This is a genomic window from Bacillus sp. LQ01 (genome assembly GCF_057624735.1).
Genome location: NZ_JBYEZL010000001.1, coordinates 114255 through 229597 on the forward strand (window position 1 = coordinate 114255; position 115343 = coordinate 229597).

The 115343-nt window shown below is 34.4% G+C and carries 111 protein-coding genes and 7 pseudogenes (2 of these 118 cut by a window edge); 84 read left to right on the forward strand and 34 right to left on the reverse strand.

Going from position 1 to position 115343, the window contains the following annotated elements:
* From AC22L0_RS00680 to AC22L0_RS00700, 5 genes are all read left to right on the forward strand, one after another.
* Nucleotides 1-237: the 3' portion of an ABC transporter ATP-binding protein gene (locus AC22L0_RS00680; RefSeq protein ID WP_000953785.1), read on the forward strand. It extends 1524 nt beyond the left edge of the window; 237 of the gene's 1761 nt are visible here — the last part of the coding sequence; the start codon falls outside the window, past its left edge; the stop codon is at nt 235-237.
* Complete coding sequence (locus tag AC22L0_RS00685; RefSeq protein WP_000116647.1) at nt 234-2234, forward strand: ABC transporter ATP-binding protein; 2001 nt, start codon at nt 234-236, stop codon at nt 2232-2234. The genes AC22L0_RS00680 and AC22L0_RS00685 overlap by 4 nt, the downstream gene beginning before the upstream one ends.
* Nucleotides 2235-2506: 272 nt before the next feature.
* Nucleotides 2507-3304 (forward strand): amino acid ABC transporter substrate-binding protein, encoded by a 798-nt coding sequence (locus AC22L0_RS00690; protein ID WP_000732836.1) that lies wholly within the window; start codon nt 2507-2509, stop codon nt 3302-3304.
* Nucleotides 3291-3989 (forward strand): amino acid ABC transporter permease, encoded by a 699-nt coding sequence (locus tag AC22L0_RS00695; RefSeq protein ID WP_000281499.1) that lies wholly within the window; start codon nt 3291-3293, stop codon nt 3987-3989. Before AC22L0_RS00690 ends, AC22L0_RS00695 begins: the two co-directional genes overlap by 14 nt.
* A 28-nt stretch (nt 3990-4017) precedes the next feature.
* On the forward strand, nt 4018-4752 hold the full coding sequence (locus tag AC22L0_RS00700; RefSeq protein WP_087966307.1) for an amino acid ABC transporter ATP-binding protein: 735 nt from the start codon (nt 4018-4020) through the stop codon (nt 4750-4752).
* Between the two features lie 51 nt (nt 4753-4803).
* Here AC22L0_RS00700 and sasP read toward each other — a convergent pair whose 3' ends face one another.
* Nucleotides 4804-5007 carry a small acid-soluble spore protein, SasP family gene (sasP, locus tag AC22L0_RS00705; protein ID WP_000013338.1) on the reverse strand — a complete coding sequence of 68 codons (204 nt, stop codon included), beginning with the start codon at nt 5005-5007 and terminating at the stop codon, nt 4804-4806.
* Between the two features lie 457 nt (nt 5008-5464).
* Between sasP and AC22L0_RS00710 the strand changes: the two genes are divergently transcribed.
* Nucleotides 5465-5710: a hypothetical protein gene (locus tag AC22L0_RS00710; protein WP_487272084.1), complete on the forward strand. Its 246-nt coding sequence runs from the start codon at nt 5465-5467 to the stop codon at nt 5708-5710.
* Nucleotides 5711-5729: 19 nt separating this feature from the next.
* On the opposite strand, the gene AC22L0_RS00715 is transcribed toward AC22L0_RS00710, so the two are convergent.
* Both AC22L0_RS00715 and AC22L0_RS00720 read right to left on the reverse strand, forming a co-directional pair.
* The gene (locus AC22L0_RS00715) at nt 5730-7187 is read right to left on the reverse strand and encodes a YheC/YheD family endospore coat-associated protein (protein WP_087966305.1); all 1458 of its coding nucleotides are present in this window, start codon (nt 7185-7187) and stop codon (nt 5730-5732) included.
* A gap of 20 nt (nt 7188-7207) precedes the next feature.
* Nucleotides 7208-8260: a YheC/YheD family endospore coat-associated protein gene (locus AC22L0_RS00720; RefSeq protein WP_000242817.1), complete on the reverse strand. Its 1053-nt coding sequence runs from the start codon at nt 8258-8260 to the stop codon at nt 7208-7210.
* Nucleotides 8261-8389: 129 nt separating this feature from the next.
* Between AC22L0_RS00720 and AC22L0_RS00725 the strand changes: the two genes are divergently transcribed.
* Together AC22L0_RS00725 and AC22L0_RS00730 are read left to right on the forward strand one after the other, a co-directional pair.
* A complete protein-coding gene (locus AC22L0_RS00725; protein WP_140160723.1) occupies nt 8390-9526 on the forward strand; it encodes a DUF445 domain-containing protein in 1137 nt (378 codons plus the stop codon).
* A gap of 142 nt (nt 9527-9668) precedes the next feature.
* Entirely contained in the window at nt 9669-10025 is a 357-nt protein-coding gene (locus AC22L0_RS00730) for a YlbF/YmcA family competence regulator (RefSeq protein ID WP_000164610.1), read from the forward strand.
* 129 nt (nt 10026-10154) lie between these two features.
* On the opposite strand, the gene AC22L0_RS00735 is transcribed toward AC22L0_RS00730, so the two are convergent.
* Together AC22L0_RS00735 and AC22L0_RS00740 are read right to left on the reverse strand one after the other, a co-directional pair.
* Nucleotides 10155-10760, reverse strand: a complete 606-nt coding sequence (locus AC22L0_RS00735) for an NDxxF motif lipoprotein (protein WP_000760033.1) — start codon at nt 10758-10760, stop codon at nt 10155-10157.
* 21 nt (nt 10761-10781) lie between these two features.
* Complete coding sequence (locus tag AC22L0_RS00740) at nt 10782-11342, reverse strand: HAAS signaling domain-containing protein (RefSeq protein ID WP_001043093.1); 561 nt, start codon at nt 11340-11342, stop codon at nt 10782-10784.
* A gap of 431 nt (nt 11343-11773) precedes the next feature.
* Here AC22L0_RS00740 and alsS point away from each other — a divergent pair, with 431 nt between their 5' ends.
* Nucleotides 11774-13462: an acetolactate synthase AlsS gene (alsS, locus tag AC22L0_RS00745; protein ID WP_000103546.1), complete on the forward strand. Its 1689-nt coding sequence runs from the start codon at nt 11774-11776 to the stop codon at nt 13460-13462.
* Between the two features lie 16 nt (nt 13463-13478).
* The gene (gene alsD, locus AC22L0_RS00750; protein ID WP_000215005.1) at nt 13479-14237 is read left to right on the forward strand and encodes an alpha-acetolactate decarboxylase; all 759 of its coding nucleotides are present in this window, start codon (nt 13479-13481) and stop codon (nt 14235-14237) included.
* Nucleotides 14238-14272: 35 nt separating this feature from the next.
* On the opposite strand, the gene AC22L0_RS00755 is transcribed toward alsD, so the two are convergent.
* Nucleotides 14273-14629, reverse strand: coding sequence for a hypothetical protein (locus AC22L0_RS00755; protein WP_003311779.1), 357 nt, complete (start codon nt 14627-14629; stop codon nt 14273-14275).
* A gap of 22 nt (nt 14630-14651) precedes the next feature.
* Complete coding sequence (locus tag AC22L0_RS00760) at nt 14652-15269, reverse strand: DNA-3-methyladenine glycosylase (protein ID WP_016109307.1); 618 nt, start codon at nt 15267-15269, stop codon at nt 14652-14654.
* A gap of 134 nt (nt 15270-15403) precedes the next feature.
* Between AC22L0_RS00760 and AC22L0_RS00765 the strand changes: the two genes are divergently transcribed.
* Complete coding sequence (locus AC22L0_RS00765; protein ID WP_000640431.1) at nt 15404-16276, forward strand: Cof-type HAD-IIB family hydrolase; 873 nt, start codon at nt 15404-15406, stop codon at nt 16274-16276.
* 394 nt (nt 16277-16670) lie between these two features.
* On the forward strand, nt 16671-20573 hold the full coding sequence (locus tag AC22L0_RS00770; protein ID WP_487272085.1) for an MSCRAMM family protein: 3903 nt from the start codon (nt 16671-16673) through the stop codon (nt 20571-20573).
* Between the two features lie 94 nt (nt 20574-20667).
* Here AC22L0_RS00770 and AC22L0_RS00775 read toward each other — a convergent pair whose 3' ends face one another.
* Nucleotides 20668-22371 carry an S-layer homology domain-containing protein gene (locus AC22L0_RS00775; RefSeq protein WP_000726531.1) on the reverse strand — a complete coding sequence of 568 codons (1704 nt, stop codon included), beginning with the start codon at nt 22369-22371 and terminating at the stop codon, nt 20668-20670.
* A gap of 250 nt (nt 22372-22621) precedes the next feature.
* On the opposite strand from AC22L0_RS00775, the gene AC22L0_RS00780 reads away from it, so the two are divergent.
* Entirely contained in the window at nt 22622-24112 is a 1491-nt protein-coding gene (locus tag AC22L0_RS00780; RefSeq protein WP_001999181.1) for a coproporphyrinogen III oxidase, read from the forward strand.
* A gap of 340 nt (nt 24113-24452) precedes the next feature.
* Complete coding sequence (locus tag AC22L0_RS00785; protein ID WP_000281980.1) at nt 24453-26009, forward strand: fatty acid--CoA ligase; 1557 nt, start codon at nt 24453-24455, stop codon at nt 26007-26009.
* Between the two features lie 552 nt (nt 26010-26561).
* Here the strand turns inward: AC22L0_RS00785 and AC22L0_RS00790 are convergent.
* Both AC22L0_RS00790 and AC22L0_RS00795 read right to left on the reverse strand, forming a co-directional pair.
* Nucleotides 26562-26759, reverse strand: coding sequence for a hypothetical protein (locus AC22L0_RS00790; protein WP_001098258.1), 198 nt, complete (start codon nt 26757-26759; stop codon nt 26562-26564).
* Nucleotides 26760-26893: 134 nt separating this feature from the next.
* Nucleotides 26894-27358, reverse strand: coding sequence for a hypothetical protein (locus AC22L0_RS00795; RefSeq protein WP_000954998.1), 465 nt, complete (start codon nt 27356-27358; stop codon nt 26894-26896).
* 187 nt (nt 27359-27545) lie between these two features.
* Here AC22L0_RS00795 and AC22L0_RS00800 point away from each other — a divergent pair, with 187 nt between their 5' ends.
* The 4 genes from AC22L0_RS00800 (at nt 27546) to AC22L0_RS00815 (ending at nt 34112) form a co-directional block, all read left to right on the forward strand.
* On the forward strand, nt 27546-29015 hold the full coding sequence (locus tag AC22L0_RS00800) for a SulP family inorganic anion transporter (protein ID WP_000486650.1): 1470 nt from the start codon (nt 27546-27548) through the stop codon (nt 29013-29015).
* Between the two features lie 334 nt (nt 29016-29349).
* The gene (locus AC22L0_RS00805; RefSeq protein WP_087966297.1) at nt 29350-30870 is read left to right on the forward strand and encodes a putative polysaccharide biosynthesis protein; all 1521 of its coding nucleotides are present in this window, start codon (nt 29350-29352) and stop codon (nt 30868-30870) included.
* A gap of 143 nt (nt 30871-31013) precedes the next feature.
* Nucleotides 31014-32102, forward strand: a complete 1089-nt coding sequence (gene csaB, locus AC22L0_RS00810; protein WP_087966295.1) for a polysaccharide pyruvyl transferase CsaB — start codon at nt 31014-31016, stop codon at nt 32100-32102.
* A gap of 147 nt (nt 32103-32249) precedes the next feature.
* A complete protein-coding gene (locus tag AC22L0_RS00815) occupies nt 32250-34112 on the forward strand; it encodes an S-layer homology domain-containing protein (RefSeq protein WP_098327541.1) in 1863 nt (620 codons plus the stop codon).
* 148 nt (nt 34113-34260) lie between these two features.
* Here AC22L0_RS00815 and AC22L0_RS00820 read toward each other — a convergent pair whose 3' ends face one another.
* Nucleotides 34261-35655, reverse strand: coding sequence for an O-antigen ligase family protein (locus AC22L0_RS00820; RefSeq protein ID WP_000247535.1), 1395 nt, complete (start codon nt 35653-35655; stop codon nt 34261-34263).
* Nucleotides 35656-35978: 323 nt separating this feature from the next.
* Here AC22L0_RS00820 and AC22L0_RS00825 point away from each other — a divergent pair, with 323 nt between their 5' ends.
* From AC22L0_RS00825 to AC22L0_RS00835, 3 genes are all read left to right on the forward strand, one after another.
* A complete protein-coding gene (locus AC22L0_RS00825; RefSeq protein WP_087966291.1) occupies nt 35979-36767 on the forward strand; it encodes an enoyl-CoA hydratase in 789 nt (262 codons plus the stop codon).
* 109 nt (nt 36768-36876) lie between these two features.
* Nucleotides 36877-37194, forward strand: a complete 318-nt coding sequence (locus AC22L0_RS00830) for a hypothetical protein (protein WP_098218674.1) — start codon at nt 36877-36879, stop codon at nt 37192-37194.
* 17 nt (nt 37195-37211) lie between these two features.
* A complete protein-coding gene (locus tag AC22L0_RS00835) occupies nt 37212-37538 on the forward strand; it encodes a nucleoside triphosphate pyrophosphohydrolase (protein WP_001277350.1) in 327 nt (108 codons plus the stop codon).
* A 21-nt stretch (nt 37539-37559) separates the two neighbouring features.
* Here the strand turns inward: AC22L0_RS00835 and AC22L0_RS00840 are convergent, their stop codons facing one another.
* Nucleotides 37560-37739 (reverse strand): hypothetical protein, encoded by a 180-nt coding sequence (locus AC22L0_RS00840; protein WP_001027083.1) that lies wholly within the window; start codon nt 37737-37739, stop codon nt 37560-37562.
* Between the two features lie 126 nt (nt 37740-37865).
* Between AC22L0_RS00840 and AC22L0_RS00845 the strand changes: the two genes are divergently transcribed.
* The 3 genes from AC22L0_RS00845 (at nt 37866) to AC22L0_RS00855 (ending at nt 42020) form a co-directional block, all read left to right on the forward strand.
* Entirely contained in the window at nt 37866-38915 is a 1050-nt protein-coding gene (locus tag AC22L0_RS00845) for a M42 family metallopeptidase (RefSeq protein WP_087966288.1), read from the forward strand.
* Between the two features lie 390 nt (nt 38916-39305).
* Nucleotides 39306-40913: an N-acetylmuramoyl-L-alanine amidase gene (locus AC22L0_RS00850; RefSeq protein ID WP_000875332.1), complete on the forward strand. Its 1608-nt coding sequence runs from the start codon at nt 39306-39308 to the stop codon at nt 40911-40913.
* 153 nt (nt 40914-41066) lie between these two features.
* On the forward strand, nt 41067-42020 hold the full coding sequence (locus AC22L0_RS00855; RefSeq protein ID WP_001059308.1) for a TRM11 family SAM-dependent methyltransferase: 954 nt from the start codon (nt 41067-41069) through the stop codon (nt 42018-42020).
* 182 nt (nt 42021-42202) lie between these two features.
* On the opposite strand, the gene AC22L0_RS00860 is transcribed toward AC22L0_RS00855, so the two are convergent.
* Complete coding sequence (locus AC22L0_RS00860; protein WP_074790672.1) at nt 42203-42433, reverse strand: YflJ family protein; 231 nt, start codon at nt 42431-42433, stop codon at nt 42203-42205.
* A gap of 160 nt (nt 42434-42593) precedes the next feature.
* Here AC22L0_RS00860 and AC22L0_RS00865 point away from each other — a divergent pair, with 160 nt between their 5' ends.
* The gene (locus AC22L0_RS00865) at nt 42594-43646 is read left to right on the forward strand and encodes a proline racemase family protein (RefSeq protein WP_487272086.1); all 1053 of its coding nucleotides are present in this window, start codon (nt 42594-42596) and stop codon (nt 43644-43646) included.
* A gap of 19 nt (nt 43647-43665) precedes the next feature.
* On the forward strand, nt 43666-44643 hold the full coding sequence (locus AC22L0_RS00870; RefSeq protein WP_000960330.1) for an ornithine cyclodeaminase family protein: 978 nt from the start codon (nt 43666-43668) through the stop codon (nt 44641-44643).
* A 167-nt stretch (nt 44644-44810) separates the two neighbouring features.
* Here AC22L0_RS00870 and AC22L0_RS00875 read toward each other — a convergent pair whose 3' ends face one another.
* Nucleotides 44811-45149, reverse strand: a complete 339-nt coding sequence (locus AC22L0_RS00875; protein WP_000141765.1) for a hypothetical protein — start codon at nt 45147-45149, stop codon at nt 44811-44813.
* 316 nt (nt 45150-45465) lie between these two features.
* Between AC22L0_RS00875 and AC22L0_RS00880 the strand changes: the two genes are divergently transcribed.
* The 6 genes and pseudogenes from AC22L0_RS00880 to AC22L0_RS00905 form a co-directional block, all read left to right on the forward strand.
* On the forward strand, nt 45466-47052 hold the full coding sequence (locus AC22L0_RS00880; RefSeq protein WP_000823570.1) for an ABC transporter substrate-binding protein: 1587 nt from the start codon (nt 45466-45468) through the stop codon (nt 47050-47052).
* A 55-nt stretch (nt 47053-47107) separates the two neighbouring features.
* Nucleotides 47108-48058 carry an ABC transporter permease gene (locus AC22L0_RS00885; protein ID WP_000278789.1) on the forward strand — a complete coding sequence of 317 codons (951 nt, stop codon included), beginning with the start codon at nt 47108-47110 and terminating at the stop codon, nt 48056-48058.
* Between the two features lie 6 nt (nt 48059-48064).
* Nucleotides 48065-48916 (forward strand): ABC transporter permease, encoded by an 852-nt coding sequence (locus AC22L0_RS00890; RefSeq protein WP_487272087.1) that lies wholly within the window; start codon nt 48065-48067, stop codon nt 48914-48916.
* A gap of 26 nt (nt 48917-48942) precedes the next feature.
* The gene (locus AC22L0_RS00895) at nt 48943-49935 is read left to right on the forward strand and encodes an ABC transporter ATP-binding protein (RefSeq protein ID WP_001291151.1); all 993 of its coding nucleotides are present in this window, start codon (nt 48943-48945) and stop codon (nt 49933-49935) included.
* A complete protein-coding gene (locus tag AC22L0_RS00900; RefSeq protein WP_000544121.1) occupies nt 49928-50899 on the forward strand; it encodes an ABC transporter ATP-binding protein in 972 nt (323 codons plus the stop codon). The genes AC22L0_RS00895 and AC22L0_RS00900 overlap by 8 nt, the downstream gene beginning before the upstream one ends.
* A 24-nt stretch (nt 50900-50923) precedes the next feature.
* Nucleotides 50924-51199 (forward strand): annotated as a pseudogene (locus AC22L0_RS00905) (BA_1872 family lipoprotein); the annotation flags it as partial.
* Between the two features lie 181 nt (nt 51200-51380).
* Here AC22L0_RS00905 and AC22L0_RS00910 read toward each other — a convergent pair.
* A complete protein-coding gene (locus tag AC22L0_RS00910; protein ID WP_000418498.1) occupies nt 51381-52166 on the reverse strand; it encodes a hypothetical protein in 786 nt (261 codons plus the stop codon).
* 265 nt (nt 52167-52431) lie between these two features.
* Between AC22L0_RS00910 and AC22L0_RS00915 the strand changes: the two genes are divergently transcribed.
* From AC22L0_RS00915 to AC22L0_RS00935, 5 genes are all read left to right on the forward strand, one after another.
* Nucleotides 52432-53061, forward strand: a complete 630-nt coding sequence (locus AC22L0_RS00915) for a hypothetical protein (RefSeq protein ID WP_025966929.1) — start codon at nt 52432-52434, stop codon at nt 53059-53061.
* Between the two features lie 466 nt (nt 53062-53527).
* Nucleotides 53528-54148: a DsbA family protein gene (locus AC22L0_RS00920; protein WP_000448622.1), complete on the forward strand. Its 621-nt coding sequence runs from the start codon at nt 53528-53530 to the stop codon at nt 54146-54148.
* Between the two features lie 173 nt (nt 54149-54321).
* A complete protein-coding gene (locus AC22L0_RS00925) occupies nt 54322-55143 on the forward strand; it encodes an MBL fold metallo-hydrolase (protein ID WP_000477277.1) in 822 nt (273 codons plus the stop codon).
* A gap of 4 nt (nt 55144-55147) precedes the next feature.
* Nucleotides 55148-55540 (forward strand): nuclear transport factor 2 family protein, encoded by a 393-nt coding sequence (locus AC22L0_RS00930; RefSeq protein ID WP_087966286.1) that lies wholly within the window; start codon nt 55148-55150, stop codon nt 55538-55540.
* A 151-nt stretch (nt 55541-55691) separates the two neighbouring features.
* A complete protein-coding gene (locus AC22L0_RS00935) occupies nt 55692-56216 on the forward strand; it encodes a nuclear transport factor 2 family protein (RefSeq protein WP_000764192.1) in 525 nt (174 codons plus the stop codon).
* A gap of 194 nt (nt 56217-56410) precedes the next feature.
* Here the strand turns inward: AC22L0_RS00935 and AC22L0_RS00940 are convergent, their stop codons facing one another.
* Complete coding sequence (locus AC22L0_RS00940) at nt 56411-56545, reverse strand: hypothetical protein (RefSeq protein WP_000975275.1); 135 nt, start codon at nt 56543-56545, stop codon at nt 56411-56413.
* Nucleotides 56546-57353: 808 nt separating this feature from the next.
* On the opposite strand from AC22L0_RS00940, the pseudogene AC22L0_RS00945 reads away from it, so the two are divergent.
* The 9 genes and pseudogenes from AC22L0_RS00945 to AC22L0_RS00985 all read left to right on the forward strand — a co-directional run.
* Nucleotides 57354-57539, forward strand: a pseudogene (locus AC22L0_RS00945) (DUF4176 domain-containing protein); the annotation flags it as partial.
* 116 nt (nt 57540-57655) lie between these two features.
* The gene (locus AC22L0_RS00950; protein WP_332309764.1) at nt 57656-57823 is read left to right on the forward strand and encodes an ornithine cyclodeaminase; all 168 of its coding nucleotides are present in this window, start codon (nt 57656-57658) and stop codon (nt 57821-57823) included.
* A 132-nt stretch (nt 57824-57955) separates the two neighbouring features.
* The gene (locus AC22L0_RS00955; protein WP_000918591.1) at nt 57956-58252 is read left to right on the forward strand and encodes a WXG100 family type VII secretion target; all 297 of its coding nucleotides are present in this window, start codon (nt 57956-57958) and stop codon (nt 58250-58252) included.
* 160 nt (nt 58253-58412) lie between these two features.
* A complete protein-coding gene (locus AC22L0_RS00960; protein WP_000529667.1) occupies nt 58413-58688 on the forward strand; it encodes a TIGR04197 family type VII secretion effector in 276 nt (91 codons plus the stop codon).
* Between the two features lie 40 nt (nt 58689-58728).
* Nucleotides 58729-59091, forward strand: coding sequence for a DUF3958 family protein (locus AC22L0_RS00965; protein ID WP_000076114.1), 363 nt, complete (start codon nt 58729-58731; stop codon nt 59089-59091).
* On the forward strand, nt 59088-60377 hold the full coding sequence (locus tag AC22L0_RS00970) for a T7SS effector LXG polymorphic toxin (RefSeq protein WP_087966284.1): 1290 nt from the start codon (nt 59088-59090) through the stop codon (nt 60375-60377). The genes AC22L0_RS00965 and AC22L0_RS00970 overlap by 4 nt, the downstream gene beginning before the upstream one ends.
* A 1-nt stretch (nt 60378) precedes the next feature.
* Nucleotides 60379-60570 (forward strand): hypothetical protein, encoded by a 192-nt coding sequence (locus AC22L0_RS00975; protein ID WP_001147556.1) that lies wholly within the window; start codon nt 60379-60381, stop codon nt 60568-60570.
* A 30-nt stretch (nt 60571-60600) separates the two neighbouring features.
* Entirely contained in the window at nt 60601-60789 is a 189-nt protein-coding gene (locus AC22L0_RS00980) for a hypothetical protein (protein ID WP_087966282.1), read from the forward strand.
* On the forward strand, nt 60790-61038 hold the full coding sequence (locus tag AC22L0_RS00985; RefSeq protein WP_000771613.1) for a DUF4176 domain-containing protein: 249 nt from the start codon (nt 60790-60792) through the stop codon (nt 61036-61038).
* 18 nt (nt 61039-61056) lie between these two features.
* Here the strand turns inward: AC22L0_RS00985 and AC22L0_RS00990 are convergent.
* Nucleotides 61057-61320, reverse strand: a pseudogene (locus tag AC22L0_RS00990) (tyrosine-type recombinase/integrase); the annotation flags it as partial.
* A gap of 127 nt (nt 61321-61447) precedes the next feature.
* Between AC22L0_RS00990 and AC22L0_RS00995 the strand changes: the two are divergent.
* The 5 genes and pseudogenes from AC22L0_RS00995 (at nt 61448) to AC22L0_RS01015 (ending at nt 64002) form a co-directional block, all read left to right on the forward strand.
* Nucleotides 61448-62119 (forward strand): annotated as a pseudogene (locus tag AC22L0_RS00995) (hypothetical protein).
* Between the two features lie 412 nt (nt 62120-62531).
* Complete coding sequence (locus AC22L0_RS01000; protein WP_087966274.1) at nt 62532-63182, forward strand: Yip1 family protein; 651 nt, start codon at nt 62532-62534, stop codon at nt 63180-63182.
* 51 nt (nt 63183-63233) lie between these two features.
* Nucleotides 63234-63395, forward strand: coding sequence for a hypothetical protein (locus AC22L0_RS01005; protein ID WP_087966272.1), 162 nt, complete (start codon nt 63234-63236; stop codon nt 63393-63395).
* A gap of 112 nt (nt 63396-63507) precedes the next feature.
* A complete protein-coding gene (locus AC22L0_RS01010) occupies nt 63508-63699 on the forward strand; it encodes a DUF4176 domain-containing protein (protein ID WP_422850769.1) in 192 nt (63 codons plus the stop codon).
* A 21-nt stretch (nt 63700-63720) separates the two neighbouring features.
* Nucleotides 63721-64002 (forward strand): hypothetical protein, encoded by a 282-nt coding sequence (locus tag AC22L0_RS01015; RefSeq protein ID WP_000242739.1) that lies wholly within the window; start codon nt 63721-63723, stop codon nt 64000-64002.
* A gap of 83 nt (nt 64003-64085) precedes the next feature.
* On the opposite strand, the pseudogene AC22L0_RS01020 reads toward AC22L0_RS01015, so the two are convergent.
* Together AC22L0_RS01020 and AC22L0_RS01025 are read right to left on the reverse strand one after the other, a co-directional pair.
* Nucleotides 64086-64301 (reverse strand): annotated as a pseudogene (locus AC22L0_RS01020) (tyrosine-type recombinase/integrase); the annotation flags it as partial.
* Nucleotides 64302-64432: 131 nt separating this feature from the next.
* Nucleotides 64433-65755: an MFS transporter gene (locus AC22L0_RS01025; protein ID WP_098327544.1), complete on the reverse strand. Its 1323-nt coding sequence runs from the start codon at nt 65753-65755 to the stop codon at nt 64433-64435.
* 225 nt (nt 65756-65980) lie between these two features.
* On the opposite strand from AC22L0_RS01025, the gene AC22L0_RS01030 reads away from it, so the two are divergent.
* From AC22L0_RS01030 to AC22L0_RS01040, 3 genes are read left to right on the forward strand one after another with little or no spacing between them, the layout of a single operon-like run.
* Entirely contained in the window at nt 65981-67570 is a 1590-nt protein-coding gene (locus AC22L0_RS01030; protein WP_087966267.1) for an ATP-binding protein, read from the forward strand.
* A gap of 19 nt (nt 67571-67589) precedes the next feature.
* Nucleotides 67590-68267: a response regulator gene (locus AC22L0_RS01035; RefSeq protein WP_087966265.1), complete on the forward strand. Its 678-nt coding sequence runs from the start codon at nt 67590-67592 to the stop codon at nt 68265-68267.
* Entirely contained in the window at nt 68264-69238 is a 975-nt protein-coding gene (locus AC22L0_RS01040; protein WP_087966264.1) for a tripartite tricarboxylate transporter substrate binding protein, read from the forward strand. The genes AC22L0_RS01035 and AC22L0_RS01040 overlap by 4 nt, the downstream gene beginning before the upstream one ends.
* A 121-nt stretch (nt 69239-69359) precedes the next feature.
* On the opposite strand, the gene AC22L0_RS01045 is transcribed toward AC22L0_RS01040, so the two are convergent.
* A complete protein-coding gene (locus tag AC22L0_RS01045; RefSeq protein ID WP_061139739.1) occupies nt 69360-70757 on the reverse strand; it encodes a Sau3AI family type II restriction endonuclease in 1398 nt (465 codons plus the stop codon).
* 273 nt (nt 70758-71030) lie between these two features.
* Here AC22L0_RS01045 and dcm point away from each other — a divergent pair, with 273 nt between their 5' ends.
* From dcm to dnaB, 11 genes are all read left to right on the forward strand, one after another.
* Nucleotides 71031-72314, forward strand: a complete 1284-nt coding sequence (gene dcm / locus AC22L0_RS01050; protein WP_061139775.1) for a DNA (cytosine-5-)-methyltransferase — start codon at nt 71031-71033, stop codon at nt 72312-72314.
* A 258-nt stretch (nt 72315-72572) separates the two neighbouring features.
* A complete protein-coding gene (gene dptF, locus AC22L0_RS01055; protein WP_061139738.1) occupies nt 72573-74939 on the forward strand; it encodes a DNA phosphorothioation-dependent restriction protein DptF in 2367 nt (788 codons plus the stop codon).
* 3 nt (nt 74940-74942) lie between these two features.
* Complete coding sequence (dptG, locus tag AC22L0_RS01060; RefSeq protein ID WP_086402434.1) at nt 74943-76331, forward strand: DNA phosphorothioation-dependent restriction protein DptG; 1389 nt, start codon at nt 74943-74945, stop codon at nt 76329-76331.
* Nucleotides 76312-81408 carry a DNA phosphorothioation-dependent restriction protein DptH gene (gene dptH, locus AC22L0_RS01065; RefSeq protein ID WP_487272088.1) on the forward strand — a complete coding sequence of 1699 codons (5097 nt, stop codon included), beginning with the start codon at nt 76312-76314 and terminating at the stop codon, nt 81406-81408. Before dptG ends, dptH begins: the two co-directional genes overlap by 20 nt.
* 319 nt (nt 81409-81727) lie before the next feature.
* A complete protein-coding gene (locus tag AC22L0_RS01070; RefSeq protein WP_223837275.1) occupies nt 81728-82774 on the forward strand; it encodes an FRG domain-containing protein in 1047 nt (348 codons plus the stop codon).
* The gene (locus AC22L0_RS01075; RefSeq protein ID WP_087966260.1) at nt 82750-85020 is read left to right on the forward strand and encodes a PDDEXK family nuclease; all 2271 of its coding nucleotides are present in this window, start codon (nt 82750-82752) and stop codon (nt 85018-85020) included. Before AC22L0_RS01070 ends, AC22L0_RS01075 begins: the two co-directional genes overlap by 25 nt.
* A 450-nt stretch (nt 85021-85470) precedes the next feature.
* On the forward strand, nt 85471-86019 hold the full coding sequence (locus AC22L0_RS01080) for an SIR2 family protein (protein WP_087966258.1): 549 nt from the start codon (nt 85471-85473) through the stop codon (nt 86017-86019).
* Nucleotides 86020-86051: 32 nt separating this feature from the next.
* Nucleotides 86052-86960 carry a hypothetical protein gene (locus tag AC22L0_RS01085; protein ID WP_255289112.1) on the forward strand — a complete coding sequence of 303 codons (909 nt, stop codon included), beginning with the start codon at nt 86052-86054 and terminating at the stop codon, nt 86958-86960.
* 50 nt (nt 86961-87010) lie between these two features.
* Complete coding sequence (locus tag AC22L0_RS01090) at nt 87011-87619, forward strand: TIR domain-containing protein (RefSeq protein ID WP_086402438.1); 609 nt, start codon at nt 87011-87013, stop codon at nt 87617-87619.
* A 332-nt stretch (nt 87620-87951) separates the two neighbouring features.
* Nucleotides 87952-88815, forward strand: a complete 864-nt coding sequence (locus AC22L0_RS01095) for a DnaD domain-containing protein (protein WP_087966255.1) — start codon at nt 87952-87954, stop codon at nt 88813-88815.
* The gene (gene dnaB / locus AC22L0_RS01100; protein WP_140160720.1) at nt 88812-90098 is read left to right on the forward strand and encodes a replicative DNA helicase; all 1287 of its coding nucleotides are present in this window, start codon (nt 88812-88814) and stop codon (nt 90096-90098) included. Before AC22L0_RS01095 ends, dnaB begins: the two co-directional genes overlap by 4 nt.
* Before the next feature lie 96 nt (nt 90099-90194).
* On the opposite strand, the gene AC22L0_RS01105 is transcribed toward dnaB, so the two are convergent.
* Nucleotides 90195-90980 (reverse strand): TrmB family transcriptional regulator, encoded by a 786-nt coding sequence (locus AC22L0_RS01105; RefSeq protein ID WP_087966251.1) that lies wholly within the window; start codon nt 90978-90980, stop codon nt 90195-90197.
* Between the two features lie 110 nt (nt 90981-91090).
* Here AC22L0_RS01105 and AC22L0_RS01110 point away from each other — a divergent pair, with 110 nt between their 5' ends.
* Entirely contained in the window at nt 91091-91858 is a 768-nt protein-coding gene (locus AC22L0_RS01110) for a TSUP family transporter (protein ID WP_087966249.1), read from the forward strand.
* A gap of 199 nt (nt 91859-92057) precedes the next feature.
* Here the strand turns inward: AC22L0_RS01110 and AC22L0_RS01115 are convergent, their stop codons facing one another.
* Both AC22L0_RS01115 and AC22L0_RS01120 read right to left on the reverse strand, forming a co-directional pair.
* Nucleotides 92058-92945: a DMT family transporter gene (locus AC22L0_RS01115; protein WP_000776060.1), complete on the reverse strand. Its 888-nt coding sequence runs from the start codon at nt 92943-92945 to the stop codon at nt 92058-92060.
* Between the two features lie 169 nt (nt 92946-93114).
* On the reverse strand, nt 93115-94986 hold the full coding sequence (locus AC22L0_RS01120; protein ID WP_340637545.1) for a sigma 54-interacting transcriptional regulator: 1872 nt from the start codon (nt 94984-94986) through the stop codon (nt 93115-93117).
* Here AC22L0_RS01120 and AC22L0_RS01125 point away from each other — a divergent pair.
* From AC22L0_RS01125 to AC22L0_RS01135, 3 genes are all read left to right on the forward strand, one after another.
* Nucleotides 94905-95147 (forward strand): gamma-glutamyl-gamma-aminobutyrate hydrolase family protein, encoded by a 243-nt coding sequence (locus AC22L0_RS01125; protein ID WP_249268321.1) that lies wholly within the window; start codon nt 94905-94907, stop codon nt 95145-95147. The genes AC22L0_RS01120 and AC22L0_RS01125 overlap by 82 nt on opposite strands.
* 153 nt (nt 95148-95300) lie before the next feature.
* Complete coding sequence (locus AC22L0_RS01130) at nt 95301-96731, forward strand: YfcC family protein (RefSeq protein ID WP_087966247.1); 1431 nt, start codon at nt 95301-95303, stop codon at nt 96729-96731.
* A 226-nt stretch (nt 96732-96957) separates the two neighbouring features.
* The gene (locus tag AC22L0_RS01135; RefSeq protein ID WP_000394754.1) at nt 96958-97110 is read left to right on the forward strand and encodes a hypothetical protein; all 153 of its coding nucleotides are present in this window, start codon (nt 96958-96960) and stop codon (nt 97108-97110) included.
* 329 nt (nt 97111-97439) lie between these two features.
* On the opposite strand, the gene AC22L0_RS01140 is transcribed toward AC22L0_RS01135, so the two are convergent.
* Entirely contained in the window at nt 97440-98015 is a 576-nt protein-coding gene (locus AC22L0_RS01140) for a TetR/AcrR family transcriptional regulator (RefSeq protein ID WP_087966245.1), read from the reverse strand.
* A 142-nt stretch (nt 98016-98157) separates the two neighbouring features.
* Between AC22L0_RS01140 and AC22L0_RS01145 the strand changes: the two genes are divergently transcribed.
* On the forward strand, nt 98158-99633 hold the full coding sequence (locus tag AC22L0_RS01145; protein ID WP_087966242.1) for an MDR family MFS transporter: 1476 nt from the start codon (nt 98158-98160) through the stop codon (nt 99631-99633).
* Nucleotides 99634-99764: 131 nt separating this feature from the next.
* Here the strand turns inward: AC22L0_RS01145 and AC22L0_RS01150 are convergent, their stop codons facing one another.
* Nucleotides 99765-99965, reverse strand: a complete 201-nt coding sequence (locus AC22L0_RS01150) for a hypothetical protein (RefSeq protein ID WP_001038824.1) — start codon at nt 99963-99965, stop codon at nt 99765-99767.
* A gap of 186 nt (nt 99966-100151) precedes the next feature.
* Here AC22L0_RS01150 and AC22L0_RS01155 point away from each other — a divergent pair, with 186 nt between their 5' ends.
* Nucleotides 100152-100712 carry a PRK06770 family protein gene (locus AC22L0_RS01155; RefSeq protein ID WP_087966240.1) on the forward strand — a complete coding sequence of 187 codons (561 nt, stop codon included), beginning with the start codon at nt 100152-100154 and terminating at the stop codon, nt 100710-100712.
* Nucleotides 100713-100804: 92 nt separating this feature from the next.
* Here the strand turns inward: AC22L0_RS01155 and AC22L0_RS01160 are convergent, their stop codons facing one another.
* Nucleotides 100805-100939: a hypothetical protein gene (locus AC22L0_RS01160; RefSeq protein WP_276575657.1), complete on the reverse strand. Its 135-nt coding sequence runs from the start codon at nt 100937-100939 to the stop codon at nt 100805-100807.
* Between the two features lie 213 nt (nt 100940-101152).
* Here AC22L0_RS01160 and AC22L0_RS01165 point away from each other — a divergent pair, with 213 nt between their 5' ends.
* The 5 genes from AC22L0_RS01165 (at nt 101153) to AC22L0_RS01185 (ending at nt 104302) form a co-directional block, all read left to right on the forward strand.
* On the forward strand, nt 101153-101260 hold the full coding sequence (locus tag AC22L0_RS01165) for a YjcZ family sporulation protein (RefSeq protein ID WP_000540375.1): 108 nt from the start codon (nt 101153-101155) through the stop codon (nt 101258-101260).
* 132 nt (nt 101261-101392) lie between these two features.
* Nucleotides 101393-101938, forward strand: a complete 546-nt coding sequence (locus AC22L0_RS01170) for a GNAT family N-acetyltransferase (RefSeq protein ID WP_087966238.1) — start codon at nt 101393-101395, stop codon at nt 101936-101938.
* A gap of 597 nt (nt 101939-102535) precedes the next feature.
* Complete coding sequence (locus AC22L0_RS01175) at nt 102536-103123, forward strand: excalibur calcium-binding domain-containing protein (protein ID WP_087966236.1); 588 nt, start codon at nt 102536-102538, stop codon at nt 103121-103123.
* A 56-nt stretch (nt 103124-103179) separates the two neighbouring features.
* Complete coding sequence (locus AC22L0_RS01180) at nt 103180-103842, forward strand: class D sortase (protein WP_087966234.1); 663 nt, start codon at nt 103180-103182, stop codon at nt 103840-103842.
* Between the two features lie 181 nt (nt 103843-104023).
* Nucleotides 104024-104302, forward strand: a complete 279-nt coding sequence (locus AC22L0_RS01185; RefSeq protein WP_000347623.1) for an ArsR/SmtB family transcription factor — start codon at nt 104024-104026, stop codon at nt 104300-104302.
* Nucleotides 104303-104437: 135 nt separating this feature from the next.
* Here the strand turns inward: AC22L0_RS01185 and AC22L0_RS01190 are convergent, their stop codons facing one another.
* Nucleotides 104438-104548, reverse strand: a complete 111-nt coding sequence (locus tag AC22L0_RS01190) for a YjcZ family sporulation protein (RefSeq protein ID WP_000540371.1) — start codon at nt 104546-104548, stop codon at nt 104438-104440.
* Between the two features lie 128 nt (nt 104549-104676).
* Between AC22L0_RS01190 and AC22L0_RS01195 the strand changes: the two are divergent.
* From AC22L0_RS01195 to AC22L0_RS01205, 3 genes and pseudogenes are all read left to right on the forward strand, one after another.
* A pseudogene (locus tag AC22L0_RS01195) lies at nt 104677-105261 on the forward strand (hypothetical protein); the annotation flags it as partial.
* A 49-nt stretch (nt 105262-105310) separates the two neighbouring features.
* Nucleotides 105311-105634, forward strand: coding sequence for a hypothetical protein (locus AC22L0_RS01200; RefSeq protein ID WP_001025896.1), 324 nt, complete (start codon nt 105311-105313; stop codon nt 105632-105634).
* Nucleotides 105635-105998: 364 nt separating this feature from the next.
* Nucleotides 105999-106333 (forward strand): annotated as a pseudogene (locus tag AC22L0_RS01205) (GNAT family N-acetyltransferase); the annotation flags it as partial.
* A gap of 55 nt (nt 106334-106388) precedes the next feature.
* On the opposite strand, the gene AC22L0_RS01210 reads toward AC22L0_RS01205, so the two are convergent.
* Together AC22L0_RS01210 and AC22L0_RS01215 are read right to left on the reverse strand one after the other, a co-directional pair.
* Nucleotides 106389-106772, reverse strand: a complete 384-nt coding sequence (locus tag AC22L0_RS01210) for a hypothetical protein (protein WP_000968627.1) — start codon at nt 106770-106772, stop codon at nt 106389-106391.
* A 1-nt stretch (nt 106773) separates the two neighbouring features.
* A complete protein-coding gene (locus AC22L0_RS01215; RefSeq protein ID WP_087966228.1) occupies nt 106774-107937 on the reverse strand; it encodes an alpha/beta hydrolase family protein in 1164 nt (387 codons plus the stop codon).
* A 58-nt stretch (nt 107938-107995) separates the two neighbouring features.
* Between AC22L0_RS01215 and AC22L0_RS01220 the strand changes: the two genes are divergently transcribed.
* Together AC22L0_RS01220 and AC22L0_RS01225 are read left to right on the forward strand one after the other, a co-directional pair.
* A complete protein-coding gene (locus AC22L0_RS01220; protein ID WP_087966226.1) occupies nt 107996-108379 on the forward strand; it encodes a DUF1433 domain-containing protein in 384 nt (127 codons plus the stop codon).
* Between the two features lie 75 nt (nt 108380-108454).
* Complete coding sequence (locus AC22L0_RS01225; RefSeq protein ID WP_087966224.1) at nt 108455-108838, forward strand: DUF1433 domain-containing protein; 384 nt, start codon at nt 108455-108457, stop codon at nt 108836-108838.
* Between the two features lie 215 nt (nt 108839-109053).
* On the opposite strand, the gene AC22L0_RS01230 is transcribed toward AC22L0_RS01225, so the two are convergent.
* Both AC22L0_RS01230 and AC22L0_RS01235 read right to left on the reverse strand, forming a co-directional pair.
* Nucleotides 109054-110436: an alpha/beta hydrolase gene (locus tag AC22L0_RS01230; protein WP_087966222.1), complete on the reverse strand. Its 1383-nt coding sequence runs from the start codon at nt 110434-110436 to the stop codon at nt 109054-109056.
* A 670-nt stretch (nt 110437-111106) separates the two neighbouring features.
* Complete coding sequence (locus AC22L0_RS01235; protein ID WP_000540371.1) at nt 111107-111217, reverse strand: YjcZ family sporulation protein; 111 nt, start codon at nt 111215-111217, stop codon at nt 111107-111109.
* 598 nt (nt 111218-111815) lie between these two features.
* Between AC22L0_RS01235 and AC22L0_RS01240 the strand changes: the two genes are divergently transcribed.
* Together AC22L0_RS01240 and AC22L0_RS01245 are read left to right on the forward strand one after the other, a co-directional pair.
* Nucleotides 111816-112250, forward strand: a complete 435-nt coding sequence (locus AC22L0_RS01240) for a hypothetical protein (RefSeq protein ID WP_002100802.1) — start codon at nt 111816-111818, stop codon at nt 112248-112250.
* 237 nt (nt 112251-112487) lie between these two features.
* On the forward strand, nt 112488-113189 hold the full coding sequence (locus AC22L0_RS01245; protein WP_487272089.1) for a YrrS family protein: 702 nt from the start codon (nt 112488-112490) through the stop codon (nt 113187-113189).
* A 553-nt stretch (nt 113190-113742) separates the two neighbouring features.
* Here AC22L0_RS01245 and AC22L0_RS01250 read toward each other — a convergent pair.
* Nucleotides 113743-113868, reverse strand: a complete 126-nt coding sequence (locus AC22L0_RS01250) for a YjcZ family sporulation protein (RefSeq protein ID WP_000540377.1) — start codon at nt 113866-113868, stop codon at nt 113743-113745.
* Nucleotides 113869-114065: 197 nt separating this feature from the next.
* Between AC22L0_RS01250 and AC22L0_RS01255 the strand changes: the two genes are divergently transcribed.
* Nucleotides 114066-114323 carry a hypothetical protein gene (locus AC22L0_RS01255; RefSeq protein ID WP_000013694.1) on the forward strand — a complete coding sequence of 86 codons (258 nt, stop codon included), beginning with the start codon at nt 114066-114068 and terminating at the stop codon, nt 114321-114323.
* A gap of 104 nt (nt 114324-114427) precedes the next feature.
* Here the strand turns inward: AC22L0_RS01255 and AC22L0_RS01260 are convergent, their stop codons facing one another.
* Both AC22L0_RS01260 and AC22L0_RS01265 read right to left on the reverse strand, forming a co-directional pair.
* Nucleotides 114428-114973 (reverse strand): DUF4352 domain-containing protein, encoded by a 546-nt coding sequence (locus AC22L0_RS01260; protein WP_087966218.1) that lies wholly within the window; start codon nt 114971-114973, stop codon nt 114428-114430.
* 357 nt (nt 114974-115330) lie between these two features.
* A protein-coding gene (locus AC22L0_RS01265; protein ID WP_000400966.1) for a YmzC family protein crosses the window boundary here: on the reverse strand, nt 115331-115343 show its 3' end. It continues 272 nt past the right edge of the window; the window shows 13 of its 285 coding nt (coding positions 273-285); its start codon lies off the right edge, out of view; its stop codon occupies nt 115331-115333.

Below are 115343 nucleotides of genomic sequence, written 5' to 3' on the forward strand. Positions count from 1 at the left end.
ACGGAAGCAGCGATCATTGAAAATATAAGAACGGAAAGAAGCGGAAAGACGACGATTATTACGACGCATCGTTTATCAGCAGTGCAACATGCGGATTGGATTCTCGTTATGGATGAAGGCGCAGTTATAGAAGAAGGTACGCATGCTCAGCTTATCCAAAAGGGAGGCTGGTATGCCGAACAGTTTGAAAGACAACAAGGTGAAAGTGAAAGTGCGGATAGTGGGGTGAAAATATGAGCGTTTCAAAACGATTGTTTCAATACGCGATGAAAGTGAAAGGGACGATTTTTGCTGCGATGTTAATGTTATTTATTTTCGTCATCGCAGAGCTTGCTGGTCCTTTCGTCGCTAAAACGATGATTGACGATCATATCGTCGGGATAGAGAAACCTTGGTATGAAACAGAACAGAGTGAAGATGCTGTTTCGTATAATGGGGCTTTTTATAAGCGAAGTGATCGCTTTGAACAAGGCGAGAAAAAAGGAAAAGAAGTACGCGTGATGCAAGTCGGTTTTCAATATTATTTTGTACCGAATAAAGTAAATGTAGAAGGATCACGTACTGTAAAAGGGGATATGATTACCGTTCAAAATGGTAAGGCGGTGCAAGTTTATAAAGCGAAAGCATTAACAAAGGAAGAAGTATTTGCATTTTATAAGCCAGAAATAAACCGTCTATTATTACTTGGTGGTGGCTATTTTGCTTTATTAGTAGTCGTATCATTATTTGCATACGGAAAGCAGTTCTTCTTGCAAAAGGCAGCGAACAAAATTATTCAAATTATGAGGGAAGATGTTTTTTCTCATATTCAAACGTTGCCAATTCGGTACTTTGATCATTTACCGGCGGGGAAAATTGTTTCGCGTGTGACGAATGATACAGAGGCCATTCGTGATTTATATGTAACGGTGTTGGCAACATTCGTTTCTAGTATCATCTATATTATTGGGATATTTGCTGCGCTATTTTTATTAGATGTGAAGCTCGCTTCATTATGTTTATTAATTATCCCAATTTTAATTGTTTGGGCGATTCTTTATAGAAAATACGCGTCTGTATACAATCATAAAATGCGCTCTCGTTTATCTGATATTAACGGAACAGTAAATGAATCCATTCAAGGGATGCCAATTATTCAAGCGTTCCGTCAAGAGCGTGAAACGAAAAAAGAGTTTGAAGAATTAAATGGCGATTATTTTAAGTATCAAAATAAAATTTTGAATTTAAATGCAGCAACTTCTCATAATTTAGTATCCGTATTAAGAAATATCGCTTTCACAGGTGTGATTTGGTATTTCGGTGGCGCTTCATTAAGTGCTACAGGCGTCATTTCTCTAGGGATACTGTATGCGTTCGTTGATTATTTAACACGATTGTTCTCACCGATTACAAATATGGTGAATCAGCTTGCTAACTTAGAACAATCGCGTGTTGCATCAGAGCGTGTTTTTGAATTGTTAGAGGAAAAAGGAGAAGCAGTAGAAGAAGAGCGTATGCCTCGCTTACAAGGAAATGTGAAGTTTGATAATGTATCGTTTTCTTATAATGGGAAAGATGAAGTGTTAAAAAATATTTCTTTTGAAGCGAAACAAGGGGAGACCGTGGCGCTTGTCGGTCATACTGGATCAGGAAAAAGTTCTATTATGAACGTACTCTTTCAGTTTTACGAGTTTGAAAAAGGAAAGCTTACGATTGATGGTCATGATGTAAAAGAGATGCCGAAACAAGCAACTCGTGAACATATGGGAATCGTACTGCAAGATCCGTTTTTATTTAGCGGGACGGTCGCTTCCAATGTAAGCTTAGAAAACGAAAAAATTTCAAAAGAGCGTATTATAAAAGCATTGCATGATGTTGGTGCTGAAAGATTTGCGAACAATATAAATGAAGAAATTACAGAAAAGGGAAGTACGCTTTCCACTGGAGAACGTCAGCTTATATCATTTGCTAGGGCGCTCGCTTTTGACCCAGCCATTTTAATTTTAGATGAAGCGACATCTAGTATCGATACAGAAACAGAGGCGATGATTCAACAAGCGCTAGAAGTTGTGAAAAAAGGAAGAACGACATTTATTATCGCTCACCGACTTTCAACAATTAAAAGCGCAGATCAAATTATTGTGCTTGATAGAGGAACCATTTTAGAAAAAGGGTCTCATGATGAGCTAATGAAAAAGCGCGGGCGTTATTATGATATGTACAAAACGCAAATGGAAGGGAACCAGAGCGCTTAATAGGTATGGGAGAGAACTTGTGATTTTCACAAGTTCTTTTTTTAGTGAATCAGGGCAGTTAAATAAGAAGTATTATTTTACCTTTCGTACAATAAATGCTATATTAAAAAATGTTACTTATTTTTTGTATGTAGCGTTATTTTTCCCTTTTGTTTGATTATGAAGAAAAAGGATAAACTAAATAAGAACATTTTCATTGAAAAATTGTTCAAGATTGCATACAATCAATATAGTTTTTAAATTCCTATCAGAATACTTGGAGGATTACTATCATGAAGAAATTATTTTCAGTGCTTGCAGTAACTACATTAGCGATCGGGATTGTAGCCGGCTGCGGTAAAGAAGAGAAAAAAGATACAGCTAGTCAAGACGCGTTACAAAAGATAAAACAAAGCGGTGAACTTGTAATTGGAACAGAAGGTACATACGCACCGTTCACATTCCATGATTCAAGCAATAAATTAACTGGATTTGACGTTGAACTATCAGAAGAAGTTGCAAAACGTTTAGGTGTAAAACCTGTATTTAAAGAAACACAATGGGATAGCTTACTTGCTGGTTTAGATGCAAAACGTTTCGATATGGTTGCAAACGAAGTTGGTATTCGTGAAGACCGTCAAAAGAAATATGATTTCTCTAAACCGTACGTTTCATCTTCAGCGGCATTAGTTATTGCAAAAGATAAAGATAAGCCTGCTACATTTGCTGATGTAAAAGGTTTAAAAGGAGCACAATCTTTAACGAGTAACTATGCAGATATTGCTAAGAAAAACGGTGCGGAAATTATTGGTGTAGAAGGATTTAGCCAAGCGGCAGAATTATTAGCTTCAGGACGCGTTGATTTTACAATTAATGATAAGTTATCAGTATTAAATTATTTAGAAACGAAAAAAGATGCAAAAATTAAAATTGTAGATACTGAAAAAGAAGCTTCAGAAAGTGGATTCTTATTCCGTAAAGGTAGCACTAAGCTTGTACAAGAAGTAGATAAAGCGTTAGAAGATATGAAAAAAGACGGTACGTATGACAAAATAACGAAAAAATGGTTCGGTGAAAATGTATCTAAGTAGTGCATTAGTTTCAGATCGATTGTCTACTTGGATAGATATTATGCAGACTTCCTTCATGCCTATGCTGAAGGAAGCTGTTTTTACAACAATTCCATTAACGCTTATTACATTTATTATCGGGATTATACTGGCAACGTTAACAGCGCTCGCACGTATTTCTGGTAGTCGTATTTTACAATGGATTGCTCGTATCTATGTATCTATCATTCGCGGAACGCCACTTCTTGTACAATTATTTATTATTTTCTATGGACTTCCAACTCTTAATATTGAAGTTGAGCCATATACAGCAGCAGTTGTTGGATTTTCATTAAATGTCGGTGCATATGCATCTGAAATTATTCGTGCTTCTATCCTTTCCATTCCGAAAGGGCAGTGGGAAGCAGCTTATACAATTGGGATGACATATCCACAAGCATTAAAACGTGTTATTTTACCACAAGCAACGCGCGTATCAATCCCGCCGCTTTCGAATACATTTATTAGCTTAGTGAAGGATACTTCGTTAGCATCGTTAATTTTAGTAACAGAAATGTTCCGAAAAGCGCAGGAAATTGCGGCGATGAACTACGAGTTTTTAATTGTTTATTTTGAAGCAGGTCTTATTTATTGGGTTATTTGTTTCTTATTATCAATCGTACAACAGATGTTAGAAAAGCGTTCAGAACGCTACACATTAAAATAATCCTTTTACAAAAGGAGTTTTTGTTTTTATGATTTCAATTCAGCACTTACAAAAAAGTTTCGGAGATAATACCGTACTAAAGCATATAGATTTAACAGTTGAGAAGGGCGAGGTTATTGTTATTATTGGGCCGTCTGGATCTGGTAAAACGACATTCTTACGTTGTCTCAATGTATTAGAAACACCAAACGCTGGTAATATTCGTATCGGTAATAAAGAGCTTAACTTCTCTCAAAAAGTAACGAAGAAAGATATTGTTAATCTTCGTACGCAAACAGGTATGGTATTCCAGCACCATAATTTATTCCCGCATTTAACAGCACTTCAAAATGTAATGGAAGGGCTCGTTACAGTGAAAAAGATGGGGAAAGAAGAAGCAAAGAAAAAAGCACACTATTTCCTTGAAAAAGTTGGTTTAGCAGATAAAGTGGATTTATATCCGTTCCAATTATCAGGCGGACAACAACAGCGCGTTGGAATTGCGCGTGCGCTTGCGATGGAGCCGGAAGTGTTACTATTTGATGAGCCGACATCAGCGCTTGATCCTGAACTCGTTCAAGAAGTTCTGAAAGTAATGAAAGAACTTGCTAAAGAAGGCATGACGATGGTAATTGTAACGCACGAAATGCGCTTTGCACATCAAATTGCAAACCGCGTTATTTTCATGGATGGCGGTGTCGTTGTCGAACAAGGTACACCAGAAGAAGTATTTACAAATCCAAAAGAAGAACGTACGAAGAAGTTTTTACAAATGTTGCAATAAATTAAGGAAGGTCTCAAGGCATATGCCTTGAGACCTTTTTGCCATATATATTTATTTGTGGAATCCGCCAAGGCTTTGCTCAGCCATTGCAACTAGACGTTTTGTGATTTCTCCACCAACTGAACCGTTAGCGCGAGCCGTAGAATCTGCTCCTAATTGTACACCAAATTCTTGAGCGATTTCGTACTTCATTTGATCGATTGCAGCTGTTGCACCTGGTACTACTAATTGATTTGAAGAATTTTGGTTTGCCATAGGAATATATCCTCCTTAGAGTTATAAAAGTTTTTTTGGTTGGACTAGCTGGAGTTGAACCAGATTATCGCCCCGATTGGCGCTAATCCATCGGTAATTAAGTTTGTACTCATAGTATGGATGTTACCTAGAAAGATATACAAAATAATAATTTGTAAATTTTGTCAAAAAAACTTATTGATTTCGTAAATTATGAAATAAGAGTAATCGTTGTATTTTTAAGAAAACAGGCCAAACTAAGGAGGATATTAAATATAATTTTCTCATTGTAGCCTGCTACTTGTAGGCTAATTATTAGCTTCTTATTTATGATTTATTGAAATAAAAATGAAATCGGTAGCAACTTTATAGTTCTATTTTTAAGTAGGGATGGAGTGGGCACTCCTATGTCTGGATAGGTTGCTCTCTTCACTCTAAAAAAGAGAGGCTTTAAACGATAAAGTATGGAGGAATCATGATGGGGATTTGCCCGCTTTGCAACGCATTAGAATCACAAACATATTCTTGTCAAAATTGCCAAAGTATACTCCAAGATTATGGGAAGTCTGTAGATTATATAGACGATTATAGTGCCTATATGGATCAAGAATTATTAAGTGCAGTAGATGGTTTAACGCATAATAATTCAAATGAATATTGCAATCATATTTTTTTTTGCGGAGTATGTAATGTGGAAACTGAGGTTGTAGTAAAACTTGTGTAAATAGAAAACTTCCACCTTATTATCTAGGTGGAAGTTTTTGTTTTTGTATTTGTGAGTGAATCATAGGAGAAGGGATATGTTCGGTGTTTGATGAAGCCCCTGATTTTATTTGAGACATTTTTTCCTTTGTATCACGTAAAGAATGTTCAGTTAAGTAGACGGCATATTCGTAAAATAATTGGCGTGTCAGTTCACTTTGTTCTTTTAATTTGGCATCTTGGAATACAGTTCGCCCAGGTTTAGAGTTGGCTTCAAATAACCACGGATTTTCCTTTGTGTCTAAACCGATATCAAAACCGATTTCTCCAATATTTCCGGTTACTTGTTCATCGAGCGCGTAACTTATTTGTAAGGCAGTATGTTTTAATTTATTTTCAATTTGAACTTGTTTCGTTGAATCTGGAAAAAGCTCTTGTAGCAATTTTGTATTACCGCCGCTATTTACGTGCGTTGTTAAACTGCCTTTGCCGGCGATTTTGGCGACGATTGCACTAACTATCCAATTACCGAAATGATTTTTATTTGTATGAATGCGGAAATCAACAGGTTGCCCATCGAAGCGAAGTAACGAAATACCTTGCTGTACGATAAACTTTTTTAAATCATGCCCTTTTAGTACATGGTTTAGAAGAGTTTCTAATGATTGATACTTTCTCAGTTTGTTTTCTTCATTTTCGCGATAACGACAGTAGTAGCAATTCTCTGTTTGAGAATAAAATATTTGATGAATATTTCTACCAAAGCTCCCGTGTATTGGTTTCATGTACACAGATTTATACGTGCCAAGAAACCGTTCTACTTGTTCAAAATGCTGAAATGCTTCTGTGTTTGGTAATAAGGGTCTAATTGATTCGTCTTTCATAAGAAGTTGATGAACTTCCCATTTGTTGAAAAAACCTGGGTTAAACCATGGAATGGAGTAGTCTTGTTCTAACTTTCTTTTTGCTCTGACGATTGGTTTATAATTTTCCGCTTGTCGATTCGGTAATCGATCGTAAATGACATTTGGTAAAGGGACCTTTTTCTTTATCCATTGTTTCTCTTGAAAGAAATATCCTTCAATTGTTTCTTCTTCCCAGTTTATATGTTGAACGCCAAAGACGAATACGAACGGTCGTAATGAGAATGGTGGTGTTAACAACTCACTGAGAGCGATTGAACGATTTCCTAAAGGATTAGAAGAATCATCGTTAAAGCCAGTTGTGAAAATGCCGATCAATGGTCCGAAAATAATCGTTTGGTTTTGTGTGAATGCATGAATAGTAGTTGATTGAGGTAGTAAAAGTTTATCGGCAATATGTTTTCCAATAATAATTTCGCGAGTAAAGGAATAATGAATTTTTACTTCTTCACTTGCTATATGACGTATGCCGAAGGAGAGGGATGTAATAGGTGGTGTAATAGAAAAAACGTAAGGTAAAGTAATGCTATTTGGATGTTCATCTGAAATATTTAATGTATATATATGTTCTTTCAAAATAGGTTTACCTCCTTTCATTATGGTGTAAAACGACTGAATTTAAGTGGTCCATGAAATATCTTTTCAGCTAATGAATCACTATGACGAATGTATTGTTCGTAAGGAGGGATCATGTTGACATACATAAGCCAGATTGCACCTTTTTGATCCATAATTGTGGAAAGTTCTAGTTCAAATAACGAAGAATAAGACTGATCTAGTGTTTGAAATACTTCATTTATAATGTCGTGTAAAGCGTCGTGCAATAGTTGCACACCTGTACTAGATAGTACGTATTTAATTTTTGAAAATGAATGCAATGAATCATCGTCCGTTGCTGAGGGTAAAAGCTGATTAGGAAATGAGCTTTTTTGTATAAATTGACCGATAACATTCCAAGTTTGTTCTTTGTTTTTTTGCAAAATAGTTCGAATGTGCAGTGGATATGTTAATTGATTTGGTGGTTGTAGCATAGTGTGCGCTATGTAACGTGATGAACGTATGTTAGATTTACACCAAGATATAAATTCGTCTGTCCGTTTGATTGGAATAGAAGTATGGTATTTTTCATTTACTGTATCGATATGAAACGTTTTATTTTTGTAAGCGACTCGATATAAGTTATCTTTAGAATGTATATTAGTGGGGCGTATAATAATATCTTTAGTTTTTAACAACAGTTTGAAAATGTTTTGTATCGTCGCAATTTCAAATTTTGGTATATAAGGAGACAGTTTTTTATTAGTGAGAAATAAATCATGTAGTTCACTTGAATTAATAAGTGTGTTATTTAAAAAGGTAGTGGAAGGACGATTGTGCAAAGAGTGAATAATTGATTTTGCTTTTTCAAAGTCTGTTTCCTCGCGAAAAGAATAACGATCATATATATAAGAAGGAATAGGGAATGTTTGCTTTTTCCATTTTCCTGTATCTGTATCGTAAATAAGACCAGAAACAAGGTCTGTTTTAGGATCAATACAAAATGGCGTAAACTGGGCAACGACATTATGATAAAGCCGAGCGCGTTTAGCGATTTCGGTGTAATACGTTTGCTCATAATGAAGTTTAGAAGTTAAAAGGCCGAGAACCAACGAAATCACTCCTTTACTACTATTTGCATAATAGGCGAAGCTATATATTGCAAATACGTTTTTATACCATTATACTTTTGTCCGTATGATGATATGCTATAGTTTTGGAGAAGTGAAAGGTTGATTGTAATGAATATATGGTTAAATATGCTAACGACGACAGGACTCGGAGCAATTATTGGGGGATATACGAATCATTTAGCGATAAAAATGTTATTTCGTCCTCATCGTCCTATTTATATCGGAAAGTTTCAAGTTCCATTTACACCAGGGTTAATTCCGAAGCGTCGTGATGAACTTGCTGTTCAATTAGGAAAAATGGTTGTAGAACATTTGTTAACACCAGAAGGAATCGGAAAAAAGCTAACAAATGAAGAGTTTCAAAAAGGTTTAATTCACTGGGCGCAAGTGGAAGTGGATAAAGTAATTACGAATGAACAATCACTGCGATATATGTTAGAAAAATGGAATGTAGCACATGTAGAAGAAGAAGCGACTCAAAAAATCGAACATGTGATTACAGAAAAAATTCATGCATTTTTAGCAGAGTATTATACATATACATGGGAACAGGCTTTACCTCATTCTGTACATGAAAAGATAGAGAATGCGATTCCGAATGCCTCGGCGTTTATTTTAGAGCGAGGAATTAGCTTTTTTGAAAGTGAAGAAGGGAAAGCGCGTCTTTCAAAAATGATTGATGATTTCTTTGCTTCTCGTGGAACGCTACTTAACTTAGTTGGGATGTTTTTAGGAAATGTAAGTGTTGTGGATCGTGTGCAGCCAGAAGTTATTAAGTTTTTAGGGCAAGATGCTACAAAGCAGCTTTTAACTGACGTACTGCAAAAAGAGTGGGAAAAGTTAAAAGGAAGAGATGTAAAAGAATTAGAAGCATTTGTAGAGAAAGAAATGATTGTAAGCTCCGTGCTGTCAGCAGTTAAAGTAGAGGAAACAGTGAGTAAGTTTTTAAATCAATCTGTTCAGCAAGTATGTGAACCAGTTCGAGAAACAATTATTGAAAAAGTGGTTCCAAGTGTAGTAACGAAAGGCTTAAAGTGGGGAACAGAAAACGTAGAGAGTATACTAAACAATCTACACCTTGCGGAAATTGTCCAGCAAGAAGTGTCTACATTCTCAACAGAAAGATTAGAAGACTTAGTTCTGTCTATTACGAAAAACGAATTAAAAATGATTACGTATTTAGGAGCGTTATTAGGCGGAATGATCGGGCTCGTACAAGGATTGTTACTATTGTTTCTTAGATAATAAGGTGAGTACATAGAAATAAAAGTGAAATTTCTTCACATCTCTTGCATAGTTTGATATGGTAAGAAGAGGTGCGTATGTAAATGCACTGAAAAGGCAGTGCGTATGAAAAGCGCTAGCCTTCTAAAGGAGGAAAAATAAAATGACAAAGAACATTCATGATGTTGCATATGAATTACAAAAAGCAATCGCTGAAAACGATGACTTCAAAACTTTAAAAGAGAGCTACGCAGCAGTTCAAGCTGACACAGCTTCAAAGAACTTATTCGATGAGTTCCGTACAATGCAACTTAGCCTACAACAAAAAATGATGCAAGGCCAAGAAATCACTGAAGAAGACAATCAACAAGCACAAGAAGTTGTAGCTCGCATTCAACAAGATGCTAAAATTACAAAATTAATGGAAACTGAGCAACGCCTAAACGTTGTAATCGGTGACGTTAACAAAATTATCATGAAGCCACTTGAAGAATTATATAGCGCGCAACAACAAGCGTAATAGTGGAAGACGCTCCTAGTTTAGGAGCGTCTTTTTTGTTTAGGGAATTTAATAGTTATATCACAAAAACTCCCTTTCAAAATAGCCATTTCTTATTGATTATTTTGAAAGGGATATGTAACACATCGGTTAATTTTTTTTATTGCTGTTAATTGAAGTTTTAATATTTTTTTCGTTCAAAAACTTTTCAATCTCTTTTTGTTTCCTCCCATTTATTTTCTCAAAGCGCTTTGTAAAAGAAAAATTGGCCTTGAATAAGTTACCATCTTGGGCGAGTTTGTCTAATTCTTGATCTAGCTCTACGAAAATATCCGTAGATGATGACATAAATTCATAGATTTCTTTTGAAGGTTTTTTATAATCATTAGGTAAATTATTATTACTAATAAACTCATGGAAATTCATATCGTTTTGCTTCGCTAAATCAATTAGTTTTTGTAATTTTTCTCGGTCAGATTCTGTGAAACTCTTATCAGAATTTGTTGAAGCGAGAGGGATAATATTTTCAGATAACTCCCAACTATAATCTATATAATTTTTTATATTTTGTTTCATTTCGTCTTCATTAATAGTTTCATTTTTCTTTGAGGAACTAAATATATTTTCTGGAACTTTAATAGCAACATCTTTGATAGATTGTACATCATTTTTTTCCTTAGGCTGTACACTGTTTGAACAAGCTGATAGAAATAACATTGTAAGTAACATGAGTGGATATAAAATATATTTTTTCATAGTAATCTCCTTTTACATTCATTAGTATCTTTGTAAAATAGCTAAATTCCATTTTAAATACTTAACTAAAAGTGAGTATATATGTTTTATCATTTGATAAGATATGACGGATATTAGTAAGCCGATGCAAAAAGCTATGAATACATTGTAAACATCAGAATAACTGATTTGATGAAACCCTTTAAAGAATCCTAACCCTATTAATAATATAGGTGAAATAATTAATAACGGTGTAGCAATTATAAGTGCTAGAAGAAGTGGTAATAGAAAGAGTAATACGAAAAAGGCGATAATGATACAGATAAAGTTTAAAACACTTAAGCTCATAACAGAAAACAGTGCTGTCATAATGTTTTTTAGGCTGCGCCTATTGTCAGCGTTGCTTATTGCATATGAAACGTTAAGTTCTTTAGCGATAGTTTTAGGGTTTCCTAGTTTTTTAGAAATTTCCTCTTCAGATATTCCATCTTGTTTACCACTAATAAAATGAGTTTCGTACTCCGAGATAATATCCTTCTTTTCTGAATTAGGCATATTCTGCAGAGAGGAACTAAGTTGTTCCAAAAATCCACTTTTGTTCATAACAATCACTTTCCTTTATAAAATGATAAATTACAGCTGAGAGTCCTATCTTCTTTCTAAACAGCACAATCTGTATCTACCTTTTGAAGGGTGTATATTAATTGTAAATAGAATTACAAATAATGGTTATTCCATTATTTACAAATATATCATTTGCTATTGTTCTTTGCAAGGTACTATAAATTTGTTAATAATGTGAATAGGTGGAAGTATTTTTGTACATTTTTAGAAGAGATATAAAAATGTCATTTTAAGATAAACAAAAGGTTGTAAGCGCATTCTTTAAATCTTGTCAAAATAATATCGAATTCATATTGTTGGAAAAATAATGCATTTGTAATATAATGATAAATGATACTTCACCACATTAATTAACTAGGTGAAATTAAAAATCTTTATTACACAAATTATGAAACAAAGGAATGATTAGTTTGAGTACAGGTGTAAAAGTAAACGACGTGAAGACAAAAACAAAAGGAGCAGATCTTGTTGTTGATTGTTTAATTAAACAAGGTGTTACACATGTTTTCGGTATTCCAGGAGCAAAGATTGACTCTGTATTTGATGTATTGCAAGAAAGAGGACCAGAGTTAATCGTTTGTCGTCATGAACAAAATGCAGCATTTATGGCAGCTGCTATTGGTAGATTAACAGGGAAACCGGGCGTATGTCTTGTAACTTCAGGGCCAGGGACATCAAATTTAGCGACAGGTCTTGTTACTGCGAATGCGGAGAGTGATCCCGTTGTTGCTTTAGCTGGTGCAGTACCGCGTACGGATCGATTAAAACGTACGCATCAATCTATGGATAATGCTGCACTATTCGAACCAATCACAAAATATAGCGTAGAAGTAGAGCATCCTGATAATGTGCCAGAAGCACTTAGTAATGCATTTCGAAGTGCGACTTCCACAAATCCGGGAGCTACTTTAGTAAGTCTTCCGCAAGACGTTATGACTGCGGAAACAACTGTAGAGTCTATCGGTGCGCTTTCTAAGCCACAGCTTGGAATCGCTCCCACAAATGATATTACATATGTAGTAGAAAAAATAAAATCAGCGAAATTACCAGTTATTTTACTCGGTATGAGAGCGAGCACAAATGAAGTGACGAAAGCTGTTCGTAAATTAATTGCGGATACAGAACTTCCTGTCGTTGAAACATATCAAGCAGCTGGTGCGATTTCACGTGAGTTAGAAGATCATTTCTTCGGCCGCGTTGGATTATTCCGTAACCAACCAGGTGATATTTTACTAGAAGAAGCAGACCTTGTTATTTCTATCGGTTATGATCCAATCGAGTATGATCCAAAGTTCTGGAATAAACTTGGCGACAGAACGATTATTCATCTTGACGACCATCAAGCAGATATCGACCATGATTACCAACCAGAGCGTGAATTAATTGGTGATATTGCCTTAACGGTAAATAGCATCGCGGAGAAATTACCGAAACTTGTATTAAGTACGAAATCAGAAGCGGTATTAGAACGATTACGCGCAAAATTATCAGAACAAGCAGAAGTTCCAAATCGTCCTGCAGAAGGTGTTACGCATCCACTTCAAGTGATTCGTACACTTCGTTCTTTAATTAGTGACGATACAACTGTTACATGTGACATCGGTTCCCATTCTATTTGGATGGCGAGATGTTTCCGTTCTTATGAACCACGTAGATTATTATTTAGTAACGGTATGCAAACGTTAGGTGTTGCACTTCCTTGGGCAATCGCAGCGACTTTAGTAGAACCAGGTAAAAAAGTAGTTTCCGTATCAGGTGACGGTGGTTTCTTATTCTCAGCGATGGAGTTAGAAACGGCAGTACGTTTAAATTCTCCAATCGTCCATCTTGTTTGGAGAGACGGCACATATGATATGGTTGCATTCCAACAAATGATGAAATACGGCAGAACATCCGCTACAGAGTTTGGCGATGTTGATCTTGTGAAATATGCGGAAAGTTTCGGGGCGTTAGGTCTTCGTGTTAACACGCCTGATGAATTAGAAGGGGTATTAAAAGAAGCATTAGCAGCAGACGGCCCTGTCATTATTGATATTCCAATTGACTATCGTGACAACATTAAATTAAGCGAAAAATTATTACCAAACCAATTAAACTAATGGAGGCAGATTTGAGATGACTGTTGCGCAATTAATTGATATTGATGCAAAAAAAACGAAAATGAGTAATGAAGTATATCAAACATCTACAATGCTTGCGCTATTAGATGGTATATATGATGGTGTAATTAGCTTTGAAGATTTGAAAAAACATGGTGATTTTGGCATCGGCACATTTGATCAATTAGACGGTGAAATGATTGCATTTGATAATGAATTTTATCATTTACGTTCAGACGGTTCAGCGGAAAAAGTAGAGCCAGAAGAAACAACGCCATTTGCAACTGTAACGTTTTTTGAAAAAGAAATGAGTTATACGGTAGAGCGTCCGATGAATCGTGAAGAAGTTGAAGCGTTATTACATGAATTAATGCCAAGTAAAAACTTATTTTACGCTATTCGAATGGACGGTACGTTCCGTGAAGTAAGGACGAGAACTGTTCCAAGACAAGAAAAACCGTATACACCGCTCGTTGAAGTGACGAAATCACAGCCAATCTTTTCATTTGAAAATACAGAAGGTACGCTTGCTGGATTTTGGACACCAGATTACGCACAAGGTATTGGGGTAGCTGGATTCCACTTACATTACATTGATGATGAAAGAAGCGGGGGCGGACATGTTTTCGACTATGTTGTAGAAAACTGTACGATCCAAATTTGTCAAAAAGCTCATATGCATTTAGCACTTCCAGAAACAGCAGATTTTATGGCGGCTGAATTATCAAGAGAAAATTTAGAGGATAATATTGCAACTGCGGAAGGTGCAGAGTAAAAGGGAAGCCGATTCGGCTTCTCTTTTATTTTGAGTTACTCCCGATATGCGGAACAATGCTCATCAGAAATAGAATAGTTCTCTTTACCAGTTAAGGCTGATACTTCTACTAATTGATGTCCAAGCCCATCCCATACTGTAACAGTATATAAGGATGACCATTTAATATTCCCACGAGCGAGTCGGAAAGAATAATAGTCGTTATCTGTTGTTACTAAAACTTTGTTATAAATAATATTTTTCGTTTTTTTATTTTGTAAAATAAGGACAAAGTCTAGTTTATCTTCTTCTTTCGGAATTTGTAGTATTCTTGCTACAAACATTCCATTTGGGTTTTTCTTCGTTTTATATACTTTTTCTGATTCTATTTTTAGTTCAGGTTTGCCTCTCATAATCTCTCCCTTTAACATATGCTTACTTCTTTGAAACAAACGGATGTCCCTCATAATAAAAACGCCACGGATAATGTACAGCTTCTTCTGCATAGTCGATATTAATACGAGGTCCTGCTGTTATTTTATATTGTGATGATATGTGTTCTTCTTTTGGAACTAATTCAATATGTAACGTATCACTTTGTAACGATACACCGCGTTCTTCTAAAGTAATTCCGAGGGCACGGCATAGTTTGCCAGGACCGTTCGTTAAATTTTTGTACTGCGCTTTTGTAATTTCGGTCTTATTGTAGCGCGCTAGTTTTATTTCTTCTATTCCATCTACCGGCTCAAGGGCTCGAATGAGAACACCTTGCGGGGTGCCCACTGGCGCTGTAATAACGTTAAAGCAATGATACATACCGTAAATTAAATATACGTAAGCATGCCCTGGTGCACCAAACATAACTTCTGTGCGATCTGTTCGTCTGCCTCCGTAACTATGTGCGGCCTTATCATCTGGGCCTTTATATGCTTCTACTTCTACAATGATTCCGCTTCGCTTTATTCCGTCTACAATATGAACAAGTTTTTGCCCGAGTAATTTTTTTGCGACTTCTAACGTATCGCCTTCATAAAAGGAAGGAGGTGCCTGCATTGTACTATCTCCTTTACTAAGTGTATATGTATATAGTAAACCAAATTTTCAGTAGTAATTCTAACTCGTTCTATTTATCGGGTTTATTTCATAAATTATGGATAGAGTACAACAGCGAAGAGGGGGAGTGCGACATGATTTATCGCTTACTAGCTCTTAATATAGATGGGACACTACTATACAACAATGGAAAAATTGCAAAAGGATTAAGAGAAACAATTGAATTTGTGAAAAGAAAAGATGTATACGTTACGTTATTTACGAGTCGTAATTTTCAATCCGCTCATAAAGTAGCAAAGGCGTTAAAATTAGATTCTATATTAGTGACACATGGTGGTGCTTTCGTTTCAGCAACGTTAGATAAGCCGTACGTTCAAAGAAGATTATCTGAAGAGAAGACTTTTAACATTGTGCAAGTGTTAGAGCACTTTGATTGTAACGTACGTATTTCTCATGAACGGTTTTCAATCGGAAATCGTGAGAGAAATACACCAAACTTAATTGCGCGCACTGTATTATCAAGTGCAGACCCGTTATTTTATCCAGTTCAATTTGTAGATTCGTTAGGTGACGCGCTTCGTGACCATCCGGTAGCGGCGCCAAAAATTGATGTTCTTTTCCAAACTAAAGGTGAAAAAGAACGCGGGCTAAATACATTAAGAAAAGCGTTCCAAGATGTAGAGTATGTTGAATGTGATTCAAAACGAATAGAAATTTTACCGCAAAATGTATCAAAATTACGTGGATTACAATTGCTTGGAGAGCATTTAAATATTTCGCTAAATGAAATGGTTGCGATTGGAGATAGTATGGAAGATTTAGAGGTTATTGAAAACGTGGGACTTGGGGTAGCGATGGGGAACTCGCCTGTAGAATTAAAGCAAGCAGCAGATTGGATTACACGTTCAAATAGCGAAAACGGTGTAGAGTATATGATTAAAGAGCATTTCCGTAAGCAATTCCCGCTTCCGTTTTTGAAGAATCATAAAAATACACCGAAACGATGAAAGAAAAACGTAGCTTTTTGGCTACGTTTTTTTGTTTATCTTATTAAAAACAGTGAAAGCGTTTTAAAATATGAATTGTGTATGAAATCTATACAATTCACTTGAATCCTTTAGAAAACTAATGTAAAGTGGATGATGTTGCCAAAACAGTTACACCACATGAAATATTCTTCAGATTAATTTTATTGGGCTCCCATACGTAAAAGTATTTCCGCATGACAGTTTAGTTCACGTATTATTTCAAAAATGAATTGTAGCAATCTTATTAAGTAGTTGTAGTGTTTCTTTGTTTTATTTAAATGGATTATTTTAAGTTAATGTGAGTAAGGTTTGGTACATATGATATGTACTTCTTTTTGTGGTTTTAGGAAGTTTAAAAGGGGGAATGAATTTCTTGAGGAAATCATTTAATCAAAAAATTAAAAAGTTAAGTAGTAGTTTAATAGTTGTATTACTAATATGTATGAATTTTTTAATCCATTTACCATTTAAAGCAGAGGCAGCTACAACAGAATTAAAAGGTTTAGGTGATGTATCTTATTACAACGCCATCATTTTTGGAGATCATAGTGCAACGAGTGCGGATATTGAAGGTGCGATGGCTGTTCAGAAAAATATGAACGCATCAAGTTATACAGTCGTAGCGGCTGCAACTGGAGCAAATAACTTAGCTGGAGCAACTTGGGTAGATGAAGGATATCCATCATTATTACTAGGCGGTCAATTTACGAAAGCGGGAGCAGGACAAGTAATTATTCAAGATGGAACAGTGGCGATGACAAAAGACGGTGACCCAGATGGCGCAATGAAAACATCATATGACCGTATCTCTTATAAAGAGCAAGCGGAGATTGATGCTAAGTTTAAAGAATTTAGAAAAGACGTTGATGGTGTAATCGGGGATGCAAGTAAACTACAGACTGATAAGCCAAAACCTAATATGAGCTTTGGCATCGGTGAAGATGTAAATAACCCTAATATTTATGTCTCTTCAGGCCAAACTGGAAAGAAAACATTTGATGTAAAAGACGTTTTTCTTCCGAATGTAGAGAATAAAGACTTTATTGTTATTTATTCAGATGCAGAAGAAGTGAGTTTTGGTGGCGGTGCAATTTTGTATGATACAAGAAATACTGGGATGGCGACGGATTTAATTAATACATCTCAAGCATACGATCCTAATTCATCTTTTACTGAGTTAGCTAGTAAGGTAATTTGGGTATTTCCTAATGCTACAAAGATAACAACTAAAGGTTATGGTGTAGTAGGTAGTGTGTTTGCACCTAATGCAGTTGTAGAAACAAAAGGTGGTTCTATTAATGGACAAGCCTATGTTGGAGGATTACACCAAAGAGATGGTTTTGAGGTTCATAACTTTAAATTTAACTGGCCAAAGTGGAATAAGCCAGCAACTGAAAAAGGACATTTACAAATTAAAAAAGTTGATGAAAACGATGAAAACATTGTTTTAAAAGACGCAAAATTTGATGTTATAGACAAAGATAATAACGTTGTGGCTACTGTTACAACAAACGAAAAGGGTATTGCGGAAGTTAAAGATTTACCACTTGGTGACTATTTTGTAAAAGAAATAAATGCACCAGAAGGATATATAAAAGTTGATACACCAGTCAAAGTAACAATTGATAATACAAACGTAATTGAACTTGTTATGAAGAATACGAGAAAAGTAGAGAATGGCCAATTTAAATTATTGAAAAAAGATAGTGAATCTGGTCAACTTCTACCAGGTGCAAAATTTGATGTTATCGATAAAGATGGGAAAGTTGTGGAAACAATTGTTACAGATGATAAAGGTGAAGCCTTATCGAAACAACTTCCAGTTGGAAGCTATACATTAAAAGAAGTAGAAGCACCGAAAGGATATGAATTATCATCTAGTTCAGTTTCTGTTGATGTAGAGGCTAATAAAGTAGTGACTGTAGATGTGGTGAATAAAAAGATCTCCGAAAAAGTAACGGGTCAATTTGAAATCGTGAAAGTAGATGCGGAAGATAAAACGAAAGTATTATCAGATGCAGAATTCGAAGTGTATAAAGATGGTAAAAAAGTAGATACGTTACGAACAGATAAAACTGGTAAAGTAGTTTCACAGAAATTAGAACCAGGAAAGTATACATTAAAAGAAACGAAAGCACCACAAGGATATAAATTGTTAAAAGAAGAAATTGAAGTCGTTGTGGAAGCAAACAAGTTAGTAGAAGTACAAATAGAAAATGCGAAAGAACTAGGAAGCTTACAAGTAATCAAAAGGGATGCAGAGAGTGGAACAGTTCTAGCAGGTGCAGAATTTAAATTAAAGAACGAAGCTGGTCAAGTAGTTGGAGAAGCGAAAACAACGAATAAAGAAGGTGTTGTGAAATTCGAAAACTTAGTGCCAGGAAAGTACACGTTAGAGGAAACAAAAGCGCCAGAAGGTTATAAGGCGTTAGAAGTAACAGTAGAAGTAAACGTTGTAGCGAACGAAGTAGTAAAACAAGAAGTTACGAATGAAAAAGTAACAGGTCAATTTGAAATCGTGAAAGTAGATGCGAATGATAAAACGAAATTGTTATCAGGTGCAGAATTCGAAGTGTATAAAGATGGTAAAAAGGTAGCAGAACTAAAAACAGATGAGAGTGGAAAAGTGATGTCACCGAAATTACCGCTAGGTGAATACACAGTGAAAGAAACGAAAGCACCAGCGGGCTACAAGCTTTCAAATAAAGAATGGAAAGTAACAATTCAAAACGAGAAAGAAGTAGTAAAAGTAGAGGCAGAAAACGAAAAAATCTTAGGTTCTCTACAAATTATTAAAATGGATGATAAAGATCAAACGAAACGCTTAGCAGGCGCACAATTTACATTGAAAGATGCGAAAGGAAATGTTGTAAAAGAAGGACTTACAACAGATAAGTCTGGAACGGTTAAAGTAGACGGACTTGTGCCAGGTGAATATACGTTAGAAGAAACAAAAGCACCAGAAGGTTATGAGTTAACAAAACAAATAATTCATGTAACAGTTGACGGTGAAAAAGTTGTTGATGTAAAAGTAACGAACAGTAAGAGCCTTGGTCAATTCGAAATTGTAAAAGTAGATGCGGAAGATAAAACGAAAGTATTATCAGACGCAGAATTTGAAGTGTATAAAGATGGTAAGAAAGTAGATACGTTACGAACAGATAAAACAGGTAAAGTAATTTCTCAGAAATTAGAGCCAGGAACATACACATTAAAAGAAACGAAAGCACCACAAGGATATAAGTTGTTAAAAGAAGAAATTGAAGTCGTTGTGGAAGCAAACAAAGTAGTAGAAGTACAAGTAGAAAACGCAAAAGAACTAGGAAGCTTACAAGTAATCAAAAAGGATTCGGAGAGTGGAAAAGTTCTAGCAGGTGCAGAATTTAAATTAAAGAACGAAGCTGGTCAAGTAGTTGGAGAAGCGAAAACAACGAATAAAGACGGCGTTGTGAAATTCGAAAGCTTAGTGCCAGGAAAGTACACGTTAGAGGAAACGAAAGCGCCGGAAGGTTATAAAGCGCTAGAAGTGACAGTAGAAGTGAACGTTGTAGCGAACGAAGTAGTAAAACAAGAAGTTATGAATGAAAAAGCGAAAGAAGAAATTACAGGTCAATTAGAAATTACAAAGGTAGACGCTAATAATACAAATAAAATATTAGCAGGCGCAGTGTTTGAAATTTGGAAAGACGGAACAAAAATCGACACATTAACAACAAACAAGAGCGGTAAAGCGACTTCTAAGGAGTTAGAACCAGGAGATTACACTTTAAAAGAAATCAAAGCGCCAGAAGGATATACTTTATCCGATAAGGAAATGAAATTTACGATTTCTAATGAAAAAATTGAAGTTGTAAAGCTTCAAATTACAAATAAAAAAGATACAGAAAAAGGTCCGGAAAAACCAGGTGAAGGAACAGAAAAACCAGGTGAAGGAACAGAAAAGCCAGGTGAAGGAACAGAGAAGCCAGGTGAAGGAACAGAAAAGCCAGGTGAAGGAACAGAGAAGCCAGGTGAAGGAACAGAGAAGCCAGGTGAAGGAACAGAAAAGCCAGGTGAAGGAACAGAGAAACCGGGTGAAGGAACAGAAAAGCCGGGTGAAGGAACAGAAAAACCAGGTGAGGGAGTAGAAAAACCTAATTTACCAGAAAAAGGACAAGGTTCTTCTAATAATCAACAACTTCCAGCTACAGGACACAATACGAATTACGTTCCATTCATCGGTTTTATACTTCTGCTATTAGGAATACGTTTAAGGTTCATGGCTAAAAATAGCTAAAAGATGTATAAAAGGCATCAGAGATATATAATCTCTGATGCCTTTTAAGTGAATACAGATAAAATGAAAATATCTATATGGAATGATAAATATGTTAAGCTTCAATTACGCTAAGCATTCTGTTTATAAATGCAGCTGCGTGTGCACGTTGTGATGGTCCTTTTGGTACGAATTGATTAAATTCATTACCTTTTACAATTCCATATCCATACACTCTTTGTACTTCTTCTTTAGCGTAAATTAAGTTTTGGTCTACGAATGGTAGTTCAACTTGTTTTGCAAAAATACCAGCGTGTTTTAGAGAACGATCGATCATAATAACAGCTTCTTCGCGTGTAATTGTAGTATTTGGATCAAATGTATTATCACCACGTCCGCGGATTATGCCTGCGCTTGCTGCACGATTAATACCGTCTCTTAACGATGGGTGTACTTGTTCTAAGTCTGTGAAATTAGCATTTCCACTTGGCAATTGTAAAGCACGAGTAATTAACGTAGCAAATTCAGCACGCGTTACAAGACGTTCTGGGAAGTACTTGCCGTTCCCTTCTCCTTGCATAATGCCTCTAGCTGCTAATTGACGAATGTCTTGTTCATACCATCCACCTGTAATGTCATCAGTTACGGGATTTTTTTGATTTTCCTTATAGTATGTTTCAGTTCCTTTTAAGAAAGCATCCCATTGTCCGCGTTGAATCATAAACGCAGGGCAGTTTTTTCCTGACCAAAATTGGTGTTTTTGGACCTTATCTAGAGAAATATTTAAGTCGTTCATTAAATAAGCTGCCAATTTACGGGCATTTTCTACCGCTTTTTCATAGTTTCCATCTTGATTAACGGCAATTTCAATTCCGATAGATTCATAGTTTCCAGTTTTATTTCCAGCATGCCATCCAACTTCATTTACTGGAAGATGTTGATAAATTTCTTTATCATCTACTGTGAAATGCCAAGATGCGGCGCGATCAGCTGTTCCGCGTGCTTGATTATCTAAGAATTTTGCATGATTTAGAGCATTAGCACCCTTCGCTGTATTAGCCGTTTCGTGAATCGTAATATATTTAGGCACCATCGGGTAGCCAGGGCGAATATCGTCATTTCCTTTTGGGACAATCATTTCTTTAAATGTAACGCCATAAATATTGTTTGTTTGTAGAGCTTCTGGCGATCTCAATAAACTATTTTTAGCAGTACGACTGTTTTTTAATAATGAAGCTTTTGTACCTTCAAATGTAGCAGAAGGTGCATAAATCCATTTTGTTGTTTCATTTATTTGGACTTTAAACCAATTTCCAGCTTGTTCAGTAGGAGTTATGACTTGTGGCTGTAGTTTCCCTTCTTCTTTAAATGATTGGAACGGAAGGGCATGTATGGAAGCTTCTTCTTTTACGATTAATTTTTGATTAGATAGTTTATGAATCTCTTGAACTTCTAAGCTATTATCATTGTTATCTATCCATCCAGCGCCAGTTGGCGTCGTTATGTAATAAGCATTTCCTTTTTTCTTTGTCGCCGTTACGACTTGTTCTGTAATCTCGATATTCGATTTGTTTTTTAAATCATTCGCGGTATATAATGAATGTTTTTTTGAAGTGTATAGTAGGAATTGACCAGTAACCTCGATATCTTCTTCATGAGTACTATGCTCATTAACATGCTCTTTAATACTTTTAAAAACTTGATCTTCCGTATATACTTCAGCGGATTTTTCAGCACTCTCTGCAAATGAATAAGTAGGTGCAAGAACAGTTTGTAATGCAAGAGAGAGAGTTAAAACACTATAAAATTTCTTTTTCATATTTTTTTTAACACATTAGATTATGGAATCTAGTGTTAACATTCCTCCTTTTTATATTGTATTTTCACTATGTATCGATTTTAGTACTAATAAATTTTAACAAGAGAAAATGATGATGTCTATATACAGGAGCGATATTCATAAAAAGAATTATTTGAAAAAATGTAAGAGAAACAGGTAAAACCTTCTGTATTGACCTGTAAACGCCCTTCAAGTAAACTAAAGAGAGTTTGCAAATGAAAAGGTGATAATGTTGTTAATTTCAATTAAAACGTTACAAGATGATCGTTTTTTACGTCCGCTACAAAATATTGGCGGCTTATTTTTTGAAGATAGTACGATTGGATTTGAACAAGAGGAAGCAAATCTTATCGTTGATATACACATTGAGGATAATGTGAAAGCATCCGCTCGATTAACGGATGTTAGCACAGGAAATGTGTATGAAGAAACATTCTCGAAAGATTTATCTGCTTTCACAGATGAAAAAGAGCGTATGAAGCAAGTGAAGCACGTTGTTTCTTATGTATATCTTTCTGTTCTTCAGCAGTTAACTGGTATTGAACAAAGCTGGGGTATTTTAACGGGAGTACGTCCGACGAAACTTCTTCATAAAATGCTTCAAAATGGTATGTCAAAAGAAGAAGCGCATCAAGAGCTTCGTGAAAGTTATTTAATTCATGAAGAGAAAATTGAACTTCTTCAGCGTATTGTTGATTGCCAATTAGCAGTTGTTCCGGATTTATACCGTTTGAAAGAAGAAGTAAGTATTTATATCGGTATTCCGTTCTGCCCAACGAAATGTGCATATTGTACATTCCCGGCTTATGCGATTAATGGACGCCAAGGCTCTGTTGATTCGTTCTTGGGTGGTTTACATTATGAAGTTCGTGAAATTGGTAAGTTTTTAAAAGAAAAAGGTGTAAAAGTTACGACGATTTATTACGGCGGCGGTACACCTACAAGTATTACAGCAGAAGAGATGGATATGCTGTATGAAGAAATGTATGAAGCGTTCCCAGATGTGAAAAATGTGCGTGAAGTAACAGTTGAGGCAGGTCGCCCAGATACGATCACGCCAGCAAAGCTAGAAGTTTTAAATAAATGGAATATTGACCGTATTAGTATTAATCCGCAGTCATACCATCAAGAGACACTAAAAGCAATTGGACGTCATCATACTGTAGAAGAAACAATTGAGAAATACCATTTAGCTCGTGAAATGGGAATGAACAATATTAATATGGACTTAATTATTGGTCTTCCTGGTGAAGGGTTAGATATCTTCAAACATACGTTAGATGAAACAGAAAAGTTAATGCCAGAATCATTAACAGTTCATACGTTATCATTCAAACGTGCTTCTGAAATGACGCAAAACAAACGTAAATATAAAGTAGCAGGTCGCGAAGAAATTACAGCGATGATGCACGAAGCAGAAGAGTGGACGCAAAAGCATAATTACGTACCATATTACCTATATCGTCAAAAGAATATTTTAGGTAACTTAGAGAACGTTGGTTATGCAATGCCGACGCAAGAAAGTATTTACAACATTGTCATTATGGAAGAAGTACAATCAATTATCGGACTTGGCTGTGGTGCATCAAGTAAATTTGTTCATCCGAAGACGGGAGCAATTACTCACTTCGCAAATCCGAAAGATCCAAAATCATATAACGATGGCTTCGTAAAATATACAGAAGATAAACTGAAAATTTTAGAAGAGCTATTTGCATAAGAAGAAAGAGGTTGTTCCGAGTTGGAACAACCTCTTTTTATCCTGCAGTAACGGGCGGTCCGATTATATCTTGTCAGTTTTTGTCGGTAAGTCGATATATTCGAAAAATCGCTGATATAATTCGAGTTGCGCTGATATATTTTGAAAATCGCTGATATATTTCAAGTTACGGTCGATATATCTGGAAAATCGCTGATATAATTTCATTTACCGTCTAGTGGTACCGTATGTAAAACTATGTCGATAATAATCAGAAAAATTAGTCAAATCATTAAAGGACAATGTCTACTTATGGACGAAATGATAGATTTATGAAAGAGAAAAGGGGGAAATTGTTGGCATGTACATGACGATAGGGAGAATTTTTGATTTATCAGTTGGTAAGTATCCGAATAAAGAGGCGTTAGTGGAACCTGAAAAGAATATTCGCTGGACGTATAAACAGTGGGATGAACAAATAAATAAAACAGCGCACGCTCTATTAGAAGACGGAGTAAGAAAGGGAGATACGGTATCTGTTTACTTATATAATTGCCGTGAATTTGTAAACGTTTACTTAGCCTGTGCGAAAATCGGAGCGATCTTTAACCCGATTAATTTCCGCTTAAAAGCAAAAGAAGTATCTTATATTCTTCAGGACGCATCCTCGAAAGTCGTTGTCTTTGAAAAAGCAGTTGAGTCAACTGTTGCTATAATTGAAAGAGATTTTCCAAATACATCTTTTTGGTCTATAGAAAACGATAAACCTTCCTATGCAAGCTCCTACCATGAAAAAGTGAATGCAGCATCTTCTGAGAAAGTAAATATCGAAATTGATGAAATGGATTATTGTTCAATGCTTTATACGAGCGGTACGACAGGTCATCCGAAAGGCGTATTACATCGTCATCGCGAAATGACTGAGCATAGTATGATTTGTACGTATTTCCTTAAATATAATAGAGATAGTGTAGGGCTTGTTGTGGCGCCTTTATATCACTGTGGTGAATTAAATGCCGGAATCATACCACGCATTCAAGTTGGTGGAAAGAATGTTATTTTGCATCATTTTGATACAGAAACAGTATTACATACGATTCAAGAAGAAAAGATTACGACGTTCTTTGCAGCGCCGACGATGTGGAATATGTTGTTGCAAAAAGATTTAGCTCAGTATGATTTAACTTCGATGAAGATTGGTATATACGGCGGAGCAGCAATGGCACCGGCGTTAGTAAAAGAATGTAAAGAACGTCTTTATATTGATCTTGTTCAAATATACGGAATGACAGAAATGGGGCCAGTTGTTGCGTTTCTCGTAGAGGAGGATCAAATTACGAAAGCTGGTTCAGCAGGCACGCCATGCTTTAGCCATGAAGTTCGTATTGTGAAACCGAACGAGGATGCACCGGCAGAACCAGAGGATGTATTACCTCCTTATGAAGTGGGAGAAATTATTTTGCGCGGCCCAACTATGATGGCTGGCTATCATAATCGTGAAGAAGCGAATAAAAAATCGATGTATAAAGGATGGTATCATTCTGGTGATCTAGGCTATTTTGATAAAGACGGTTATTTATTCGTTGCTGATCGCGTTGATGATATGGTAATTAGCGGTGGCGTAAATATTTATCCTCGTGAAATTGAAGATTTCCTTCATAGTCATCCTGGTATATTAGATGTGGCGGTACTTGGTGAGCCAGACGAATTATGGGGAGAGCGTGTTGTGGCAGTTATTGTGAAGAAAGATGAAACAATAACAGAAGCTGATTTAGAAACGTATTGCAAAGAAAGTGATGAACTAGCAGATTATAAACGTCCGCGTCATTATTTATTTGTAGATGAACTTCCGCGTAATGCGAGCGGGAAGTTGCAGAAATTTGTGCTGAGGGAGTCATTGAAAGGTGCGAAAAAATAAAAAATGAAGGATGCCCCATATCTATGGGGTATCCTTCATTTTTCGGTATTAAACAGAAGAAACAATATCTTTGTTAATTCTCATTTCTTCTTGGTGAAGGTTAATTAGCGCATTTGAAATAAGGTGGAAACACAAAATGGATGTAATACAAAAAGAAAAGGCACCTTAAGGTGCCTCTCTCCGACTTGAACCATTTCATTTCATACGAATCGGAATCTATCCGTATTACCATTACCCCTTTGTTATGAGTGTAAACACATACTATAAAGCAGAATCGTCTATATACACTAGATTGTTAGTTCACAAAAGACAAGAGATTTGAGATCAATATTGAAGTGACGCCACATCCCCTATAATAATTGATATGTTACGCCTTTTAAAAGAATCTGCTTTATAGAACGTGCCCACAAGTTATATTTTACTACATGTAATATTCATTTAGTGTATTTTTTGATGAATATGTATAATTACATAAACTGTATGAAAAAAAGAGAGTATACTCTGATGTTGTGTAATAAAGATAAAGCCCGCCTACGGAATAGGGGGCTTTTCTTACTTTTTATAAATATTTATTCCAATTATATTATCAGATGAGTCTAAACGAATATAAACGTCAGCTGATAAAAGGTGTGCATTATATATTCTTTGTTTATATGTTGATATCTCGAAGCGTTTTCCATTTAATTCACATTCTAGAATAATCATATCGCCATGTTCTTTCCAATTTATTAATTTAGCAGTTGTATTCATATAAACCTCCTCTGAATCATTTTATGAAAATTAGTAGAGATAGTGTGAGAAAGGAGTTTATATAACAAAAAAAGACACCTTAAGTGTCTTCTTTGATTACTATAAAAGTCGTTGAATGAAATAGGTTTCTATTTTTATTTGCGTGAAAAGCCTTCTTCATCAAGGTATTCCGCAGCTTCTGGATAAGAGTTGAATGTACCGTCTAAGTTTACACCAGCGTACACGTTCCACATGTCATCCTCTGAAATAAGAGTAAGAATATGACCATCTTCGTTCTGCCATTCTTCTTCTTTCGCAGGTTCTACAGGTGCTACTACCTCTTCTTGTGATAGAAGGTCAATTGATTTCTCAATTACTGAACGTAACTCCTCTGCTGAAAACTCACGGATGTTAACCATGCCTTTATCATCTGTTTTATAACCTTTAATACCGCTTGCATATACAAATCCATTTCCATTTGGGTGTAAATGAAATACAACGTTCTTTTTATCTAAACGACTTTCTTCAAAGTGGAAGTTTACACGTTTTAATGATACGTTCTTTCTTTCTAGTTCTGGGAAAGATTCAATAATCGATAATTTTTCTTCAAAAGTTAGCATAGTGCCTCCAAGTATATAGTAAAAGATTTAATTTGTTCATTATAGCATAGTTGCAATTGTTTCCAAAGATAAGGGGAAAACTTTTCGTTGAATACGTTTACGTCACGAGAATGTAAAAAGTGAGCTAACGAATGTATCTTTTTAGGTGTACAATGGAACATGGACTTTATACAAAGGTGGTTTTTTTATGTTTCAAAAAATAGCAAAGGAATGTTTAGCAGGATTTACTGTTGCGATTGTTGCGTTACCACTTGCGATTGCATTTGGTATTGCCGCGACAGGAACGTCTGAGGGAGCGCTTGTTGGATTGTATGGTGCGATTTTTGCAGGTTTATTCGCAGCGTTATTTGGCGGGACACCTGGGCAAGTAACAGGGCCAACTGGACCAATTACCGTTATTGCAACAGGAGTTATTGCGACGCACGGGTTAGAGGCAAGTTTTATTGCCTTTATGATGGCAGGGTTATTTCAAATTTTATTCGGTGTATGTAAGCTCGGTTCTTACGTTCGATATATTCCGTATCCTGTCGTTTCAGGATTTATGAATGGTATTGCATTAATCATTATTTTAGGCGAAATAAAGCACGTACAAAATAGTTTTTTACTTGTTGTGTTAACGATTATTGTAATGATTGTTTCTGGAAAATGGATTAAGGCGATTCCGTCTAGTTTAGTAGCACTAGTCGGTGTGACAGCTTTGCTTCCTTTATTTTCTTCCTTACTCGAAGGACTTACAGTAAAGTTACCGATTATCGGAAATCTTTCACTAAATAAAGTAATTGAAAAGATTGGAACCATTCCAGAAGCGATACCTACGCTTCATATTCCATCTTTAAGTGGAACAGGAATAGCAGCACTTATTTTACCAGCGCTTAGTATTGCTTTATTAGGATCGATTGACTCGTTGTTAACATCGGTCGTAATGGATAATGTGACAGGTACACGTCATAAAAGTAATAAAGAGCTCGTTGGACAAGGTATCGGTAATATGATGAGCGGATTGTTTGGCGGATTAGCAGGTGCAGGTGCGACTGTAAGGTCTATCGTGAATATAAGAAGTGGCGGTAAAACGGCACTTTCGGCATGTATGCATAGTGTTATCTTATTTATTTTTATTATGGGTCTTGGTTCGGTCGTACAATATATTCCACTTGCTGTATTATCAGGTATTTTAATTTTAACTGGTATTGGAATGTTCGATTGGGGAAGCATGAAAAAGATGCATGTCGCTCCTAAAGGTGATGTCGTTGTTATGCTCGTAACGATGATTGTAACGGTGAAGTTTGATTTAATGATTGCTGTTGCATTCGGTATTATTCTTTCGTTCATCATATATATGGTGAAATGTAAAGAACGTAAAACTTCTATCGTAAAAGAAAAAGAAGAAACGTACACAATTCAAGGACCGCTCTCTTTCCTATCAGTAGATCGTATTTTCTCTACTTTACAAGATGTGAAGTCACCGGTTGTTTTACGTATGAAAGATGTGCGTTATATGGATGTATCAGGAGCTATGGCATTATTAAATTTTGTTGAGCAATCAAATAAAGTAGGAGCAAGTGTAAAGCTTGAGCAAGTACATCCGAGTATTGAAAAAACAATCGCAGTAATGGCAAGCGATGAACAGAAAGAGCAATTGAAAATCTTAAGTGTTTAGATAGTAATTAGAATATCTCACAATTTTACATAAATTATAATGTAGAGTTGTGGGATGTTTTTATAATGTTTTTAGTAATATGTATCGCAGTGACAGAGAGGAAGGGCTCTTTTGGCGTAACAGAAATGGTTATAGTGTGTACATATATAATGGAAGGAATTAGAAAAATATTGTGAAGAGACAGGCTTAAATGGGTTCGCTTTTCTATTTTGAAAAAAAAACCAAGTATTCAACCTATAATAAATTTGTTATGATAACCAATGGGATAAAGTGAATTCCTATCGTTTGAAACAATATGTTTGAGAGTATATGTATAAAAGAAAAGAGAAAAAATATGAATAAAACATTTGTAAAAGGAGCAGCAATTTTAACCATTACAACTTTTTTGTCGAAATTGCTTGGTAGTTTTTTTCAAATTCCATTACAAAATATTGCAGGAGATGAAGTGCTCGGTATTTTCCGCCTTGTTTTTCCTGTATATATGATTGCTCTTACATTATCGGTAGCCGGAGTTCCACTTGCAATTTCGAAACTAATTGCAGAGTTGAACGAAAAAAATAAGCAAAAGGAAATTGCAAAATTATTTAAATCAGCGTCAATTATTGGGATAGCATTTGGCGTTTTCGGCTGTTTAGTCATTGTATTATTTTCTATTGAAATTGCAAATATGCTTGGTGGACAAGAAACTAGAATGCCGTTGCTTATTACTTCATTAGCATTACTCATTGCGCCATACATGGCGGTGTATAGAGGGTATTTTCAAGGTTTCGGTGATATGAAACCAACAGGGGTATCACAGGTCATTGAGCAATTTGTACGTGTGTTTTTTATGTTAATAATTGCTTACATACTAGTATTATGGGATAAGAGTAATACTGTTATTACTAGTGGTGCGATGGTTGGCTCTTTTCTTGGAGTCATTAGTTCGCTTATATATTTGCGTATAAAATATAATAGAAGTCCATACTACAATAAAAGCAATTCCTATTCGCTCCGAGATTTAAGAGAAAACGGCAAAAAGATATTGCGGGTATCGATCCCAATCGCTATCGGAGCTTTATCAATGCCACTTTTAAATTTAGTAGACTCGCTTACAATACCGCATGTATTACAAGGATCATCAACAGAAATTCAAGAACAATTTGGAATATACAGTCGCGGTTTTGCATTCACGCAAATAATTGTTATTTTTGCAAGTGCAATTGTATTTCCGTTAATACCACTCTTAACTTCCGCATTGACCAAAAGAGATATAAATTTGGCGAAAATAACAATTCAAAATACAAATCGACTAGCGCATGTTTTGACAGCACCGTTAACAATATGGTTGATGGCATTAACAGTACCGTTAAATGTCGGATTGTTCACAGATGTAAAAGGCAGTAGTATGTTAACAGTTATGATTGGCAGTTCGTATTTTACTGCGGTTATGGTATTATCAATAGGTGTTTTACAGGGCATTAACCGTTCTGCACAAGCTGCATGGATTGTTATTGGTGCGAGTTGTGTGAAAGTCGTGTTAAACATGATGTTCGTGCAGAAGTTTGGCATAGATGGAGCGGCGTATAGTACATTAATTACTTACATATTGATTTGTATTGTAAATCATTTGTATATTCGAAGCTATATTGCCTATTCTATTCATTTAAAAAGCTTTTTTGGTGTACTAGCAATAGCATGTATTTTGGGAATAGGATTGTATGAACTATGTAATGTGATAGATGTTACATCTTCAAGAATTATGACGTTATTATTCAGTGGTATAGCATTAAGTATTACAACCATTTTGTATGGTGTATGTGCTTTGAAATTAAAATGGATATCAATAAACAAAATGCCATTTTTGAAAAGATAAATATAGAAATTTAATTTTTTATTATAATTCATATGAGCTGATAAAGAGGAAACTATGTAGGGTATCAAGTGTTTAGGTAAGGAATGGGTACCAGTTTATGTTAGATGAAATAAACGGTTACCTAGTTTTGGAGGAGATTTAGGGTGCGTTTAGTCTTATCAGGATATTATGGTTTTTATAATGTTGGAGACGAGGCGATTCTACAATCAATTATTGAATCGTTAAGTAAAGAGAACCCGGATATAGAACTAGTAGTACTATCAAATGATTCTAAATATACAAAGGAAATGTATGGTGTAGAATCGGTAGATCGCTGGGATATAAAAGCTGTTTATCATGCGATAAAAAACAGTGATGGAGTTATTAGTGGTGGCGGGAGCCTTCTTCAAGATCAGACAAGTACGAAGAGTATTCTATATTATACGGGTATTATGGGACTCGCTCGATTATTAAAAAAGCCGTATTACATTTATTCACAAGGAATAGGTCCAATTACAAAAGGATATAATCGTTTATTAGTAAAATGGAACTTGTCAAAAGCTTCCTATGTATCAGTTCGAGATGAGGATTCGTTTTTATATTTAAAAGAACTTGGCATAAAAAACGATATTGAAATTGTTCCAGACCCTGTTTTAACATGGAAACGGACAAAACAATCGGATTGGTTGCAAAAGCATTCGATACATGGAAAAGTAATTGCGGTTAGTGTGCGTTATTGGAATGCAAAAGAAGATTATATAAAAAAATTAGCTGCGGCATTAAAAAAATTAAAGCAAGAAGGATACCAAATTTTATTTGTTCCAATGCATGAGCCATTTGATCAAAAAGCTTCGTGTGAAGTAGTAGACTTAATGGGAGAAGAGACGTATATGCTTCCATATAAAATGGATATCGACGAGAAAATATTCATTTTATCACAATGTTCATTACTAATTGGTATGCGTCTTCATGCACTTGTTTTTTCTGCCGTAGCCAAAACTCCAATGGTCGGGATTTCATACGATCCGAAAATTGATTCGTTTTTAAGTCAAGTGAATCAGCCAGTTATAGGAAGTGTGGATGGCGAATGGAGTGCTGAGTATTTATATGAAATTGCGAAAAAGCAATTAATGCAACAAGGAACTGTGCAGCAAGAGTTACAATTGACAATAGATGAGCTTCGGTTGCAAGGCAAACAGGCAACAAAGAAACTCATTGATCATATGGAAAAAGGCACTTTATTAAAAAAGTAAAGTGTCTTTTATTTTATTTTGAATTCAATGAAAATTCTAATTACAAAAACGTTTTATTTTAATTCCTATTTATTATGCTAAAATGATTGTGATTATTATATAATCAAATTTGTGATAATAAATTCGTAGATTACGAGGAGGATAACCTTGAAGACTTTTTCAAAAGGTATAACAGCAGTGGCATTAACGGGATCATTACTTTTAACTCCTATTTCAAGTTATGCGGCAAATGATGATATTACAGGACATATGTTTGAGACGAATATGCGCTCACTTATTACTAAAGGAGTTTTAATGGGGTATGGAGACAATGTATATGCGCCTGATAAATTAGTAACAAGAGCAGAGTTTGCTACATTCATAGCAAGGGCTTTAAATTTACCAAAAGCTGATTCGAATTTCGAGGATGTGCCGAAGACTTACGGTTTATATGATGGTGTAAGTAGAGCATATGGAGCGAAAATTATTAATGGTCGTACGAACGAGACATTCTCACCAAATGATGTGATTACACGTGAAGAAATGTCGATAATGGTAAAGCGAGCGTTAGACTATAAAAATATTAAAGTAGCTGTAAGTCCGCTTACCTTTACTGATAAAGATAGTATTAACTATAAAGAGCATGTGCAAGTTATGGTGGCTACTCAAATTATTAAAGGGTATCCAGAAGATAATACATTTAGACCACATTTATCAGCTACAAGAGGGATGGCTTCAGCTATGTTGGATCGCATGCTTCAGACGATTGAAAAAAACGGAAATAGCAATCCTGTAGAAACTAAGAAATATGTTGTGACAAATGTAAGAGAAAATGGAACAGAGCAAGAAATAGAGCGCTATAATACGTATAAAGAAGCGGTTACGGCTGCTCAAAATAAAGGTATGAATGCGGTAAAATACGAGAACGAATTTTTATGGATTAAAGATGGTTTTGCAAGTGCGAAAAGAATAACTGGGCAAAACATCATTAATATTTATGATGAGAATTTATCAACAGTATATACGTATATTCAGTATGGAACAGAATTGAAAGTATTAGAAGTTGGCGAAGATCGTGTGAAAGTTCAACTTTCTGGTTTGACAGGTCATGTGAAGAAGAATGAAATCACTTTAATTCCTACAAATGAAATGAAACAGTCGTCTTATTATGTGAAATCAGATGGATATTTATACCATAAATATTATACATATAATACAAGTTCACCTGGATATACAGAATTTAGATATGGTGTGGCACCTTCTTTCATGAAGCAAGGACAGCAAATGTATAGTGTAGATGGAAAGACATTTGGAGACGAAACTTTCTATCAATATTTCAATTATTTATCATTACGTTCGAAAACAGATTATACAGCTGAACAACTAGATAGTTATGTGAAATCGATTAAACCAGACTCTCCATTAATTGGTTTAGGAAAGAAATTTAAAGAAGTAGAAAGCAAGTATAATGTAAATGCATTATTCTTATATTCATTAGCAATTCATGAAAGTTATTATGGAACAAGCGCTCTTGCAAAAGACAAAAATAATTTATTTGGTTTAAAAGCAACAGACGATAGTCCGTATGGTAACGGAGAAGCATTCAATTCAAAAGAAGATTGTATTGAACATGCAGCAAAATTATACATGAATGAAGGATATTTAAATCCAGGACATTGGCGTTATACAGCAACATATACAGGTGATAAAGCTGCTGGTTTAAATGCGAAATATGCATCTGATGCGAACTGGGGTAAAAAAGTAGCGGGGCATATGAACCGTTTTGATTCTTATTTAGGTAAAAAAGAATACAACAAGTACAAACTTGCACGTGTGATGAATAACGTGGAAGTGAAAAAGAATCCTAGTATATCAAATGAGCGACTGTATCGTTTAAATACAAATGTAGTTGTCACAGTTACTGGTGAAGAGATAATAAATGGAAAAGCGTGGGTTAAAGTTATTTCAGATAATCCTACTGTAACAGAAGCGTATATTGCAAAAGAAAGCTTAGAATACGTAAAACATTAATTAAATAAAAAAGAAGGTGCTACTAATATTTCGTAGCACCTTCTTTTTATTCAATTTCAAAATCAACAATGACCTTCTTTTTATTCAATTTCAAAATCAACAATGACCTTCTTTTTATTCAATTTCAAAATCAACAATGACCTTCTTTTTATTCAATTTCAAAATCAACAATGATATAAGCGAGTATAACAACGAAGAAAATACTAACGGCTGGTGCTGTTAATACGTGGCCAGACATAAAGCCAATGCCAAGTGATAGAACGAGTGTGCTCGCTAATAGCATATACTTTACTTTCATGATTTTCTTAAAGTTTGTGATCATGCGGATAAATAATTTAATACCAAAGTATAGAAGAGGTATTAAGTAAATAAGGAAACCGACAATTCCAAAGGCGAAAAATAGGTCATGGAAGTCCATTTCAATTAATTTAATTTTATCTGTGTAGTTACCAGCGTAACCCATTCCGAATAGTTTTTGTGAAAGCGGTGCGTCTTTATAGTATTGTTTGTATGTTTTTAAGAATTTGTCGCGATCACTGTAAATTAAACTTTTTACTTCAGAATCTGTAAGTTCACCTTTTGCATGTTTTTTTGCATCTTCTGGATCTGCTTTAATTACTTTTCCTTCTTTTCGATCTTTCTCTTCTTGTACTGATTTTTTGTATTCGTATATTTGCATGTGAATGCCCATATTTTTTGCGATAGGAGTATGCGGTGTAAGAGCAATTAAACCTCCTAGTATAACTGCGACAACAACGGTATTTACAATATGTGTGAATCCTTTTCCTTCTTTTTTACGATTTATCATATATTCAATGAATGAGAAGAAAAGTGCTACGCCTAATGTAATAACAATTGCGCCATATCCGACTTTCGTTCCGACCATAATACTTGCATACATCGCAAGTATTGTTGGAATCCAGTAATATATTTTCGAGAAAGAAGTTGTTTTATGAATCGAATATAAGACAATGATTGGGAACATAATGGCGAAAAGAGAACTTAAATCATTTCCAGCGAAGAACCAACCTCTTGAACCGATTTTTGAGTGAGGATAGCTTGGGAAATCCGTTCCAGTTTGCATTGCGACAATCATTGTAATGCTTAAAATTAAAGTTGCATATAAGAAATATGTAATGATTTTATGGAATACATACTCTTTATTTTTTAGCTCTTTAAAGGCGATAATATATCCAAACAGTAGCACAATTGGATATACGCTCTTTAAGATGAATTTAACTTCTTCTCCAAATGAAACTGGAGATTTAACCATCATATTATTTACAAGACCGATTGCGAGTGCGATCCCGAGTAAGCACAAATAGAGGATGTACTTTTTCGCATCTTGTTGTTTGTGATGAAGAAGTAGGTACCCTAATGCAAGAAGCATAAAGGCGAAACGGACTACAACTCCAACTGTTGCGCTCATGTGTAGTATATAGATTGAAAAAGATGTTAATAAATCTAAAATTGGTTGAAACACAATGAATAGCAATAGGAAATGTGGGAAGTAGTTATCCGTTTGTTTCAACTTATTAACCATATGTTCCTCCAGTTCTTCATTCCTTTATTACAACACCCAAAAGATGGGTATAAAGCCTTTTTTACATAGTAAGGCGAATGAATTTCAATATTTGTTTTTTTATCAAACTTAAGAATACACCATTTCATTGTAATGGTAAATAGATGAAAAGCATGGATAAACCGACTTTAATTTCTATATTTTTCAACGGAATTGTATGTTTTATACGGTAAATGTACAAATTGCGAGATTATTAGACAGAAAATTAAGAAAAAAGAAGGATTTTTCAGTGGTTTTCTATAATTATATAAGTATAATCTTTATGGAGAAAAGAGGGGTATGTAATGGAAGTAACGAGTAAAACAGAATCTGTTATTGTGAAATATGAAGGCCACGTTGCAACGGTTATGGTCAATCGCCCAGAGGTGTTAAATGCGTTGGATGAGCCGACCTTAAAAGAGTTATTACAAAAGTTGAAAGAAGTAGCGGAAAGTTCTGCGCATATCGTTGTGTTATGCGGGAACGGCCGTGGTTTTTCTGCGGGTGGGGATATTAAATCGATGCTTTCAAGTAATGATGAAAGTAAGTTTGATGGCATTATGAATACCATTTCTGAAGTTGTCGTGACATTATATACGATGCCAAAGCTTGTTATTAGTGCAATTCATGGACCGACTGCAGGTCTTGGGTTAAGTATTGCGTTAACAGCTGATTATGTAATGGCGGATATATCATCTGTTATTGCAATGAACTTTATTGGAATCGCTTTAATTCCAGATGGAGGCGGTCATTTCTTCCTTCAAAAGCGCGTCGGTGAAAATATGACGAAGCAAATTATTTGGGAAGGTAAGAAGTTATCAGCGACAGAAGCGCTTGATATCGGCTTAATTGATGAAGTAATCGGCGAAGATTTCCAAACGGCTGTGAAACAAAAAATTAATGAATGGTCACAAAAACCGATTAAAGCAATGATTCAAACGAAGCAAATTTTATGTGAAGTAAATCGCTCTAATTTAGAGCAAACATTGCAATTAGAAAAGCGTGGTCAATATGCAATGAGACAAACAGCGGATCATAAAGAAGGAATTGCTGCGTTTTTAGAGAAACGTTTACCAGCATTTAAAGGGGAATAAAGTTTGTCCATTCCTCACTGATTATTAGCTCGTTAATTCGGGATAAAGGGGAGAAAGTGCTAACACATTTTAGTATAATTGTGTTAGCACTTTTTTTAAGGAGTAATACATGAAGAAAATGATCGGTGTTATTACTATTATTTTGCTTACATATTCTGTTTTGCATAGTACACCATCTTTGGCAGTTCGGACTGCGTTATTTTTTGAGGGACATCCAAGTGTTGCATTTTCTGACGGGGTGACGAAAGAAAAAGATGTGAAAAAAGAAGCGATTCCAGATGAGTACCAAACTCTATATGGTAAGGAAGAAGACTTAGAGCACTATTTCTTTCCGCATGTAAGAGCACATGGATCAGGAATTGATATGTTAAGTGCGTGCGTGAAGAAAAAATGGTTTTTCTATAAAGCAGAGCTCGGATGTTATTAAATATAGGAGGATGAATGATGTCAGCATATAACAAGTTAGTAAGAGATCGTGTTCCAGAGAAGATTTTAATGTCTGGAAAAACATATACAGCACAAAAATTAACAGGTCAAGCATACATACAAGCTTTAGCGAAAATTGGAACGGAAGAAATTCGTGAATTTGCTTCTATGAAAGAACGAGAACATGCGCTAGATTCTCTTGCGGATGCGCTAGAAGTTATCATCTCATTAGCACGTGCAGAAGGTGCATCGATTGAAGATGTAGAACGCCTTCGTAAGCAAAAAGAGATAGAGCGCGGTGGATTTGAAAGAGGGATTTATTTATTAGACGTTTCAGAAGAATAGTTTTATAGGAAAAGCATAGCGTTAATGAGTAACGCTATGCTTTTTTGTTGCAATGAAGCTAATAATGAAGAAGATAGCTGTTAATATCCAGCCGATTGTAATAGAAGTAGTAGTGTGAATGGCATAAGAGATTTGTAAACAAAATAATGATGCTAAAAACCAAATGAGTGCAATGTGTATATATTTTTTTGATATATTCATATTTTATAACTCCTTTTATATACTAAAAAGAATTTTACTACAATTTAGAAAATTAAGCTATATAAGTAGAGGTTTTCTGGTGAATTTTGTATACTGAATAGTAGAGAAAAAGAGGAGGAAGCGACAATGGCACATCATGCGAAAGAAACGATGGAACTGATTAAGGAGCTTGTCTCTATTCCAAGTCCATCTGGAAATACAGCAAAAATTATTAATTTCATTGAAAACTATGTCAGTGAGTGGAACGTAGAAACGAAACGTAATAATAAGGGAGCTCTTATTTTAACGGTAAAAGGGAAAAATGATGCACAGCACCGCTTATTAACGGCACACGTTGATACGTTAGGTGCGATGGTAAAAGAAATTAAGCCTGACGGTCGCCTGAGTCTTTCTATGATTGGTGGATTTCGCTGGAACTCCGTAGAAGGGGAATATTGCGAAATTGAAACATCAAGTGGCAAGACGTATACAGGAACAATTTTAATGCATCAAACATCTGTACATGTATATAAAGATGCAGGTGAAGCAAAACGCAATGAGAAAAATATTGAAGTTCGTATTGATGAGCGCGTATTTTCAGCTGATGAAGTACGCGAATTAGGAATTGAAGTAGGAGACTTCGTTTCATTTGATCCGCGCGTTCAAATTACAGAGAGTGGATACATAAAATCACGTCATTTAGATGACAAAGTAAGTGTTGCAATTTTATTAAAATTAATTAAAAGATTACAAGATGAAAACGTAACATTACCATATACGACGCATTTCTTAATTTCTAATAATGAAGAGATTGGATACGGTGGTAACTCTAACATTCCAGAAGAAACTGTTGAATACTTAGCAGTTGATATGGGAGCGTTAGGTGATGGACAAACATCTGATGAATATACAGTATCTATTTGTGCAAAAGACTCTAGCGGCCCGTATCATTATGCACTGCGCAAACATTTAGTAGAGCTTGCGAAAACGAATCATATTGAATATAAAGTAGATATTTATCCGTACTACGCATCTGATGCATCAGCTGCGATTCGCGCGGGATTTGATGTGAAACATGCGTTAATTGGAGCGGGTATTGATTCTTCTCACGCATTTGAACGTACACATGAAAGTTCTATTGCGCATACAGAAGCATTAGTGTATGCATATGTAATGTCTAATTTAATTGAAGAATAATTTCATAGATAATAGAGAGCTGATTAAAGATAGTATTTTTAATCAGCTTTTTATTTGGTGAAGCGATTAGGAGACATGTCCTAATCGCTTTTTTATCCCGCTATTTGCCGAGCAGTAAGACCACTACCTCAAAATTCAGCGAAAGCAAAGAAGTTAGATGGGGACCGGGCTGCCCGTAAAAGCCCGATTGGTGAGGGCTGATTAAAGTTTTTTATATACATTCATTATAAGTTATATATATACGATTTTTGTTATACGGCCGGAAACGTATTTACTATAGATATATAATGTTATACACTATGAAAGGAATTAATTAATAGTTAATATTTTTTAGTTAGCTTGATTAAAAAAATGAATGAATATGAAGTTTTGAGAGGAGATTTATTTTTCATGAAGTACAAAGCAATAGCCGCAGGTTTATTAGCAGCAAATTTACTAGCACATCCAATTAGTAGTTTAGCAGAAACGAAGAAATTTCCTGATGTTTCAGATAGTGCGTGGTCAAAAGACGCAATTTATTATTTAGTAGAGAGAAATGTAATTAACGGTATGCCAGATGGTAACTTTATGCCATACGGAAATTTAACACGCGCTCAGGCAGCAAAGATTATCGCAACAGCAATTGGTGCTAAAGTAGATCCAAATGCAAAGCCGTCTTATAATGATGCAAAAAATAGTTGGGCAGCTTCATTTATTGCAGCCATGGAAAAAGAGAATATTATTAAAGGGCGAGAACCAGGAGTATTTGATCCTGAAGGAAAAGTAACTCGTGCTGAAATGGCAGCTATGCTTGTAAGAGCATATAATCTGAAAAGCAAAGTAACAGGACCAGTTCCTACAAAATTTGCTGATTTAGAGAATCATTGGGGTAAAGAAGAAGTTAATATTTTAGTAGAATTAAAACTTTCGTTAGGTACAGAGGATGGCTGGAAACCGAATGATTCTATTACGCGTGAACAAGCAGCTCAACTTACTGCGCAAACAGATAAATTTAGCAAGAATAGTGATCGTCCAGTAGAAACAAAGAAAATGTACATAGATAGAAAATTCATTACATATCACGCACCATCATTAAGTTCTGGGATTAGTGCAAATCAGCATAATCCACAAATGGTTGAAATTAAAGAAGAGCGAGATGGATGGATTAAAATTGCAACAAGTAAAGGTGATAAATGGACACCTTTAGTAGAGAAAACAGAATTTATTAATGAAGGATTCACTACTTATGCAGAAGCTTCTTCTTCTTCAAAAGTAATGGGAACACATAACGCACAGCAAGTAACTGTTATTGAAGAGAACGGCAGCTGGATTCGTATCCGCATGGGCGCTGGTTTCCAATGGGTTAATAAAAATCAATTAAATCCAGTGAAGCAAGGTAACTTCTTAGAGGGCAAAGCGATTATCATTGATCCAGGTCATGGTGGAGTTGATTCAGGTAATCCAGGTTATTATGAGAAAGAAAGTGAAACTGTATTAGATGTATCATTGCGATTACAGAAGATATTTGAGAAAAAGACACCATTTACTGTGTTATTCACTCGTACAGATGATACACGTCCAGGAACAAGTGCTTCTGATTCTTTAAAGAAACGTGTAGAATTTGCTCAAAAAAATAATGGGGATATTTTTGTAAGTATCCATGGTAATGGTACGGAAAGTAAAAATGGGCAAGGTACAGAAACGTTTTACTATGAATCAGCGACAGCAAGAGGAACAAATCCTAACGTATCAGAAAGTCGTTTACTAGCAGAAAAAATTCAAGAACGTCTTGTAGATGCACTGGGAACAAAAGATCGTGGTGTGAAAAAAGGCGATTTATACGTAATTAGAGAAAATACAATGCCAGCTGTATTAGCAGAATTAGCATTTGTAGATAATAAAAGTGATGCAGATAAAATAGCTACACCAGCGCAGAGACAAAGTGCAGCGGAAGCTATTTATCAAGGTATTTTAGATTACTATGAAGAAATGGGTAACAACGTGTCTTCTTTCCGTTAATAAATAATAAGAGATTGCCATTGGCAGTCTCTTTTATTTATTAACGTTTCTCTTTATTTCCGGCATATGATATCATTTAATTTTATATACAAAAGAAAAGTATTTGAGTAATTGTAATCATAACAATTTTAAACGATAGAGGATGATAATAGATTGAATAATCATAGTAAAACACCTGCCTGTATATATACGTATGCATTTCGTGAGGAGGAGCGTGCTTTATGTTACTTGGAAATGCGCTCGTTCTTTGGAATGGAGTCCCACGTTAATATTTTAAAAAGTGATGTCAAAATTGACCCGAGTAGAAGTGCGTTTATTAAAGAGCGAATTGAAGTTATGTATGAAGGGGACGACTTAGAAAGCATTTTAAAACAAGTGGAACAAATTGATTTGGCGGGAGCGACGTTCAAAGTCATCTTCGTTAAAATTAATGACCTTGTTGGAGAGAATAAAATTGAATATGGAGAAAGACGTCTTATTGAAAGAGACCTCGGCATGCATATTGAAGGAGAAGCGGATGTTCGTAATCCAGAGCGTGTATTCGGGATTGTTCCTCTTGGAGGACGCTGGTACTTCGGGCACTATGTAGAAAGCGAACCAGTTTGGTATCATCACATAAAAAAACCGCATAGTTATTCGACATCTCTTAGCACACGTGTTGCGAGATCAGTTGCAAATATCGCTGTACCAAATCCAGAGGGAGTACGAGCAATTGACCCGTGCTGCGGTATTGGAACAGTAGTAGTAGAAGCACTTTCTATGGGGATTAACATCGTTGGTAGAGATATAAATCCACTTGTAGTTCTTGGAACGAGAAAAAACATCGCACATTTCGGATTTGAAGGAACAGTAACAAAAGGGCCGATCGAGGAAATTACTGAGAACTACGACGTTGCCATTATCGATATGCCGTACGACTTATTTACGCATGCCACACCAGAAGATCAACTATCAATTCTCTCAAGTGCACGCCGCATCGCGAAAAAAGTAGTCGTTGTCACGATGGAAACAATGGACGACATGATCCATGAAGCAGGATTCGAAATTACAGATCGCTGTATTACAAGAAAAGGATCATTTACTAGACAGATTCTTGTTTGTGAATAAGAAAGAAAGGTCACCCGTTTGGGTGACCTTTTTTGTTTGTATTGATGTGTAATTGGTTGGTGGTTTAGGTAGATGAATTAGCGAAATTTGTCGGTAAGTCGATATTGCATGTCGAATCGCCGATATATTGTGTTGAATTGCTGATATATTCCGAGAATCGCCGATATCGTTACATTAGAATGTTACTGTTCTTTTAATTTCTCTTGTTGTGCGATTAATAAATTGCGTAATATGTGTCCGCGGTAACTTTCTAGTTTTCGTCCTTCATGATAGCGTACGCCTAATTTTTTTAGTTCAGCTACGTACCAGCCCTTTGTTCCGTAATACATGGGATCACTTCCTTTTTGCTTTTGAACAGTATATGTTTGGGAGCGAAGTAACTTTACATTGAAAATAATAATGATAAAAGGAATTTTGCATGTGTATACCAGTGAAATTGCAAAGTTATCGAGGTGTTTTATAACGTAATGTCCAAGCCGTGTATAAAAAAGTAGACAGTTGTATATGAATTTGTTGAAAAAAGAATACACATTACTGAGGGGATTTGAAAAAAGTAATGCTATACGCTTTGGCATGATACTTGCGTTGGAAATAGTATCAACATATAGGGGAGAGATCGAAATGAAGGTTAGTAAAATATATACAACGATTGATGCACACGTAGCTGGGGAACCACTTCGAATTATTACGGGCGGAGTGTCAGAAATAAAAGGGGAAACACAGCTGGAAAGACGCGCGTACTGCATGGAACATTTGGACCATCTTCGTGAAGTTCTGATGTATGAACCGAGAGGGCATCACGGCATGTACGGTTGTATCATTACACCGCCAGCAAGTGCTCACGCTGATTTTGGCGTATTATTTATGCACAATGAAGGCTGGAGTACGATGTGTGGTCACGGTATTATCGCTGTTATTACAGTTGGAATTGAAACAGGCATGTTTGAAGTAAAGGGGGAAAAACAAAAGTTCATTATTGATAGCCCAGCTGGGGAAGTCATTGCGTATGCAACATATAACGGGAGTGAAGTAGAATCTGTATCATTTGAAAATGTTCCTTCATTTGTATACAAAAAAGACGTTCCTATTAAAATAGATGACTATGAATTTCAAGTAGATATCGCGTTTGGCGGAGCTTTTTATGCGGTAGTAGACTGTAAAGAATTTGGTTTGAAAGTTGATTTCAAGGATTTATCTGCTATTCAAGCGTGGGGCGGTAAAATTAAGCACTACATCGAGAGCAAAATGGAAGTGAAGCATCCACTTGAAGAAGGATTAAAAGGGATATACGGCGTTATTTTCTCAGATGAACCGAAAGGAGAAGACGCAACTTTACGAAATGTAACAATCTTTGCTGATGGGCAAGTAGATCGTTCTCCTTGCGGTACAGGAACTTCCGCAAGAATCGCAACTCTTTTTGGAAAAGATGCTTTACAAAAGGGAGAAATTTTCGTCCATGAATGCATTACTGACGGGAAATTCGAGGGGGAAGTATTGTCGGTAACCGCAGTAGATACATATAAAGCTGTCGTTCCAAAAGTAACGGGGCATGCCTTTATTACAGGATTTCATCAGTTCGTTGTAGACCCGAGAGATGATTTGAACCGTGGATTTTTGTTAGGATAGAAGGAGGGGGTGGAAAGATATGTTAGTCATAAGCGCGAACGAACAAAGAAACTTAGTAAATATGAATGAAGTTATTGAATACGCGGCGCTTGCTTTAAAAGAATTTTCCGCAGAAAGAACGATTACACCAATAAGGGGCTCATTACCATTTGCGAACGAGCGAAATACGGCATTAATTATGCCTTCAGTAGCGGAAGGGCTTGAGGCACTTGGCTTAAAAGTAGTAACGGTAGTCCCGCAAAATAAACAGATAGGAAAGAAAACGATCAACGGGATTGTGATGCTATCAGACTTTCAAACGGGAGAACCGCTCGCACTTTTAGAAGGATCGTACTTAACGATGATTCGAACAGGTGCCTTATCAGGAGTAGCGACAAAATATTTAGCTCGTCATAACGCAAAAACTTTATGCATTATCGGCACGGGTGAACAAGCGAAAGGAATTGCTGAAGCAATATTTGCGGTTAGAGATATCGAAAAAGTCATCTTATACAATCGCACAGAAGAAAAGGCGTATGCATTTGCGGAATATATACAAGAGAGATTCAACAAACCTGCATATGTTCACACAAATGCAAATGAAGCAATAAGCGAAGCAGACATCATCGTCACAACTACGAACGCATCCACACCAGTCTTCTCAGAAAAACTACAAAAAGGCGTCCACATAAACGCCGTCGGCTCATTCAAACCGAACATGCAAGAACTACCATCCCATGCCATCGCGGGAGCAAACAAAGTAGTAGTCGAATCAAAAGAAGCAGCACTAGACGAAACAGGAGACCTTCAAGTTCCGATAAAAGAAGGTCTATTCAAAGCAAACGCCATTCACGCTGAACTTGGTCAAATTATAAGTGGAGAAAAAGCTGGACGCGAAAATAATGAAGAGATTACTATTTTCAAATCAGTTGGTTTGGCAGTAGTAGATATTATTGTTGCAAAGTATTTGTATGAGAAAGCGGTGGAGTGCGGGATTGGGAATAGGATTGAGTTTTGAGGGACTGCCTTTTGGTGGTCTTTTTTGTTGATGTGGGCGTGCTAGTATTTATAATTGAATCCTTTTAATATTATGTTGCAATGTATGAATTCTGTGCGGACATCAAATCATTCATTCAATTGGTATATGAAAAAAGTTGCCCCTCTAATTATTAGAGGGGCAACTTTTTACCATTCTCGCCATTCTTCTGTTATATCTTCCTCGGATTCTAAGCCAGCTATTCGTGCTGCTGTATCGATAAATTCATAGAGATCTTCTCTTTCCATTGTTTCAATAAAATAGTCATGTTCGTCATTTAATTCATTTATGTTAAGAACAACCTCTTTAACAACATGCATTATTTCAATTTCAGTTGGATTTTTTCCCAATTTCTCTAAATTATTTATGTAAGTATCAAGAACTTTATTTGTTGCACTTATATTTTCTTCAGTAAAAAATTCCCCATCTTCATCATTCTCAATCCATTGGGTTGTTGGTTTGTTTTTTTTCAGTTCATCAAATGTCATGATAACCTCCTAAATGTGTTTTTTGTCTTTAATCCCATTCTACATTTTCGGTCATATATAACAATCATTTTAGAGTTTTTTTGTAAGCTACTAGTTTTTTAACTCATTTTACGAGGTAACCTATTCGTGGTCTTCTTTTTTAATCCTCCTTATAAATATATTTTATGGCAAGAATGTATTAGTAGATTTCAAACTTTCCACATTTACAAAAAAGTTTGACTTTACATACAGGTAGTGGTAATTTAAAACTTATAAGAAAACTCGGGATTAATTCCGAGTTTTCTTATGGGTATAACTAGTTTGAGGGGGCCGAAAGATGAAACGGAAATTATTTGCATTACCATTTGTTCTAATACTACTTATTGCATTAGCTGCTTGTTCAGGGGAAAAAGATTCGAAGCAAGCGGGCACTAGTAAATCAGGGACTCCGAAAGATGGAGGAACGTTAACGATTGGCGTTAGCGATAATCCAGATACGATGAATCCGCTTTATGCGAATGATCGTGTGTCATTAACTGTGCAGCAAGCTTTATATGCACCGCTGTATCATATGGAAGACGGTAAGAAAAAGTTTGTTCTTGCTGAGAGCTTTACGCCTTCAGAGGATCAATTAACATGGACTTTAAAACTAAAGGATAATTTGAAATGGCATGACGGTAAGAAAATTACATCAGACGATATTGCATTTACATTCCAATCTATTTTAGATGAGAAGCAAAATAGTTCAAGCCGTGAAAACTTTATTTTTAAAGGAAAGCCGCTTGAGGTGAAAAAAGTGGATGAGTTAACAACTCAATTCGTCTTACCACAAGTAAGCGCATCTTTCGAAGGTGTGATGAATGATTTCTTCCCAATTCCGAAACATGTATTTGAAGGGGAAGCAGATTTAGCGAAGAGTAAGAAAAACTTACAACCTGTAGGGTCAGGTCCGTTTAAGTTTAAAGAATATAAATCAGATGAGTACGTTGCATTAGATCGATTCGATGATTATGTAGGTGGAAAAGCTAAATTAGACTCTATCGTATATCGCGTTGTAAAAGACCGTAATACAGCAAATGTTTCACTGCAAAATGGTCAAATCAACATGAAGATGATTGAGCCACAAGATTTTAAGAAATTAGATAGCACTGGGAACTTCTCAATGGTAACATTCCCTGAAGGTAGATTATTCTACTTATCTTATAACATGAATACAGATTTGATGAAGAAAAAAGAAGTGCGCCAAGCAATTGCGCATGCGTTAGATAAAAAAGAAATGATTAACTCAGCATTCGTTTCGGGTGAATTTGCAGAACCAGCAAATTCAATCTTAACGCCAGACGCTATGTATTATGCGAAAGATATTAAAGACTATAAGTATGATAAAAAAGAAGCGAAAGATTTATTAGCAAAAGCTGGCGTGAAAGATAAAGAAAAAGTACGTGTGATGTATGTAACGAATAATAAAATCATGGAAAGCTTAGCGCTTTATACACAACAAAAATTAAAAGAAGTTGGCTTAGAAGTTGAACTAAATGCATTAGATGCTAGTGCGGCAAGTGAAAAAGGCTTAGATAAAGAGAATAAAGAATATGACATTACATTTGGTGGTTACATAATGGGACCTGAGCCAGATTCATATAAGAGCTTATTCTTAAGTAATGCTGAATACAATTATGCACGATATAAAAACGCTGATTTCGATAAGTTATGGGAAGAAGCTGCAGTTGAAACGGATAAAACAAAACGTGCAGAGCTATACCATAAAATTCAAGAAACAGCTAGAGAAGACGTACCTTATCTACCAATCGCATATCCGAAAGCAGTTATTGCAGTAGATAAAAAGTTTGATGGATTAAAAGAAGCAAAAGCAATTCCTGTCACAATGTTTGAAGATCTATCTAAGATTTATGAAGTGAAATAAGAAACAGTAAAGAAGCTGGTGGAAATCAGCTTCTTTAGCTTGAGGGGGGAAGTTTGTGTATAAAGTAATTGCGAAGAGGCTTTTAAATGCAATTCCGCTTTTATTTGTTATTTCTATTATTTCTTTTCTATTAATAAAGCTAGCGCCGGGGGATCCTGTTCGAAACTTTGTAACGCCAAATATGAGTCCAATTGATGTGGAGCGTATTCGCAAAAGTTTAGGACTAGATCAACCAATTTACGTGCAGTATATTTTATGGTTAAAAAATATTTTAACAGGAAACTTTGGTTACTCACTTCAAAATCATCGTCCTGTTTTAGATCTTATCGCAGAAAGATTACCCGCAACAATTGGGTTAATGGGATCATCTTTACTCGTCTCATTCGTAATCGCAATCCCGCTTGGACTATTTACAGGTGTGAAAAAGAATTCTATCTTTGATCGCATTGTGAACTTTATCTCTTATGTGGGAATTTCAATGCCAGTCTTTTGGTTCGCTTTACTATTAATTTACTTATTCTCCTTAAAATTGAACCTACTTCCGAGTATGGGTATGCGCACCGTAGGTAAAGATTCTGTTTGGGATATTGTGCAACACGGCATTTTACCTTGTATGGTGCTAGCGTTCCAAAACGTATCTGTTTATATGAGATATATTCGTTCAAGTACGATTCAGCAATTAGAAGAAGAATATGTACAAATTCAATATGCGTACGGTGCTTCAAAGAAAACGGTTTTATTTAATCACGTACTTCGAAATGTATTAATACCAATCATTACAATTTTCGGATTATCGATTCCAAGTTTAGTAGGCGGAGCATTTATTACGGAAACAGTATTTTCATGGCCGGGTCTTGGTTCACTTGGGGTAAATGCTATTTTTAGATTTGATTATCCGATTATCATGGCAATTACATTACTATCATCATTCATGTTAATTCTCGGTAACTTAATTGCTGATATTTTATATGGCGTAGTAGATCCGCGCATTCGAATGAGGGGGTGATTTGGAATGAATAATAGGAGATTTCAAACGATAAAACATAGCTTTACGAAAAATAAGTTTGTACTAATAGGAGTTATTATACTTGCGGTTTTAACAATTGCATCGATATTCGCATTCGTATCGACGTACGATCCTAGCAAAATGTCGATTCCAGATCGCTTACAAGAACCAAGTATGAGTCATCCTTTCGGCACGGATGATTACGGAAGGGATTACTTAACGAGGGCATTATATGGCGGAAGAGTTTCACTTGCGGTCGGTTTCCTTGCGATGGTTGTTTCCATTACAATCGGAACCGCAGTCGGAACAATTAGCGGATATTTTGGCGGAAAGTTAGACAACTTCTTAATGCGAATTGTGGAAGTACTTATGTCAATCCCATCATTCTTCTTAATGCTGTTATTAAATGCTTATTTAAAACCAGGGATTACGACGTTAGTTCTTATTATTGGATTACTAACATGGATGGACACCGCTCGTATTGTAAGGGCAGAAACGTTATCTGTAAAAGAGCGTGAGTACGTTTTATACGCAAAAGTATCAGGACAAAAATCACTTATGATTATTGTAAGACATATCATTCCTAACATTTTATCAACCATTATTATCGCTGCGACATTAACAATTGCGACATCGATTTTAATGGAATCATCACTTAGTTTTTTAGGTTTAGGTATTAGAGAACCAGATTCTTCTTGGGGCAGCATGCTAAACAATGCGCAAGGATATATTGGTGAAGCTTGGTATTTAACACTCTTCCCAGGATTCCTTATCCTTTTAACGGTACTTAGTTTTAACGTAATTGGTGAAGCATTGAAGAAAGCTTTCGCACCAAAAGGAGCCGGACATGAAAACTAAAGTGTTAAGTGAAGGGAGTGAGAAGCGTGTCTGAAAAACTACTAGAAGTGAAAAATTTAAAGACTTCTTTTTTCATAGAAAGTGGCGAAGTTGAAGCGGTTCGCGGCGTTACATTTCGCTTAAATAAAGGAGAAGTAGTTGGTATCGTTGGGGAATCTGGAAGCGGAAAGAGTGTAATGGCGAAGTCCGTTATGTCTCTCGTTACGTCACCAGGAAAAGTGAAAGAAGGGGAAATCCTTTTTCATAATGAAAACATACTTTCTAAATCTGAAAAAGAATTGCGTTCTATTAGAGGAAATCAAATTTCACTTATCTCTCAAGACCCAATGTCAGCGCTAAATCCGGTCGTGAAAATTGGGAAACAAATGATGGAAGTAATTATACGTCATCAAAAAGTGAAAAAGAAAGAAGCAGAGCAAATCGCGGTCAACTTGTTAAAACAAGTCGGTCTTTCTTCACCAGAAGAAAGGGTGAAACAATATCCGCATGAACTAAGCGGAGGTATGAAGCAGCGAGTTATGATCGCAATGGCGATGTCTTGTAACCCTGACCTTCTCATTGCGGACGAACCGACGACAGCACTTGATGTAACGATACAAGCACAAATACTAGATTTAATGAAAAACTTAAAAAACGAAACGAACATGGCGTTACTTCTTATTACGCATGACTTAGGAATAGTCGCACAAAACTGTACACGCGTTATCGTTATGTATGGCGGACTTATTATGGAAGAAGGACCTGTACTTGATATTTTCCAATCGCCGAATCATCCATATACGAAAGGGTTATTAAACTCTCTGCCAAAAATCGCAAACGGCGTAAAAGAAAGACTTTCTCCCATTCAAGGTGTAACGCCAAACTTATTAAACCCACCACAAGGTTGCCCGTTCGCAGAGCGTTGCCCGCATGCGATGGACATTTGTGAAAAAGAACGTCCACCATATTTTGAAATCGGAAACGAAAGACGTTCCATGTGCTGGCTAAACGATAGGGCGGTAGGTGATTTTCATGCATGAAGAAAACTTAATTGAAGTTCGGAACTTAAAAAAGTATTTTCCTATTAAAAAAGGACTATTCGGCAGAAAAACAGAGCAATTAAAAGCAGTCGATGATTTAAGCTTCACTATTAAAAAGGGTGAAACATTCGGGTTAGTAGGAGAATCTGGATGCGGAAAATCAACGACAGGAAGAAGTATCATTCGCTTACACGATGTCACTTCAGGTAACGTTTTATTTGATGGAAAAGATATCGCAAGTTTAAAGGAAAGTGAACTAAAAGAATATCGAAAACGAATGCAAATCATTTTCCAAGATCCATACGCATCATTAAACCCGGCAATGAATGTATTCCAAATTATTAGCGAGCCAATGAACATTCACGGCTCTTACGAAAAAGAAGAACAAAAAGAAATCATATTAGACCTGCTAAAAAAGGTAGGTTTAAAAGAAGAACACTTATATCGCTACCCGCACGAATTTAGCGGAGGCCAAAGACAGCGCATCAGCATTGCGCGCGCACTATCTGTAAAACCAGATTTCATCCTATGTGACGAACCAATCTCAGCACTCGATGTCTCAGTCCAAGCACAAGTCGTAAATATGCTGCAAGACATCCAAGAAGAAACAGAAGTCACATATTTATTCATCGCACATGACCTATCTATGGTAAGACACATATCAGACCGCATCGGAGTCATGTACTTAGGAAACATAGTAGAAATTGCCGACAGCGAAGACTTATACACAAAACCGGCACATCCATACACACAAGCACTACTCTCATCCATGCCAGAACTAGATCCAACAAACACAGGCAAAGAACGGATCATCCTAGAGGGGGAAGTTCCAAGCCCGCTCAACTCACCGTCCGGCTGCAAATTCAGAACGCGCTGCAAATTCGCCACTGAAAAATGCGCACAGGAAGTACCGAAGATGGTTGAGATTGCGAAGGGGCATGAGGTGGCTTGTCATTTGTTTTAGAGTGGGGGAAAGCATCGGGGGGACCTGGTGCTTTTTTCTTTGCAGGGGTATTACGATTTACAAACGCTTAAAGCTGAAAAAGGAAATGTGGAAATTCCTTATGAGGCAGCAGTTGAAGAAGGTACGATTTTATTGCAAGTCACAAAAGATGATAAGGTCATTTATGAAGAAGAAGTCACTTCTCAAAAAGAAGGTTTGATTTCTTTTGAAGCGCCAAAACCCAGGTCATATGATTTAATTGTACGCGTGAAGGGTGAAGAAGAGAAAGCGAAAGGGATTCAAATACATACGAAGCTATGAAAAAACGGCAAGCGGAGTATACCCGCTTGCCGTTTCCATTTCCAGTTGGTTCTGGCATAACAAATGCTCATCAATTTTAAAAAGTAAACGTAAAGTAATTCTAAAATATACAATATTTCACTTTCGGCGATGTAATCTCTAATAAAAGATTCAATAAATTTCATAATATAAATAATTAATTCTAATCATTAAAAATCCTACTTTTTCTTACTTTAATTGTTTCTAAAATATAAAGAAGAATACCTAAACCAAATATTTTTTCAGCATTAGAAATATTATTACCTAATTTAATAATCGGTACATTTAAGCCAAATCTTTCACTCCATTCTAAAGGCATATATCCCCTCTTGCAGTTTATTAATATACGATCATCCATTGTACGAAAAGACGTTTCGAAAAAATCAAATTCCACTTCTATCTCAGAAATTTTTATCTCTTTTTCATTCATCAAAGAACCACGTACCATTCCAAATCCTTGTATCATATTTTCTTTAAACATACCTACACAATTATAATTCGAATCATAAATAGCCCAATCATAATTTTCAACTTCACTATGAAAATATGCAAGAATTTCTCCATCACTTGCTTCTAATCCAAAAACTTTTTTGTTTTTTACAATAGGTAATGTTGAAGAAATCATCTTTGTTCCTGCTACATATCTTCCATCAGGAGTATATAAACCTAAATGTTTATTATTGCTGGGTAATTCTAACAAAACATAAGTACCAATATCCCAAAATGTTAAATCATTTTTAACTATATTTTTTTCTAGTAAATTTCCTTTTCTTAATTGCCAAAATCCAATACTAAAAAATACAAGAGAAGCTATAATAATTAAGATTACTGGTCCCCAATTAATATTACCCCAAGTATTATACATACCAATTAATCCATAAAGAAAAAGCCCAGTTCCAATTAAACACTTCAACTTCCCCCTTTTTTTATAATACTCAAATAATTCCACGCAAACACCTCTATCAGTTGGTCTTAATATTTCAATTATCCTTCAAATGGGGGGCACATTACCGAAAGTAAAAAATTGTATGCTAAGGGTGTAAAAACCTATTATAGCAGGTTTTATAGACGTTATATTTACCTTTATAATAAAAGAAGATGTGGAGTAACTTGATTATTCTTAATCATTCGACAAGATACAACAATTTAAGATCATATTTTTTGCTATGATAAGTAAGAAATTTACATATCGTGTTATTGGGGGATAAAAAGAGATGTTGAAAAAATTTACTACATGTATTTTGGGTGGCGCTTTGGTATTCAATTTATCTGGTTGCGGCAATACATCCGACAAAACTTCTTCAGAATCTAAAGAAACCAATTCTAAACAAGAAGAAAAGAAAGTGCAAACAACTGATGAGACGAAAACGAAAGAGAATACAAAGCAGAAAAATACAGAACAAACAAAAGAGAAATCAAAAATAAAAGAAAAAGAGTATGCTGTAAACAAGGATTTTCATACACCTAAATTTGATGTAACTGTAAAAAGAGTTGTAGAAAGAGATAAGGTTGGTAAAGAGAGTATAGGATTCCAAAAACCTGAAGATGGACATGTCTTTATTGTTGTAGAAGCAGAAGGGAAAAATATCACAAACGAACCGATGAAATTAGCCGTTTTACCATCAGTGGATTTAGTGGATGAAAATGATAATGCTTACCAAAGTGATGTGTTGGCAGCTAGTAGTTATGCGGTTGAAAAAGGCGAGACCTCTACTATTACTAAGGGATTAAAACCAGGGGAGGTAATGAGAGAAAGTAAAGTTTACGTGATTAATAAAGAAAAATTTGATACAGGAAAATGGTATGTAGTTGTTAACCATGAGTATAAGGAACAAATTAAATAGTATTTATTTATGAAGAGGAGATGGCTCCTCTTTTTTTTTACAAGTTAACACAGAATTTCGTTATAATGTAGAAATTTAATGTTTTCGAAAAAAAGAATTGACTTCTACATTAGTTGTAACTAAAATGGTTACATAAACATGTAATCGATTTAGTTACAACTAATGTCTGCTAAAAATATGATTTATATATTTAATTAAGGATGGTGGTCCATACGTTGCCACCCGGTGTAGAAAGTTACTAACACATTCAAATCAATGCATATTCCAAGCTTTAGTATTTTCTGTTACGGGGCAATAAGGTGCAATGTTATCTTTTGTTAAAAACCTTGGTGGATCTTTCTTTGGAAATATTAGTTTTGGGGAAATATAGTAAGGTATCTAAAAAAGAACAAGGTATAAAAATATGTACTTATATAAACCAAAAATTTAGTTGAGCTGGATAATAAAAAAAAGGTAGGAGATTTAAATGGAGACGAAACAAGATAACCTTATTTACGTATGGGATGCATATTGTGGATGGTGCTATGGTTTTTCAGAAAGTATTAAAGGATTTTACAAAAACCACACTGAAGTGCCATTAACGGTTTTATGTGGAGGGTTATTTTTAGATAATTTACCAATGAAAAACTTCTCATATATAGAAGAAGGAAATAAAAGAATTAATCAACTTACAGGTGCTGAATTTGGTCCTTCCTATCAAAAATTGGTGGAGGAAGGGACTTTTAAAATGAATTCGAAAGATGCTGCAATTGGCTTTTCAGCTTTACGCTCATTAGCGCCAGACCGTTTATTAGAATTCACTTCGGCTATGCAAAAAGCGTTTTATTATGAGGGACAAAGTCTGAGTGATCCTGAAACATATCGCAAGATTGCAATCGAGCATGGTTTGGACCCTGAACAAGTATTAGAACGTTTAAACGCTCAAGAAACAATAATAGATGTCCAAAATGATTTCAATAAAGTTCGACAGCTTGGTGTTAATAGCTATCCTTCATTACTTTTACAAAAGGATAATCAAATTATTCCTATTGGTGGTGGCGTAATGACACCGGATAAAATTGAAGCGCGTTTTAAAAATTTATATTAAGAAAATTTAGGATATAGTAGCAAACATGTTATCTTAGGCCACCTGACATTCATCTCCGGAATATTCGCTAGTACTATTACACTTTCAGATAAATGGGAGTGGGAGATTTTATCGGAACAAGATAAAAATATGATGATTAGTTAATAACTTTAACAAAAGGAGAATAACATACTATGTTTAAAACAATCGATACAAATCAAAAAGATGTGAAATTAACGGTGTTTAGTTCGGACGAAAAAAGCTTTATGGTCACAGCAACATTAGTTGAGAAAGCAGGACATGCATTTTTAATAAACTCAAAATTTACGCAGTCTGATTCGAAAGAAATTGTAGAGTATTTGAAAAAAAACAACTTATCTCTAGATAAAATCTTTATTATTCATGGGGATCCAGACTACTACTTTGGATTAGAGAGCATTAAAGCCGTTTACCCAGAAGCTATAGCGTATGCAACAGAGTCTACTGTTGAACATATCGTTCATTCTGTCTTAGGGAAATTAAAAGTTTGGAAAGACGTCCTTGGAGAAAATGCACCAAGTAACGTGGTATTACCTCAAGTATTTAAAGAAAAAGCGATTGATTTTCAGGGGTTAACATTTGAACTAGTAGGCTTAGATCATTACAGAACTAGCCTATTTAATAAAGAACTAAAAGTATTAATTGGTGGTATCGATGTATTTAACGAAATACATGTATTCTTAGCGGATACTAGCTCAAAAGCGGATATGGAGGCATGGATTGAGAACTTGAAAGTATTACAAGCATTACATGCTGACATAATTGTGCCTAGCCATGGATCAATCGAAAAATCCCTAAATAATCAAGCACTTACTGCGACAATGGATTATCTAAGAACGGCGGTTCAAGCTTCTGAGGAAAGTGGAACTTCAAAAGATTTTGTGGCAAAACTTGAAGCAGCATATCCAGGCTATGCAAATAAAGGTGTATTAGAATTAAGTGCAAAAGTTGTAACAAAAGAAATGCCTTGGGGTTAATGATATGAATAAATATCAAAAACTATTACATGAAACGTATGTGTTAACTGGCGAAGGGAAATTGGATGCGTTCAAAACGTATTTAAGTGAAAATGTATCTTGGACAGAAGCTGCTGGGTTTCCATATGCAGGTACTTATATAGGTCCAGATGAAGTAGTGAAAAACGTACATGAACGTCTTGGCACAGAATGGGATGACTATAGCGCTAAAGATGAAATTTATGCTTTTAATAACAATACTGTTATCGTTTATGGAAAATATAGTGGAACATATAAAGCTACAGGGAAGTCATTTGTAGCAGATTTTTGTCATCTTTATAAGTTTGATGAGAACGATAAGGTTAATAAGTTTATTCAAATTGTGGACAGTGCAACTGTTAATGAGGTATTAAGTTAGAGTTAATCGTTTCTAATATGCCTTGTATAGGGGGAGGTTAGGATAAATAAAATTCCTAACATTATCCCTGACATTACATTTTGGGGAAGGTTTCTCCTTCTTCAAGCTTTTTATAGAAGAAAACTTATTTAAGTAGAAGAGGTAGGTATATATGAAATTAGAGAAAAATTTAATCATAACAATTATTTCTGTATTTATTTTAGGAGTAGTTTCGACTTTGGTATATCAAGCTTCCACCGGTAATAACAAAGGGAACTCAATAAAGAGCGAAAATGTCGCTTCTGTATCAAAAGAAGTAAAAGAAAATGAAAAGAATAAAAAGATGGTAGTTGATTTCTATAATGAAGTTTTTAACAAACATAATATCGATATTATCCCTAAATATGTTAGCGAAGATTATAAGCAACATAATCCTTTTGTTGCTGATGGACGAAAAGCCTTCATGGATTTCTTTAAGGAGGATTTTGTTAAAAATCCTAATTCCTCTGCAGAGATTAAACGTGTAGTAGCTGAAGGGGATACAGTTGCTCTTCATGTACATTCTCGTACTAATTCTCAAGATAAGGGAGTTGCTATAGTGGATATATTTCGTATCAAGGATGGAAAGATTGTCGAACACTGGGATGTAATTCAAGAGATTCCAAGTGAAGCAGCTAATGATAATACGATGTTTTAGATAGAAGATATATTTAATAATTGTTTAATTGATAGTGCTGTATAGAGTTTAGAAATTTAGATAATTAGTCATCAAATCTGGAAATCATTTAAAAATAGCATATTAAATGATGGCACAAATTAATACGAAATAGCTCTTTAATAAAAAATCCTACTCATTAAAAAATGAGTAGGATTTTTTATTAAAGAATAGTGCTAATTTTGTGGTTCGGCACCATCTAAATTTGGAAACCATGAAAGTATAGGTACTCTATATCCACGTAAAGTAAAATCGTAATTTTTTCCTTCTTTTATGTTTGCTTGCAGATTCACTGAATGAAACTTCATCATAAGAAGGCTATCCTCATTAGAAATAACTTTTTCGGTTCCATTTTTTTGCTCAACCTAGTACAATCTTACCAATTTAAAAAAGACCACCATTACTGGCAGTCCTTTTTTGGTAGTTTTAGAAATTAAATTATAACATATTAATATACAAATTATAAATATACTTTTACAAAAGATACTATAAGTTTTTTATAATTCTTGATTTCTCAATTTCCATTGCATACTGAATTTTCCTGTAAGTATTAATAATTACCATTAAAATTATCAATCCACTAGATTATTAGAAAAAACTGGTTATCTACATAATTGTTTGGTGAAATATAGATATAATTTAAGGGGGTAAAGTTAATATAGATCAACTAAGTAATGCTAAGAAAATGTTTTATTGCATAAAAAAGGCTCCATTGCTGGAGCACTCAAAATAAACAAACGAATTAAAACAAGAAACAGACAATTTAACTATATAGATAATACATAAATAAATCTATATATATGTAAAAATGCATATAAAAACTCTATTTATTGATGCTATAATAGGTTTACTCGATGATTGTTATATTTTTTTATGGTTTTTAAGCAATAAATACCTTCTTAACACCAAGTGTACAAGGAAAAGAAGACATCTTAAGCGATGTCTTCTTTTCTTATATAATAACTACACAATAAAATTAAGATGGTTCAAGTCGGAAGAAGGCACCTTTGGATGTCTTTTCTTTTTCGAATTTGCCTAATAGGGGCAGCACCACATCGCTATCAAGCTAAAAATTTTTTCACCCAAAACAAAAAAACGAGCTGAATTCACATAAATAACTATGGAAGAAAACAAAAACTTAGGATTAAAGAACTTGTGATGTATGACTATATTGGCTGTTTTTATTCAGAAGGATATATTAATCCTGAGTATACATTTGTATTTGATCATGAGGATATCGAAGAAATTATATTTGTAGGTTTTATAGATGAGGAAGAAGAGGCATTTGTAGGATTGCTTAATTGAATATGATCTAGAAACAGATGATCTTCAAATTCCGATAAAACTAGCAATCTCCACGCCGAACTTGGACAAATCCTAAGCGGGGGAAAAACGGCCGCGAAAACGACGAAGAGATTACTATTTTCAAATCAGTTGGTTTGGCTGTAGTAGATATTATCGTTGCGAATTATTTGTATGAGAAAGTAGTGGAGCGCGGGATGGGATTGAGTTTTGAGGGACTGCCTTTTGGTGGTCTTTTTTGCATGAAATCTTGTAAAGCTAGAAAAAGTAGGATATTTAACGATTAGAATTGAATATTCATATTCTAATATTCAATAGAAAGATAAAACGTTTAAAAGTTCAGAATAATAGATTATAATGTGTTTAGTAAAATTAACCAATAAATATTTTGCTCATTATGTATTAAAGGGGAAATGAAAATGGCTGGACAAATTCGTATGTCACCAGAGGAGCTTAAATCGAAAGCGGCTCGATATGGACAAGGTGCAAATCAAATTGAGGACATTTTAAGTCAACTACAAAACTTGCAAAATGAATTAAGAGGAGAATGGGAAGGACGTGCTTTTGAAGGTTTTGACCAACAGTTCAATCAATTAAAGCCAAAGGTACAAAACTTTGCACAGCTATTACAAGAAATTAATATGCAGCTTAATAAAACTGCAGAGGCTGTTGCTTCTCATGATGAAGAATTATCACGTAATTTCGGTTTGAAATAAAAATTGTTTTACTCTATATAACAAGTATTTCAAATGAGCCATACAGCTTATATTGTATGGCTCATTTGATTGCATGCCTAGCGAGTGATATTGATAGGGATATATATTTAATGAGATTTCTTTGGTGCGTCTGGAAAACTTATAGAAAGGGTTTGAAAGAATGGGACAATTTCAAAGTAATTTACAAACAGCAACGCAAATTGCTACGAAAATGGGATCAGCCTCTGATAGGATTCAAAGTGCAACAAGTCGTTCTATAACAAAAGCGACGCGTACAACATTATCTGTTAACTTCAAAGCACAAGAAGCGAATCAGCAAGTTTTAGACTTGACGAAACAATTTTCCGCTGCCTTTCAACAAGCGGTTGATAATATTCATTCGGTATCTAATGAATTTGAGAGGATGGATAACGAACTTCACAACACTTTTCGCTAATGTGACAACCTACGTAAAGTAAAATAGTAGGAGGAAAAAGATGAGCCAAGATATTGAAAAACAAATTAATCAAGTAAATCAAAAGTTACGAAATGTATTTGAAGAACAGGACCGAAATCAATTCGCGATTCACATTCAGGAGCAAGCGGAAGCAGATTTTTATGAATGGAGAGGTCGAAACCATCGTTTGTTTGATCGAATTTTAGGAACTTGGCATGGTGATAGAGAAATGTCTCAGTTTTTTATGAATACATATCAAGAGGCACAACATATTGAACGAAAAGTCACATTTGAATTAGAAAACCAAAAAGAAACGTTGCTTAAAGAAAGACGAAACCTTAGTGATTTAGAAAACGACCTTTCCTATCAACAACAACAATTAGCGAGGGAGGTCAATGCATGAGCTTAAATATGTATTTAGGAGAAGTACAAGGCCAAACTCAAAGTATGAATGCTGTATGTAACGCTACTATTCAAGGTATGGAACAAGTCATTCAGTCAATTGATGCCTTTGCAATTGATACTGTGTTACAAGGGCAAACGTATAGCAGTGCAAAATCATTTTTTGTACAAACTTTTCGTCCTCTAGCACAAGGAATTATTTACTTATGTGAAGAACTAATCCGTCAGAATAATGCCTTTCCAAGTCAATTTCAATCACAGGTAGCTTCAACTGATGTTATTGAACAAGAAGTGTTAGAACAAATTCGAGAAATTGACCGAATGAAAACAAGTATGGAAGCTGTCAATCAAGCTATGCCAATTCCGGGTATGGATGCCATGGTAAATCTTTTTATTGTTATGAGGCAAAAACTGCAAGAAAAGCTGGATCATTTGTATCAATTCAATCAGACCTCTAGTAATAATTATAGTACAGCAATTCAATTAGCAGCGAGTATTGCTGCAGGTCTTGCGGAAGTCCAAAGTGGGAAAGGGTTTAGTGTTGTCAGCGGTACATTTAGTACGCAAGTATTGAACATGGGATGGACAACATCTATTCAAAAAATTACAGAAAAGAAAACTCATGAAGCTGATAAAATAGCACAGGCAGGAACTAAAAAAGATGATAAGGATAACATTAAATATTTTACAGGTAAAGCAGAATGGAAAGATGGAGATCGTGTTGGAGGAGTTTTAGAAGGTTCTGTGATTGATGGTAAGGAGCCTCTTGGTAATAACAGCGAGTGGAACATGAAAGCTTTATCTGGAAAAATAGATGTAAATGTGCCTTTTTCTTTTGATGCTGCTAAAGATGATTTAATGGCTGGAAATATTATTGGAGCAAAAATAGAGGGATCTGCTTTAGAAAACTCCTTTAAAATAACAAAAATAAAGGTTCCAATTACTACTTTTATTGGGCCCATTGGACCTATTAGGTTTACTCCGCAAGAGTTAACCATTACTCAAAAGTTTGGCGAAGCAAACTTTACAACAGGTGTGGATCAATATACATTAAAAATTGCATCGGAACTTACTGCTAACAAATATGAAGCAGAGTTAAATCTTTTTCATATCCCAGATTTCGTTCCATTTATAGGAGACCATGATGTAATAGCAAAAGGGGAATTAGGATTAGGTACATTCGGTTATAAAGTAAAGCTTGGAGCTGAAACCGGGGGATACTTCGGGGAAGAGTTTGGCCTTGGAGGATTTATCAAATTTGAAAAACCAAAGAAAGAGGAAAGCTGATATGCAAGCATTTAAAGTTGGAAAATTAGTCACATTCGTTGCAATTATAATACTTCTTGTAGTTGCTATTTTATCTCCTTACAGTTTATTTAAAAAGATTTATTTTATTATTGGGGTTCTTATTATTGGTGCAATTTCACTTGGTGCAAATAAATTTTTTGAACTGGTACATAGTAAATTTAACAAGAAATGATATTACCTATGTGATAGGGGAATTCAAAATATGAATAAATTGTTAAGGATTCTTACCATTGTTGGGGTACTTATTCCCCTTGTAGTAATATGGAATTTACCTGAAGCTTCTTCAAAAGAAAAAATCCTTTTTACAGTCATTCAATTATCTATTGGAATTGCTTTTATAATTATTTTAGAATTTATATTCAGATATAAAAAGAAAAAGGAGAGCAAATAAATGAAACTATTACCTATTGGCTCAGTTGTTAAACTAAAAGGTGTAGAACCAATCATTATGATTATCGGAAGAATGGTTATTTCAGCAGATAAACGTGATTTTGACTATGTAGGTGTTCCTTATCCAGTTGGTTATTTAGGTGATGAAAAAGTATTATGCTTTAATTGCGATAAGATTGTAGAAGAATTACACAGAGGTTACATGACTGAAAATGAATTGATATTACGTGAGAAATTGTTGAAAATATAGTTTTTTATTACAATTGAATTAAATACAAAACGTATCTAGTACACTATCTTTTTCTTCCTTACTGATGCCAATATATTTAAGTGTAATTTGTGAGGTGCTATGATTAAGTATTTCTTATAACATAGCGACATCTTTTGTTTATTTATAGAATCAATAGCCGAAGGTTTTGCGCATGGTGTGAGTCCTAATAGATTCGATACCGGCAAAATCTCCGGCTTTTTGAAATTTTTGATAAGCCTAGACCTTATTAATGGGGTGATCTTCTTTTCGAGAAGGGAATAATATTTCACAGAAGGTGTAAAATGGGATGTTGATTTAGATGGTGATGGTGAAGATGATAGTATTAAGGATATGGTGAAAACGAGCGCGAAAAAAACTTGGTCAACAGTAGCGGGGTGGTTTAATTAACATGAAAAAAAGTCTAGATTTTAATAAGAAAGCTTTTGCACATTATATGGCTCTTTATCCTGTAAATGAAATAAGAGTCCACGTAATTGGTCTTGTCCTTTTGGGGGCAGATTTGTTTGTTCTTTTGCCTGCTTTTGCGAATCCTTTTCGATTACTCTATGTATATATAGTAACTCCTCCAGTTATTTTTTAAAATTTGTGGGCGATATGGATTGCTATCAATCCTCGGAAACGACAGTTACAATACACTCTATTTCGAGGAGTATATGGCGCCATATGTTCAGTCGGATTATTGGTTATAACTCAAAAATATGCTTATGAAGTGTTACAATTACAAACTCCCATCTATTTTATTCTTTCATTTGGTTTGTATAGTTTCGCTTTGTATTATTTTTATAAAAATCATATTGAAAAGCTTCAGGAACCAAGAAAAAAATCAAAATCATCGAAAGGAACTGGTGGTGTAAAAGTAGCAGCTATTGCAGCGGGATCGGGGCAGTTAATCGCTAATATAATTCTTAGCATTGCAACACAACAGATGGGTGCAATTGTATTTATGTGTGCATGCACAGTGTTTTCGTTTGGTTTGTTTTATATGATTATAGAACTCCATAAGTATTATTATTTACGGAAGCATATAGAAGATGGAGGGAAAATACGTATAGGCTTTTAAAGCGAATTTGTTGCATTTCAAGTATATAATCGCATTCTTCTTATGGAAGCCATTCACGAGGCTTATAGCAATAAAAGATGTATAGGTGGAAGATTATATTGTGGTAAAACATCTGAAGGAATGGAAATTAGGTTTGTTCTTATTAATGGTAAGATTATAACTGTTTATCCCGTGTATTAAAGAATGTGAGGTACTCAAAAATGAAAGTAACTACTCAGCTCATAGTTAAAAATGCAAGACAATATAGAGGTAATTGCTAAGAAGCACTCCTCCTAAGTTTCAGATGAAATTAAATGATTGAATATTTATATTTAAATAACCGTCTATTTATGCTTTAATATTTCTATGTACATAACTGGAATGATTAGGAAATTGTATTTAATATGTTTTAAGAAAGGGGAATGTTTTTTATATGGAAACTCCAGAAAATCAATTTAAGCGTGCACTTAATCCTTGGTTCTCCATTTGGACAAAACCACGTGATACAATGAAAGAAATTTTTATATCCAAACCTAAGAATGTGTTTTTACTCATTTTATTAGGCTCATTCGTACAGACTTTAGATCGAGCATCTTCTAAAAATATGGCGGATTCAATAAATAGTCCAGTTTCATTAATCTCAATGGTTATATTCGGTACCTTCGTTGCCTTCTTAATTTATTATTTTTTGCTACCAGCGTTATTTAATTGGGTGGCAAAAAAACTTGGTGGACAAGGTACCTTTGAAAAAACACGTTACTCAGTTGCCTATTCTTATATCCCTTACGTTTACTCTCTTATATTAGTTTGGGTGCCTTCATTTTTCTTGTTTGGGATAGAAAACTTTACGAGTGAGACACCGAAAATGGAGAGTAGCATAACTTTAACGATTTTGTTTCTTATTTTTGCCATAATTGATATAGTTATTGGAATTTGGACAATCATTATTTCCTTAAAATGTTTAGGAGAAGCACACCAATTTTCAGCATGGAAAGCATTATTAACAATAATAATATCCTTTATGATTATCATTCTTCCTTTGGTAATAATAGTATTTCTTATAGTAGGGGTTACAACTTTTTAATCATTTATTTGCCTCTTATTTATCCAAATGTTTTCTACGCGCTGTTAGTAATTGTTACAGGGTGAACAACCACATGATTCGGATGTTCTACTTGGCGGAGCGTATGACCTATATGATCAAATTGATCGCCCGTTTTACGGCCTGTTCTTCTTATTATTAGTGTTAACAGGAATTTGTGAAGGCAAACTTGAAAATCAAATATTAAACTATTAAAACCTTAGGAGAGCTGAGTAGATTGTCTTTGTTCGTCTCTTATTTTCCAATTGGAGGCTAATTATTACCAATTGGTTCTGTAGCTCTTATAGAAGAAATTAATCAACCTCTTATGATTTATGGAAGAAAGCAACAACGAGCTGATAATAAATTATGCGATTATGTTTCTTGTCCATATCCTCATGGTAATTTATCAAAAGAATATAATGTGTTTTTTAATCATAATCAAATAATTCATTTATTATTTAAGGGTTTCGAAACAGAGGATGAATTAGAATTAAGAAGTAAATTATCTGAGTTTTAGTGGAAATGGAGAAAATATAATATGGTTTTAGGAATTTCATATTCTGATATTTTTCGTATCATAATTATTGTTTTGGTTTTTTTCATTTTTTGGAGATTGAATACTTGGTATAATAAAAAATATAATGTTCCTAAGGTTTTTCAATGGTTTCCTAGAAGATGGGGAAAAAGAAAAGTTTCAGAGCATTTGTCTCAACTAGATAAAAAGTTAGAAGCTGAAGGTAAAGGTATCTGGGTTACAATCTATGCTATAGATTTGTACATTGTAACTATTCCTTGTACAGTAAAAAAATATAAATCTTAATACATATATGTTTATAAGAAAGACCTTTTATTTTAAAATAAAAGGTCTTTTTTATGATGATTGAAATAGTAATTTTAAGTGAATTAAATTTGAAATGTATCAAGAATATTATCTTTTTCTTCTTTATTAATTCCAATATATTTCAGGGGGATGTGTGGTGTGCTATGGTTAAGAATTTCTTGTAACATAGCAACATCTTTTGTTTGTTTATAGAACCAATAGCCGAAGGTTTTTCGCATGGTGTGAGTACCAATGGATTCTACATTGGCAAAATCTCCGGCTTTTTGCAATTGTCGATAATACGTGTTTTTTCGTCATACAAAAACCCCTACATATAAGTAGAGGTTTTTAAATTATATCTTAATGAATTATGCCTTCTTAGATAAAGTAAATCGAGTTCAGATAAACGAAGATTATAGAATACATAATTTTAACTAGACTTATTATTAGCTAGTGTATCCCCACCACCAAGCTCCGCCTCAATCTGCGAAGTCTTCGATGACTCATCCATACGCCAATACGTAATAAAGCTGATCGCGATACATCCAGCTACGTAGAAGTAGAATAGTGACTCCATTCCGATACTCTTTAGCCATAATGCGATGAACTCAGCTGTTCCGCCGAATATCGCGACTGTTAGTGCATATGGTAAACCTACGCCAAGTGCGCGAATTTCAGTTGGGAAGAGTTCTGCTTTTACAATTGCGTTAATCGAAGTGTAACCAGTAACGATAATGAGACCGACCATCATGAGTAAAAATGCTACGATTGGTTCTGTCGTTTTTTCCATGAAGAAGAAGATTGGTGCTGTTAGTAATGTTCCAAGAATACCGAATGCCATTAATAGTGGGCGGCGTCCGATTTTATCGGATAGTAGCCCCGCAATTGGCTGAAGTACGACGAAAATAAGTAGTGCGACAAAGTTAATCCAGCTTACAACTTCTTTCGGAAGACCGACTGTGTTTACCATGAACTTTTGTAAATATGTTGTGTACGTATAGAATGCGACAGTGCCTCCTAATGTTAGGCCGACTACTGTTAATACTGCTTTCGGGTGTTTCATAAGAGCGCGAACAGTTCCTGCACTTTCGCGTTTTTGTGATTTTATGTTTGCGAACTGCTCCGATTCATCCATTGTACGGCGAAGCCATAATACAGCTACTGCGCCCATCGCTCCAATAATGAACGGAATGCGCCAGCCCCAAGCTTTCATATCGGGTTCGCTTAGCAATTGCTGAAGAACAATTTGAACGCCTAACGCAACCATTTGCCCAGCAACGAGCGTGACATACTGGAAGCTTGAATAAAAGCCGCGGCGACCACTACTAGCCATTTCAGATAAATATGTGGCAGAAGTTCCGTACTCTCCGCCAAGTGATAATCCTTGTAGTAAACGGGCAAGAACTAAAATAATTGGTGCCATAATACCGATACTTTCGTAACTAGGTGTACAGGCGATAATTAAAGAACCACCGGCCATAACCGTAATCGAAAGTGTTAATGCTGCCCGGCGTCCGTGCCGATCTGCATAGCGTCCCATTAATAAACTTCCGATAGGGCGCATTAAAAATCCAACTGCGAAAATAGCTGCTGTGTTGAGTAACTGACTCGTTGGATCTCCTTTAGGAAAGAACTCTGCTGAGAAGTAAACAGCGAAAGCAGAGTAAACGTACCAATCGTACCATTCAATTAAATTGCCGACAGAACCTTTGAAAATATTGCCGGCGACTCGATTAGATTTTGCTTGAGCCATAATAATTCCTCCTCTTGCTTATAAATAAAACGATAATTATGAAAGCGTGTTCATTATAGTTGAATTGTACTGTCTGTAGAATGAAATCTCAATATTATGACAATTTTATTCTTTTTGTACTTTATGTACATGGAGAGTTTTAATAGTTGCTTCCTTATTCGTTTTGTCATAATAATAGAAAAAGGAGATTGATAGTTTAGAATATTTTATCAAAGGATATGAAGTATGAAGAAATCACGCAAAGTGTCATTGCAAACGAAAATAGTAAGCTTAATTATTACGTTAATTTTATTTGTTGTTCTCCTATTAGCAGGAATATTTGTTTACATTCAGTCCGTTGATACGAAGCGCCAAGTGGAGCAGCTAGCACTACAAACAGCCAAGTCGCTTTCTTTTATGCCAGCTATAAAAGATGCTTTTCAAAATAACGAGCATAAAAATACGATTCAATCCATTGCGGAACAAGTTCGTGAGCAAGCTGGTGCAGATACTGTCATTATAGAAGATCGCTTTGGGGTGACGTATTCCCATTCTAATTCGGAGTTAATTGGCACAAAGAGTAACAATCCATATAACTATGAGGCACTCACTTTTGGAGGGTACTATACGCTTGAAGGAAATGGTGTAAGTGGTCCAGCCTTAATGGCAAAGGCACCTATTATTGTTCATAACGAAGACTACGATCAAGTAGTAGGCGTTGTAACAGTAGAGTTTTCAATAAAAGGTATCGAATCTAACATATTAAGCAGAACGAAAGAAATTATCCTCTTTTCCTTAGGTGTATTACTAGCTGGAATCATTGGTGGTATTCTTTTAGCGCGTAGCATTCGTAAAGACACACTCGGTTTAGAGCCGAATGAAATTGCAGCGTTATACCGTGAAAGAAGTGCGATATTACTATCTATAAAAGAAGGAATTATAGCTATTGATCAAAACGGTTTTATTACGATGATGAACACCTCGGCAGAAGAAATGCTACATGTAAATGATGATTATATGCAGCGGCACATTTCAAAAGTTTTACCAGAATTTAATATGGAAAGAGTGCTAGAAAACGATCAAGAAATCGCATTTCAAGATAAAGTGTTTATTTTAAACAGGACACCGATACTTGAAAATAACAGTACGGTAGGAGTTGTATGTAGTTTTAGAGATAAAACAGAATTGCAAAACCTTGTTAATACAATATCTGAGGTAAGAAAGTATTCTGAGGACTTACGCGCTCAAACACATGAATTTACAAATAAACTTTTCGTTTTATCAGGATTACTTCAGTTAGGACATTACAAAGAAGCAATTGAATTTATCCAGCAAGAATCTAATATTTATCAAAGCCAAAATCATATTTTATTCCATCAAATTCACGATGCGAAAGTACAAGCTATTTTATTAGGAAAACTCGCAACAGCGTCTGAAAAGAAAATTGATTTTCATATTGAAGGAGATAGCACGCTTCATCCGTTACCAGACCATATAAAGGTTTCGCATCTTATTACGATTCTTGGAAACATAATCGACAATGCATTTGATGCGGTGAATGAACGAGAGGAAAAGAGTGTTTCCTTCTTTGTTACGGATATTGGACACGATATTGTATTTGAAGTGATAGATAGCGGGATAGGGATACCGGCAGAAAAAATAACGACCATTTTTCAAAAAGGATTTTCAACGAAAGGAACTGATCGTGGTTACGGGCTAGCAAACGTGAAAGAAATGGTAGATCTACTAGAAGGAACAATTGAAATTCAAAACGAGAAAAATGGGGGAGCTATTTTTACAATTTACCTTCCGAAAACATTGAAAGAGAGTACATAACAAACAGGGGGATGGACATATGTTGAAGGTTGCAATTGCAGAAGATGATTTCCGCGTCGCACAAATTCAAGAGGAATTTTTATTAAAAATAAAGGATGTAAAAGTGATTGGAAAAGCATTGAACGCGAAAGAAACGATGGAACTATTACAAAAGGAAGAAATCGATTTGCTTCTATTAGATAATTACTTACCAGATGGAATCGGAACCGACTTATTACCACAAATCCATGCCGACTTTCCAAGCGTTGACGTTATTATGGTTACTGCCGCAAATGAAAATCATATGTTAGAAAAAGCAATTCGAAACGGCGTAAGTAACTACCTTATAAAACCGGTCACGTTAGAAAAATTCGTTCGCACAATTGAAGACTATAAAAGAAAAAAGCAACTATTACATAGTAACAATGAAGTAAATCAAGCACTCATCGATAATTTCTTCGGGACTTCGCAAACACAAGACATAAAAAACTTACCGACAGGTGTGGATCCGTTAACGCTGCAAAAAGTGAAGGGGATTATAAAAGGATTCGAAGAGGGCATTACAATAGAAGAAATGGGAGAACAAATGGGGGCCTCCCGAACAACCGCAAGAAGATACTTAGAATATTTAGTAGCGATAAACGAATGCACAGTAGAGTACACATACGGCATTATCGGAAGACCAGAACGAAAATATCGCATAGGACGAGGACTATGAAAAAACGATTATTACTATGTATATGGATTATGACAGGAGTAATAGCTGGTTGTTCTTCGGAAAAATCTCAAACGAATACAGTAAACATAGACAAAGTAGAAATCGTTGCACCAAACGTTCAAGGAGCAGGATGGGACTTAACGGCACGAGCGATGCAAAAAACGCTGACAGAAGAAAAAATCTTCACAAAACCAATCACTGTCACAAACAAAGCAGGTGGAAGTGGTGATGTTGGATGGAAATATACGAAACAAAAAGGCGGTCACGTACTGGCGATTAACTCAAGTTTACTCATAACGAACAACCTACTAGGTCACAGTAAACTAACATATAAAGACTTCACGCCGCTCGCAACACTAGCATCGGACTGGGAAGTCGTTGTCGTATCAAAAGAATCAAACATAGAAAACGCAAACCAACTAATGGAACAACTAAAACAAGACAAGAATAACTTCAAAATCGGCGTTGCCCCCGGCCTAGGAAACGACGATCACCTATCCTTCGTACAAGTAAGCAAAGCAGTCGGCATAAACCCAGCCGAACTACAATTCTTCGTCTACGAAAACAAAGAAAAAATCATAAATGCTCTAACGAACAAACAAATAGGCGCCGCAACCATGACCCTATCCGAAGCCGAAAAACAATACAAAGCCGGCAAAATAAAAATACTAGCCGTATCCGCACCAAAACGGCTAGACCGCCTACCAGAAATCCCAACATGGAAAGAACAAGGAATCAACGTCATCTTCCAACACTGGAAAGGAATTATGGGCCCGAAAGATATGACGGAGGAAGAGGTTGCTTATTGGGATGGTGTTATTAAGAGGATGGTGGAGAGTGATAGTTGGAAGGGGGTTTTGAGGGAGCGGGGTTGGGAGGGTTTTTATAAGGGGAGTGGGGAGACTAGGGGGTTTTTGGAGGAGAGTGATTTAGGGTATGGTGAGTTGATAGGAGGAATTGGTTTGAGATGATGGGAGATAGCATGCCTACAATAAGAGTGTTATATAAATAACAAAACACCTTCTTATTACATGTACTAAGCATGTAATAAGAAGGTGTTTTTATGGTATAGAGATTATAGATTAAGGTAAATTATTCGTTAATGTTATTGGCAACAACAGAAGCAATATAAGAATTATTCAACCAATAACACTGCTTTGTAATCTGCTGTCCATCAGGTAAAGTGACCTTGTCAGCCCCATTACGAGCTTTTGGTCGAATATGTGCAACGCCGTTGAAATTCATTTTTGGTAGGTTATTTACTTCAACGGTTTTATCACCACGTGTTTTATATTCAAGTTGAATACCTTCATTTACCACCGTGTTTACTTCTTCCCAAAGTCCACGTATCTCTTTTTCTATTGTAGGGACAGGCATGTTCCAAAGTTTTATACCTTTAAAGTAGAGCTCGCGGTTTGGGTTTTCTTTTTTTGTTTGTTTAAATTCAAAAATTACAAATAAGAATTTGGTTTGGTAGAAGCGTTCTCGAATTTCGCTCTCTTCCCATGATTCATTTGTCCATTGGTGGAAATCAATAGTTTCAAATGACATGCTTTGTTCTGGCTTTCCGTTCGGCTCTAGACGAACTGTTTTAAATTCTATATTTGCTTTAGCGAATTCTTCAATATTAGTAAGACGTGTGTTTTTAATACCTAGTAAAGAGCTTACCAGTGATGGAATGAAATTTTTTGCAGTAGGTTTAGAATCTATTTCTAGTGAATGAGCAATCTCTTTATCTGTCAAACCTATATAAGGTTCGAATTTTGAATGAAGGAATTCCTCTAATGATTTTCCTTTTAAGTCGTTTGCTGTTGTGAAGCTTATTAACTCTTCATTTTTGATATATCTACGAACTAATGTAGTCATATAAGATGGCTTTAATGAAAAAGCTCGTTGCATCGCTTGTATTTCGGAAAATGGTTGTGGACGGATTGAATTTTTATTTGCTCCTTTTGTACAGGCTCCCAAATAATTTGTATCACCTTCAGATAACTCATGTGCTTTTCCAGAACGAATCTTAGATACAATTGTTTCCCAATCTTGCTTTATTATTTCTAAGTCAGCTTCAGGATATGAAAATAGAACACTTTTTGCGATATGGAAGTCTTGACGATTTAAATCTGCTTTCCATTCATAAAACATAAGTAATAATTTTTTGTTCTTTTCCCAGAAGCTAGACTCTTCAAAAGATGTATTAACTTCTTCCATGTAGTTAATGATATTTAAAACTAAGCGTTCTTTAGCAGATAAAGAACCATTTTTATTTTGCTTAAAAGGTGTTACTTTTAGTTTAACTCCAAGGTTTGTAAAGTTAATATCCGCATCTGAGGCGCTTTCATACCCAAAAAATTCTTCTTTTACTAACTGACCAAGTTCACCTTTAGAATTTGCTGTTGTAAGTTTATTGGTTGAATCAATTTCACTAAATTTTTGTCCTTCAGCTTTTTTTGCTTTTAACATTAGTTCATCTAGTGTAGCGTATGTAACCATATTAATCCCCTTTCGTATTCTATATTAATTAGTTTGCTGAGAAACCGTTAAATGAAAAGTTGTGATATAATAAAAAGCTGTTTTAATTTTATAGAGATAAAAATTATGTAAAGGAAGATCAGAGGATTTCTTACTAAATAAGATATGGAAATCCAAAATCCATATTATGGAATAGAAGTGTTTACTCTCATAATGGAGGGATTGATCTTTTCCTTACTTTTTATTATAATGAAGCATAAAGAAATAAAACACCGAAGGGATGTTCGTGTATTTATGGTGAAAGTAGTAGAACTTTTTGCGGGAGTGGGGGGTTTTAGGTTAGGACTTGAAGCGAACGAGAATTTTGAGATTATTTGGGGGAATCAATGGGAGCCCTTAACTAAAGCACAGCATGCATTTAATTGTTATGCCACTCAATTCGAAAATAAAGGAATACATGAAAATAAAGATATAGCAGAGGTTTGGCCAGAAATACCTGAGCATGATTTATTGGTAGGTGGCTTTCCGTGTCAAGATTATTCAGTAGCACGCACAATATCAAATGAAAAAGGGATACAAGGGAAAAAAGGTGTTCTTTTTTGGGAGATAATGAACATAGTTAACTCTCGCAAGCCAAGATTTGTTTTGTTAGAGAATGTAGATAGATTATTGAAATCACCAGCAAAACAAAGAGGTCGTGATTTTTCTATTATGCTGGCGAGCTTTAGAGACGCGGGGTACGCGGTGGAATGGCGAGTTATTAACGCTGCAGATTATGGGAATTCACAAAGAAGGCGAAGAGTATTTATTTTCGCGTATTTAAAAGAATCTCATTTTGCATCAGTTCAAAGTAAAATGAAGTCGTTAGAGATATTATGTGAAAATGGATTTTTCGCTCCGATTTTTAATGTGCATGAAGCGCCTAAAGAAAACAAAAAAAGAGGGCAATTTGAGTTGCCGGTCGATATTATTGAGGTTTCTGATACATTTAAAGCTGAATACTATAATTCTGGCGTGATGATAGATGGACAAGTATATACTGAAGAAGTAGTTCCAGTAACTGAAAATCCAAAGACTTTAGGTGAGATTGTTCAGAAAGCATATAATAAATTTGGTCCTGCAGATGAATCATATTACTTGAAAATGGATAAGGTTAACAAAAAGGGAAGAACGGAATTTGAGGAACTTAAGTACCTTAAAGGGCCTAAAAAAGAAGAAAGAATATCAAAGGCGACAGGTCATAAATATTTCTACTCTGAGGGAGGAATGGCTTTCCCTGATGATTTAAATAAGCCTGGACGTACAATGTTAACAAGTGAAGGGACTTGTAATAGAAGTTCTCATGTAATTGAAGATCCTTACACAAAAAAACTAAGATACTTAACACCAGTTGAATGTGAGTTATTAAATGGATTTCCGATGGATTGGACGAATACAGGTATGCCACAAAGAAACAGGTACTTTTGTATGGGAAATGCTTTAGTGGTTGATTTGGTGGAGCGAATGGGTCAAAGGATTTTAGAGATTAACAAAGAAGAAGAGAAGATGGATAGTGTTGTACAGTTAAGTTTATTTTAGAAAGTAAATGTAGTATGTTTTTGTGAAAAATTTAAAAGTATATAGTGTTGGATAACCTGGGTTCTATAGTTAAAGACTCAGGTTATTTTTTATGTAATCTTTTAAAAGTAAGAATGGAGTAGTGGGAACTGTTTAATTTTATTATGAATGGAAAATCCACTAATTTCCTTTTTTCTTAATACCAACAATTCTTCTATAGATATTGTATAATATGGAATATATTCGAAACGTATTTTTAGATTAAGAGGTGTTACATCATTGGAGAAATATACATTTGATTTTCTACAAGAGATATTCCCAGAGTTAGCGGAGATGGGTAGGGATATTGAAAATATTTTTTATCAAGATCCCCAATCGGTTTTAATTAAGGGAAGAATATTTGCGGAGCTATTATCAAAACGTATTGCGGAAGAGCATGAACTGTACGACGTACAATATTTAAAGCAAGTAGAGCGTATTCAAAAATTAGAAAGAGAAGATATTTTATCAAAGGAAATTTCACGTTCATTTGATACTGTTCGCTATTTAGGAAATAAAGCGGCACATGAACATATTGAAAGTGGGGTAGAGAGTGCTTTTAAAATGCATAAAAATCTATTCCAAATTGCAGTATGGTTTATGGAGGTATATGGGAGTTATGAGTTTGTTGCCCCGAAATACAAACATCCACAGCCGAAGAGTAGTGTACATATTGTGGAGAAATTAGAAGAAAAGATATCTGCTAGTTTAGAAGAAAAGTTAAAAATGCTAATTGAGATTGCAAGTAAACAAAATACATCAAATCAAACTGAGAAATTAACAGAAATAAATAATGCTGAGATTGCAGTAGGGTTAGAAATTGAAGATAAACAGTCTGTGGATAATGAAGAAGAAGCAGATAACAATTTTGTGTATGATGATTTTATTTTAGGAGAAGGAGAGAGTTATTTACTAGCAGAACTCTCGAAGCTGAAAGAATCATCTCAAGAGGCTATCGAAAATCCTAATGAATTTAGTTCGTTTAAGGATTATTTGCATGTAGAAAGAACGATACAGAACGATATGATGTCTGCTCTAACAGCAGCAGCTGGGCAAAATACAAGTCAATTAATTTTCTTGTGTGGTAGCGTTGGAGATGGGAAATCACATTTATTATCGTATGTAAAAAATAAATATCCTGAATTGATGGAAGAGTTTTCGGTGCATAATGATGCTACGGAAAGTTTTGATCCACAAAAGAGCTCCCTTGATACATTAGCGGAAGTATTAAAGCCATATAGTGATAGTGAGATTGATGGTTCTAGATTCAAGATGATTTTAGCTATTAACCTAGGAGTTCTGCATAACTTTATTGAATCAGATTATGCAAAAGAGCACTATCAAATTTTAACAAAATTTATTGAGGAATCAGGAATATTCGAGGCAAATGAAATTGCTACTAATCAACAAAGTGGTAATTTCCACTTGATTAGCTTTAGTGATTATCAACCTTTTGAATTAACTAGTGAAGGGCCAAAATCAGATTACTTTTCATCTATTTTAAAGCGAATTGTGGTTGAGTCAGAAAAAAATCCATTCTATCAAGCCTATTTAAAGGATAAGCAACGTGGTATAAATGGATTCTTTATGGTGAATTATGAGTTATTGCAACAGCAACAAATACGAGATGGTGTTTTAAGCATTTTAGTTGAAGCAATAGTTAAGCATAAGATGATTATTTCAACACGCTCCATGCTTAATTTTATTTATGATATTTTAGTGCCCTCTCATGGGAATGAAGATTTTCTTGGGGCAGGTATGATGGAAAAAACCGAAGCTTTATTGCCGAATTTATTATTTGATGGTCAAGAGAAATCAAATTTACTAGCAGTTATTTCTAAAATGGATCCTATTCATCTTCGATCAAATAGTGTAGATCAAATGCTAATTGAGCTAAACAATTCAGTAAATATGAAGAATACTTTCCAAAAGCATTTAGTTTTAAATGGACTTGATGGATGGATAGAAGGGCTAGAAGAGATGGGACCTTTCTTCGAGTTAAGTGATTCATCTAGACAGGTATTCAATAAAACATTAATACGTATGTCATTGTTTTTATCTCCTGTTTTGAATGAAATGTTCGCGGATGAAAATTATAAAAAATATATGGAATATTTATATGCCTTTAATAAGGGAAATCGATCTGACTTAAGAGAGATGTATAATTTAGCGAGAGAATCGATATTCTTGTGGAACGGACGTCCGAAATCAGATTATGTATTTATGGATTATTCAAATGATACTACTCAGGTGGCACAGTCTCTTAAAATCAAGCCATTTGTAGGACATTTGAAAGGGGTAGAACCAGAGGTTTTAAATCGATTTAAATTAAATATATTACTTGCTTTTTCTAATGAAGATAAAGTAGCACCTGTATATTTAGAAATTGATTATCCGTTATATGAAATGATGGTTAAACTTTCAAAAGGTTATCGTCCGAATAAAAAGGATAAAGAAGATTGTATTCAGTTCGTTGAATTTGTGGATAAGATAATGAAATTAGGAAATAGAGAAAAAGAATTATTGTTTGTTCAATCTAATGAAAATGGAATGTTTAGACTAACATACGACGAAGATTTTGAAGAATTTACGTTTAGAAGGGATTAGAAAATGATTGTAAGAGAGAATTTAGAGGATTTGAAAAACTCGCTGAGTATTAAACCAGAAAAGTTAGGATTAAAACATACAATAAATAAAAAAGCTCCTCTGTTACCTTTCTCTACCCGAGGAACAGAGCGGGCAAAATTCGCAAAAGGGTTTCAGGGAGTATTAGGAGAGTTTACGCGTCTAGTCAGCGGAAATAAGTTAAAAATGGAAGTTAATCTAGAAGAACTTATTGGAGAGATTAGTAAATCTGTTGATGTATCAAAGCAAGATAAGTCGCAATTTGAACAAATACTACGTACCTTTCTGCAGGATAGTGACAATACAATTAAAATTTTTCATTTACATTTGTTTCAATATTTACCATTAAGTGATAAGGCTGATAAAAAAGGAGAACAAGATATTGCTAGATTCCTTTTAGATGTCTTATTAGGTGAAAAAGAAACAGTAGAAGAGATTTTTGGAAAAAGCGATTCAACAGATTTAATGTCACGTCTTGTATTAAAACAATTAAATCATTTGGAGAGCGACGAAAAAGAACGCCGTCCGTATATTAATCAAATTCCATTTATCTCAAAGCTATTCAAAGAAGATTTTCAATTTTTAGCGGAACATAAAGATTATTTTAGAACTCATTATCATTTGTTTCTTAGTTATTATTACTTTTTATATATTACTCAATTGACTTTAAAGCTTTCACAAGTTGGGAAAGCGAACTTTAGTGAGAACAACGAAGTTTATTTTACACTTGACTGGGAGTCTACGAGTAAGAATAGAAAAGGCTATACTCATGGTTATCAAATGATTAAAGATACAGGTAGACATTTACTACTACATATTAATTGCTTAGAACATTTAAATTTCCTAATGGGAGTAGAAAAAGCAGGTGGCTATCCTGAATTAAAGGAAACATATCAGCAATTATCCGATGAGGATAAAAAAGTATTTTTAGAGATGCTTTGTGATTGGGTTATGGAATATAGAAGACATTTAGGTCTTGGGGCTTATGAAGGAAATTTAGAATTAGAATATGATACGCTGGTACAATCCTTATTCCGTAGTATAGAAGAAGCCTATGAAAAAGATACGATGCAAGGCCCTCGACATAGATACTCTTTATCAATAGAAGAGGTTGGGAAAAAATATTTCTTAAAAACTCGAGGTTCACTTGGTTATATGCTTAATATTAGTCAAGATATGTTATTGCTACTAACAGCATTGAGTTTAAAAAAGGAAAGAAAACCTTTGAAGCAAGTATTTATAGATTTAGAGGCTAGAGGTCTATTTTTCGATCGTTACTCAAAAGAAGAAATTGTACAGTTATTTGATAAGCTGAATTTAATAGACAAAAAAAGTGATAGCGGTGATGCACAGTATGTTAAACCAATTTTATAATTATCTTTCAGATAAACTAATAAATTATTTACAAGCGGAAAATCTTAGAGGTGGAGAGCGATTTTACCTTCAATTTGATAATCATGAGCAAGTACAAGCATTTTATGACACATTAAAAGAACAGGATTTATCGTACGCGTTTTATTATCAGCATAAGCAGGGAACTCCATACGAAACGATTGCCATTAAGGTTTCAGAGGAGATGAAAGTAGTTGTTGCGACTACATCGGCAAATGTTACTCCGGACTTTTTAGTAACACTTCGTAATGAAGTCGGTGAACAAAAGGATGTTTGGGAGAAAACAGCTTTACTTAGTATATGTCATGAGACGCTGGACAGTATTAAGGGTGGTAGCAGTGATTTGCAAAAAGAAGGTATGCCATTTAATGTAAAATCAATTTTGAAAACATTAAAAGAAGAAATTGAAACTTCTTCTTTAAATAAAGAAGAGAAGGAAGTACTTTCATTTTATTTACGTAAAAAATTAGATGATACAATTGTGCGACCATCTCTTTGGGATTATGAAGAAATTCTTGGATTTTTATCAAAACAAGAGATTGCGAGAGAAGATTATTCTAATCTAGGTATTTTCTATGATGAAAATTTAAATCAATTTACTTCAGCTCAAATGAAAAAAAGGCTAGAAGAAAATGCTTCATTCTTTGAGAAAGTTCAACAGATGCATGAGTATGAACATTTAGAGAGTCAATTAGAAAAATTATTTGATGAGAAAGGTGTTTCTCGCCTGAAGAAAGATGATTGGCAGCAAGCGGATTATGTTCTTGTTAAAGATTCTTACGACAAAATGACTGAGATAGATCGCCCATTAGAATATATCGAATCACCAAAGAAATATTCAAAAGAAGGTCTGCTATATTGGGAAAAAGCACAAGCTGAGACAAAGGCTGGGAGGCGTAAACGCCATATTATCGTTTTTAATCCTACACAGATAGAAGATATCAACCTGAACTTTGAATTTGAAGAAAAGTTGAAGAAGGAATATATTCATAAAAATTCACAGGGTTTTTGTGGAGTATCTGGGAAAAAGCTAACTGTTAGTTTAGCGCATAAGCAAAATGTGACTTCATTCCATAAAGCTGTATATACGCATAAAATGCAATCTAAGTCGAAATATGAGTTTCATATTGCTGTTGTAGAATGTGAAGCCGCGTTTTTACAATCACTTCAAACAATTTATGAAGTGAATGTGAATAAGAAAAATGTAGTTATGAATAAAGCTGAAGAATGTATTGTTTTTGGAGATATTTCTAATGACCCAGAAGAAGTATTTATTGAGGAAGATGCGCAGATTATAAATTGGCAAGGTGGAAGTTTTGAAGTCTCTGAATCTTCCCCTGCATGGAATGATGATAGTTTATCGTTTTCTGTTCAAATTGAAACATCTTTAATTCCTTTTCTTATTAGAGAGCAAGTTGCAAAGACTGTTCCAGTATCAGGAGAAAGGATATGGAAATTAAAAAGAGAACATCAAGAAAGCTTTGAATATAACCTTGATACAAATAAATTAAAACAAGGTGCAAGGGAATTTTCAGCACGAGAAGGATTCCGAAATTATTTACAAGATGAGAGAGTATGGATTGAAAATGAAATCGCTTTTGCAGTTAGAGGAGTATCAGGCCTAAATAAGGTTGAATTCTCAATGAACCCATCATTGAGAGAGGCGTATCAACAATTATTAAATTACTATAAATTTAATAATACGATTCCTAGTCTTTGTTTTGTGGATGATCAATTAAGAGACCTATCTATAAGATATTTGAAGACTTTTAACAAAAGCATTGCTCATATACAAGAAAATGTAATGTTAAAAGAAGAAGAAAAGAATCTGTTTAAATTGGGAGTTATTGAAGAGGAACAAAGGGTCATACTAACACCGTTGCATCCGCTTAATGTTGCCTATCAGTTAAGTGTTAATGATGAAATTAAAAACGAAGTAGTTGAGATGCATATTTTAAATCGTTTGCATCCTAACAATCTATTGCCATATATATATGGACAGAATGATGAATTATATAGACCAGTTTCTCAAAATGAAGCGCCTGAATGGACTGTTTATGAACCACTTCATAAGGTTGCGATTGGAGAATCTAATGCATTTTTAGCTAATGTAGTTGAAGAAAAGCTTCAACAATTTGTGGAACATTTCCAATACTTATTTTTACAAGAATCTAAATCTCCGATACGAATTAATGTGATTAATATAAATAATGATAAAGAAGTTGTAAGAGGTTTAGTACAGTTTATTAAGAAGCAGATAGATAAAAAAGGGCCGTCCAAAATTATACCAGTAGAGGTTGCTTTATATCATGAGGGTAATATACTAAGTGCTTTTGAAAAATTTTCTATATATGATGATGTTCAAAAATTCGAGGAGTTCTTTGAATTATCGTTAACATCAAAGAATCTTGATGCTGTAGACGTATTAAGGCTGATTCGAGAAAATGTGTTCTATTATAAACTTATTGGTACGAAAGAATATGGTTACGCTCATATTTCATTCTATAAAATGATTTCAAATGAGAAGCATGCGAAAAGTACAATGGAAGATATTGAAACAGGATTATCTTTAAATGGAATGTTATCATCCCTATCATCTATTAGTACAGAAGTAGATTATCGTACAGGATTTGGATTAAAAAATGTATTGAATAATGAACATTTGTTAATTCAAACTGCTAGAGGAATGAATGAATTAGGAAGTAATTTAAATAACGATGGTACAAACCCTTATCGTAAGAATGAAACAATTGTTACGAGAACATCTACCTATGATGAACAAGTTCTAGAACATTTATATGAATCTTCTTATTGGGTAACATTTATTGAACCTAATGTAGGTTTAGATTTCTTCCAAGATTCATCACGTAATTTATTGGTCATTCATTATAGTGATCAATATTCTTCATCAAGCCAGTATGATGCAATTACAGTAACGGATAAAGCAAGACAATACCGAGCGGTTATTGAACAGTATCTGGCAGAAAAAGAAATTGTATCGACACCTGAAAAAATTAATACAGCTATTAGAGCTTTCAATAGTTTAAATGGTGAGTGGTTACTACGAATTATAGGAAGTAAGGGACAATTCTCAAGAGAAAAGTTAAGCATTATTTCAGCTGTGAAGTATATATTAAGTGCTTTAGATCATGAGAATATTTTATGGGTTCCTATCTCATTAGAAGAAATATTGCGTGTTGCTGGAGCGGTGAAATTAACGAAAAGTGAAGGTGTATTTTCTGCAAAAAATCTAGGCGGAAAAGGTGCACATAGTGACGATTTACTGTTAATCGGAGTAGAAATGCAAGATGATAAATTATCAGTGCATTATTATCCAGTGGAAGTGAAAATCGGCTTAAATCAAGACAGTGCTATTGCGAAAGCAAAAGAGCAAATTAATGCTACTAAGCAACTATTTGATACACAACTTTCTAAAACAAGTGAAGACGGTTTACATGTGTTTAAACATAAGTTTTTCCGAAACTTCTTTGTGCAGTTATTGCTAGCGAATGCCGAGAAATTCATTACAAACAACATTTGGCCAGAAAAATCTTATGAGAAAATTGAAGAACTAAAGAAAAGATTATTAAATGATGATTATGAAATGAGTGGACATTTGAATGATAAAATCGGAAAAGGAGCAATTTTATCATTCAAAAAGGAACAATCATGGAGATCCATTAAAATAGAAGAAGATATTTTATTAGTGGAATTAACCGAAGAGGATGGATATGAAGGAGTAGTCGAAGAAATTGAGGCACTCAAAATGAAAATCCATTCTGGCGGAACTGATATTAATCCAGATAGATTATTGAATCAGAATCATGATTCTAATCAAGTGTTAAAAAAAACTAGCAATAAAGTCGTTCCAACTGTACCTCATTCTGAAGAAGAAAAGGAAGAAAAAGGAACGGGAGGAACAAAAGAATTAAAAGACATCCGCGTTTTGTTAGGAACAGTAGAGGGATCGACTCAAGAAATATATTGGGAATTCGGAAATTCAGAGCTAGCAAATAGACATATTTTAATTTCGGGTAAATCAGGACAAGGTAAGAGTTACTTCATTCAATGTTTACTACTTGAGCTGGCGCAAAATGGAATTTCTAGTATGATATTTGACTATACAGATGGATTTAAGAATTCTAAGTTAGAACCGGAATTCAAAGAGAAACTCCAAGATAATATTGAACAATTCCTAGTAGCAAAAGATAAATTCCCAGTAAATCCATTTAAGCGAAATCAAAAAGAATTGGATGAAGGAATTTATATCGATGAAGATAATACAGATGTTGCTGAAAGAATTAAAAGTGTATTTTCAGCTGTATATAAAGATTTAGGCATTCAGCAACAAAACGCTATATATGAGGCGGTAATGCGCGGTTTAGATAAATATGGCGAAGGTATGAATTTAAATTATTTATTAGCAGAATTAGAAGAGGATACTTCTGGGCCGGCTAAAACAGCAAGATCACAAATTAAGCCGTTTATTGATAAGAATCCATTTAATCATAATGCTGTATATGATTGGGGAGACATACTGAACCAAAAAGGTAAAGTGTTTATTGTACAATTAACGGGCTTTAATAGAGATGTACAGCTCATGATTACAGAGTTTATCTTATGGGATATTTGGAACTATCAATTACACCATGGCGACAAAAATAAACCATTCCCAGTTATATTAGATGAAGCGCAAAATCTTGATCATAGAGAAAAATCACCAAGTGCCAAAATTTTAACTGAAGGAAGAAAATTTGGTTGGTCAGGTTGGTATGCAACACAATCATTAAAAGGCCAATTTACAACGGATGAAATTTCGCGACTACAGAATTCAAGTCAAAAAGTATATTTCATGCCACCAGAAAATGAAATTAGTGCCATTGCATCAAATCTTGCTCAAGATTCAACTGTGCGAAAAGAGTGGGAAAAACGACTTGCAACATTGAAGAAAGGTCAATGTATCACTTCTGGACCAATGTTACAGAAAGATGGTACGTTGAAGTCGGGTAGCCCTGTCATTATTAATATTAGTCCTTTAAATCATAGGTTGTTCAAGTGAGAAGATATTTTATAAACAAAGAAAATTTGTTATTGTAATGAATCCAAAATTATTAAGTAGCTCTTAAAATTCAATAATCTATTGGATTTTAAGGGCTACTTTGCTATTAGAATCAATTTATATTTTGGAGAAATGATTTTAGTATTATGTAAGATAATTAATTTAATTTGGATATGGTATAATAGTTTTGGAATTTATTTCATATTAGTAGATTTGATAGATGCATATTATTATATTTATATATTGATTATTATTTATTACTCAATGTAATAAGGTGTAAATAATAAATTTATATAAAATTTCTATGAGGAGAAATGAAATGGAGCAAAAAGAGGATTCTTTATTTAATTTATTGCTAGAAATTGAAAAAGAGACTAAGGAATTAAAAAAATCCTTACGAATTTCTAATTCGAAAAGTATTATTGCATTTCGAGGAGAGCCACGGGATTATGAAGGAACAAAGTTATTACCATCTTTATATCGACAAAAGTTAACTGTACAGCAAGAGATTAAATTATTTGATTTGCTGAATGATTATAATGTAATAGATAGAGAGGAAAAAACAAATTTACAAAAAGCAATAGCAGCACAACATTATTTAGCAACTAGTAGATTGCTTGATATTACATTTAACGCTTTAGTTGCTATATATTTTGCCACCTCCTATGAAAAAGAAAAGCAAGATAAAGACGGTTATTTGTATATATTTTGTTTACCACAGCATTTCTCACCTAGCTCCGAATATATCGAAAAATATTATGACGATATGTTGAAGGAGAATAGGAATGAATTGATTTTAAAGAAAAATTTTAAAGTAGTTACTCACGGATGTTTCAATGAGAGGATAAAATTGCAGAAAGGGGGATTTATCTTCTTCCCTGCAAGTAATATTACTAGAATACCTTCATGTTTTTATAGGAAAATCAAAATAAAGGGAAGAAATAAAGAGTTTATAAGAAAGCAGTTAGCAGAGTATTTTGCGGTTTATGAGTCAACTTTATTTCCCGAAAAAGACAAATTAAGTGATGTAATATTTGAAGGTATAAAAAAAGATTTTGGGTTAGAAAATACTGAAAATAGTATAGAATCTGAATTGAATTCATACTTTGAAAACCTAGTATATGAAATTAATTCTTACGTATATAAGCAGGAATTAACACAAGAGTTAAAAAAATATGTTATGAGAAGATTAAGGAAATATGAACAAGATTTATTTTTTGCTTTAGATCAATTAGAAGAGAAGATAGAAAAAGAAGGAACGTCTAGATTGTTAGATGTTAAAAGAAAGGCACGTCACGACTTTGAGAATTTACGTGCATATGTTAAAAGGGAGTTGGAGAAATGTTCATACCAAGTAGAAATTTGAAAAAATTATCTCGATTATTAGGTGTTAAGGAAGAAGAGATGGATTTTAAGGAGAATTTGAATATTTTAGAAATAACTAATGATAACGGAGACACTGTAGAATATTATGTTGGAGATTTTTGTGAAAACAGCAAACATAATATTGAATTTAACGAGTTTAGGGATAATTACGAGCGATATAAAGTTACTAACATAGAAATGCAGTCATTAATGGTATTTGAATCTTGGGAAGCTGCGCAAGACTATCGTGAAGGAATAGAAGCGAATTTAGGATTGAGTAGGCAGAAACGAGAAGTGAAGGACTTTTTTAAAAACTCAAAACTGTGTTATTGGAGTCAAGATGATGAAATTGAGATGACCCTAGAAGAAGAGGGGCTAAATTATTTAGAGTATAAAATCTCAAATAAAAATTTTAATGAGGATAAGGGATTAGTTTATAATATGTCGCTAAAAGAATTATATTCTTTGTATAATAGAACTGGTGTCGAGCTATTTAAAGATAATGTTAGGGTCAAAATTATAAACGCTCAATCAGAACGACTAAGAAATAATTTTAAGACAAGTTTTTTATTGGGATTATACAATTTGAATACCTCATATAATACAACTCAGGAGTTTAAGGACCTATTAAATAATTATATTAAGGAGAGTACTGGCTCAGAAGATTTTGAGGGGCATGAGGTTGCACTGGAAGGCTTTTGGTTTCACCATAATGGAATTACAATATATTCATCAAGAAAATTTCAAATAAAAGAGGATAAAATTATTTTTGATCCATTAAATGTAAGTGTAATTAATGGTGCACAAACATTAACACACTGTGCTGACATTATCCGAGAGATTAGAAAAAATTTAAAGAAATTAGTTGGACATGATAGAGAAGAAATGAATACATGTATTGATGAATTACTAGATAAATTGATGTGTAAAATTAGAATAAAAACTATATTTATTTCTGTTGATTCCCAATTAAAGCGCTCTATAACATTAGGATTAAATTCACAAATCCCTGTAAATATTGAAGATATAGAGACAAATACTAAACAAGTAGAACGTATTAATGAAGCACTAGGGGAAAAAAATAAACGAATTTGTAGAAAGGGAGAAGAAGGATTGTATGGAGGATTTTATTTATTAGATTTTATTAAATCGTATTTAATGTTTCAGGATAAACCAGGAACGGCAAGAAATCTTAATAAAAAAGATTTGGAAAAATATCTAAATCAAATAGAGATATTTTTAGCTAGCAAGTCTGATGAAGTTGATGAGTTCTTAAAGAGTATAGAAGTGTTTGAGCACATAGATAAATGGTGGCGGAAGAGACAGAAGCCTGAAGATGTGAGCGAAAATAGTTATAAAGGTCTTGCTAGTAATGGGAAATTTTATTTTAAGTCCTATAGTAAAGATATTTATAATGATGCGGAAGATGAAAATGATAAGGATGAGTATTTACAGGAAATATATGATCAATTTGTAAAAAACTTCATTCAATTAACATCTGAAGAAATAACTTCGAATTTATTAAAAAGGGATGACTTATATAAATTGTATCTAGATAATCGCAAAAGGTTACAAAGTAGTCAAGGTAAGATAGATGAATTTTTAAAAAGGATATCAGAACTACCTTATAAATATGAAAAATATAAAGAAAATAATCAGTCTAAATCTAATCGTAGTATGTTTATAAAAAAAGAATTGGAAGAGAAAGAGATAACAATAGATTTTAGGACTATTACAGTTACTAAGACAGAAGAGGGGAACGTTTTAAAAGAAGCATTTCCTTTACCAAGTAAAACATTTAGTCAATTTTATGAAGTGAAAGGGTATCCTGAAATATATGATTCTGAAAGCAAAAATACCCCGATTATTTTTGAAGAATCTTATTTGAAAAAAGAGATTGAAAAGGATTTCTTCCTATTTGTTTTTATTGAAGACTCTCTTGGGAAAATCATAGACATTGATATTATTTCTAATTTTAGTTTTTCGGATCTCTCTGTAAGTGCAAAAAAAGTATATCAAAATACTATAATTGCTTTTGAAAAGGGAGATGTAGAATTGTTCACTGCCCAGTCTGATAATATGAATTTGCATATTAGGACTAAGGCGAAAGATGGAAATGATACCTTTGCTTTTACAGATGGTAGCCAACAAGTGAAAAGGACATTTTGGATAAATAAGACCGCATTAATTAATCTTATAAATCCTCATATTCAAGAGGGGCTTAGAGAAAAAGAATTAGTAGGTTAATTATAGTTTGTAATTAATCTAATAGATAAACACAAGATGATTCATAAAGTATTCTTGTGTTTATTTTACTAGATACTTTAGTGGTTATTGATATATAAAATTATATATCAATAATATGATTTGATGACGGGACTTTTCATAGTAGGATATTTTGAGTATGGATATTTTTCTATTATGGTCAAATTTATACGGTTTGAATTATATGGATTATTTTTTTCGTATTCACTTATGCAGATAAAAGTGTGAATTTTATTATAATTTGTAAGTGAGGGGAATTTTGATAGTTATGAAGAGCGATTTATATATCTGTTATTTTGTATATAAGATTTTAGGGGATTTGTTTTTAAAGTGTGAATTTTAGTTATTAAAAATTCATATAGAGGTTTTTAGCTAATAGATTAACACATGCTATTTAAAAATAAGGCATGTGGGTTTTTAAGGAGGATATAAATGGGTTATAAACGAGAAAAAATGATACATACTTTTATTAAGAACTATACTGAGGATCTATTAGATAGTAAGGTTGCGGTTTTTGGAGGTGCGGGGCTATCAGTAGGAGCTGGGGCTGTTAGTTGGAAGGAGTTATTAAGAGAAGCGGCGGATGATATTGGGGTAGATGTAGATAAAGAATATGACTTAGTTTCGGTAGCACAGTATATATATAATGAGTCTAATTCTAGGAATAAAATTACTAAGTTAATTAAAAACCATATTCAAAAAAAGGGAGAGGTCACAGAAAATCATAGAATATTGGCTAATCTTCCAATTAAAACATTTTGGACAACTAATTATGATGAGTATATAGAGAAAAGTTTTGAACAAAACAGTAAACTATATGATGTGAAAAAAAGTGTCCAGGATTTATCGTCAGAAGTGAAAAATTCAGAAGTAACGGTTTATAAAATGCATGGTGATATTAATCGTGCTCATGATGCAGTTTTAATTAAAGATGATTATGAAATATATGGTAAAAAAATGAGTTATTTACACAGGCCTTAAAGGGAGATTTAATTTCTAAAACTTTCTTATTTATTGGATTTAGTTTTGACGATCCTAACCTAGAGAATATTTTATCAAGAGTAAGAATTATGTTAGAAGGGAATACTAGGACACATTATTGTTTTTTTAAGGAAGTTAATAAAAATGACTATGAGTTTAGGAAAATAAAAAATAAAAAAATGAAAGAGGCCGCATGGAAGTATGCTAAAAATAAACAATATCTAAAAATTAAAGACCTCGAGAGATATGGTATAAAGGCAATTTTGGTTAAGGAATATTCAGATATAACGAATATATTAAAGAAAATAGAATCTATCTATTTAAGTAAAAATATATTTATATCAGGGAGTTTTGATGACTTTGAAAAATATTGTGTTAGAGGTAAGGTAGAGAGTTTTGTAGAGAACTTATCAAAAAAATTGCATGAAGAAGATTATAAAATAACTAGTGGTTATGGTATGGGAATTGGTAGCTCTGTTATTACAGGTGTTTTAAGGGGAAGTAAGACTACCGGGAAAGAGAATTTAGATAGAATTTTAAGTTTAAAGCCTTTCCCTTTTCATATTGAAGATAGAATAGAACGGGAAAAAATTTGGCATAAGTACAGGAAAGATATGTTAAAAAATTGCGGGACTGTAATTTTCTTATTGGGGAATAAAAAGAAAGAAGGGGAGGTACAGCTGGCTGATGGTGTAAGGAAAGAATTTGCAATTGCTAAAACACAAGGTATGAATTTAATTCCTATAGGTGCTACAGGATATGTTAGCAAAGAATGTTTCAAAGATATGTGTAATAATTTTGAACAATATTATCCAAACAGTGATAAAAATTTAAATAAAGCGTTTCAAAAGTTAGGAAATAAAAATGTATCAGAGAAAAAAATGATTGGAAATATAATTGATTTTCTTAAGTTGTTAAGAAAATATCATATGGAAATGTGAAAAAAATATAGTTGGGCATAGAGAACATCAATGATGAAAAGAGGGGCATTATGGCTTATAAAACATTTATTTCTTATAAATATTCAGAAGCTAAAGAGCTAAGGGAACGTATTTTAGATGCTTTAGGAGCGGATGCTAAATATTATCAAGGAGAGACTAGTGAATCTCCTGATATGTCAGATAGAACAACGGAGTATATTAAGGAAAAACTTAAAGATATGATTTACTCTACTTCAGTTACTATTGTAATAATATCTCCTAACATGAAAAAGAGTAAATGGATTGATTGGGAGATTGAATATTCTCTTAAACAAATAAAACGTGGGGATAAAAAATCTAATACTAATGGTATTGTCGGGGTGGTGATGAAATATAATGGTGACTATTCTTGGTTAAGAACTATGATTACTAATTCAGATGGACATACTGCAATACGAATAAATAATAATTACCTATATGATATTATTATCAATAACAGATTCAATCAAGAACCAAAGGAATATACTTGTGAAATATGTAAGGATGTTGATAGTTTCACAGGATCATTTATTGCTTTAATAAAAGAAGAAGATTTTCTTGAAAATCCTAATAAATATATTAATAATGCTTATGAAAAAAGTAAAAAACTGGATAATTATAATGTGTCCAGAAAAAAATAGAAGTATGTACATGTTTTATTCTGTTAAATCACTACATAGAATAAATTTAGCAATTATATTGTTGGTTTGATTTTCTTCAGAGAGAATTTTTATTATATGCAAATGATATTTTTATAGTAGAAATATCATTTGTATAGCCCCTCCTAAGCCCCTTACAAGCCCCTACCAAGTAATAAATCACTAAGAAAAAACACAACAAAAACAAAAACAACAACAACAAACACCGTAGTAGTAGTCAAAAAAATTTGAAATAACACGCCAAAAACCCTGCCATCCTCCCATATATATTATGAAGGGGCTTTTACTTTTGAACGGAGACGGGAGGAACTTTGATGGCGGTGTATCGTACTGTGCAGGTGAATTTTTGGCAGGATGATTTTGTTTTGGATTTGACGCCGGAGGAGCGTTATTTTTATGTTTATTTATTAACTTGTTCGAAGACGACGCAGTGCGGGATTTTTCCTTTTCCGAAGCGGTTAGCTGAGATGGAGACGGGTTATAATCGGGAGACTGTTGATAAGCTTGTGCAGCGGTTCATTGATTATGGGAAGATTCTTTATGATGCGGATACTCGGGAGTTATTCGTTTTAAATTGGCTTCGTTATAATCCGGTGACGAATACGAATGTGGAGAAGTGTGTGCTTCGTGAGCTTAAGGGTGTGAAGAATAAGGAGTTTGTACATATGTTTCTTCAGAAGTGCGTAGAGGAGGAGCTGAATGTTCCGATGCTTTTAGCGCATTTCGGTATGCCGAGTGATTTGGCTGTGGATGATGTTGAGCCAGTTTGTGAGGAGACAGAGGCGGAAGAAGAGGTTATAGAGGAAGAAACGGGAAGTCGTGTGTTTTCTTTTTATGAGCAACATTTCGGTAGTTTGTCTCCTTTTGCGGTGGAGGAACTGAGTGCGTGGATGGAAGATTTGTCAGAGGAGCTTGTGCTGAAGGCTCTTCAAATTGCGTTTGAGAATAATAAGCGGACGATTGCTTATGTAAAGGGGATTCTGCGTGGGTGGCACGGGAAAGGGTTTACGAAAGTATGTGAGGTTGAGGCGGATACGGCTAAGTTTCGGAAGAAGGAGTCGTCTGTTAGTACGGGGGAGACGGAGGAGTTTTTGGCGAGGTGTGAGGAGTGGGAGAAGAATGCGCCGTCTGAGGAAGAGTTGCAGCGCTTTTTAGCGGAGCGCGGGTGGCGGCCATGAGTATTCAAAATGTGGAGGCGGAAAAGACGGTGTTAGGTTCTCTATTGCTTGATGGAGAGCTTATTAAGGAGTGCCGTTTGACGGAGCAGTATTTTTCGATGCCGGTGCATAAGTCTATATTTCAGTTAATGCGAAAGATGGAAGGAGAGGGGCAACCGATTGATCTTGTGACTTTCACTTCTAGGTTGGACCCGAATTTTTTGAAGGGCATCGGGGGAATGGAGTATTTTATAGGGTTAATGGATGGTGTGCCTACTACTAGCAACTTCTCATATTATGAGGGGCTTGTTCGAGGTGCGTGGAAAATGTATCAGGCTGGTGTTCTCGGGCACAAGATGGGAGAGCGTCTTATTGCGGAGAAGAGTGAGAAAGTTATCGGTGAGACGATTACGGCGCTTTGTGAGTTAGAGGAGAAAGACTCTGTATGTGAATTTGATTTGAAGGATGCGTTAGTTGATTTGTATGAGGAGCTTCATCAAGATGTGAAGGAGATTACTGGTATTGAGACTGGTTATACATCGTTAAATAAAATGACGTGCGGATTGCAGGAAGGTGATTTTGTCGTCCTTGGTGCGCGTCCTTCTATGGGGAAGACTGCGTTTGCGCTAAATGTTGGATTGCATGCGGCGAAGTCTGGAGCGGCGGTTGGATTGTTTTCGTTAGAGATGAGTAGTAAGCAATTATTGAAAAGGATGGCTTCTTGCGTAGGCGAAGTGTCAGGAGGTAGGCTGAAAAATCCGAAGCATCGTTTTGCGATGGAAGATTGGGAGAAGGTAAGTAAGGCGTTTGCGGAGATTGGTGAGTTGCCATTTGAGATTTACGACAATGCAGGCGTTACGGTGCAAGATATTTGGATGCAAACTCGTAAGTTAAAGAGGAAGCACGGTGATAAAAAGATTTTAATTATTGTAGATTACTTGCAGCTTATTACGGGTGATCCGAAGCATAAGGGCAATCGATTTCAAGAAATTAGTGAGATTTCTCGTAAGCTTAAGTTATTAGCACGTGAGTTAAATGTTTGTGTAGTAGCGTTATCACAGTTATCTCGTTCTGTAGAGTCACGACAAGATAAGCGTCCGCTATTATCTGATTTAAGAGAGACCGGACAAATTGAGCAAGATGCGGATGTCATTATGCTTATGTACCGCGAAGATTATTACGATAAGGAAACGAAGCAGAAAGAGATGACGGAGATTCATGTGGCAAAGCATCGGAATGGGCCTGTGGGGAGTTTTAAGCTGAGGTTTATGAAGGAGTTTGGTCGGTTTGTGGAGGGAAAATAGTGAAAAGACTGGAGTATCACTTTGCAAATAAAATAAAGCATAAGTGTTCTATTTCATTCACTTATGCTTTATTTTTTGATTCTTTCAATATGCTTCTCATTTCCCCATAAAGAAAGACTTTCTCTCTGCAGTAATCCATTGCTGCAAATCATCTTGGCTACGTCGGACAAGTCGATTTACTAAAACATCATGCCATACATAATCCTCTAATAAGTATATATGAACGGGGTCATCTGTATAAAAAGCAATATTACGCTCTTCAAGTGATGGTCCATAAATCATTTCTTTAGAATCTATCGATACAATAAACCAATGTTCTGTAGACAAGGTTTCTGTATAAGGTGTTATGCGATGGGCTTCTAGATTTTTAATGGGATTTTCAACATGTAGGGTAATACCTTGTATTGTAACTTTATCAGCTACTTCAGATAGATCTTCTTTTAACGCTTCATACATCTCATCCCACATTGAAATGACAATACGTCGTTCTGCTTTTTTTATTAATGTCTGACAGTAGCTAATGATTGTTTGATTGTCTTTTAAAGTAATTACTCGATTATCCGTTTTTTCCTCGGAAGTTTCTAGTTTTTTTAATGAATCACATATTCCTTCGTAAGTAGATTGCCATTCTGTTTGCGCCTTCTGTAAAAAGATTTCAACAGGTAGAGGTGAATAGCGGGTGGTGTCATTTATTTCTTCTTTCATGACAATTCCTTTTTCTACAAGGTTACCTAAAATCTCATAAATTCGCGCTCTTGGGACACCCGAATCTTTACTCACTTGATAGGCTGTGACAGGCCCCTGTTTAACAAGAGATACATAAGATTTAGCTTCATATTCATTGAAACCAATTTTTTTAAGCTGTTGCACTATGTAGTCCACTTTTTTCGTCCTCCGATGTTTGCTTTTATATTTTAACGTTACAATAACTATTTACATTTAGCAAATTGATAGTTACTATTACAATAGTGACTAAAGGGGAGGCTACTAGTATGGATTTGTATTTAGACCCATCTATATTAATTATTTTGATTGTTTTTGGGTTTGTGGCTGCATTTATTGATTCAGTTGTAGGTGGTGGTGGATTGATCGCCTTACCAGCTTTATTATTTACAGGACTGAATCCAGCAAGTGCAGTAGCTACGAATAAACTAGCATCGACAATGGGAAGTGCAACTAGTAATATTGTGTTTTATCGTTCTGGTAATCTTGATTTGAAATCGGCGTTTAAATTAGTTCCGCTCACTTTCATAGGTTCCATAATAGGGGCATGGACTGTTCATTTAATGAACCCAGAAGTACTGAAGCCATTGATGTTGGTAATGCTTGGTGCGGTCGCTATTTATACGATATTTAAAAAGGATTGGGGTAGTATTTCTACTCATAAGAAATTATCTGGTCGACACGTCATTATTTTTGCCTTTTTTATTTTTGCTATTGGTTTTTATGATGGATTTCTAGGTCCTGGCACAGGTTCGTTTTTAATGTTCGCTCTTTTATTTATTGGGTATGATTTTTTAAAAGCAGCAGGTAATGCGAAGCTTCTTAATTTAGGAAGTAATGTTGGTGCATTGTTGATGTTTATGTATGTAGGGCAAGTCAACTATGCGTATGGTTTTATAATGGGAATTGCTCAAATTGCTGGAGGGATTGTTGGCTCCAAATTTGCTATAAAAAAAGGGAGCGGGTATGTTCGTGCTCTTTTCATTACAGTAACTTGTTTATTGTTAGCGAAAAATCTGTATGACTATATTCAGTAAGTAATTAAAGAACGTAGAAAAGGTCAAGTATGCAAACTACATCGAGTATAAGAAGATACTAAGGAGAGATTCCTTTTAACATTTTTTAGATGCTACCTTGTTTGAAGATAGCATCTAAAAAGAAAATCTAAGTGAAGAGAATGAAAATAATATAAACTCATATTTTTCTGGGGTATGTTTATTGATTCTATTGAAATGTTTACTCTATATTCTTCTTATAATTAGGCCTCAACAAACTCTTAAAATCCAACTCAGCAATTAGCACACTCAACAATATAAGCGTAGCCCCTAAGTATCCTTTTCCTGTCAGCGTTTCACCTGTGAAAACGAAAGCGAAGCCTGCGGAAAAGACAGGTTCTAATGAGAAGATAAGTCCTGTATGTGTAGGCGTCGTGTATTGCTGGGCGATAACTTGCACGATGAATGCGACTGCGGTGCAAAATATACTTAAGGCTAGGATGATTAGCCATGAGTTGGTTGTGCTAGGCAGTTTTGGCGTTTCGATAATGAATGAAAAAATAAGACTAAATAGGCCGACGAAACCTAGTTGCACTACTCCAAGTGCAATGGAATTCACATGTTTCGTTACACTTCCAGTAATGATGACGTGGATCGCATAAAACAGGGCAGACAGTATGCAAAATATATCGCCGTTACCGATTTTGAATTCGCTCGTTAATGTTAATAAGCCGATTCCTATTATCGTTAAAATGATCCCTACTATAACTTTCTTTTCCGGAATGTGTTTTAAAAATATAGCTGATAATATTGGAATGAAAATGACTGTGAGACATAGTAGGAAACCAGCATTAGAAACACTCGTATACTTTGTACCGAAAGTCGCGAAAATGTAAACGATAAATAAGACAGAAGCGAGTATAAATGCATATTTTACAGTTTTAAAATCGATCTTAAATAAATGTTTGTAAAATATTAAACCTGATAAAAGAAAAGCGATAATAAATCGTAATGCGATTAAATTATATTCTTCTATGCCATCAAGTCCAAGTTTTGTAAGTAGGATGGATGCACCCCAAAAAAATGTAACTAGTAGTAACATTAAATCCGCTTTTAATTGTAGTTTCATTTCTATTCCCTCGTTATGTATAAATTTTATAAGCCCATACCCCTATCCCCATTATTCATTTTAATATTAATTCTGAATATTTGTAACTTAAATTTATCGACGTTTTATTCCATAAAAAAAGAGGCTGTTTATAAAACAGCCTCTATGTATCTGAAAATCCGAACCTTAACTAAAGACTACGTAGAATCTCCAACCCTTTTCTTGTTAAATGAATCCCTGCTCTACCTCTTTTTATTTCCACATAACCTTTCATTTTCAGGAAGTTCAACCGGTGTCTCACTTGTGCTTCAGATAAATTTATTTCGACTTCTTGGCTCTTTTCAGAAATAATCCTTCTTCCGATTGCTTTTCCTTTTTCTTCATAATTCATGATAAGGGTAAGGATGAAAAGTGATTCTTGATCAAGAGCGTTTGAATTTGAAGAAAAGGGTTTAATATTTTCTGCCTGATCGCTATTTGTTTTCTTATGTGGAGGCTTTTGAAAATAATGTTGATTAGGCAAATCATTTTTTGTTATTTGGTTTCCGGTACGGACAGCAAGCATATAATCTATCGTATTTTTAAGTTCTCGTACATTTCCGTACCATGGATATCCTTGAAGTTCTTCAATTAGTTCTTGTTCAATTTTGACTTTAGGGTCCGATAGTGCGACAAAATGTTTAGCTAATAATTCAATGTCATTTCGGCGTGCCCTTAATTCGGGGAGGTGTATAAAGAGTACTTTAAGCCTATGGTATAAATCTTCTCTAAACATATTTTCTTGAATCATTTTCAGTAGATCCTTATTGGTTGCTGCAATAATCCGGACGTCTATCGGGATAATTTGGCTTCCGCCAACGCGCATAATCTCTTTTTCCTGCAATACTCGAAGTAGTCGTGCTTGAAGTTTCAGGCTAATATCTCCAATCTCATCTAAAAAAATAGTGCCACCATTTGCTTGTTCAAATAGTCCCATTTTCCCGCCCTTTTTTGCTCCGGTAAACGCTCCGTCTTCATAACCAAATAATTCACTCTCGACTAAATCATCCGATAAAGCACTGAAGTTAACAGCAAGAAAAGGGCCGCTATTTCGCTGGGAAGCATTATGAATAGCACTTGCAAATAACTCTTTTCCGGTACCACTCTCACCCTCAATTAATACAGTTAAATCAGTCTTAGCTAACCTTTTGGCAATTTGTTTCGTGTCTTGGATCGTAGAGCTAATCCCAACGATGTTATGAAAATTGTATTTTGCTACATAACCTTTTTTGACAAATTCTTTTCTCAATTTCCGTTCAAACCCGATGGTCTTAAGGGCATTTCTGAAAGTAACAATAATCGATTGATCATTTATATGTAGGCGTTCCACTATTACATCCAAGCCGTTTACAACAAATATTCCGCTTTCTTGTTGCTTATCTGAAAGGATGAAGTTCACTAAATCGATATTATCAATAATGGCATCAATCGGATGACCAATAGCGTTTTTACTTTTTATTTTCAGCATGCTTTCCAGAAATTCATTAAAGACAATAATTCTTCCTTCATAATCAATAGCTAGTATGCCATCACCAACACCATCAATAACTTGATGAAGTTGTCGATGAGCTTTAGCTAAATTCTTTGTTAAATCTACTATTTTTCGATAGTATCTCTCAGAAACGTGATTACCTGATTCTTCCATTAAATGAAATCGATCTAGAATGGACATGATTGTCGTAATATCTATTAATCTATGACCGATATTAATTACTTTTTCTACAAAGTCAGGGATAATTTCAAGTTCGCCAGGTGTGATTGCGAGCTTAATCATTTGTATATTCGTTTTTCCAGGATAGTATGGGACATATTCAATGTGGTTCAGCCCCAATTGACGCATCGTTTCAATGGATTCGTATACTGTTTCATGATTATCATTCACATATAGGGCTTGTGTTCCTTCTGGTAAAAATAAAAGCTGGTCCACGTTTTCATAATTTAATGTTCGTTTTGCTACTATTACTTCGCAGTTTTCACCATCAAGCAGTGAAAACATTAGGAAAAGATTTCGAGGCGAGCGCATGGTCCTTTGATGGTGTAATAGAGGCTATTGAATCGAAAGCTCATCGTTATGTAGCAGCCGTTCAATGGCATCCAGAAATGATGTCGGAAAGGGATGTCTTGCAGCAGCGTTTATTTAACCAATTTGTAAATGAAATTAGTAAAAAGGTAGTTAAATCATAGCGTGTTATAAATAAAAGAATTGGTGGATAGCTTGGTATGTCATGGTTGTGGGGGCAACCAGACTGCCGGCTGCCCGGAAAAGTAATAATCAGTGGGGGATGAACGAACCCCCCATTGATCAAAGTTTCACTTTATTGCAAAGGGGATTGGTATATGAGTCAAGTATCAGAGAAGGCAGTTTCATTCGAGCCAGAAGGAAAAAAGGAAAGAAAAGAATGGAAAATAAACGTATTTGCAATGTTACTTGTCTTGTTAGTTATTGCGGCTGTGATTACACATATATTGCCGGCCGGAAAATATGAACAGATTGAAAAAAATGGGTATACAACAGTAGATCCAAATTCATTTAAGTGGATTGAATCAACGCCACTTGGATTTTTTGATACGGTAAAATCTATTCCTACAGGGATGGTAGAAGCCGCTAATATTATCTTTTTTATTCTTATTATCGGAGGTTTTTTTGGTGTATTAAAGGCATCCGGTACAGTTGAGGCTCTTGTTTCAACGATGGCAAAAAAACTTGCTAACCGTGAAAAGTTAATGATTCCTATTATCATGCTGTTCTTTGCACTTGGCGGGTCATTAATGGGAATGGCTGAGGAAGCTTTAGTGTATGTACCTCTATTCATCCCGCTAGCTCTTGCGGTTGGATTTGATACGATAACAGGAACTGCGATGGTACTTGTAGGAGCGTCCGTCGGATTTACAACGGCAATTATGAATCCGTTTACAGTTGGTCTGGCGCAAGGGATAGCAGGTCTTCCTATGTATTCGGGGATGGGGTTCCGCCTCATTTTATTCGTAGTCATATATGTAATTACGGTTACATTCGTCTATCGTCATGCGATGAAAGTAAAGAAGGATCCTGCAAGTGGAATTTACGGAAAACTCGATACAAAGAAGCAAGACAGCCTGCTAACATCTAAAGTAGGATTAACAAAAAGACATAAATGGATATTAACGGCCTTTTTAATCAATTATATTATTCTTGTATTTGGTGTTATTAAGTACGAGTGGTATATAAAAGAAATTGCAGCCTTATTTATTATTTTAACTATAATCATTGCAATCCTTGGCAAGATATCTCTTGATGATACTGTAGAATCTTTCACACAAGGATCGGCATCGTTAATCGGGGGAGCTTTAATCATTGGTGTATCCCGCGCTATTTTAGTTGTATTGAATCAAGGGCATATTATAGATCCGCTACTGTATCAAGTATCGGAAGGAATGGAACATATTTCTCCTTTTTTAAGTGTTGTTGGAATGTACAACTTCCAAGTAGCGATTCATTTTATTTTAGCATCAGGTAGTGGCCATGCGATGTTGACAATGCCTATCATGGCGCCACTTGCAGATTTATTGGACATTACACGCCAAACAGCCGTATTATCCTTTTCATTCGCGGATGGTATTGGAAATATTATTTTTCCGACAGGTGGTACGCTAATGGCTGGATTAGCAATTGCAGGAATTTCATGGACAAGGTGGGCAAGGTGGATTCTTCCTTTAATTCTAATTGAATACTCAATCGGTTTACTAGCAGTTATAATTGCTCATCTTATTGGTTATGGTCCGTCTTAATAAAAGGTGAATATGCTTTCAGTTATAGAAAGTTCGGATTTGAAGAAGATCGCTAAATAATGGTGATAGAAAAGCCCGGTTTAGAAGGGCTTTTTTTCTATGCAAAATTTCATTTGTTTGGTTTACATAATATCTTTACAATCATTTGATAAAATATATGTAACTGCATATTGTGAGGGTGGGTGGTTATCCCTTCTTTCCATTTGGAAGGAAAGGGGGTGATAATATGGAGTTTTTGTTTGACCTTGTAAAAGAATTTGTAAAAGCGACTGTACGTGAAGTTTCAGCGTATTTTTTGCGGAAGCAACTTCTGGATAAGGACAACAAAAAACCCACTCCGCGCCGTAGGAAGCAAAAGGGTGGGTTTCGTAAAAAATAGTAACGTGTAATAACCACCACCCTATACGGTAGCAGTTAAGGAAGAGATGTTAGCGCATCTCTTCTTTTTATTATATGCCATTTTATTTGATGTCATACTTATATAGTATTCTACGGAAAATATATCATATTCCTATTTTGTGGTCAATTTGATCCCGCTTTAACGGGCAGTAAGACCCCCACCTCAAAATTCAGTGGAAGCAAAGAAGTTAGGTGGGGGATCAACTGTCCGTAAAAGTCTGATTGGTTCAACTAATAATCAGTGGGGGATGAACAAAACCCCCCACTGATTAAAGTTTCACTTTATTGCATGATTGAACAGGTGTAGTCTTATTCTTTTTCAAACTGAAAAATATCCCTGTTAATAAGTTGGTGGAGATACCTATCCATTTCAGCAGCAGAAACTTTTCTTTCATTTTTAAACCACCATGCGCTTAATGAGGTGATTGCCCCTGAATAAAATTCAATGATTAGATCATTTGGCATCGTATGATTTTTGCGCAGTTGATGTAACGCTTCTATTTCTTGTTTTCTCGTTTCGTGACTTAAATACTGTGTCCGGTTAATAAATTGTTCATCAGACATTTGCGTTTCTAATATTTTACCGATTTCTTCATGGTGTAGAAATTGTTCCATTACTTGAAATGGTTTACTTAATCGATCTGAAACGGGTATTTCAGCAATCATCTTGCTGTATCGTTTAAATCCAAATGCTAATAAAGCATCTTTATCTTCGAAGTGTTTATAAAAGGTTGTTCGGTGTACCATCGCACGGTCACATATTTGGTTAATCGTGATCGTACTATATTTCTGTTTTGATTGCGTCATTAATTCAAATAAGGAATCCCACAGTAATTTATGTGTACGTCTAATGCGTAAATCAAGTTGTTTTTCATTATCGTTCATCTACAATTCTCCTTTTTTGTAGATTAAATATACAGTGGCTGAAAATTGATTCTCCCTTTTTAATCTACATATGTATATTATATTACATGTGTTCCGGTGTATTTAAAGTTTTTTAAGTAAGAAACAGGAGGAGAATCTGTAAATGAATATGACAACTAAGAGCCCAGCAAGTGGCAAAGTTGATACTTCTAATTTGAAACATACCCCCATTTTAATTGCATTACTTTTAGGTGCAATGGTTGCATTATTAAATGAAACATTACTTGGAAATGCGTTAACGGTATTAATGAAAGAATTTGACGTAACGGCTTCAACGATTCAATGGCTTTCTACAGCATACATGTTAGTAGTTGGGGTTTTAGTTCCAATTACAGCGTTACTTCAGCAATGGCTCACAACGAGACAAATGTTTTTGATCGCTATGGTAACGTTTTTAGTCGGTACATTAATTGCGGGATTTGCACCGACATTTTCTGTTTTATTAATTGGCCGTATCGTCCAAGCTGTAGCGACGGGGTTAATTACACCGTTATTAATGAATACGATTTTAATCATTTGTCCACCTGAAAAACGTGGTGCGACAATGGGATTAATTGCACTCGTGATGATGGCAGCTCCGGCAATTGGCCCTACATTATCTGGAGTAATTGTGGATTCATTAAATTGGCGCTGGTTATTCTATATTGTTATTCCTATCGTGATCATTTCCATTATGATTGGGATGAAGTACATTCAAAATGTTTCAGAGTTAACAAGGCCAAAAGTAGATTACCCATCTATCCTTTTATCGACATTAGGATTTGGCGGGCTTGTGTATAGCTTTAGTGCATCGGGTGATTTAGGATGGTCCGATGCAAAAGTGTATGGCACTTTAATTGTTGGGCTTATCTCATTATGTATTTTTGTCGTTCGACAATTGAAAATTGAGAATCCAATTTTAGAATTACGAGCATTTAAAGTTCCGATGTTTACATTATCAGTTGGATTAATTGTCATTGTGATGATGTCGTTATTTTCAACGATGACTTTATTACCGATGTTCCTGCAAACCGTTTTACTCGTTACAGCTTTTAAATCAGGAATTATCATGCTTCCGGGAAGTGTTATTAGCGCCATAATGGGACCAATCGCAGGTAAACTATTTGATAAATTTAGTCCCAAAGTTATTATCGTTCCCGGTATTGTGTTAGTAGGGATAGCAATGTTCTTATTTAAAGGCATTACTCCTGATACATCAATGGTACAAATTATTTTCATGCATAGTGTATTAATGGTTGGACTCATGTTTGTTATGACAGCACAAACATACGGTTTAAATCAATTAACACCAGATTTATATCCGCACGGAACAGCACTGTTTAGTACACTGCAACAAGTAGCTGGCGCAATTGGTACAGCTATATTCATATCGAAAATGTCTTCAGGAACAACTAGCTATATGGAAAGCTCCGCAAATCCACTGGATCCAGTAGAGAAGTTAAACGGTTTAACATCCGGATTCCAAGGTGCATTTACACTTGGGCTAGTCTTTATAATTGTTGCGTTTATCATATCGTTGTTTTTAAAAGAAGAGAAAAAGGGAGTAAAGGCAGCGAGGGTTTTACAGAACGAACATTAAGGTTTATATAAAAAAGACATCTTTCCCTAAAAAAGATGTCTTTTTTATATTTTTTTCGTAACACTTGTTTTTGATGTCTTAATACATAAGAATTGGTATGTAAAATATTTGTATTTTTTGAACATGAATAATTATTGAGAATAACGATGCAAAGCTGTGCTAATAACTAAAAGTCCAATAATGAGAGAAAGTGTTCTTATAATAAGTTCTGCCACTAATAGTTCACCAAATGATTTAGTGACATCGTATATAGATCCTGTTATGAGAATAGGTGCAATCATAATTATAATTCCAATTATTATTTGAAGAAGTAGATTGATGTTTTTATTCAAGACAATCACCTCCAAAAAAATAGGGAATGAAAATATGATTTTTTTGTATTATAAAATGATTATATCGTATTACATTAGACGATGAGAATATTTTTAAATAGTAGAAATTAGAGACTCTTCAATAAAAAGGAATTAAATATGGTATTCTTTAGTTAAGATATGTAAACGAAGACGGGGGAAATGAAGATGGATAAGAAGCTAAAGTATTGGCTAGCATCTATTATAGGGGGAGTAGTACTTGCAACTGGTATGACTTATGGAATATTACAGTTTGCTGAAGTCCCGCTTAAGGGTGAGGACCATGTTTTTGCAGAGGTTAATAAAGAAGACATACTATCGAATGAAGCAGAAGTGAAAGGTTCAAATGCACAACTTCACATTACAGTAACTTCTACTGAAGAAGAAGTTATTTCAGCTATGCATAGCATGACTCATCAAAAAGTAAAAGCGTGTGAAGGAAAGGGAGCAACCCCTATGTCCAAAAAGAATGCAGAGAAAGTAAGAAATATTCTAAACGGAAACAATTTCAAGAACAAAGAAGAGCTATTAGCAATTACTGAAAGATGGGCAAATAGAGATTTTAGTAAAATTGTAGAAGAACATAACTATTTTATTAAACTTCAAGGTGGCAAGATAGGTGAAGCTACAGTGATGGATAAGGTAGACGAGAAAGTATTCTGTCTCAATACTTTCGGTGATGATGTAACGGCCGCATTAATTAAATCAGGAGATCTTCAAGCGCTGTAAGGTGTTTTTTCTCTGATATAAAGAAAGCCTCAAGTATTCATATACTTGAGGCTTTTCCAATGGAAAGATAGGAATGGTCCGAATTCTTTACATTAAGAACAAAGTGGAATTACTCCTAAACCAATTAATAAAGCTGCAGTAACTGCTGGAATTGGTACAGGAATTTGAATACCTTCTACAAATAAGAAATATTGACCACTTACTATTTTAAAACAAACTAATTGCATGGCTATTCCTCCCTTCTTTTAGGATTAATACATTATATTAATTTATCTATCTATTGATATAGTTAAATTATTATTTTTAAAAATATAGTTAATATGTGAATAGTCTTCGAAAGGACCTGCTCAATCAATGCGGAAAAACATAAGATGAAACGAATCCATTAAAATACATGAGTGAACCTTAGTTTTCCCCTCTTATCTAAAGGAGGAACTATTATGGGTTATGGTGGTAGTTGTGGCGGTTGTGGCTTTTCTGGAGGCTTTGCTTTATTAGTTGTGTTATTCATTTTATTAATCATCGTTGGAGCTTCTTGCTTCTGCTAAAAACTATTGGAAAAGACACTCATATAGAGTGTCTTTTCTTTCGTGCAAAATGATTCCTGACAATAGCCAACTGTATAAAGTATACGGTATACTTTTGCCTCATTAGACATATAAAAATGTTGGAGGGATGTTATGAAACTAGTAGGGAAGCACATTTATATTCGGCTTTATAAAACTGATGATGCCAACGAGTTAGCTAACTTACATATTAGAAATCGCGGATTTTTTCAACGAGTTTGTCCGTTGCTCCCAGAAGTTTTTTATACAGAAGAACATCAAAAAATACGTCTTGAACAAGCTCTAAAAAAGACAGCTGAAGGGCAAGTATACCCTTTTGGAATCTTTTTAAGAGAAAATGATAAACTGATTGGAGACATTTCATTAACTCAAATTGTTAGGGGAGACCTCCAAAGCTGTTATACGGGATTCACTTTAGATAAGGAGCATAATGCAAAGGGCTATACAACAGAGGCTCTTCAACTTGTTGTAGATTTTGCTTTTAGGGAATTAAAGCTACATAGAATTGAAGCAGGAGCGATGCTTGATAATATAGCATCTATTCGTGTATTAGAAAAAGTGGGATTTAAAAAAGAAGGTATAGCGAAAGAAAATATAAGGATTAATGGCAAATGGACAGATCATCAAATATTAGCTATTATCAACAATTTGGATGTGTAAGCTTATTTTGATCTCAATAAAGATAATCATGTAACTCTTCAAATTTTACCAACTGTTTTATAGAGACCTTTACAATGTTTGGATCAGAAACTAACCCTACAAGTCTTGAAATTCCATCTAACTCTATTTGAAAATTTTACAACTAACCACAACAAAACTCTTATTCGCTCTAGTTTTAGCCCTATATTTGCTGCGTTCGTCACATTGACTAGTAGAACATTTAATTTCACAACTCCACAAACAATTAGATTAACACCAGGGAGATACAAGGACTTTCTTATTTGAGGATGTTAAATGTCACTTCAGTTAACGCTTCATCAATGCCATTATTTATCCAACAAACAACATATATTTGTTATGATAAATCAAATTCATATTACTGTGAGAATAGTGATTATGGTTATTAGTAGTTATTAAAGAGGGCCTTTGCTCTTTTTTTATTTTCTTTCGACATAATATTACAATATATGAATTAACAGTTTGGTATTATTATCTAGAAATCTTACATTTATCTACAAATTATTATTGTATTTTTAGATTTTTAAATGTAAAATATTTCAATGTAAATACATACCATTTAGGGGGATAAAGAAATTTATGAAAAAATTATTAGCTTCAGCAACAGCGGTAACACTATTAACAGTGGGGTACAGTTCTTCTGCATTTGCAGCTAAGAGTCCTAATGATACAAAAAACTGTGGACATTTTAAAAGTCAACAGGATGCTCAAGTATTCTGGGATCAAAATGGATATGGTGTTGGGAATGATCCACATCGTTTAGATAATGATAAAGACGGCATTCCATGTGAAGATTATAAATATCCAAAGAGCACAAATACTACAACAGAAAATAAAGAAACTACTAAACCTCAAGAACAACCTAAACAAGAAAATACTAAACAGGAAAACACTAAACAAGAACCTGTTAAACAAGAAAACACTAAGCAAGAGAATTCAAAACAAAACAACCAAACAACAAATAATAAACAAGAACAAACTAAGCCTCAAACAACTGCAAAAGAAACAAAGAAAAATACTAATACAGTTGTGAAAAAAGAAACGAAAAAACAAGGTGAAAAATTACCTAATACAGCATCAAACGGTGTTACAATGATGTTAGCAAGCTTAGGATTAGCATTAGCTGGTTCTGTATTAATGTTCCGTCGTAAAAAGACAAACGCATAAAATAGTTCCTTAAAACGGCAGGAGAAATCCTGTCGTTTTCAAATGGAGTGATAAAAGTGAATAAAAAACAATGGATAGGCTTATGTTTAACTGTTATTGGACTTACTATCTTTTCCTATTATTTTCTAGAATGGTATAGTGCTAGACAATCAGCAGAGTCGTTAACAACTAACGAGGCTAAACAATATGAGACCTCCACACCTTCTAAAGAAAATGAAACGCAAAACATCAATCAAACAGAGACAGAGACAAAGATTGACACTTCATTACAAGAAGAACCTGTACAAATTCCCGCTTCAAAGGTAAACCATCAGTTAGGAGATAAAGTAGCATATTTAATTATCCCTAAAATACAAAAGAAATACTCTATATATTGGGGAGCTGATGATAAAGTACTAAAAAAGGGTGTAGGTATGTTTGTTAGTGACTTAACTACTACACCATCTGGAAATGGTCATACAGTTTTAAGTGGACATAGAGATACTGTTTTTACCGAGCTTGGTCAATTAAAGGAAAATGACCAACTTATCGTGGAATATGAAAATAAAACATATACATATGAAATTAACAAGCATTGGATAACAGATTCAGAAGATCGAACAGTTATTGTAGAAAAAAGTGAGCCAACATTAACATTAACAACTTGTTATCCTTTTGACTATATAGGAGACGCTCCAGATCGGTACATAATTGAAGCATCTCTACTTTCCATTCATTGAGGATGGAAAGTCCAATACACATTAATTTTAATAATATGTATTGGACTCCCATTCAAGTAACATTTTTCTCAATGAATATTTGGTATATTTTAGGGTGTTTTTCACTATTTTTATGTTAAGATATTTTGGTTGATATTCATCTTATTTTAGGAGGTTGGAAAATCTGTTACATGCTTTTCATATGGATTTTAGTTTCTATACCGAAAGTATAAAAGTTTTAGGGTTATTAGGGAATTCTACTCGCTTATCAATTGTTTGTAAATTGATTACATATGGATCGTTGTCAGTTTCTGATTTAAGTAAGCAAACAAGAATTACAGAGGATTTGATTGTACAACATTTGCGTAAATTAGCCTTTGGAAATATTGTAATTAGTGAACGTATAGGGAAAAGGCTTTATTTCAAAATAAAAGATAATAAAACAATTGAGATTATTAAGGTATTAGGATTACTAAGTTAATTTTCATTACTTTCAATATAAATGATTTTGCTATAACTCAATTGTGCAAAATCACATTTAGCCTGCCTACGGAAATAGGGAGGTTTTTAATATACAAAAAGGCGCCCATATAAGGGTGCCTTTTCCAATAGTTTTTTAGCAGAAGCAACTGCATCCGATAATGATTAATAAAATAAACAATACAACTAATAAAGCGAATCCTCCAGCGAAACCGCAGCCTTCGCCACAACTACCACCATATCCCATAACAATAGTGCCTCCTTTAAATTAGAGGGTAAAACTAGGGTTCATTCCATGGATTTTAATGGGTTCACTTTACCTTATGTTTTTAAGAATTAATTGAGCAGGTCCTTTTGAAAATAAGGGAAAGATGATCTATGGCGCTTGATTTTATTCCAGTTGTTGGACAAATTAAACAAGGTTTACAAATTTATAATGGAAGAGAATTTTTCACAGACAGAAAATATGAGCCGAATGATTATGTATGGGGAACTGTTTCTACAGTTGTAGGTGGCACTCCTAAAGTTATTGGTCGAGTATTTGGTAAATATGGAGAGTTAGAGCAAAAAGCGAAGGATTTAGGGAAAGTATCAAAGGTAACTGAAGAGATTGGATGGAGTATGCCAAGAGGTGGCGGCGTCATTGATGGGCGTAAGTATACTGAACATGCGCTTGAAAGAATGGCACCTGATACAATTCAGGTTCGAGCAGAACTTACAAAGCGTGCACGCGAAAGAGCTGAAAGGAATGGTTACACATTCGGATCAAAAGAATACATGGAGGAATTAAAAAAAGTTGATCTACGTGGTGTAACACCAAGTGTAGTAGAAGAAACAATTAAGCATGCTACTAAAAAACCTGGAAATAAACCTGGTCTATGGCAATACGATGGGAAAGATGTTAGAGTCGTATTGAATGATAATGGCGATGTTGTTTCCGTTGTACCTAATAAATCGTGAATATTATAAATAAAGTGGATTGAGCCCATTCACGTAAGGAGTTGTTAAATTGAATATACAATATGATGAATATGAATTATTAGAAATATTCGAGAGTGAACCAGAAGATTATTTTATTCCAGGTGCAGGTGCATATAGGTATAATAAAATAGATAAATTAGGTTTTGAATTAGTAATGATTATGTGTTATTACGAGGAAACTGTTGAATTAAATTTGTATTATAAAAATAAATGCATCTTTGAAACCAAGATGCATTCGGCGAAACGAATCTATACCCGTAATGACTCATTATATGTCCAAGGTGGCGTAGAAAACAAAACAATCGAAGTAAAATTCAAGCCACATTTTACAGTTACAATAAATGAGTTTTAAAAACTTGAAATCAATGTTCGTAAATATTCTGAACATGCTTTAGAAAGAATGGCTCCGGATACAATACAAGTTCGAGCTGAATTAGAGGCACATGCCAAAAGTAGAGGGCTTGTACGTAGTACACAGAAATTTAAAGAATTTGTTAATCCTAGAGGTATCACACCTTCTGTAGTAGATTTTCTGTGCCTTTCCATCGGAAAATCAAGACTGATATAAAAAATGAGTAGAAAAAACAAGGCTCTTACTTCGTGGATACCACTACAAAGTAAGAGCCTTGTTTCATTATATTTGTTCATACAGTTTTCCTTGTAGTCTTCTATTTTCATCCTTCAATCTCTTATTCTTTATCAATTTTTCGAACAGGTTGATAGCAAAAGTTTTTTATACAAAATAACATCAAAAAATACGTCTTGAACAAGTATGAAAAAAGAAAGCTGAAGGGCAAGTAATCCTTTTGGAATCTTTTTAAGAGAAAATGATAAACTGATCGGAGACATTTCATTAACTCAAATTGTTAGGGGAGACCTCCAAAGCTGTTATACAGGATTTACTTTAGATAAGGAGCATAATGCAAAGGGCTATACAACAGAGGCTCTTCAACTTGTTGTATATTTTGCTTTTAGGGAATTAAAGCTACATAGAATTGAAGCAGGAGCAATGCTTGATAATATAGCATCTATTCGTGTATTAGAAAAAGTCCTACATAAGGGGACTTTTTCTAATACATATAGATTAAAATAATAATAGAAATTTTTTATTTTTTTCCACAACTATTAATTAAATCATATTGTTTAGAAATCATTTCATTTCGAATTTGATCGAGATGTTTATGTAATGTTTCTTTTATTGCACTACCTGTTTTGCTTTCAAAACTTTTGTTTAATTCAATTCCTTGTTCAGATAAACTTTTGCATACATCATGAAATGCTTCTTTGTTTTTTTGAATGGCATGTTTTTGGCTTGCTACTATGCTATTTGTTTTGAATGCTACATCAGTTTTTAAAAGTGATTGTTGCAGTTCTTTTTCTAATTGCTTTTTAACAGCTTGCAACTCATCTATAATAGTTCCAACTGCACCAACTGTAGCTTTCTCTATTTCTTTCTCTATTTTTTGAATTTCCCCTATAAAATCCATCATATTATCTCGCCGCCAGTCCTTCAAAATTTGTTCCTAATTGATTATCTTTATCTCGTAATGAATTAGCTGCATAAGCAATATCATCTCCAAAATGAATCAATTCTTTTTGTTTTTTCCGTAAAAGATGAATTAGTTCTTCTGCTAGTTGTACATCATGAAAATAGTCTTTTCCGTTTTGGGATATTTTTGCAACCTCTCTAATTGCTTCATCTACTTCATGTTCTTCTAACAGATGATATTTTCCTCCAGGGCCTGTCTCATGCTTCAATTGACTCTTTAATTTCGCAACTTCCTCTTCTTCTTGTTGTTGAAATCTTTCTATATTTCTAATAATATCAGATAATATATCGCTTATTTTTTGTATCTCTTTTGCATGACGAATGATATCATCTGGTTCTAATTTTAGTCGAACACTACCATTATTGTGGAACATTTCTAGAAATGTTGACATTGGATGTTGTCCCATAAATACAGCCGCGAGAATACTATCTGTTCCATTACTTTTCGTTGTAAATTGTTTACCAATCATAGGTGCTCCAAATTGATTGAAATTTCCTACAGCATCTTCTTTATGAGTATAATCTACTACTTTATTTTCCATTACGCCTTCATCTACTCGTTTTTTTGCTTTATCACTTAGTAATCTATAAATATTTGGTGCCGCATATGTTGTTGCATAACAATTCATTTCTGCTGCTACATATTGAGCCTCCGCAGCACCTTTACTATGTCCGGTAGTGTGAATAGATGTAGGATTATATTTTTTCTTAATTTTTTCTGTAAATTCTAATGCACTATCAAATGATGTCGGAGCTTTTCCGCCTGCTACACCAATGTTCTTTTTCTGTCCAAGTGTAATTTGAACTATATCTGTGGTTTTATCTCCATCGAATCTATCAAATTCAGTACCACGGAATGCAATGATTACATCGTCATACTGTTTTTTACCAGGCTTATACTTATTTGCAGGTACTACAGCGATTGCTTGTAATCCATTTTTTACTTTTGTTTTATCTGCATCAAATGTTTCTATAACTACCCATTTTTTATTATTTGACCCTTTTATTTCTTTTTCAATTTCTAAAACTCCGGGTTCATAAACTTGATCGGATAGTTCGAAATAATCTTCATCTGTGGCAATTGGATTTTTTTTCAATTCACTCATATGTTTCAACTCATTTCATGGTATATTTTAAATATATTCAAACACAAGGGGATTTTAAATGAAAAAGAAATTGGTGATTGTTTTATCCATTATTTGTATTATAGCAGGAGGATATTTTACTATGGAATACTTAAAACAAAAAGAAAAAGAAGAAAAGTTTTGGAAAGTACAAGAGGCACGAGTAGAAAAGTATATTCACTATAATATTAAAGATGTAAAATCTATTACATTTACAGAAAATAAGATAAGTCCAATGGGAGTTCCTCATATAAAAGGTTATATAAATAATAATAAAGAATTAGATTTTATAGCTAGTATAAGTACAACTGAAAACTTTGAAGACAAATTTACGCGTTCTGGGAAATTAGGAAAACTTATAAAAGATCCTGAAAAATCAGTATCTGAAATTGAAAAAGAAGAGAAAGAAAAGAAACAAGAGTAGTTTTTAGACTATTATTGTCCTCTGTATCCTATTTTAAGAAGAGTGCATTGATAATTATTTAAAAGGTGATTTTCTATGAAGAAAATAATGATTTTGATTGTATCTGCTGTGGTGATCATAGCAGGAGGATATTTTACTATGGAATACTTAAAACAAAAAGAAAAAGAAGAAAAGTTTTGGAAAGTACAAGAGGCACGAGTAGAAAAGTATATTCATTATAATATCGAAGGTGTAAAATCTATTACGTTTACAAAAAAAGATGTAAGTCCAATGGGAGTTCCTTCTGTAGAAGGATATATAAATAATGATAAGGAATTATGGTTTGATGCAAGTATAAGTACTACAGATAAATTTGAGGATAAGTTTGGTTGTTCTGGGGAATTAGATAAAATGATTAAAAAACCAGCAAAATCAGTATCTGAAATTGAAAATGAAGAGAAGGAAAAGAAACAAGAGTAGTCTCTTTAACTACTCTTGTTTCTTTATTCTAGGGGTACCGCCCATCACCGTTAAGCTCACAGAACAGGTTGCTCTTAAAATGAACTTCATTGCTATAAAAGACTCTAATTTTTCGTTTTGGGGCAAATATTATATAAAATAATAGCTATCTCTGAATCACTAGTTTCAAAAAGCCTTCATGCAATGATGATTGCATGAAGGCTTTTGATGTTTTCTTATTTTTTTGTCTCGTTGACCCATGTAATAATGTCCTGGATGACGTATTCGGGAACGTTAGCAGGGATTTCATATTCACTAGGGAGGCTTAATTCCCCGTCACCCTCCGTGAAGAAATGATTCAATTTCGGATATTTTTTGAACTGAACATTCCCGCGGTTTGAAAGTCCTTTCTGCCATTTTGTATATTCATCTTTTACTGTTACTTGATAATCACGTGCTCCTTGCAGAATGAGTAAAGGCTCTTTTCTTAATTTTGCCTCTTCAACTGGACGCCACCTAGAAACATCATACATAAAATGAGGTGACCCAAAATTGTAGCCAGCTGGAGGATGGTCAGGATTGAAAGTAGGATCCTGAATAAAAGCAGCCTGTCTTTTTAGTTCATCGATTTCTTCCTTTGGTTTCCCAAGGTATTGATACTGATCAATGGAAATTTCAGTCAAAGGGCGTGCAGGTGGTGCGAGTAAGATGCTTCCTCGGACAAGTGAGGAAGGTGCTTTGCTTAGTATACGTGGCATTGTGCCAGCTCCTAGGCTATGTCCAAGAATGAAAATATTATTTGGATCAATGCCTTCCTGCTGCGCTGCTGATTTTGCTGCAAATATAGCATCATCTGTAGTATCACGGTCTAACGTAACAGGTTCTGTACTCATCTTTAATGTATGTTCTAAGGTGCGTTTTTCATAGCGCAACACTGCAATTCCTTTGGATGAAAGGCCCACTGCAATGTCTCGTAAGATTTTTGTTCCCATATATGTGCTATCGCGATCATGGATGCCAGCACCATGAACAAGAACAACTACGGGCAGCTTTTCACCACGCTTATGTTTCGGAATTGTTAATGTGGCTGGTAACGGATAGGTAGAATTTCCAATGACGATTTCACGTTCTTGATAGGAATCAGGTTGATCATAGCTAGGATGGGGGATGGTAAAATATTCCTCAGGTGACCTTTCTCCAACTTCATCTACTTTCCCGCCAGGTGTGAATTTAAGGAGTAGCGGTATGGTAGTTCCTTCGGTAGCTGCTGGAATTTCTACCGTCTGATGGACCAAGTTTCGTTCTTTTATCACGGGGGTTCCCATGCTTTTTATCCTGCTCCAGCCACTTTGTGTCCACCAGTTTTGTAATGTGGTTGCTGTAAACTTGGATTGAAAAGCAGTAGACGTCAACTGTATTGCCTCTGCATACTTACCTTGCTGGAGATATTCAAAAAATAATGATGTACGCTCCGTTAAAGAGACTAGTTTCTTTTCAGCAGATTGTTCCTCATGTGTATCTGCGTGAATAGTTGTTGTAAGCGGGAAAGATGAAACACCTAAAGAAAAGAGTAGGGTAAATGTAAGGACTGATTTTTGTATTTTCTTTTTTTTATTCATGTTTTAACCTCCAATATGTGATGGTAAAAAACAGGTATGGTAATTAGAATTCTGGTACGAAAACTTCAAAATATTTGCAAGCAATCTCCAAAGCTTGGACATACTAATATTATTATTCTAAAAAAATGTAGATTTCTTCTCTTGTTACATGCATATTAATCCCAGAAATAATCTTTTTTCCTTCACTTTATATTTTGATTATACGAAGCAAAGCTCTCGTTTTTCTTACTTGATACTTACAAATTCCTTAAGTAGAGGATATTTTAAAATTTTGGCTGTATGAATATGTAGCGGTACTCCTATGTTAAGAGATAGCTTAAGGACCGAGGATTATATTGTTTTTATAAAGAGTTGATGTTATGTTTGTTTTGTAACATATGGTGTTTTATGCATGTAGGAGGATTTATTGAAGAAATTATTAATATTGTTTTTATTAGCTACATTTTGTCTACAGATTACAGGATGTTCTAATAATATGGGTACACTAAGGGAGAAGTCTAAAACTTTAACAACTGTGAAGTCTAAACGCATCAATAAAGGGTGGTACAAACATATGTAATAGTTTGTATCACCCTTTGTTGATGTTAGAAGTCATAAGGAAAAGGTTGATAGTTAGATATTTTTCATAAAGAAAAGACACCCATATAAGAGTGTCCTTTCTAATAGTTTTTTAGCAGAAGCAACTGCATCCGATAATGATTAATAGTATAAAGAGTACAACAAGCAAAGCAAATCCTCCAGCAAAACCACAGCCTTCTCCGCAACTACCACCATAGCCCATAATAGTTCCTCCTTTAGGTAAGAGGATTAAAACTAAGGTTCATTCATGTATTTTAACGGGTTCACTTTACTTTATGTTTTTAAGAATGAATGGAGCAGGTCCTTTTTTATTTTATCGAAAGTAAACTTTTAGCCAGCAGTTTATTTTCCTACTATTGATTTTTATACGTATTTGGTGAAAAATCAAGGAGCTGCAAAAAAATACTATACCGAAAGTTCGGTATAGTAATGTGCATATCAAAGATCCCACTTTGGTATATCTCCGAAAGAGTCATAAAAATCTATGTTTTTTAATTCAGTTGCAAACTACAAAACTTTTTTTGAAAGAAATGTACATACAAATTATATTTTATTCCATAACTCTCTAACTTTTGTTCATGGTAGTCTGATATTGAAAAAATATAATATTTGGTACGACATCACTTTGTTTTTTTATAAAGTTTTGTAATTAAACTATAATATTGTATTTTTTTTGTATTATTGAAATTAGTAATAATAAAATGTATTATTGAAAAGCACAATTTATAATTCAAGTAATCAGGACTATGCGCCCATTATAATTTGAACATTCAGAAATTATAATATTGTCTAAAAATGAGGTGAGATTCATAGAAACAGTACATATTAAATGGTATGGAATGTATAGTATAAATGATTTTTATAATAGGGAAGAAGCTTCTAAGAAGGGGATATTTGCAATCTCTAGAGTATGTGCTAAGAGTGTAACATTGCTATATATAGGACAAACCAAAAGAAGCTTTATACAAAAGATAAGGGAACTTAATAAGGAGTGGCCTTTCGATGAGAGCGAATTAAAGATTACATTAGGAATAATAGAATTTCCTAGTGGTGAAATTTACTCTGAAAAGAAGGTAAAAGAGATAAAATCCCTTTTGATTTTACGACATACCCCATTAGAAAACGAAACATCTTTATTATACTATAGAGGGAAATTTAATTTAAAAATTATAAATAAGGGAAGAAGAGGTTTAATTGTTAAAAAGCTTTCTACAGGAGATCTAATATGGACATAATTGGAATCACCTTTGAATAAAATTGAAAGTTTCTTAAGTGCAGAAGCTTATCTATTTTTAATGTATTAAACTATTTTGAATAACATATGTCAGATACTTGAAAAAACACAAATTTTATTATGATATGAAATCCTGTATGGAAAGTGTAGTTTATTTCTATTGTTTAATAAAAATATTAAGAATTTTAGGGATAATACATAAAGAGTAGAGGAGAAAGTAAACACGGAGGTTTGAAGAATGGGACAAGTAAGCAGATTTCAAGAAAAACAACAGAATCGTCGTCAAAAGGCAATTTTTAATATTGCATTTACTTTGGTATTAGTGACAGTTGGTATAGTGACATACCAATTGTTTACCCCTTCTAATACATCAACGAAAGCAATTGCTCAAGAAAAGAAAGTAACAAAGATAGAAGAGAAGAAAACTGAAGATAAAGAAACAGCAAAGATAGAAGAGAAGAAAACTGAAGATAAAGAAACAGCAAAGATAGAAGAGAAGAAAACTGAAGATAAAGAAACAGCAAAGATAGAAGAGAAGAAAACTGAAGATAAAGAGGCAGCACAGCTAGAAGAGAAATCAAAAACAGAAAAATCGGTAAAAACGAACGGAACTGAAAATAATGAGGAAGAAAAAACGGCATCTCAAGAAAAGGGTTCTCAAACTAATCCTTCTTGGAAGCCAATTGGTACCGAGCAAGGAGCAAAACCTGAAATGAAATTTAAAGAAGGAACAGTAGATTGGAGTGAGATGAAAAAAGCAATTTCTTATGCTGTTGATGTTCCAGAGAGCCAATTGATTTTCGATTTTATTGGGAATAATGGTAATAATAAAGCCTACGGTAATATACGAGATAAGCAAAATAATAAAAAATATAAGGTTAATATTGATTGGGTAGAAAATCAGGGGTGGAAACCAGTATCTGTACAAGTGGTAAGATAAATAATAGAAATGTAATGATGTAAATCAGCTGTCCATATGGACAGCTGATTATTTTTTTGCTTAGCGTATTTTTTTGAAAATGCTGGTGGTACCTCGTTGAGAAACATGAATTAAATCTATATTTTGTTTTATTTACCTCACTACTTTATCCATAACTTCTTTATATTTATAATAGTAATTAGTTTCAAATAAATAGTTGTAGGGAAGAAAATGTTCCTTGTAAGTAGTAAGCATCCTTTACAATTTTAATTTATAATTATTTATAAAAAAGAAAAGACACCCTAAGGTGCCTTCTTTCGACTTGAACCATCTTAATTTTAATAATATATTGGACTCCCATCCAAATATTATTTTACCATGTTAAATTGTTTTATTCATTGAGAAATATAGTTTCATTTTATATTTAAAAGAATTCTATAGGCTAGAACCACCTATTAATTAGGGGGAACTGACATGTTAAGCTAATATTATAGTACTTCTAGAACGGAAATTTTTTTTAATATGTATACGAGCCACATACCAAAAAAAAAGACACTCTCAAGAGTGCCTCTCCTTAGCAGCCGAATCCGCCGCCCCAACAGCTAGCGCCAACGATGATTAATAAGATGAAGAGCACAACAAGTAAGGCAAATCCGCCGCCGAAACCACAGCCTCCACCACAACTACCGCCATAGCCCATATTAACTCCTCCTTCCATAAAGACCATTTATTAATGGATTTAATTTAATTTATGTTTTTAAGGATGAATGGAGCAGGTCCTTAAAAAAATAAAAGGATTTTAGAAGTTAAAAAGAGTTGACGACCTTATTTTTGTCACCGGTATCCCGCCTTCTACATATTGTATTTTATTCTGTGTATTGGGGGAAGGAGGATCTTATGGCTAATTCTGAGATGATTTTACGTTTACTTACGGATTTAAAGATTGAACAACAATTGCTGAAAGAACAGTTAGAGAAAATGCAAACAGCTGTGACTATTCTTGAAGAAAAATCAGTGACGCTTAAAGAAAAACCAGCGACGCTTAAAGAAAAAACAATGACTCCTGAAGAAAAACCATCTGTTACAAAGCAAAGAGCTTTTTCTGGACGCCCAACATCTTTTCGTGATTGGAGAGCATCTAGTCAAAAAAATTAGGGAATGTTATGTGAAATGATAAATAAAAAAGTACAGTCTGCTGTAGAAAAGACTGTACTTTTTTATGTTAGTAGAGAATGTTAAGGGAGACGTATTTATTTTGCCTATTCCAATTCCACTTTTAATTGGAGCTCTTTATCTAACTTATCATTATTAAATTTTAAAGTTAATCCTCGCGTGTTTTTCGGTACATCGAATACAATGTTTCCGTCCGAATGTTCATCAGGGTTAACAATACCAAATTTAAATGTAGACGTATTTGCATCTTTAAGTACGGATTGATATTCATTAGAAATGTGATATTCTCTTCCAAATTCATCAATTAATTTAAAGTCGTTAATATCTAGTGTAATGGGTTCTTCTTTACGATTATAAACTGCGATGTCTAATACTTTAAAGACACCTTGTGCTTTAACTTCTCCAGTCCCTATAACATCTAATGACTCGGCAGATCCCATTGACATGTATACATCAGAGGAATCTACATTGGTAGGAAGTTCTTTTTGCGAATCCTTGCTGCTAAGTTTGTCATTCTCTGTTTTTTTAGAAGTCGCCTGCTCATTTTTCGCAGGCGCATCATGTGAACCGCAAGCTGATACTCCAAACAAGAATGTGCTACATAATAATGAGGCTAATAACTTTTTGTTCATCGTTTCTTCCTTCCAAAATAGAAGCACTTTAATGAGTGCTATATATTTGTCTTTATATGTATTACATTTTATATCTTATTATATTAATTTTGGAAGGAAAAGGGAAAATGTTGTGCATTTCTCTGATTCGAGTTATTTATCCGTCTAAAAGTTGAAATTAAAATGAGCCCCATAAATGATAAACCATTCCACTAACAAAAAACACTAATCCTAAAAATAAAACAATTAAAGCAAGTATTCCATTTTTATTATGTTCCATAAAATTAGCTCCTTTTTCATTTACTTACATACAAAAAGCCTTTAGTCGTAATTATGGCTAAAGGCTGTGGTCATTATACTTTTGTGGTCAATATTACTTTATTTAGCTGTA

Coding starts and splice junctions, on each gene's coding strand:
- AC22L0_RS00685 (WP_000116647.1), top strand. CDS start 234: ATGAGCGTTTCAAAACGATTGTTTCAATACGCGATGAAAGTGAAAGGG.
- AC22L0_RS00690 (WP_000732836.1), top strand. CDS start 2,507: ATGAAGAAATTATTTTCAGTGCTTGCAGTAACTACATTAGCGATCGGG.
- AC22L0_RS00695 (WP_000281499.1), top strand. CDS start 3,291: ATGTATCTAAGTAGTGCATTAGTTTCAGATCGATTGTCTACTTGGATA.
- AC22L0_RS00700 (WP_087966307.1), top strand. CDS start 4,018: ATGATTTCAATTCAGCACTTACAAAAAAGTTTCGGAGATAATACCGTA.
- sasP (WP_000013338.1), bottom strand. CDS start 5,007: ATGGCAAACCAAAATTCTTCAAATCAATTAGTAGTACCAGGTGCAACA.
- AC22L0_RS00710 (WP_487272084.1), top strand. CDS start 5,465: ATGGGGATTTGCCCGCTTTGCAACGCATTAGAATCACAAACATATTCT.
- AC22L0_RS00725 (WP_140160723.1), top strand. CDS start 8,390: ATGAATATATGGTTAAATATGCTAACGACGACAGGACTCGGAGCAATT.
- AC22L0_RS00730 (WP_000164610.1), top strand. CDS start 9,669: ATGACAAAGAACATTCATGATGTTGCATATGAATTACAAAAAGCAATC.
- AC22L0_RS00735 (WP_000760033.1), bottom strand. CDS start 10,760: ATGAAAAAATATATTTTATATCCACTCATGTTACTTACAATGTTATTT.
- AC22L0_RS00740 (WP_001043093.1), bottom strand. CDS start 11,342: ATGAACAAAAGTGGATTTTTGGAACAACTTAGTTCCTCTCTGCAGAAT.
- alsD (WP_000215005.1), top strand. CDS start 13,479: ATGACTGTTGCGCAATTAATTGATATTGATGCAAAAAAAACGAAAATG.
- AC22L0_RS00755 (WP_003311779.1), bottom strand. CDS start 14,629: ATGAGAGGCAAACCTGAACTAAAAATAGAATCAGAAAAAGTATATAAA.
- AC22L0_RS00760 (WP_016109307.1), bottom strand. CDS start 15,269: ATGCAGGCACCTCCTTCCTTTTATGAAGGCGATACGTTAGAAGTCGCA.
- AC22L0_RS00765 (WP_000640431.1), top strand. CDS start 15,404: ATGATTTATCGCTTACTAGCTCTTAATATAGATGGGACACTACTATAC.
- AC22L0_RS00775 (WP_000726531.1), bottom strand. CDS start 22,371: ATGAAAAAGAAATTTTATAGTGTTTTAACTCTCTCTCTTGCATTACAA.
- AC22L0_RS00780 (WP_001999181.1), top strand. CDS start 22,622: ATGTTGTTAATTTCAATTAAAACGTTACAAGATGATCGTTTTTTACGT.
- AC22L0_RS00785 (WP_000281980.1), top strand. CDS start 24,453: ATGTACATGACGATAGGGAGAATTTTTGATTTATCAGTTGGTAAGTAT.
- AC22L0_RS00790 (WP_001098258.1), bottom strand. CDS start 26,759: ATGAATACAACTGCTAAATTAATAAATTGGAAAGAACATGGCGATATG.
- AC22L0_RS00795 (WP_000954998.1), bottom strand. CDS start 27,358: ATGCTAACTTTTGAAGAAAAATTATCGATTATTGAATCTTTCCCAGAA.
- AC22L0_RS00800 (WP_000486650.1), top strand. CDS start 27,546: ATGTTTCAAAAAATAGCAAAGGAATGTTTAGCAGGATTTACTGTTGCG.
- AC22L0_RS00805 (WP_087966297.1), top strand. CDS start 29,350: ATGAATAAAACATTTGTAAAAGGAGCAGCAATTTTAACCATTACAACT.
- AC22L0_RS00820 (WP_000247535.1), bottom strand. CDS start 35,655: ATGGTTAATAAGTTGAAACAAACGGATAACTACTTCCCACATTTCCTA.
- AC22L0_RS00825 (WP_087966291.1), top strand. CDS start 35,979: ATGGAAGTAACGAGTAAAACAGAATCTGTTATTGTGAAATATGAAGGC.
- AC22L0_RS00830 (WP_098218674.1), top strand. CDS start 36,877: ATGAAGAAAATGATCGGTGTTATTACTATTATTTTGCTTACATATTCT.
- AC22L0_RS00835 (WP_001277350.1), top strand. CDS start 37,212: ATGTCAGCATATAACAAGTTAGTAAGAGATCGTGTTCCAGAGAAGATT.
- AC22L0_RS00840 (WP_001027083.1), bottom strand. CDS start 37,739: ATGAATATATCAAAAAAATATATACACATTGCACTCATTTGGTTTTTA.
- AC22L0_RS00845 (WP_087966288.1), top strand. CDS start 37,866: ATGGCACATCATGCGAAAGAAACGATGGAACTGATTAAGGAGCTTGTC.
- AC22L0_RS00850 (WP_000875332.1), top strand. CDS start 39,306: ATGAAGTACAAAGCAATAGCCGCAGGTTTATTAGCAGCAAATTTACTA.
- AC22L0_RS00865 (WP_487272086.1), top strand. CDS start 42,594: ATGATACTTGCGTTGGAAATAGTATCAACATATAGGGGAGAGATCGAA.
- AC22L0_RS00870 (WP_000960330.1), top strand. CDS start 43,666: ATGTTAGTCATAAGCGCGAACGAACAAAGAAACTTAGTAAATATGAAT.
- AC22L0_RS00875 (WP_000141765.1), bottom strand. CDS start 45,149: ATGACATTTGATGAACTGAAAAAAAACAAACCAACAACCCAATGGATT.
- AC22L0_RS00880 (WP_000823570.1), top strand. CDS start 45,466: ATGAAACGGAAATTATTTGCATTACCATTTGTTCTAATACTACTTATT.
- AC22L0_RS00890 (WP_487272087.1), top strand. CDS start 48,065: ATGAATAATAGGAGATTTCAAACGATAAAACATAGCTTTACGAAAAAT.
- AC22L0_RS00900 (WP_000544121.1), top strand. CDS start 49,928: ATGCATGAAGAAAACTTAATTGAAGTTCGGAACTTAAAAAAGTATTTT.
- AC22L0_RS00915 (WP_025966929.1), top strand. CDS start 52,432: ATGTTGAAAAAATTTACTACATGTATTTTGGGTGGCGCTTTGGTATTC.
- AC22L0_RS00920 (WP_000448622.1), top strand. CDS start 53,528: ATGGAGACGAAACAAGATAACCTTATTTACGTATGGGATGCATATTGT.
- AC22L0_RS00925 (WP_000477277.1), top strand. CDS start 54,322: ATGTTTAAAACAATCGATACAAATCAAAAAGATGTGAAATTAACGGTG.
- AC22L0_RS00930 (WP_087966286.1), top strand. CDS start 55,148: ATGAATAAATATCAAAAACTATTACATGAAACGTATGTGTTAACTGGC.
- AC22L0_RS00935 (WP_000764192.1), top strand. CDS start 55,692: ATGAAATTAGAGAAAAATTTAATCATAACAATTATTTCTGTATTTATT.
- AC22L0_RS00940 (WP_000975275.1), bottom strand. CDS start 56,545: ATGATGAAGTTTCATTCAGTGAATCTGCAAGCAAACATAAAAGAAGGA.
- AC22L0_RS00955 (WP_000918591.1), top strand. CDS start 57,956: ATGGCTGGACAAATTCGTATGTCACCAGAGGAGCTTAAATCGAAAGCG.
- AC22L0_RS00960 (WP_000529667.1), top strand. CDS start 58,413: ATGGGACAATTTCAAAGTAATTTACAAACAGCAACGCAAATTGCTACG.
- AC22L0_RS00965 (WP_000076114.1), top strand. CDS start 58,729: ATGAGCCAAGATATTGAAAAACAAATTAATCAAGTAAATCAAAAGTTA.
- AC22L0_RS00970 (WP_087966284.1), top strand. CDS start 59,088: ATGAGCTTAAATATGTATTTAGGAGAAGTACAAGGCCAAACTCAAAGT.
- AC22L0_RS00975 (WP_001147556.1), top strand. CDS start 60,379: ATGCAAGCATTTAAAGTTGGAAAATTAGTCACATTCGTTGCAATTATA.
- AC22L0_RS00980 (WP_087966282.1), top strand. CDS start 60,601: ATGAATAAATTGTTAAGGATTCTTACCATTGTTGGGGTACTTATTCCC.
- AC22L0_RS00985 (WP_000771613.1), top strand. CDS start 60,790: ATGAAACTATTACCTATTGGCTCAGTTGTTAAACTAAAAGGTGTAGAA.
- AC22L0_RS01000 (WP_087966274.1), top strand. CDS start 62,532: ATGGAAACTCCAGAAAATCAATTTAAGCGTGCACTTAATCCTTGGTTC.
- AC22L0_RS01010 (WP_422850769.1), top strand. CDS start 63,508: ATGATTTATGGAAGAAAGCAACAACGAGCTGATAATAAATTATGCGAT.
- AC22L0_RS01015 (WP_000242739.1), top strand. CDS start 63,721: ATGGTTTTAGGAATTTCATATTCTGATATTTTTCGTATCATAATTATT.
- AC22L0_RS01025 (WP_098327544.1), bottom strand. CDS start 65,755: ATGGCTCAAGCAAAATCTAATCGAGTCGCCGGCAATATTTTCAAAGGT.
- AC22L0_RS01030 (WP_087966267.1), top strand. CDS start 65,981: ATGAAGAAATCACGCAAAGTGTCATTGCAAACGAAAATAGTAAGCTTA.
- AC22L0_RS01035 (WP_087966265.1), top strand. CDS start 67,590: ATGTTGAAGGTTGCAATTGCAGAAGATGATTTCCGCGTCGCACAAATT.
- AC22L0_RS01040 (WP_087966264.1), top strand. CDS start 68,264: ATGAAAAAACGATTATTACTATGTATATGGATTATGACAGGAGTAATA.
- AC22L0_RS01045 (WP_061139739.1), bottom strand. CDS start 70,757: ATGGTTACATACGCTACACTAGATGAACTAATGTTAAAAGCAAAAAAA.
- dcm (WP_061139775.1), top strand. CDS start 71,031: ATGGTGAAAGTAGTAGAACTTTTTGCGGGAGTGGGGGGTTTTAGGTTA.
- dptG (WP_086402434.1), top strand. CDS start 74,943: ATGATTGTAAGAGAGAATTTAGAGGATTTGAAAAACTCGCTGAGTATT.
- dptH (WP_487272088.1), top strand. CDS start 76,312: ATGTTAAACCAATTTTATAATTATCTTTCAGATAAACTAATAAATTAT.
- AC22L0_RS01070 (WP_223837275.1), top strand. CDS start 81,728: ATGGAGCAAAAAGAGGATTCTTTATTTAATTTATTGCTAGAAATTGAA.
- AC22L0_RS01075 (WP_087966260.1), top strand. CDS start 82,750: ATGTTCATACCAAGTAGAAATTTGAAAAAATTATCTCGATTATTAGGT.
- AC22L0_RS01080 (WP_087966258.1), top strand. CDS start 85,471: ATGGGTTATAAACGAGAAAAAATGATACATACTTTTATTAAGAACTAT.
- AC22L0_RS01090 (WP_086402438.1), top strand. CDS start 87,011: ATGGCTTATAAAACATTTATTTCTTATAAATATTCAGAAGCTAAAGAG.
- AC22L0_RS01095 (WP_087966255.1), top strand. CDS start 87,952: ATGGCGGTGTATCGTACTGTGCAGGTGAATTTTTGGCAGGATGATTTT.
- dnaB (WP_140160720.1), top strand. CDS start 88,812: ATGAGTATTCAAAATGTGGAGGCGGAAAAGACGGTGTTAGGTTCTCTA.
- AC22L0_RS01110 (WP_087966249.1), top strand. CDS start 91,091: ATGGATTTGTATTTAGACCCATCTATATTAATTATTTTGATTGTTTTT.
- AC22L0_RS01115 (WP_000776060.1), bottom strand. CDS start 92,945: ATGAAACTACAATTAAAAGCGGATTTAATGTTACTACTAGTTACATTT.
- AC22L0_RS01125 (WP_249268321.1), top strand. CDS start 94,905: ATGTTCGTTTTGCTACTATTACTTCGCAGTTTTCACCATCAAGCAGTG.
- AC22L0_RS01120 (WP_340637545.1), bottom strand. CDS start 94,986: ATGCGCTCGCCTCGAAATCTTTTCCTAATGTTTTCACTGCTTGATGGT.
- AC22L0_RS01130 (WP_087966247.1), top strand. CDS start 95,301: ATGAGTCAAGTATCAGAGAAGGCAGTTTCATTCGAGCCAGAAGGAAAA.
- AC22L0_RS01135 (WP_000394754.1), top strand. CDS start 96,958: ATGGAGTTTTTGTTTGACCTTGTAAAAGAATTTGTAAAAGCGACTGTA.
- AC22L0_RS01140 (WP_087966245.1), bottom strand. CDS start 98,015: ATGAACGATAATGAAAAACAACTTGATTTACGCATTAGACGTACACAT.
- AC22L0_RS01145 (WP_087966242.1), top strand. CDS start 98,158: ATGAATATGACAACTAAGAGCCCAGCAAGTGGCAAAGTTGATACTTCT.
- AC22L0_RS01155 (WP_087966240.1), top strand. CDS start 100,152: ATGGATAAGAAGCTAAAGTATTGGCTAGCATCTATTATAGGGGGAGTA.
- AC22L0_RS01160 (WP_276575657.1), bottom strand. CDS start 100,939: ATGCAATTAGTTTGTTTTAAAATAGTAAGTGGTCAATATTTCTTATTT.
- AC22L0_RS01165 (WP_000540375.1), top strand. CDS start 101,153: ATGGGTTATGGTGGTAGTTGTGGCGGTTGTGGCTTTTCTGGAGGCTTT.
- AC22L0_RS01170 (WP_087966238.1), top strand. CDS start 101,393: ATGAAACTAGTAGGGAAGCACATTTATATTCGGCTTTATAAAACTGAT.
- AC22L0_RS01175 (WP_087966236.1), top strand. CDS start 102,536: ATGAAAAAATTATTAGCTTCAGCAACAGCGGTAACACTATTAACAGTG.
- AC22L0_RS01185 (WP_000347623.1), top strand. CDS start 104,024: ATGGATTTTAGTTTCTATACCGAAAGTATAAAAGTTTTAGGGTTATTA.
- AC22L0_RS01190 (WP_000540371.1), bottom strand. CDS start 104,548: ATGGGATATGGTGGTAGTTGTGGCGAAGGCTGCGGTTTCGCTGGAGGA.
- AC22L0_RS01210 (WP_000968627.1), bottom strand. CDS start 106,772: ATGATGGATTTTATAGGGGAAATTCAAAAAATAGAGAAAGAAATAGAG.
- AC22L0_RS01215 (WP_087966228.1), bottom strand. CDS start 107,937: ATGAGTGAATTGAAAAAAAATCCAATTGCCACAGATGAAGATTATTTC.
- AC22L0_RS01220 (WP_087966226.1), top strand. CDS start 107,996: ATGAAAAAGAAATTGGTGATTGTTTTATCCATTATTTGTATTATAGCA.
- AC22L0_RS01225 (WP_087966224.1), top strand. CDS start 108,455: ATGAAGAAAATAATGATTTTGATTGTATCTGCTGTGGTGATCATAGCA.
- AC22L0_RS01230 (WP_087966222.1), bottom strand. CDS start 110,436: ATGAATAAAAAAAAGAAAATACAAAAATCAGTCCTTACATTTACCCTA.
- AC22L0_RS01235 (WP_000540371.1), bottom strand. CDS start 111,217: ATGGGCTATGGTGGTAGTTGCGGAGAAGGCTGTGGTTTTGCTGGAGGA.
- AC22L0_RS01245 (WP_487272089.1), top strand. CDS start 112,488: ATGGGACAAGTAAGCAGATTTCAAGAAAAACAACAGAATCGTCGTCAA.
- AC22L0_RS01250 (WP_000540377.1), bottom strand. CDS start 113,868: ATGGGCTATGGCGGTAGTTGTGGTGGAGGCTGTGGTTTCGGCGGCGGA.
- AC22L0_RS01255 (WP_000013694.1), top strand. CDS start 114,066: ATGGCTAATTCTGAGATGATTTTACGTTTACTTACGGATTTAAAGATT.
- AC22L0_RS01260 (WP_087966218.1), bottom strand. CDS start 114,973: ATGAACAAAAAGTTATTAGCCTCATTATTATGTAGCACATTCTTGTTT.